The sequence below is a fragment of the Nocardioides rubriscoriae genome, from assembly GCF_008087085.1.
Lineage (GTDB): Bacteria > Actinomycetota > Actinomycetes > Propionibacteriales > Nocardioidaceae > Nocardioides > Nocardioides rubriscoriae.
Genome location: NZ_VIYJ01000008.1, coordinates 1 through 113,538 on the forward strand (window position 1 = coordinate 1; position 113,538 = coordinate 113,538).

General features: G+C 72.8%; 112 protein-coding genes and 1 riboswitch (1 of these 113 only partly in view). Of the genes, 14 read left to right on the forward strand and 98 right to left on the reverse strand.

Features of this window, described 5'->3' with window-relative positions; genetic code table 11:
* Positions 1-331: 331 nt before the first annotated feature.
* The 11 genes from FZC61_RS14605 to argC all read right to left on the reverse strand — a co-directional run bounded on the left by FZC61_RS14605 (position 332) and on the right by argC (position 11,007).
* Positions 332-925 carry a DNA-3-methyladenine glycosylase gene (locus FZC61_RS14605; RefSeq protein WP_148614920.1) on the reverse strand — a complete coding sequence of 198 codons (594 nt, stop codon included), beginning with the start codon at positions 923-925 and terminating at the stop codon, positions 332-334.
* Complete coding sequence (gene argH / locus FZC61_RS14610) at positions 909-2,324, reverse strand: argininosuccinate lyase (protein WP_148614921.1); 1,416 nt, start codon at positions 2,322-2,324, stop codon at positions 909-911. The genes FZC61_RS14605 and argH overlap by 17 nt, the downstream gene beginning before the upstream one ends.
* Complete coding sequence (locus tag FZC61_RS14615; protein WP_148614922.1) at positions 2,321-3,241, reverse strand: NUDIX domain-containing protein; 921 nt, start codon at positions 3,239-3,241, stop codon at positions 2,321-2,323. The genes argH and FZC61_RS14615 overlap by 4 nt, the downstream gene beginning before the upstream one ends.
* Positions 3,241-4,683: an argininosuccinate synthase gene (argG, locus tag FZC61_RS14620; protein ID WP_148614923.1), complete on the reverse strand. Its 1,443-nt coding sequence runs from the start codon at positions 4,681-4,683 to the stop codon at positions 3,241-3,243. The genes FZC61_RS14615 and argG overlap by 1 nt, the downstream gene beginning before the upstream one ends.
* The gene (locus tag FZC61_RS14625) at positions 4,683-5,216 is read right to left on the reverse strand and encodes an arginine repressor (protein ID WP_246142732.1); all 534 of its coding nucleotides are present in this window, start codon (positions 5,214-5,216) and stop codon (positions 4,683-4,685) included. Before FZC61_RS14625 ends, argG begins: the two co-directional genes overlap by 1 nt.
* A 62-nt stretch (positions 5,217-5,278) precedes the next feature.
* Positions 5,279-6,208 (reverse strand): ornithine carbamoyltransferase, encoded by a 930-nt coding sequence (argF, locus tag FZC61_RS14630; protein ID WP_148614925.1) that lies wholly within the window; start codon positions 6,206-6,208, stop codon positions 5,279-5,281.
* Positions 6,205-7,383, reverse strand: a complete 1,179-nt coding sequence (locus FZC61_RS14635; RefSeq protein WP_148614926.1) for an acetylornithine transaminase — start codon at positions 7,381-7,383, stop codon at positions 6,205-6,207. The genes argF and FZC61_RS14635 overlap by 4 nt, the downstream gene beginning before the upstream one ends.
* Positions 7,376-8,308 (reverse strand): acetylglutamate kinase, encoded by a 933-nt coding sequence (gene argB, locus FZC61_RS14640; protein WP_148614927.1) that lies wholly within the window; start codon positions 8,306-8,308, stop codon positions 7,376-7,378. The genes FZC61_RS14635 and argB overlap by 8 nt, the downstream gene beginning before the upstream one ends.
* 49 nt (positions 8,309-8,357) lie before the next feature.
* Positions 8,358-9,509, reverse strand: a complete 1,152-nt coding sequence (gene argJ, locus FZC61_RS14645) for a bifunctional glutamate N-acetyltransferase/amino-acid acetyltransferase ArgJ (protein WP_148614928.1) — start codon at positions 9,507-9,509, stop codon at positions 8,358-8,360.
* 26 nt (positions 9,510-9,535) lie between these two features.
* Positions 9,536-9,925, reverse strand: a complete 390-nt coding sequence (locus FZC61_RS14650) for an ACT domain-containing protein (RefSeq protein WP_148614929.1) — start codon at positions 9,923-9,925, stop codon at positions 9,536-9,538.
* Complete coding sequence (gene argC, locus FZC61_RS14655; RefSeq protein ID WP_425465821.1) at positions 9,922-11,007, reverse strand: N-acetyl-gamma-glutamyl-phosphate reductase; 1,086 nt, start codon at positions 11,005-11,007, stop codon at positions 9,922-9,924. The genes FZC61_RS14650 and argC overlap by 4 nt, the downstream gene beginning before the upstream one ends.
* Before the next feature lie 95 nt (positions 11,008-11,102).
* Between argC and FZC61_RS14660 the strand changes: the two genes are divergently transcribed.
* Complete coding sequence (locus FZC61_RS14660) at positions 11,103-11,930, forward strand: maleylpyruvate isomerase family mycothiol-dependent enzyme (protein WP_148614931.1); 828 nt, start codon at positions 11,103-11,105, stop codon at positions 11,928-11,930.
* 23 nt (positions 11,931-11,953) lie between these two features.
* Here FZC61_RS14660 and pheT read toward each other — a convergent pair whose 3' ends face one another.
* The 3 genes from pheT to FZC61_RS14675 form a co-directional block, all read right to left on the reverse strand.
* A complete protein-coding gene (gene pheT / locus FZC61_RS14665; protein WP_148614932.1) occupies positions 11,954-14,443 on the reverse strand; it encodes a phenylalanine--tRNA ligase subunit beta in 2,490 nt (829 codons plus the stop codon).
* On the reverse strand, positions 14,443-15,549 hold the full coding sequence (gene pheS / locus FZC61_RS14670) for a phenylalanine--tRNA ligase subunit alpha (RefSeq protein WP_148614933.1): 1,107 nt from the start codon (positions 15,547-15,549) through the stop codon (positions 14,443-14,445). The genes pheT and pheS overlap by 1 nt, the downstream gene beginning before the upstream one ends.
* 66 nt (positions 15,550-15,615) lie before the next feature.
* On the reverse strand, positions 15,616-16,506 hold the full coding sequence (locus FZC61_RS14675; protein WP_148614934.1) for an alpha/beta hydrolase: 891 nt from the start codon (positions 16,504-16,506) through the stop codon (positions 15,616-15,618).
* An 85-nt stretch (positions 16,507-16,591) separates the two neighbouring features.
* On the opposite strand from FZC61_RS14675, the gene FZC61_RS14680 reads away from it, so the two are divergent.
* A complete protein-coding gene (locus FZC61_RS14680; protein WP_148614935.1) occupies positions 16,592-17,422 on the forward strand; it encodes a DUF817 domain-containing protein in 831 nt (276 codons plus the stop codon).
* A 12-nt stretch (positions 17,423-17,434) separates the two neighbouring features.
* Here FZC61_RS14680 and FZC61_RS14685 read toward each other — a convergent pair whose 3' ends face one another.
* From FZC61_RS14685 to FZC61_RS14710, 6 genes are all read right to left on the reverse strand, one after another.
* The gene (locus FZC61_RS14685; RefSeq protein ID WP_246142706.1) at positions 17,435-18,502 is read right to left on the reverse strand and encodes a sensor histidine kinase; all 1,068 of its coding nucleotides are present in this window, start codon (positions 18,500-18,502) and stop codon (positions 17,435-17,437) included.
* A gap of 9 nt (positions 18,503-18,511) precedes the next feature.
* Complete coding sequence (locus FZC61_RS14690; RefSeq protein WP_148614936.1) at positions 18,512-19,315, reverse strand: TrmH family RNA methyltransferase; 804 nt, start codon at positions 19,313-19,315, stop codon at positions 18,512-18,514.
* Positions 19,312-19,707: a 50S ribosomal protein L20 gene (gene rplT, locus FZC61_RS14695; protein ID WP_148614937.1), complete on the reverse strand. Its 396-nt coding sequence runs from the start codon at positions 19,705-19,707 to the stop codon at positions 19,312-19,314. Before rplT ends, FZC61_RS14690 begins: the two co-directional genes overlap by 4 nt.
* A gap of 43 nt (positions 19,708-19,750) precedes the next feature.
* On the reverse strand, positions 19,751-19,963 hold the full coding sequence (locus FZC61_RS14700) for a large ribosomal subunit protein bL35 (protein ID WP_148614938.1): 213 nt from the start codon (positions 19,961-19,963) through the stop codon (positions 19,751-19,753).
* A 90-nt stretch (positions 19,964-20,053) separates the two neighbouring features.
* The gene (gene infC / locus FZC61_RS14705) at positions 20,054-20,737 is read right to left on the reverse strand and encodes a translation initiation factor IF-3 (protein ID WP_148614939.1); all 684 of its coding nucleotides are present in this window, start codon (positions 20,735-20,737) and stop codon (positions 20,054-20,056) included.
* A gap of 356 nt (positions 20,738-21,093) precedes the next feature.
* A complete protein-coding gene (locus FZC61_RS14710) occupies positions 21,094-21,597 on the reverse strand; it encodes an SseB family protein (protein ID WP_148614940.1) in 504 nt (167 codons plus the stop codon).
* Between the two features lie 111 nt (positions 21,598-21,708).
* Between FZC61_RS14710 and FZC61_RS14715 the strand changes: the two genes are divergently transcribed.
* The 7 genes from FZC61_RS14715 to FZC61_RS14740 all read left to right on the forward strand — a co-directional run bounded on the left by FZC61_RS14715 (position 21,709) and on the right by FZC61_RS14740 (position 27,963).
* Positions 21,709-22,578, forward strand: coding sequence for an ABC transporter permease (locus FZC61_RS14715; RefSeq protein WP_148614941.1), 870 nt, complete (start codon positions 21,709-21,711; stop codon positions 22,576-22,578).
* Positions 22,566-23,420 carry an ABC transporter ATP-binding protein gene (locus FZC61_RS14720; RefSeq protein WP_148614942.1) on the forward strand — a complete coding sequence of 285 codons (855 nt, stop codon included), beginning with the start codon at positions 22,566-22,568 and terminating at the stop codon, positions 23,418-23,420. The genes FZC61_RS14715 and FZC61_RS14720 overlap by 13 nt, the downstream gene beginning before the upstream one ends.
* Positions 23,417-24,442, forward strand: coding sequence for an ABC transporter substrate-binding protein (locus tag FZC61_RS14725; protein ID WP_148614943.1), 1,026 nt, complete (start codon positions 23,417-23,419; stop codon positions 24,440-24,442). The genes FZC61_RS14720 and FZC61_RS14725 overlap by 4 nt, the downstream gene beginning before the upstream one ends.
* 6 nt (positions 24,443-24,448) lie before the next feature.
* On the forward strand, positions 24,449-25,609 hold the full coding sequence (locus tag FZC61_RS14730) for an LLM class flavin-dependent oxidoreductase (RefSeq protein WP_148614944.1): 1,161 nt from the start codon (positions 24,449-24,451) through the stop codon (positions 25,607-25,609).
* 355 nt (positions 25,610-25,964) lie between these two features.
* A complete protein-coding gene (locus FZC61_RS23720) occupies positions 25,965-26,420 on the forward strand; it encodes a hypothetical protein (RefSeq protein WP_246142708.1) in 456 nt (151 codons plus the stop codon).
* 11 nt (positions 26,421-26,431) lie between these two features.
* On the forward strand, positions 26,432-27,001 hold the full coding sequence (locus FZC61_RS23725; protein WP_246142709.1) for an AAA family ATPase: 570 nt from the start codon (positions 26,432-26,434) through the stop codon (positions 26,999-27,001).
* A gap of 29 nt (positions 27,002-27,030) precedes the next feature.
* Positions 27,031-27,963, forward strand: a complete 933-nt coding sequence (locus FZC61_RS14740) for an aldose 1-epimerase family protein (RefSeq protein WP_148614946.1) — start codon at positions 27,031-27,033, stop codon at positions 27,961-27,963.
* On the opposite strand, the gene FZC61_RS14745 is transcribed toward FZC61_RS14740, so the two are convergent.
* The 12 genes from FZC61_RS14745 to ligD form a co-directional block, all read right to left on the reverse strand.
* The gene (locus FZC61_RS14745; protein ID WP_148614947.1) at positions 27,922-28,410 is read right to left on the reverse strand and encodes a PH domain-containing protein; all 489 of its coding nucleotides are present in this window, start codon (positions 28,408-28,410) and stop codon (positions 27,922-27,924) included. The two genes, FZC61_RS14740 and FZC61_RS14745, sit on opposite strands and share 42 nt — an antisense overlap.
* Positions 28,394-29,245, reverse strand: coding sequence for an ATP phosphoribosyltransferase (gene hisG / locus FZC61_RS14750; protein ID WP_148614948.1), 852 nt, complete (start codon positions 29,243-29,245; stop codon positions 28,394-28,396). Before hisG ends, FZC61_RS14745 begins: the two co-directional genes overlap by 17 nt.
* A gap of 13 nt (positions 29,246-29,258) precedes the next feature.
* Positions 29,259-29,522, reverse strand: a complete 264-nt coding sequence (locus tag FZC61_RS14755; RefSeq protein ID WP_148614949.1) for a phosphoribosyl-ATP diphosphatase — start codon at positions 29,520-29,522, stop codon at positions 29,259-29,261.
* Between the two features lie 92 nt (positions 29,523-29,614).
* Positions 29,615-30,103, reverse strand: a complete 489-nt coding sequence (ribH, locus tag FZC61_RS14760; RefSeq protein WP_148614950.1) for a 6,7-dimethyl-8-ribityllumazine synthase — start codon at positions 30,101-30,103, stop codon at positions 29,615-29,617.
* Positions 30,103-31,386, reverse strand: a complete 1,284-nt coding sequence (locus tag FZC61_RS14765; RefSeq protein ID WP_148614951.1) for a bifunctional 3,4-dihydroxy-2-butanone-4-phosphate synthase/GTP cyclohydrolase II — start codon at positions 31,384-31,386, stop codon at positions 30,103-30,105. The genes ribH and FZC61_RS14765 overlap by 1 nt, the downstream gene beginning before the upstream one ends.
* Positions 31,383-32,039, reverse strand: a complete 657-nt coding sequence (locus tag FZC61_RS14770; protein WP_148614952.1) for a riboflavin synthase — start codon at positions 32,037-32,039, stop codon at positions 31,383-31,385. Before FZC61_RS14770 ends, FZC61_RS14765 begins: the two co-directional genes overlap by 4 nt.
* Positions 32,039-33,088 carry a bifunctional diaminohydroxyphosphoribosylaminopyrimidine deaminase/5-amino-6-(5-phosphoribosylamino)uracil reductase RibD gene (ribD, locus tag FZC61_RS14775; protein ID WP_246142710.1) on the reverse strand — a complete coding sequence of 350 codons (1,050 nt, stop codon included), beginning with the start codon at positions 33,086-33,088 and terminating at the stop codon, positions 32,039-32,041. The genes FZC61_RS14770 and ribD overlap by 1 nt, the downstream gene beginning before the upstream one ends.
* Before the next feature lie 108 nt (positions 33,089-33,196).
* A riboswitch (FMN riboswitch) is annotated at positions 33,197-33,326 on the reverse strand.
* A gap of 104 nt (positions 33,327-33,430) precedes the next feature.
* A complete protein-coding gene (locus tag FZC61_RS14780; protein ID WP_170286118.1) occupies positions 33,431-33,880 on the reverse strand; it encodes a maleylpyruvate isomerase N-terminal domain-containing protein in 450 nt (149 codons plus the stop codon).
* Positions 33,877-34,551: a ribulose-phosphate 3-epimerase gene (gene rpe / locus FZC61_RS14785; RefSeq protein ID WP_148614954.1), complete on the reverse strand. Its 675-nt coding sequence runs from the start codon at positions 34,549-34,551 to the stop codon at positions 33,877-33,879. The genes FZC61_RS14780 and rpe overlap by 4 nt, the downstream gene beginning before the upstream one ends.
* A gap of 43 nt (positions 34,552-34,594) precedes the next feature.
* Positions 34,595-35,593, reverse strand: coding sequence for a UPF0158 family protein (locus FZC61_RS14790; RefSeq protein ID WP_148614955.1), 999 nt, complete (start codon positions 35,591-35,593; stop codon positions 34,595-34,597).
* Complete coding sequence (locus FZC61_RS14795; protein WP_148614956.1) at positions 35,590-36,015, reverse strand: TY-Chap domain-containing protein; 426 nt, start codon at positions 36,013-36,015, stop codon at positions 35,590-35,592. Before FZC61_RS14795 ends, FZC61_RS14790 begins: the two co-directional genes overlap by 4 nt.
* Positions 36,012-36,989: a non-homologous end-joining DNA ligase gene (gene ligD / locus FZC61_RS14800; RefSeq protein WP_148614957.1), complete on the reverse strand. Its 978-nt coding sequence runs from the start codon at positions 36,987-36,989 to the stop codon at positions 36,012-36,014. Before ligD ends, FZC61_RS14795 begins: the two co-directional genes overlap by 4 nt.
* 24 nt (positions 36,990-37,013) lie before the next feature.
* On the opposite strand from ligD, the gene FZC61_RS14805 reads away from it, so the two are divergent.
* A complete protein-coding gene (locus tag FZC61_RS14805; protein ID WP_246142711.1) occupies positions 37,014-37,736 on the forward strand; it encodes an AAA family ATPase in 723 nt (240 codons plus the stop codon).
* 76 nt (positions 37,737-37,812) lie between these two features.
* On the opposite strand, the gene FZC61_RS14810 is transcribed toward FZC61_RS14805, so the two are convergent.
* Genes FZC61_RS14810 through def form a run of 3 tightly spaced genes read right to left on the reverse strand, consistent with a single transcriptional unit; the run spans position 37,813 to position 40,688 of the window.
* On the reverse strand, positions 37,813-39,195 hold the full coding sequence (locus FZC61_RS14810; RefSeq protein WP_148614958.1) for an RsmB/NOP family class I SAM-dependent RNA methyltransferase: 1,383 nt from the start codon (positions 39,193-39,195) through the stop codon (positions 37,813-37,815).
* On the reverse strand, positions 39,188-40,129 hold the full coding sequence (gene fmt, locus FZC61_RS14815) for a methionyl-tRNA formyltransferase (RefSeq protein WP_148614959.1): 942 nt from the start codon (positions 40,127-40,129) through the stop codon (positions 39,188-39,190). The genes FZC61_RS14810 and fmt overlap by 8 nt, the downstream gene beginning before the upstream one ends.
* 13 nt (positions 40,130-40,142) lie before the next feature.
* Positions 40,143-40,688 carry a peptide deformylase gene (gene def, locus FZC61_RS14820; protein ID WP_148614960.1) on the reverse strand — a complete coding sequence of 182 codons (546 nt, stop codon included), beginning with the start codon at positions 40,686-40,688 and terminating at the stop codon, positions 40,143-40,145.
* Positions 40,689-40,801: 113 nt separating this feature from the next.
* Here def and FZC61_RS14825 point away from each other — a divergent pair, with 113 nt between their 5' ends.
* Positions 40,802-42,382, forward strand: a complete 1,581-nt coding sequence (locus tag FZC61_RS14825) for a hypothetical protein (protein ID WP_148614961.1) — start codon at positions 40,802-40,804, stop codon at positions 42,380-42,382.
* Positions 42,383-42,409: 27 nt separating this feature from the next.
* Here FZC61_RS14825 and FZC61_RS14830 read toward each other — a convergent pair whose 3' ends face one another.
* From FZC61_RS14830 to pyrR, 17 genes are all read right to left on the reverse strand, one after another.
* Positions 42,410-44,449, reverse strand: a complete 2,040-nt coding sequence (locus FZC61_RS14830) for a primosomal protein N' (protein ID WP_148614962.1) — start codon at positions 44,447-44,449, stop codon at positions 42,410-42,412.
* A gap of 350 nt (positions 44,450-44,799) precedes the next feature.
* Positions 44,800-46,002 (reverse strand): methionine adenosyltransferase, encoded by a 1,203-nt coding sequence (metK, locus tag FZC61_RS14835; protein WP_148614963.1) that lies wholly within the window; start codon positions 46,000-46,002, stop codon positions 44,800-44,802.
* 75 nt (positions 46,003-46,077) lie between these two features.
* Positions 46,078-47,301, reverse strand: a complete 1,224-nt coding sequence (coaBC, locus tag FZC61_RS14840; protein WP_246142734.1) for a bifunctional phosphopantothenoylcysteine decarboxylase/phosphopantothenate--cysteine ligase CoaBC — start codon at positions 47,299-47,301, stop codon at positions 46,078-46,080.
* Positions 47,302-47,389: 88 nt separating this feature from the next.
* Positions 47,390-47,716 (reverse strand): DNA-directed RNA polymerase subunit omega, encoded by a 327-nt coding sequence (gene rpoZ / locus FZC61_RS14845; protein WP_148614965.1) that lies wholly within the window; start codon positions 47,714-47,716, stop codon positions 47,390-47,392.
* An 80-nt stretch (positions 47,717-47,796) separates the two neighbouring features.
* Positions 47,797-48,354, reverse strand: coding sequence for a guanylate kinase (gene gmk, locus FZC61_RS14850; protein ID WP_246142736.1), 558 nt, complete (start codon positions 48,352-48,354; stop codon positions 47,797-47,799).
* A gap of 104 nt (positions 48,355-48,458) precedes the next feature.
* The gene (gene mihF, locus FZC61_RS14855) at positions 48,459-48,782 is read right to left on the reverse strand and encodes an integration host factor, actinobacterial type (protein ID WP_148614967.1); all 324 of its coding nucleotides are present in this window, start codon (positions 48,780-48,782) and stop codon (positions 48,459-48,461) included.
* A 141-nt stretch (positions 48,783-48,923) separates the two neighbouring features.
* A complete protein-coding gene (locus tag FZC61_RS14860; RefSeq protein WP_148614968.1) occupies positions 48,924-49,379 on the reverse strand; it encodes a hypothetical protein in 456 nt (151 codons plus the stop codon).
* Positions 49,376-50,197: an orotidine-5'-phosphate decarboxylase gene (pyrF, locus tag FZC61_RS14865; RefSeq protein ID WP_148614969.1), complete on the reverse strand. Its 822-nt coding sequence runs from the start codon at positions 50,195-50,197 to the stop codon at positions 49,376-49,378. The genes FZC61_RS14860 and pyrF overlap by 4 nt, the downstream gene beginning before the upstream one ends.
* Positions 50,198-50,291: 94 nt before the next feature.
* Complete coding sequence (locus tag FZC61_RS14870; RefSeq protein ID WP_148614970.1) at positions 50,292-51,458, reverse strand: alpha-hydroxy-acid oxidizing protein; 1,167 nt, start codon at positions 51,456-51,458, stop codon at positions 50,292-50,294.
* A 42-nt stretch (positions 51,459-51,500) separates the two neighbouring features.
* Positions 51,501-52,541 (reverse strand): quinone-dependent dihydroorotate dehydrogenase, encoded by a 1,041-nt coding sequence (locus FZC61_RS14875; protein ID WP_148614971.1) that lies wholly within the window; start codon positions 52,539-52,541, stop codon positions 51,501-51,503.
* Positions 52,538-55,864 (reverse strand): carbamoyl-phosphate synthase large subunit, encoded by a 3,327-nt coding sequence (gene carB, locus FZC61_RS14880; RefSeq protein ID WP_148614972.1) that lies wholly within the window; start codon positions 55,862-55,864, stop codon positions 52,538-52,540. Before carB ends, FZC61_RS14875 begins: the two co-directional genes overlap by 4 nt.
* Before the next feature lies 1 nt (position 55,865).
* Positions 55,866-57,008 carry a glutamine-hydrolyzing carbamoyl-phosphate synthase small subunit gene (carA, locus tag FZC61_RS14885; RefSeq protein WP_211357270.1) on the reverse strand — a complete coding sequence of 381 codons (1,143 nt, stop codon included), beginning with the start codon at positions 57,006-57,008 and terminating at the stop codon, positions 55,866-55,868.
* Positions 57,009-57,132: 124 nt separating this feature from the next.
* Positions 57,133-58,053 carry a proline iminopeptidase-family hydrolase gene (locus FZC61_RS14890; protein ID WP_148614974.1) on the reverse strand — a complete coding sequence of 307 codons (921 nt, stop codon included), beginning with the start codon at positions 58,051-58,053 and terminating at the stop codon, positions 57,133-57,135.
* A gap of 13 nt (positions 58,054-58,066) precedes the next feature.
* Positions 58,067-60,568, reverse strand: a complete 2,502-nt coding sequence (hrpB, locus tag FZC61_RS14895; RefSeq protein WP_211357271.1) for an ATP-dependent helicase HrpB — start codon at positions 60,566-60,568, stop codon at positions 58,067-58,069.
* Between the two features lie 169 nt (positions 60,569-60,737).
* Positions 60,738-62,030 (reverse strand): dihydroorotase, encoded by a 1,293-nt coding sequence (locus FZC61_RS14900; protein WP_148614975.1) that lies wholly within the window; start codon positions 62,028-62,030, stop codon positions 60,738-60,740.
* A complete protein-coding gene (locus FZC61_RS14905; RefSeq protein ID WP_148614976.1) occupies positions 62,027-62,968 on the reverse strand; it encodes an aspartate carbamoyltransferase catalytic subunit in 942 nt (313 codons plus the stop codon). Before FZC61_RS14905 ends, FZC61_RS14900 begins: the two co-directional genes overlap by 4 nt.
* A complete protein-coding gene (gene pyrR / locus FZC61_RS14910; protein ID WP_425465822.1) occupies positions 62,965-63,552 on the reverse strand; it encodes a bifunctional pyr operon transcriptional regulator/uracil phosphoribosyltransferase PyrR in 588 nt (195 codons plus the stop codon). The genes FZC61_RS14905 and pyrR overlap by 4 nt, the downstream gene beginning before the upstream one ends.
* 72 nt (positions 63,553-63,624) lie before the next feature.
* Here pyrR and FZC61_RS14915 point away from each other — a divergent pair, with 72 nt between their 5' ends.
* Complete coding sequence (locus FZC61_RS14915; RefSeq protein ID WP_148614978.1) at positions 63,625-64,506, forward strand: phosphotransferase; 882 nt, start codon at positions 63,625-63,627, stop codon at positions 64,504-64,506.
* 9 nt (positions 64,507-64,515) lie between these two features.
* Positions 64,516-64,920 (forward strand): PPOX class F420-dependent oxidoreductase, encoded by a 405-nt coding sequence (locus FZC61_RS14920; protein WP_148614979.1) that lies wholly within the window; start codon positions 64,516-64,518, stop codon positions 64,918-64,920.
* Positions 64,921-64,939: 19 nt separating this feature from the next.
* Here the strand turns inward: FZC61_RS14920 and FZC61_RS14925 are convergent, their stop codons facing one another.
* From FZC61_RS14925 to FZC61_RS15065, 29 genes are all read right to left on the reverse strand, one after another.
* Complete coding sequence (locus FZC61_RS14925) at positions 64,940-65,950, reverse strand: NADPH:quinone reductase (protein WP_148614980.1); 1,011 nt, start codon at positions 65,948-65,950, stop codon at positions 64,940-64,942.
* Positions 65,951-66,078: 128 nt separating this feature from the next.
* Positions 66,079-66,657: a TetR/AcrR family transcriptional regulator gene (locus tag FZC61_RS14930; RefSeq protein ID WP_148614981.1), complete on the reverse strand. Its 579-nt coding sequence runs from the start codon at positions 66,655-66,657 to the stop codon at positions 66,079-66,081.
* Positions 66,658-66,662: 5 nt separating this feature from the next.
* Complete coding sequence (locus FZC61_RS14935) at positions 66,663-67,472, reverse strand: glucose 1-dehydrogenase (protein ID WP_148614982.1); 810 nt, start codon at positions 67,470-67,472, stop codon at positions 66,663-66,665.
* On the reverse strand, positions 67,469-68,560 hold the full coding sequence (locus FZC61_RS14940; RefSeq protein WP_148614983.1) for an NAD(P)H-dependent amine dehydrogenase family protein: 1,092 nt from the start codon (positions 68,558-68,560) through the stop codon (positions 67,469-67,471). Before FZC61_RS14940 ends, FZC61_RS14935 begins: the two co-directional genes overlap by 4 nt.
* A 178-nt stretch (positions 68,561-68,738) precedes the next feature.
* On the reverse strand, positions 68,739-70,139 hold the full coding sequence (locus FZC61_RS14945) for a MinD/ParA family ATP-binding protein (RefSeq protein ID WP_246142712.1): 1,401 nt from the start codon (positions 70,137-70,139) through the stop codon (positions 68,739-68,741).
* A gap of 105 nt (positions 70,140-70,244) precedes the next feature.
* Positions 70,245-71,057 (reverse strand): DUF1206 domain-containing protein, encoded by an 813-nt coding sequence (locus tag FZC61_RS14950; RefSeq protein WP_148614984.1) that lies wholly within the window; start codon positions 71,055-71,057, stop codon positions 70,245-70,247.
* Complete coding sequence (locus FZC61_RS14955) at positions 71,054-72,445, reverse strand: dihydrolipoyl dehydrogenase family protein (RefSeq protein ID WP_148614985.1); 1,392 nt, start codon at positions 72,443-72,445, stop codon at positions 71,054-71,056. The genes FZC61_RS14950 and FZC61_RS14955 overlap by 4 nt, the downstream gene beginning before the upstream one ends.
* Before the next feature lie 84 nt (positions 72,446-72,529).
* Entirely contained in the window at positions 72,530-72,937 is a 408-nt protein-coding gene (nusB, locus tag FZC61_RS14960) for a transcription antitermination factor NusB (RefSeq protein WP_148614986.1), read from the reverse strand.
* Positions 72,937-73,500 carry an elongation factor P gene (efp, locus tag FZC61_RS14965; protein ID WP_148614987.1) on the reverse strand — a complete coding sequence of 188 codons (564 nt, stop codon included), beginning with the start codon at positions 73,498-73,500 and terminating at the stop codon, positions 72,937-72,939. Before efp ends, nusB begins: the two co-directional genes overlap by 1 nt.
* Positions 73,501-73,789: 289 nt before the next feature.
* Entirely contained in the window at positions 73,790-74,239 is a 450-nt protein-coding gene (locus tag FZC61_RS14970) for a type II 3-dehydroquinate dehydratase (RefSeq protein WP_148614988.1), read from the reverse strand.
* On the reverse strand, positions 74,236-75,387 hold the full coding sequence (gene aroB / locus FZC61_RS14975) for a 3-dehydroquinate synthase (protein WP_148614989.1): 1,152 nt from the start codon (positions 75,385-75,387) through the stop codon (positions 74,236-74,238). Before aroB ends, FZC61_RS14970 begins: the two co-directional genes overlap by 4 nt.
* Entirely contained in the window at positions 75,384-75,896 is a 513-nt protein-coding gene (locus tag FZC61_RS14980) for a shikimate kinase (RefSeq protein ID WP_246142713.1), read from the reverse strand. The genes aroB and FZC61_RS14980 overlap by 4 nt, the downstream gene beginning before the upstream one ends.
* Complete coding sequence (gene aroC, locus FZC61_RS14985; protein WP_148614990.1) at positions 75,893-77,071, reverse strand: chorismate synthase; 1,179 nt, start codon at positions 77,069-77,071, stop codon at positions 75,893-75,895. The genes FZC61_RS14980 and aroC overlap by 4 nt, the downstream gene beginning before the upstream one ends.
* Positions 77,072-77,111: 40 nt before the next feature.
* Positions 77,112-77,861: a prepilin peptidase gene (locus tag FZC61_RS14990; protein ID WP_148614991.1), complete on the reverse strand. Its 750-nt coding sequence runs from the start codon at positions 77,859-77,861 to the stop codon at positions 77,112-77,114.
* On the reverse strand, positions 77,861-78,691 hold the full coding sequence (locus FZC61_RS14995) for a shikimate dehydrogenase (RefSeq protein ID WP_148614992.1): 831 nt from the start codon (positions 78,689-78,691) through the stop codon (positions 77,861-77,863). Before FZC61_RS14995 ends, FZC61_RS14990 begins: the two co-directional genes overlap by 1 nt.
* 11 nt (positions 78,692-78,702) lie before the next feature.
* On the reverse strand, positions 78,703-79,905 hold the full coding sequence (gene mltG, locus FZC61_RS15000) for an endolytic transglycosylase MltG (RefSeq protein WP_148614993.1): 1,203 nt from the start codon (positions 79,903-79,905) through the stop codon (positions 78,703-78,705).
* Positions 79,898-80,407: a Holliday junction resolvase RuvX gene (gene ruvX / locus FZC61_RS15005; RefSeq protein ID WP_148614994.1), complete on the reverse strand. Its 510-nt coding sequence runs from the start codon at positions 80,405-80,407 to the stop codon at positions 79,898-79,900. The genes mltG and ruvX overlap by 8 nt, the downstream gene beginning before the upstream one ends.
* Positions 80,404-83,079, reverse strand: coding sequence for an alanine--tRNA ligase (gene alaS / locus FZC61_RS15010; protein WP_148614995.1), 2,676 nt, complete (start codon positions 83,077-83,079; stop codon positions 80,404-80,406). Before alaS ends, ruvX begins: the two co-directional genes overlap by 4 nt.
* Positions 83,079-83,399, reverse strand: a complete 321-nt coding sequence (locus FZC61_RS23465) for a DUF6167 family protein (RefSeq protein WP_211357272.1) — start codon at positions 83,397-83,399, stop codon at positions 83,079-83,081. The genes alaS and FZC61_RS23465 overlap by 1 nt, the downstream gene beginning before the upstream one ends.
* On the reverse strand, positions 83,396-83,920 hold the full coding sequence (locus FZC61_RS15020) for a hypothetical protein (protein WP_148614996.1): 525 nt from the start codon (positions 83,918-83,920) through the stop codon (positions 83,396-83,398). The genes FZC61_RS23465 and FZC61_RS15020 overlap by 4 nt, the downstream gene beginning before the upstream one ends.
* A gap of 11 nt (positions 83,921-83,931) precedes the next feature.
* Entirely contained in the window at positions 83,932-85,191 is a 1,260-nt protein-coding gene (locus tag FZC61_RS15025; RefSeq protein WP_148614997.1) for a replication-associated recombination protein A, read from the reverse strand.
* Positions 85,192-85,288: 97 nt separating this feature from the next.
* Entirely contained in the window at positions 85,289-86,395 is a 1,107-nt protein-coding gene (locus FZC61_RS15030) for an ABC transporter ATP-binding protein (protein WP_148615203.1), read from the reverse strand.
* 176 nt (positions 86,396-86,571) lie between these two features.
* Positions 86,572-87,663 (reverse strand): ABC transporter ATP-binding protein, encoded by a 1,092-nt coding sequence (locus FZC61_RS15035; protein WP_148614998.1) that lies wholly within the window; start codon positions 87,661-87,663, stop codon positions 86,572-86,574.
* Positions 87,660-88,655, reverse strand: a complete 996-nt coding sequence (locus FZC61_RS15040) for an ABC transporter permease (protein ID WP_148614999.1) — start codon at positions 88,653-88,655, stop codon at positions 87,660-87,662. The genes FZC61_RS15035 and FZC61_RS15040 overlap by 4 nt, the downstream gene beginning before the upstream one ends.
* 188 nt (positions 88,656-88,843) lie before the next feature.
* Positions 88,844-90,625 (reverse strand): ABC transporter substrate-binding protein, encoded by a 1,782-nt coding sequence (locus FZC61_RS15045; RefSeq protein ID WP_148615000.1) that lies wholly within the window; start codon positions 90,623-90,625, stop codon positions 88,844-88,846.
* Positions 90,626-90,672: 47 nt separating this feature from the next.
* Complete coding sequence (locus FZC61_RS15050; RefSeq protein ID WP_148615001.1) at positions 90,673-91,701, reverse strand: ABC transporter permease; 1,029 nt, start codon at positions 91,699-91,701, stop codon at positions 90,673-90,675.
* 161 nt (positions 91,702-91,862) lie between these two features.
* Positions 91,863-93,635 (reverse strand): aspartate--tRNA ligase, encoded by a 1,773-nt coding sequence (gene aspS, locus FZC61_RS15055; RefSeq protein WP_148615002.1) that lies wholly within the window; start codon positions 93,633-93,635, stop codon positions 91,863-91,865.
* On the reverse strand, positions 93,632-94,981 hold the full coding sequence (gene hisS, locus FZC61_RS15060) for a histidine--tRNA ligase (protein ID WP_148615003.1): 1,350 nt from the start codon (positions 94,979-94,981) through the stop codon (positions 93,632-93,634). The genes aspS and hisS overlap by 4 nt, the downstream gene beginning before the upstream one ends.
* A gap of 5 nt (positions 94,982-94,986) precedes the next feature.
* Entirely contained in the window at positions 94,987-95,712 is a 726-nt protein-coding gene (locus FZC61_RS15065) for an MBL fold metallo-hydrolase (protein ID WP_148615004.1), read from the reverse strand.
* 196 nt (positions 95,713-95,908) lie between these two features.
* Between FZC61_RS15065 and FZC61_RS15070 the strand changes: the two genes are divergently transcribed.
* A complete protein-coding gene (locus FZC61_RS15070; protein WP_246142715.1) occupies positions 95,909-97,090 on the forward strand; it encodes a DUF349 domain-containing protein in 1,182 nt (393 codons plus the stop codon).
* 199 nt (positions 97,091-97,289) lie between these two features.
* On the opposite strand, the gene FZC61_RS15075 is transcribed toward FZC61_RS15070, so the two are convergent.
* The 17 genes from FZC61_RS15075 to pdxS form a co-directional block, all read right to left on the reverse strand.
* Positions 97,290-99,533: a RelA/SpoT family protein gene (locus FZC61_RS15075; RefSeq protein WP_148615204.1), complete on the reverse strand. Its 2,244-nt coding sequence runs from the start codon at positions 99,531-99,533 to the stop codon at positions 97,290-97,292.
* A gap of 162 nt (positions 99,534-99,695) precedes the next feature.
* A complete protein-coding gene (locus FZC61_RS15080) occupies positions 99,696-100,235 on the reverse strand; it encodes an adenine phosphoribosyltransferase (protein ID WP_148615006.1) in 540 nt (179 codons plus the stop codon).
* A gap of 5 nt (positions 100,236-100,240) precedes the next feature.
* Complete coding sequence (gene secF, locus FZC61_RS15085) at positions 100,241-101,488, reverse strand: protein translocase subunit SecF (RefSeq protein WP_148615007.1); 1,248 nt, start codon at positions 101,486-101,488, stop codon at positions 100,241-100,243.
* Complete coding sequence (gene secD / locus FZC61_RS15090) at positions 101,488-103,383, reverse strand: protein translocase subunit SecD (protein ID WP_148615008.1); 1,896 nt, start codon at positions 103,381-103,383, stop codon at positions 101,488-101,490. Before secD ends, secF begins: the two co-directional genes overlap by 1 nt.
* Positions 103,384-103,388: 5 nt before the next feature.
* The gene (gene yajC / locus FZC61_RS15095) at positions 103,389-103,724 is read right to left on the reverse strand and encodes a preprotein translocase subunit YajC (protein ID WP_148615009.1); all 336 of its coding nucleotides are present in this window, start codon (positions 103,722-103,724) and stop codon (positions 103,389-103,391) included.
* 115 nt (positions 103,725-103,839) lie between these two features.
* The gene (gene ruvB, locus FZC61_RS15100; RefSeq protein WP_148615010.1) at positions 103,840-104,916 is read right to left on the reverse strand and encodes a Holliday junction branch migration DNA helicase RuvB; all 1,077 of its coding nucleotides are present in this window, start codon (positions 104,914-104,916) and stop codon (positions 103,840-103,842) included.
* Positions 104,917-104,929: 13 nt separating this feature from the next.
* Positions 104,930-105,550: a Holliday junction branch migration protein RuvA gene (ruvA, locus tag FZC61_RS15105; RefSeq protein ID WP_148615011.1), complete on the reverse strand. Its 621-nt coding sequence runs from the start codon at positions 105,548-105,550 to the stop codon at positions 104,930-104,932.
* The gene (gene ruvC, locus FZC61_RS15110; RefSeq protein ID WP_211357283.1) at positions 105,547-106,065 is read right to left on the reverse strand and encodes a crossover junction endodeoxyribonuclease RuvC; all 519 of its coding nucleotides are present in this window, start codon (positions 106,063-106,065) and stop codon (positions 105,547-105,549) included. Before ruvC ends, ruvA begins: the two co-directional genes overlap by 4 nt.
* Positions 106,066-106,166: 101 nt before the next feature.
* The gene (locus FZC61_RS15115; protein ID WP_148615013.1) at positions 106,167-106,940 is read right to left on the reverse strand and encodes a YebC/PmpR family DNA-binding transcriptional regulator; all 774 of its coding nucleotides are present in this window, start codon (positions 106,938-106,940) and stop codon (positions 106,167-106,169) included.
* Positions 106,941-107,009: 69 nt separating this feature from the next.
* Positions 107,010-107,633, reverse strand: a complete 624-nt coding sequence (pdxT, locus tag FZC61_RS15120; RefSeq protein WP_148615014.1) for a pyridoxal 5'-phosphate synthase glutaminase subunit PdxT — start codon at positions 107,631-107,633, stop codon at positions 107,010-107,012.
* A gap of 55 nt (positions 107,634-107,688) precedes the next feature.
* Positions 107,689-109,071 (reverse strand): signal peptidase I, encoded by a 1,383-nt coding sequence (locus FZC61_RS23470; RefSeq protein ID WP_148615015.1) that lies wholly within the window; start codon positions 109,069-109,071, stop codon positions 107,689-107,691.
* Between the two features lie 4 nt (positions 109,072-109,075).
* On the reverse strand, positions 109,076-109,723 hold the full coding sequence (locus FZC61_RS15130) for a TasA family protein (RefSeq protein WP_148615016.1): 648 nt from the start codon (positions 109,721-109,723) through the stop codon (positions 109,076-109,078).
* Positions 109,724-109,825: 102 nt separating this feature from the next.
* On the reverse strand, positions 109,826-110,584 hold the full coding sequence (locus FZC61_RS15135) for a hypothetical protein (RefSeq protein ID WP_148615017.1): 759 nt from the start codon (positions 110,582-110,584) through the stop codon (positions 109,826-109,828).
* A complete protein-coding gene (locus FZC61_RS15140) occupies positions 110,584-111,168 on the reverse strand; it encodes a signal peptidase I (protein WP_148615018.1) in 585 nt (194 codons plus the stop codon). The genes FZC61_RS15135 and FZC61_RS15140 overlap by 1 nt, the downstream gene beginning before the upstream one ends.
* Positions 111,169-111,190: 22 nt before the next feature.
* Positions 111,191-111,769, reverse strand: coding sequence for an alternate-type signal peptide domain-containing protein (locus tag FZC61_RS15145; protein WP_148615019.1), 579 nt, complete (start codon positions 111,767-111,769; stop codon positions 111,191-111,193).
* Between the two features lie 245 nt (positions 111,770-112,014).
* On the reverse strand, positions 112,015-113,520 hold the full coding sequence (locus FZC61_RS15150; protein WP_148615020.1) for a carboxylesterase/lipase family protein: 1,506 nt from the start codon (positions 113,518-113,520) through the stop codon (positions 112,015-112,017).
* A 15-nt stretch (positions 113,521-113,535) separates the two neighbouring features.
* Positions 113,536-113,538, reverse strand: partial view of a pyridoxal 5'-phosphate synthase lyase subunit PdxS gene (pdxS, locus tag FZC61_RS15155; protein ID WP_148615021.1) — the end only. The gene runs 915 nt beyond the window's last position; 3 of the gene's 918 nt are visible here — the last part of the coding sequence; its start codon lies off the right edge, out of view; it ends in the stop codon at positions 113,536-113,538.

A 113,538-nucleotide genomic window follows, 5' to 3' on the forward strand; every position in this document is an offset into this window, starting at 1 on the left:
GACAAATACGATTACTAGCTATCGCCAGAATCATTGCCGAAAAAACTAAACCCATCCAACAAACAGACGAGCATCAAACTAATTCGTCGACTATGACACACTGTTGAGTTCTCAAACATCAGACGCATACGCCCTCAAGATCCTTGCGGACCCGATCTGGCGCAACCTCGTAAACATTACCGTTCCGTGTCATCCGCGTCAACTCGAGGAGCTGGGCGGCTGCTGGAGCCGGTGCCGGGCATGCGGACTCCGCTCGATCTTGGGCCTGCCTGGCCCCGAGTGGGAGTCGCTCACCGCGACGACCAGAACGTTAGAGCACGTGATCCGGCGTTCACAAATCGGGGTGGTGCGAGACCGCTCTGGGGTGTCTCCGGTACGCCGAGACCGTGGGGTCGCCGGCCAACCAGAACCGCCAGGGCCGGTCGGGGGCCAGGCGCAGACCGGTACGTGGGCCAGCCATGACGGGCCCCGACGCCTCGCCCTGCTCCAGCCGAACTACTCCCCCGGCGAGCCACGTCCCACCGTCCTCGAGCGTGACGTCGAGCGTGCGGCACAACAGCGCCGGGCCGCGGGCCAGCTGGCGGTCGAGCACCCCGGGGCGTCGCGACCGGGCGACGCCGAGACCGTCGACCACCTCCCCGGCTCGCAACAGCACGGCCGACGCCGTACCGGGCTCACCGACCACGACGTTGGCGCACACGTGCATGCCGTAGCTGAGGTAGCAGTAGAGCCGACCGGGCGGCCCGAACATGACGTCGGTACGGGGGGTGCGTCCCCGGTAGGCGTGGGAACCGGGGTCGTCCGCGCCGGCGTAGGCCTCGACCTCGGTGATGCGCACGGCGACGTCGCCCTTGCGCAGGACGTAGCCGAGGAGGCGCGGGGCGACCTCCTCGGCGGGGCCGACGAGGTCAGACCAGTCGGTCACGGAACTGCGCCACCGCGGCTCGCACCTCGGTGAGCTGCTCGTGCACCCTCGCCGGGGCGGTCCCCCCACGCCCGTCACGGGCAGCGACGGATCCCTCTACCGTGAGCACTGCTCGCACCTCCGGTCGCAGGTGCGGGGAGATCTCGGCGTACTGCTCGTCGGTCAGCTCGTCGAGCTCGACACCCAACTCCTCACACCGTTGCACGCACGCACCGGCGACCTCGTGGGCCACGCGGAACGGCACTCCCTCGCGCACCAGCCACTCGGCGACGTCGGTCGCGAGCGAGAAGCCCTGGGGTGCGAGCTCGGCCATCCGGTCGGTGTCGAAGGCCAGGGTCGCGACCATCCCGCTGAACGCCGGCAGCAGGACCTCGAGGGTGTCGACGGAGTCGAAGACCGGCTCCTTGTCCTCCTGGAGGTCGCGGTTGTAGGCCAGCGGCAGAGCCTTGAGCGTCGCCAGCAGGCCGGTCAGGTTGCCGACCAGGCGCCCTGCCTTGCCCCGCGCGAGCTCGGCGATGTCGGGGTTCTTCTTCTGCGGCATGATGCTCGACCCCGTCGACCACGAGTCGTGCAACCGGACGAAGCCGAACTCGCGCGTCGACCAGAGGATGACCTCCTCGGCCAGGCGGCTGACGTCGATCCCGACCTGGGCGCACACGAAGGCGAACTCGGCGACGAAGTCGCGCGCCGACGTGCCGTCGATGGAGTTGGCCGACGACCCGGTGAAGCCGAGCTCGGCGGCCACGAGCGTGGGGTCGAGACCCAGGGTCTGACCGGCCAGGGCACCGGCACCGTACGGCGAGTCGCCCGCGACCCGACGGTCCCAGTCGAGGAACCGGTCGACGTCGCGCAGCAACGGCTGCGCGTGGGCGAGCAGGTGGTGGGCGAGCAGGACGGGCTGCGCGTGCTGCAGGTGCGTACGACCGGGCATCACCGCGTCGCCGTGTGCCTCGGCCTGGGCGACGAGGGCGTCGACGAGGTCGAGCACGCCGCGGGCGACCGGGCGCACGTGGTCGCGCAGGTACATCCGGAACAGGGTGGCGATCTGGTCGTTGCGGCTGCGCCCGGCGCGGAGCCGGCCGCCGACGTCGGCACCGACCTCGTCGAGCAGCAGCCGCTCGAGCGCACCGTGCACGTCCTCGTCGGCCGGGCTGGGGACCAGCTCGCCCGAGCGGAACCGGTCGGCGAGGACGTCGAGCCCCCGGTGGATCTCGGCCTCGTCGCCGGGGGTGAGGTAGCCCGCCGCCCCGAGCGCCTTGGCGTGCGCGTGGGAGCCGGCGATGTCGTAGAGCGCCAACCGCCAGTCGAAGTGGGTGGAGCGCGACAGCGCCTCGAGCTCGGGCGACGGACCACCGGCGAAGCGGCCGCCCCACAGCTTGCCCTCGTTGGTCGTGCTCACTGGTCTCCTCCTGGGTGGGCCGCGGACACCGCGTCCCTCATGATCTCGGGCAGGCTCGAGGGCCGGAACGCCGGTTGGTCGCGCAGGGCGTCGGGGGTCCACCAGCCCCACCCGAGGACGTTGCCGACCTCCTCGGGCTCGAGGCGGTCGAAGCTCACCTCGACGTCACGGCCCAGGGGCAGCGCGTAGTAGGTCGAGTCGCCGACGTAGTGGACGCCGGCCCACGAGAACGGGTCGACCAGCCGGTGGACCGGGCCGACCAGCCGGTCGGGGGCGACCACGATCCCGGTCTCCTCGAGCAGCTCGCGGACCGCCGCGTGCGCCGGTGGCTCCCCCGGCTCGACAGCACCGCCGACGCTGCCCCAGTAGCGCTCCCCCGGTCGCGCCGGGTCCTGCTCCTCGAGAAGCAGCACGGCCCCGTCGGGACTCACCGGCAGCACCCGGGCGGTGACCCGGACGCGGGCGTCACGGACGGCTGCCACGGCGCGCGCGGCCAGGTGTGGCAGGTGGGGGGTGCGCATCCGTGGGTGGTCGACCAGGTCCGCCGGAGCGATCCACACGTGGCCGAGGATGAAGTCGAGCTCCTCGGGTGTGTGCCCTGCGAAGTCGACCACGGCCTCGTCGACCGCAGCGGCGAAGACCGTGGCGTGCATCGTGTGGGCGACCCCGTGGCGGTCGGTCCAGCTGATCGGTCCGTCGTGCAGCGGACCCCGCAGCTCGTCGGTCGTGATCTCGATGCCGGTCTCCTCGGCGAGCTCACGCACGGCTGCGTCCCTCACCTCCTCACCGGACTCGATCCGGCCGCCCGGGGTCAGCAGCCCGCGATGGCCGTCGGCGGCCCTGACCTCGAGCAGCAGCACCCGGTCGTCGCGGTCGACGACGAGCACCCGTGCGGAGGCACCTGCTGTCTGCGCCATCAGTCGGTGCCGAACTCCATCGCCGCCGCGTCGAGGGCCTCATCGCTGATGTCGCCCTCGGCGCCGGGGTTGCGCGAGATGCGCTCGGAGCCGCCCTGCTCGATCTCGCCGAAGAGCGTGCCGTTCTCGACGAGGACCTGACCCTGCTCGAGCGGCTGGTCGGCGTAGAGCTCGAGCTTGGCGCGGGAGTCGGCGATGTCGAGGTTGCGCATGGTGAGCTGGCCGATGCGGTCGAGGGGACCGAAGGCGGCGTTGTCGGTGCGCTCCATCGACAGCTTGTCGGGGTGGTAGGAGAACGCGGGACCGTCGGTGCGCAGGACGGTGTAGTCCTCGCCACGACGCAGCCGGAGCGTCACCTCGCCGGTGACCAGCGAAGCGATCCACCGCTGGATCGACTCCCGCAGCATCAGCGCCTGCGGGTCGAGCCACCGGCCCTCGTACAGCAGGCGCCCGAGGCGACGGCCGTCGGCGTGGTAGAGCGCGATGGTGTCCTCGTTGTGGATGGCGTTGAGCAGGCGCTCGTAGGCGATCCAGAGCAGGGCCATGCCGGGCGCCTCGTAGATGCCGCGGGACTTGGCCTCGATGATGCGGTTCTCGATCTGGTCGGACATGCCCAGCCCGTGGCGACCACCGATCGTGTTGGCCTGGTGGACCAGCTCGACGGCGCCCTCGGCGCCCTCGAAGACCTTGCCGTCGATGGCGACCGGCCGTCCGCGCTCGAAGCGGATCGTGACGTCCTCGGTGTCGATGGCCACCGACGGGTCCCAGAACTTCACGCCCATGATCGGCTCGACGGTCTCGAGGGAGACGTCGAGGTGCTCGAGGGTCTTGGCCTCGTGGGTGGCGCCCCAGATGTTGGCGTCGGTCGAGTAGGCCTTCTCCTGGCTGTCGCGGTAGGGCAGGCCGCGCTCGGTGAGCCACTGGCTCATCTCGGTGCGACCCCCGAGCTCGTGGACGAAGTCGGCGTCGAGCCAGGGCTTGTAGATGCGCAGCTCGGGGTTGGCGAGCAGGCCGTAGCGGTAGAACCGCTCGATGTCGTTGCCCTTGAAGGTCGAGCCGTCGCCCCAGATGTCGACGCCGTCCTCATGCATCGCGCGCACCAGCAGCGTGCCGGTGACCGCGCGGCCCAGGGGCGTGGTGTTGAAGTAGGTGCGGCCGCCGGAGCGGATGTGGAAGGCGCCGCACGCCATCGCGGCCAGCCCCTCCTCGACCAGCTGGGGCTTGATGTCGACGTGGCGGGCCAGCTCGGCGCCGTACTCGAGGGCGCGGTCGGGCACCGAGGCGATGTCGGGCTCGTCGTACTGGCCGATGTCGGCGGTGTAGGTGCACGGGACGGCGCCCTTGGCACGCATCCACGCGACGGCGACCGACGTGTCGAGGCCGCCGGAGAAGGCGATGCCGACGCGCTCGCCGACGGGGAGGGACGTGAGGACCTTGGACATCAGGCTTCCTTGCGTTCGGGGTGGGGTGGGAGGTGGGGATCGGGGTCGTGGACGGGGCCGGCGAGGCCCAGGAAGCGCCGGGCGAGGGCCTCTCCCCCGGCCGGGTCACGGCCGATGACCAGGACGGTGTCGTCGCCGGCGATGGTGCCCAGGATGTCGGGCAGCTCGGCCCTGTCGAAGGCCGAGGCGAGGTACTGGGCGCCGCCGGGAGGCGTGCGTAGGACGACGAGGTTGGCGCTGGCCTCGGCGCTGACGAGCAGCTCGCCGCACAGGCGGCTGAGGCGCTGGACGGCTGCGGCGGTCTCGCCCGACTGCAGGCGACGGTCACCGCCCTCGCCGGGGACGGCGTAGACGAGAGCACCGCTCGCGGAACGGACCTTGAGCGCGTCGAGCTCGACGAGGTCGCGCGACAGCGTGGCCTGGGTGACGCGCACGCCCTCACCGGCCAGCAGCTCGGCGAGCTGGGTCTGCGAGTGGACCGAGTGGTGCGTGACGAGCTCGATGATGCGCTGGTGGCGCGCGCTCTTGGTCACCGGGACGCGGGTCCCGTTGGTCGCGCCGGTCGCGCCGGTCGCGCCGGTCGCGTTGGCGCCGGTCACGCCGACTCCTCGAGGAGGAAGGCCAGGACCGCCTTCTGCGCGTGGCGGCGGTTCTCGGCCTCGTCCCACACGACGCTCTGCGGGCCGTCGAGGACCTCGGCGGCGATCTCCTTGCCGCGGTAGGCCGGCAGGCAGTGCAGGACGATCGCGTCGGGCGCGGCCAGCGCCAGCAGCCCCGGGGTCAGCGCGTAGGGGGCGAACACCTCGACCCGTGAGTCGACCTCGGCCTCCTTGCCCATCGAGATCCAGGTGTCGGTGACGACCACGTCGGCGCCGGCCACGGCTGCTTCCGCGTCGTCGTACGCCGTGGCGGAGCCACCGGTCGCCGCGGCGATCTCGTCGGCGCGGGCGAACGTCGCCTCCGACGGCAGGTAGCCCGCAGGGGCCGCCACCCGGACGTGCATGCCGGCCGTCGTACCGGCCAGGAGCCAGGAGTTGCCCATGTTGCAGGCCCCGTCGCCGACGAAGGCCACCGTCAGCCCGGGCAGCGTGCCCTTGTGCTCTCGGACCGTGAGCAGGTCGGCGACGAGCTGGCAGGGGTGGAAGTCGTCGCTCAGCGCGTTGACGACCGGGACCCCGGCGTGGGCGGCCATCGTGTCGAGGTCGGCCTGCGCGAAGGTGCGCCACACGACGACCGCGACCTGCCGGGCCAGCACCCGGGCGACGTCGGCGACCGACTCGCGCACGCCGATGCCGGCCAGGCGACCCTCGACGAGCATCGGGTTGCCGCCGAGCTCGGCGATGCCGGCGCCGAAGGAGACCTGGGTGCGCAGGGTGGGCTTGTCGAAGATCATCGCGACCGACTGCGGCCCTTCCAGCGGCCGCCGGGAGTACGGCGAGCCCTTGAGCTCGGCGGCAAGGTCGAGAAGCCGGGACTGCTCGGCGGGGGTGAGATCGTCGTCGCGCAGGAAGTGCCGGACGGTCACGGCTGCTCCCCCATCGCCTCGTCAAGGATCGCCGGCCAGGCCGCGAGGAAGGCGTCGACGTCGTCGGTCGTCAGCACCAGCGGGGGCGCGAGCCGGATGCGTGCGGGCGTGGGGTTGTTGACGATGAACCCGGCGCGCAGCGCGGCGGCGGCGACCTCGGCCGAGGCGTCGGTGGACAGGTCGAGCCCGACGAGCAGGCCCTCACCACGCACCTCGGTGACCCGCGGGTCGGCCAGCAGCCCGTCGCGCAGCTTGTGCCCCAGCACGGTCACGTGCTCGAGGAGGCCCTCGGCCTCGATCGTGTCGATCACCGCGAGCGCGGCCGCGCAGGCCACCGGGTTGCCGCCGAAGGTGGAGCCGTGGTTGCCGGGCTGGAGCAGCTCTCCGGCCGCGCCGAGCGCCAGGCACGCCCCGATCGGGAAGCCGCCGGCCAAGCCCTTGGCGACCGTGACGACGTCGGGGGTGACGCCGCTGCGGTGGTGCTCGAACCAACGACCCGTGCGGCCCATGCCCGACTGGATCTCGTCGAGCCACAGCAGCGCACCGTGCGCGGTGGTGATCTCCCGCGCCGCGGCGAGGTAGCCGTCGGGGGCGACGACGACGCCGGCCTCGCCCTGGATCGGCTCGAGGAGCACGGCGGCGGTCTCGTCGGACACGGCGGCGGCGAGCGCCGCGGTGTCGCCGTACGGGACGAACGTGACGTCACCGGGCAGCGGCTCGAAGGGCGCGCGGTAGGCCTCCTTGGAGGTCAGCGCGAGGGCGCCCATGGTGCGGCCGTGGAACCCACCCGCGGCCGCGACGACGTGGGTGCGACCGGTGCGTCGCGTCAGCTTGAACGCGGCCTCGACGGCCTCGGTGCCGGAGTTGGTGAAGAAGACCTTGCCGGCACCGTGGTCGAGCAGCGAGAGCAGCCGCTCGGCCAGGGCGATCTGCGGCTCGGAGGCGAAGAAGTTGGAGATGTGGCCGAGCGTCGAGAGCTGCTCGGTGACGGCCGCGACCAGCGCGGGGTGGGCGTGACCGAGCGCGTTGACCGCGATGCCGCCGAGCAGGTCGACGTACTCCTCGCCGTCGCTGTCCCAGACGTGCGCGCCCTGACCGCGGACCAGCGTCATCTTGGGGGGACCGAAGGTGTTCATCAACGAGGCGGCGTACCGCTCCTGGTAGGTGTCACTCACCGGCGTCCCTCGCCTTCCGGGTCTTGGTCTCCACGCCGGGCAGGACCTGGGTGCCGACGCCCTCCTTGGTGAAGAGCTCGAGCAGGACCGCGTGCGGCTCGCGGCCGTCGACGACGGTCGCGCGGGGCACGCCGCCCTGCACGGCCTGCAGGCAGGCCTTCATCTTGGGGACCATGCCACTGGCGAGGTCGGGGAGGATCTCCGCGAGCGACTCGGGGCTGATCTCGCCGATGACGTCCTCGGAGCTCGGCCAGTCGAGGAAGAGTCCTTCGACGTCGGTGAGCACCAGCAGCTTCTCGGCGCCGAGGGCGAGGGCCAGCGAGGCCGCCGCTGAGTCGGCGTTGACGTTGTGGACCAGGCCGTCTGCGTCGGGCGCGACGCTGGAGACCACCGGGATGCGGCCGGCCTCGATGATGTCGAGCACAGCCTCGGGACGCACGCTCGTGACCTCGCCGACCAGACCGAGGTCGACCTCCTCGCCGTCGACGACGGTGTTGGTCTGGGTCGCGGTGAAGAGCTGGGCGTCCTCGCCGGACAGGCCGACGGCCAGGGGGCCGTGCTCGTTGATCAGCCCCACGAGCTCGCGCTGGACCTTGCCGACGAGCACCATCCGGACGACGTCCATCGCCTCGGGCGTGGTCACGCGCAGGCCGCCGCGGAACTCGGACTCGATGCCGAGCTGGTCGAGCATCGCCGAGATCTGGGGTCCGCCCCCGTGGACGACGACCGGCTTGAAGCCGGCCAGGCGCAGGAACACGATGTCCTCGGCGAACGCGCGCTTGAGGACGTCGTCGGTCATGGCGTTGCCGCCGTACTTCACCACGACGATCTTGCCGTGGTACTGCTTCAGCCACGGCAGGGCGGCCGCGAGGGTGCGGGCCTTGGCCTGGTCGGGCTTGGCCTGGTCGGTGCTGTCCTGGCTCATGCGGTGTCTCCTCCGAGGGACGTGCTCACGAGGCTGCTCACGAGGCTGCTCACGAGGAGTACGCGCTGTTCTCGTGGACGTAGGCGTGGGTGAGGTCGTTGGTCCAGACCGTCGCACGGTCCGAGCCCGACTTGAGGTCGATGGTCACGGTGACCTCGCGGGGGCCCAGATCGACCAGCGCGGGGTCGGCGTCGGGCGTGGAGCGCCGACAGACCCAGACGCCGTTGATCGCGACGTCGAGGTCGGCGGGGTCGAAGGCGGCCGAGGTGGTGCCGATGGAGGCGAGCACGCGGCCCCAGTTGGGGTCCTTGCCGAAGACGGCGGCCTTGAAGAGGTTGCTGCGGGCCACCGAGCGCCCGACCTCGACGGCGTCGTCCTCGCTGGCGGCGTTGAGGGTCGTGATCGCGATGTCGTGGTCGGCACCCTCGGCGTCGCGCAGCAGCTGCATGGCCAGGTCGGTGCACAGCTGGGTCAGGGCGTCGGTGAAGTCGGGCAGCGACGGGGTGATGCCGCTGGCGCCACTGGCCATCACCGTGACGGTGTCGTTGGTCGACATGCAGCCGTCGGAGTCGAGCCGGTCGAAGCTGACCCGGGTGGCGGCGCGCAGGGCACGGTCGAGGTCGGCGGCCGGTACGACGGCGTCGGTGGTGATGACCACCAGCATGGTCGCGAGCGCCGGTGCCAGCATCCCGGCGCCCTTGGCCATGCCACCGATGGTCCAGCCGGCGCCCTCGACGACGGCCTGCTTGCTCACCGAGTCGGTGGTCATGATCGCGTGGGCGGCGGCGTCACCACCGTCGGGTGACAGGGCCGCGTGGGCGGCGTCGACCCCGGCCAGCACCTTCTCGCGGGGGTTGGCCAGCCCGATCAGGCCGGTCGAGCAGACCACGACGTCGATCGCGCCGATGCCGAGGTGGTCGGCCACGCGCTCGGCGACGGCGTGGGTGGTCTGGAAGCCCTCCGGCCCGGTGTAGCAGTTGGCGCCGCCGGAGTTGAGGACGATGGCCCGCACGACGCCGTCCTTGACGGCCTCCTTGCTCCACAGCACCGGGTTGGCCTGGCAGCGGTTGGCGGTGAAGACCGAGGCGGAGTCGTAGGTCGGGCCCTGGTTGACCACCAGGGCGAGGTCGGCGGCGCCGGTGGACTTCAGCCCGGCGGCGACGCCGGCGGCAACGAAGCCGGCGGGGGTGGTGATGCTCATGGTGGTGGTGCTCCTGGGTGGGTGGGTCAGGCGACGGGGGCGGGCTCGACGGCGTGGCCGCGTCGTCGCCAGGCCTCGGTCGCGCGCTCGACCTCGGTGGCCGGCACGAGCACCCAGACGTTGGTGAAGGTGGTGAGCACGTGGATGGACACGCCGTCCTCGGCGAGCGGGGTGAGCAGGTCGACCAGGACGCCTGCCGTGCCCGAGGTGGCCGGGTCGGCGAGCGTGAAGCCGGTGAGCCCGCGGTCGCCGGGCACCTTGGTCGGCACGGACCGGCCGGCGCAGACCAGCGAGGTCTCGGTCGACGAGGCCGTGATGGAGAACAGCGACGACGACTCGGCCCACTCGGGCACGTCGGCGCCGGCGGCGAGCTTGAGCACGGCGAGCTTCTCGGGGAACTGGTGGATGGTGCTCATGGGGCGAGTCCTACCGTCGAGAGGCCCAGGGACTCGTCGAGACCCAGGGCGAGGTTGAGGCACTGCACGGCGGCGCCGGCGGTGCCCTTGGCGAGGTTGTCGACGGCGCCGACGGCGACGAGCCGCCGTGCGACGGGGTCGACGGTGACCTGCACGTGCACGGCGTTGGAGCCGAGGACGGACTGGGTCTGGGGCCACTGCCCGGGGGGCAGGACGTGGATGAAGGGCTCGTCGGCGTAGGCCTTGGTGTAGGCCGCGTAGGCGTCCTCGGCGCTGACGCCGTCGCGCACCGGTGCGCTGCAGGTCGCGAGGATGCCGCGCGCCATCGGGACGAGCAGCGGCGTGAAGCTGACCGACAGCGCGCCGGCGTCGGCGGCCAGCGGGCCGAGGTTCTGGGTGATCTCGGGCGTGTGCCGGTGGACGCCGCCGACCCCGTAGGCACTTGCGTTGCCCATCGTCTCGCTGCCGAGCAGGTGCGGCTTGGCCGCCTTGCCGGCGCCGCTGGTGCCGGAGGCGGCGACGACGACGACGTCGGGCTCGACGAGCCCGGCGGCCAGGGCCGGGGCCAGGGTCAGGGTGCTGACCGTCGGGTAGCAGCCGGGGACAGCGACCCGCCGCGCGCCGCGCAGCAGGTCGCGCTGGCGGGAGCCGTCGGGGTGGATCAGCTCGGGGAGGCCGTAGGGCCACGTACCGGCGTGCTCGCCGCCGTAGAAGCCCTCCCACGCGGTCGGGTCGGCCAGCCGGAAGTCGGCGCCGCAGTCGATGACCACCACGTCGTCGCCCAGCTCGCGGGCCAGCGCACCGGACTGCCCGTGGGGCAGGGCCAGGATGACGACGTCGTGCCCGCTCAGCGTGGCGACGTCGGTCGGCTCGAGCACGCGGTCGGCCAGCGGGACCAGGTGGGGCTGCAGGGAGCCGAGGGTCTCGCCCGCGTTGGAGCCCGCGGTCAGCGCCCCGATCTCGACCCCGGGGTGGCCGAGCAGCAGGCGCAGGGCCTCACCGCCGGCGTACCCGCTGGCGCCGGCGACGGCGACCCGTGGTCGGGGGTGGGCACGGGGCGGTGACGTCGTCGTCATGTGCATGACCATACAGAAGACAGCATGGTCATGCACAACCGGGTCGGGCCGCGTCCTTATCCGGACGACGACTGTCCGGGTCAGGCCCTAGCGTGCCGAGCATGCTCCTCGACACCCGGCTGCCTGCGCAGGCCTACCTCGACCACATCCGTCGCGAGTCCGCCCGGTTCGGTGCCGTGCTCGCCGCCTGCGATCCCGCGGCCCGCGTGCCGGCCTGCCCCGACTGGGACGCCGCCGACCTGCTGTGGCACCTGGCGGGGGTGCAGTGGTTCTGGAGCCGGACGATGGCGCAGCGACCCGACGGTCCACCCGACGAGGCCGCACGACCTCCGCGCGCCGACTCCTACGCCGGGCTGCTCGACCAGTACGCCGAGCTGTCGGCCGGCCTCGTCGACGTGCTGACCGGCCTCGACCCGGCCGAGCCCGCCTGGTCGTGGGCCGACCACGTGCCGGGCGGGCAGACCGTCGGGTTCACCCTGCGACGCCAGGCCCACGAGGCGCTGATCCACCGCCTCGACGCCGAGCAGACCGCCGGTCCCGACCTGGTGACCCCGCTCGACCCGGCCCTGGCCGCCGACGGCGTCGCCGAGCTCCTCGAGGTGATGTACGGCGGGCAGGCACCCGTGTGGGGCCGCATCGAGCCGGGGCCGCACCGCGTGCGGATCGACCTGACCGACGTCGGCGGCTCGATCTGGGTGCGGCCCAGCACCTTCTTCGGCACCCATCCCGGGTCTGGCAAGAACTACGACGGCCCGCACGTGGTGGTCGTCGACGACCCCGGCACCGAGCCCGCGGCCGCGGTCGCCGGCGCGGCCGCCGACCTCGACGCCACCTGGTGGAAGCGACGCGGCGCCGACGGCATCGAGGTCACCGGCGACCCGGCGGCGTACGACGCGCTGCTGGCCGCGCTCAGCCCGCCGCTGGACTGAGCGCACGAGTGGCAGACCGCCGGTCAGCGTTGGACGGCGCCGCACCGCTCCCGTGCGGCGGCGACGGCCGCGTCCCGGGCGGCTGAGGTGTCCTCCTCGGTGAGGGTGCGGTCGGAGGCGCGAAAACGCAGCGCGAAGGCCAGCGACTTGCGGCCCTCGCCGACCTGCTCGCCGGTGTAGACGTCGAAGAGCCGGATCGACTCGAGCAGGTCACCGGCGCCGGCGCGCAGGGCGGTCTCGACCTCGGCGACGCTCACCGAGGTGTCGACGAGCAGGGCGACGTCCTCCTTGGCCAGCGGGTACGACGAGAAGTCGGGGCCGGCGACGGCGTCGGGCACCGCAGCCAGCAGGGCGTCGAGGTCGAGCTCGAGCGCGGCGCTGCGCGGCGGCAGGCCGGTGGCCCGGCAGGCGTTGGGGTGGAGCTCACCGGCGTGGCCGAGGGACGACCCACCGACCAGCAGCTCGGCGCAACGACCGGGGTGCCAGGGGGCGAGCGCCGCCGCCCGGACCTCGAGGTCGACACCGAGCTCGGTGGCCAGGCGACGGGCCACGCCGACGGCGTCGGACCACGCGGTGTCACGACCGGCGCCCCACCACCCGGCCCGCTCGCGCTCGCCGGCGAGGACGACGGCGAGGTGGAGCGGCTGGCGCGGGAGGGTGTCGAGGAGCGCGGCGAGGTCGTCGGCCGACGGTCGCGTCTCGACGCCGAAGATCGGCGCCGGTCCCCGGTCGACCGGGAACGCGACGGTGCCGGTCTCGAACAGCGCCACCCCGGGCGCACCGCGGCCGAGGTTGCGGCTCGCCGCCTTGACCAGGCCGGGGAGCAGGGTGGTGGTGTAGCCGGGCTCCTCGGACGAGAGCGGGTTGGCCAGCCGCACGGTGTGGCGGCGGGGGTCGTCGGCGGGCACCCCGAGCTGGTCGAGCGCGGCCTCGCCGACGAACGGGAAGCTGATCACCTCGACGCACCCGGCGCCGGCGAGCGTGCGGCCGACGCGGCGGCGCAGCTGCTGGCTGCGGGTGAGCCCGCGCCCGGCACCGGGGGTGGGCAGCACCGACGGCACCTGGTCGTAGCCGACGATGCGCGCGACCTCCTCGACCAGGTCGTAGGGGTCGTTGAGGTCGGGGCGCCACGGCGGCGGCGTCGCGGCGAGCGTGTCGCCGGCGGTGCTGACGGCGCAGCCGACGGCCTCGAGGTGGGCCACCGTGGTCTCGTCGGGCACGGGCATCCCGCTGATGCGCGCGGGCAGGTCGACGGCCATCTCGATCGGGCGCGGCTGCGGCGCCGAGCCCGCGACGGTGACACCCGGGACGGCGACCCCGCCGCCGTGGGTGACGAGCAGCTCGACGACCCGGTCGGCCGCGGCCTCGCAGACGGTCGGGTCGACGCCGCGCTCGTTGCGCTTGCCGGCCTCGGAGCCGATCTTGTGGCGCTTGCCGGTGCGGAACATCGACGTGGCGTCCCAGTGGGCCGACTCGACGAGCACCCGGGTGGTGGTGCCGGAGATCTCGGTCGGCTCACCGCCCATGACGCCGCCGAGGCCGATGATGCCGGAGTCATCGGTGACGACGAGGTCCTCCGGCGACAGCGCCCGGTCGGTGCCGTCGAGGGTGGTCAGCCGCTCGCCCGCACGTGCCCGGCGTACGCCGATCGGGCCGGTGAGCTTGTCGGCGTCGTAGGCGTGGATCGGGCGACCGATCTCGAGCATCACGTAGTTGGTGACGTCGACGGCCAGCGAGATGGGGCGCATCCCGGCCTGCACGAGGCGGCGCGCCATCCAGTCGGGCGTGGGGGCCGACGGGTCGAAGCCCTCGACGAGCCGGGCGACGAACAGCGGGCAGCCCTCGGGGTCGTCGATCACCACCGGGTAGCCATCAGCGTCGGCGGGCGGGGTCGCGCGGGCGGCCGGGTCGGTGAAGGTGGCCCCCTCCTCGCGGTAGGCGAGTGCCGCCTCACGGGCGACCCCACGCAGGCTGAGGGCGTAGGCGCGGTCGGGGTTGATCTCGAACTCGATGACGTCGTCGTGGAGGCCGAGGACCTCGAAGGCGTCGTCGCCGGGCCGGCCGGCGTCGGGCGGCAGCACGATGATGCCCTCGCCGTCGGCGGACAGGCCGAGCTCGGCGGCCGAGCAGATCATCCCGGCCGAGACGTGGCCGTAGGTCTTGCGGGCGCTGATCGCGAACCCACCGGGCAGCACGGCGCCCGGGAGCACCACCACGACCAGGTCGCCGGCGTCGAAGTTGTGGGCGCCGCAGACGATGCCCTGGGGCTCACCGGTGCCGTTGGCGTCACCGACGTCGACGGTGCACCAGTTGATGGTCTTGCCGTTCTTCTGCGGCTCGGGCTCGCGGGTCAGCACGCGGCCGACGACGAGCGGGCCGGTGATCTGGTCGCCGGGGCTCTCGATCGCCTCGAGCTTGAGGCCCAGGGCGGTGAGCCGGGCCGCGAGCTGCTCGGTGGTGACGTCGCCGGGCAGGGCGACGTAGTCCTTGATCCAGGAGACGGGGGCCTTCATCAGAGATCCGATCCGAAAGCGGTGGTGAAGCGGACGTCGCCCTCGAAGAGGTCGCGCAGGTCGGCGATCGAGTGGCGGAACATCAGGGTGCGGTCGATGCCCATGCCGAAGGCGAACCCGCTGTAGCGGTCGCTGTCGACCCCGCAGGCGCGCAGCACCCTGGGGTTGACGACGCCGCAGCCGCCCCACTCGATCCAGCCCTCGCCGCGGCAGGTGCGGCAGGTGACGCCGTCGATCTCCTGCGCCCCGCGGCACACGAAGCAGACGAGGTCGACCTCGGCCGACGGCTCGGTGAAGGGGAAGTAGGACGGCCGGAAGCGTGTGGTGATGCCCTCGCCGAACATCGCGGTCGCGAAGTGGTCGAGGGTGCCCTTGAGGTGGGCCATCGAGATGCCCTCGTCGATCGCCAGGCCCTCGACCTGGTGGAAGACCGGGCTGTGGGTGGCGTCGTACTCGTCGGTGCGGAAGACGCGACCGGGGCACACGACGTAGATCGGGGGCGTGCGGGTCAGCATGGTGCGGGCCTGGACCGGCGAGGTGTGGGTGCGCAGCACCATCGCGTCGTCGGCGGGGTCGGTCCAGAAGGTGTCCTGCATCGTGCGGGCCGGGTGGTCGGGCCCCAGGTTGAGCGCGTCGAAGTTGAGCCACTCGGCCTCGATGACCGGGCCCTCGGCGACCTCCCAGCCCATGGCGACGAAGATGTCGGCGATCAGCTCGGAGCCGGTGGTCAGCGGGTGACGGGCGCCGGCCGGCACCCGGTCGGTGGGCAGGGTGACGTCGACGGTCTCCTCGACGAGCATCCGCTCCTCGTGCTCGGCCTCGAGCACGGCCTGCCGCTCCGCCAGCGCCTTCGACACCGCTCCCCTGGCCTGGCCGACGCGCTGGCCGGCCTCCTTGCGGGCCTGCGGCGGCAGCGCGCCGATCTCGCGGTTGGCCAGCGCCAGCGGCGACCGGTCACCGGTGTGGTCGATGCGCACCTGCTTGAGCGCCTCGAGGTCGGCTGCGTCGGCGATGGCGGCGAGCGCGGCATCGCGGGCGGCGTCGACCTCGTCGGGCTTCAAGGTGGAGACCTCCACAGGGTCGTAGTCGGTGTTGGGGCCGGACATGGTGGTGAGTCTAGGAACGCGCGTCGGTGCGCTGCGACCCGGTTGCCCCCGACGCACGGCGGCCGGTCAGGCCAACGCGTCGTACCAGCCCCGCAGCAAGGCCGTGTAGTCGCTGCTCGGCGCGCCGGCGACGCCGGGACGGGCACCGCTACCCACGCTCGGGTAGTGACCGCAACCGGGCAGCAGGTGCGCGCTGACGTCCGCGGGGGCGACCTCCCAGATGGCGACGCTGGGGGCGACCGGCACGCACTCCTCGTCCTCGCCGTGGAGCAGCAGGGTGGGGCACCGCACCTCGGCCACGGCGGCACGCGGATCGTGGTCGAGGTCGTCCCACCGCAGGTCGGCCGGCGGCAGCTCGGTCGGCAGGTAGGCGTGCTCGAACCACGGTTGCCCGACCGCGTGAGCCAGGAGCGCGGCGGCACGGTCGCGGTCGCCGCGACCGCGCAGCACGTCCTCCATCGCCAGGCGCAGCTCGCGGAGCAGTCCGCGGGCCACCTCGTCGTAGCCCGCGCGACGCAGCAGCTCGTCGGTGAAGTAGCGCATCTGCTCGGCCGGGCTCACCCCCGAGCAACCGACGAGAGCCAGGTGAGCCACGTCCGGTCGATCCGGCGCCGCAGCCGCGAGGCATGCCGCCCAGGCGCCCTGGCTGAATGCGAACAGCCCGACGGGCGCGCCGACCAGCTTCTCGAGCACCGTGAGCGCGACCCGCGCGTCGGTCGCCTGCACGTCGAGAGGCACGTCGCCGCCGTCGGGCCCCGGATCACGCCGGTCGAAGGTCAGCACCGCGTAGCCGACCTGGGTGAGCGTCGCGGCGAGGTGGTCGAACAGCGGCTGTCGCCGCGACGGGTCCGCGGCGCCGTGCAGCGCCACCACCCCGCCGCGCACGCTCCCGCTGTCCGGCTCGCGCAGCAGCCCGTCGCCGGAGAGCCCGGGCAGGGCGACCTCGCGTTCCCGCATCGACGAGTCCTACCACGGTCTCGCGGCTCGGTCGGGACGAGCGCGGCGGGCACCTGGCCGACTTACGGCGACGTACGGTGAGCCGATGCGCCTCCCGACCCAGCTGCTGCGCTTCGCCTGGCTCGAGGCGCAGTCGTGCGCCTTCGCGGTCGCCTTGTTCGTCGGGCTGCTGGTCGCCTACGTCGTCCCGCTGCCGCTGGCCCGCTACGACGCGCTGCTGGTGTGGTGCGTCGTCGTGACGGTGGCGTTCTGGGCGCTCGGGCTGGAGACCTGGCGGGAGGTGCTGGTCGTCGTGGCCTTCCACCTGCTCGGGCTGGGGCTCGAGGTCTTCAAGGTGCACGTGGGCTCGTGGTCCTACCCCGAGGACGCCGCGACCAAGGTGTGGGGCGTCCCGCTCTTCTCGGGTTTCATGTACGCCGCGGTGGGCTCCTACGTCTGCCAGGCGTGGCGTCGCCTGTCGTTGCGGGTGAGCGGGTTCGACGCCGCGCCGATGACGGTGGTGGCGGTCCTGGTCTACGCCAACTTCTTCACCCACCACTGGGTGCTCGACCTGCGCGTGCCGCTCGCGGCGGTCGGGCTGGTCGTGCTGCGGCGCACGTGGGTGCACTTCACCGTGGGTGACGCCCGTTACCGGATGCCCCTCGCACTTGCGTTCGCGCTGATCGGGCTCCACCTGTGGGTCGCGGAGAACGCCGCGACGTACCTCGGGGCGTGGAAGTACCCCGGTCAGCTTGAGGTGTGGGAGGCCGTGCACACGTCGAAGATCGGGTCGTGGGCGCTGCTGGTCACGATGAGCTTCGTGCTCGTCGCCGCCGTCAAGCGCTGGGAGGGCGTGCTGTACGCCGTGCCCTCCGCCGCCGTGGCGGACGAGGTATGGCCGGACCCGCCGCCGGCCCGCCCGCGTCGTCACGCGTAGCCGGGCCGGTCGTCACCCGCGCTCGCCGAACAGGTCGTCGGGCACGCCCGGCCAGGTGCACGACAGCACCGCTCCCCCGTCGGGACCGTTGTCGACCGAGACCGTCCCGCCGTGGGCCCGGACCAGCCCGTTGACGATGTAGAGCCCCAACCCGGAACCCCCGGTCGTGCCGCCGGTCCAGAACTTGGTGAAGACCCGGCGGCGCAGCTCGGGCGGGATGCCGGCGCCCTCGTCGCTCACCGTGAGACGGACGCCGTCGGGAGCGTCGACGTGGGGCTCGCGCTCGACCCGCACGTCGACCAGGCCGTCGCCGTGGCGCACGGCGTTCTCGACCAGGTTGGTCGCGACCTGGGTGAACTTGTCGGGGTCGGCGTGCACCTGCGGGAGGTCGTCGTCGACGCGGAGCGCGATCTCGCGGTGGGTGCCGGCCCCGACCGACGCCACGATCCGCCCGACCAGCACGCCGGCGTCGCTGGGTCGTGGGTAGAGCTGCAGCCGGCCGGTGTCGATGCGCGCCACGTCGAGCAGCTCGGCGATGAGCCGGCTGAGCCGGTCGGAGTCGGCCGCGACGGTGGTGAGCATCAGCTTCTTCTGCTCGTCGTTGAGCTTGTCCCAGCGGTTGAGCAGCGCCTGGACGAAGCCCTTGACCCCCGTCAGCGGCGAGCGCAGCTCGTGGGCGACCGTGGCGACCAGGTCGGAGCGCTCGCGGTCGAGCCGCGCCCGGCCACGACCCGAGCGGATGGTGATCGCGACCCGGGTGACCGGCCCGAGGCGCTGCGCGCGGTGGAGCCGGGCGGTGACGAGCACCTCGGTCCCGTCGGGCAGCAGCCACGACTGCTCGGGCACCGCCGTACGGGTGCGCAGGCCGTCGTACGGCGTGTTGGCGGTGGTCCAGGCCTGGGCGTCCTGGTCCTGCAGCCGCAGCACCTCGGCCAGCGGGCGGCCGACGTCGTCGTGGCCCTCGCGACCCAGCATCCGCGCGGCCAGCGCCGAGACGAGGGTCACCCGGCCGTCGGCACCGGCGACCACGACGCCGTCGGGCAGCGCGTCGGCGAGGTCCTGCGCGGTCGGGTCGGGCACCGGCTCAGACTAGGGCCGCGGGCCCGTCGACCGACTCGACGCGCGGGCCGACTCGTAGAGGCACAGGGCGGCGGCGGTGGCGAGGTTGAGGCTCTCGGCGCGGCCGTGGATCGGGATGCGGACCCGGTGGTCGGCCAGGGCGGCGAGGTCGTCGGGCAGCCCGTGGGCCTCGTTGCCGAACAGCCAGGCGGTCGGCCCGGCCAGCAGGTCGCCGGCGTCGTGGAGCGACACCTCGCCGTCGGCGGCGGTGGCCAGCACGGTGAGGCCGGCGGCCTGCAGGGCGCGGACGACGTGGGCCGGGTCGGGCTCGACGGCGACGGGCAGGTGGAACGCGCTCCCGACGGCGGCGCGCAGCGTCTTGGGGTTGTAGAGGTCGACCGACTGGCCCGCGAGCACGACGGCGTCGGCTCCGGCGGCGTCGGCGGTGCGGACGACGGTGCCAGCGTTGCCGGGGTCACGGACGTCGGCGCAGACCGCGACCAGACGCGGCCGGTCGGCGGGCACCTCGAGCAGGTGGGCCAGCGGCCGGTCGACGAAGCGGCACAGCGCGACGACGCCGGCGGGCGTCACCGAGTCGCTCAGCGAGGCCAGGGCCCGGTCGTCGACCAGGGTGACGGCGACGCCGGCGGGGACCAGCGCCGTACCCGCCGCCGAGGCGAAGACCTCGACGACGCAGCCGGGGACGCCGAGCGCCCCCGCGACGGCCTTGGGGCCGTCGGCAAGGAACAGCCGCCGCTCGGATCGCTCCGAGCGGCGGCTCAACTTGCGGATGTCCTTCAGCCGGGCGTTGCCGGCCGAGAGTGGGACGTTCAGGCCGAGACCTCGGCCTCGCGGGGCGCGTTGACGTCGGTGGGCAGCGCGGCCTTCGCGGTCTCGACGAGGGCGTTGAACGCAGCGACGTCGTTGACGGCGAGCTCGGCGAGGATCTTGCGGTCGACCTCGACACCGGCCAGGTTGAGGCCCTGGATGAAGCGGTTGTAGGTCATGCCCTGCGCACGCGCGGCGGCGTTGATGCGCTGGATCCAGAGGCGACGGAAGTTGCCCTTGTTCTTCTTGCGGTCGTTGTAGCTGTAGACCAGGGAGTGGGTGACCTGCTCCTTGGCCTTGCGGTACAGGCGCGAGCGCTGGCCGCGGTAGCCGGCGGCGCGCTCGAGGGTGACCTTGCGCTTCTTGTGGGCGTTTACTGCGCGCTTCACGCGTGCCATGGGGTGCTCCTAAACGATCTGTGAGGCTGGGAAGGGGGGAGGATCAGATGCCAAGCATCTTCTTGGCACGCTTGACGTCGGCCTTCTCGAGCTCGACCATCCCGGCGTTGCGGCGCTGCTTCTTGCGGCTGCCCGTGGTCGGCTGCGACGCGAACGCAGCACCCGACTTGCGGCCGGCCTGCAGGCGCAGGATCTTGCCGGAGCCGGTCACCTTGAACCGCTTCTTGGCGCCGGAGTGCGACTTGTTCTTGGGCATCGTGTTCTTCTCCTCGGGGTGGTACGACGTGCGGCCCGGTCGGGGCCGCAGCGTGGTCGGGGTCGACCTCGGGTCGGGGTGACCGGTCGGTCAGGCCTCGATCTCGGGATCGAGGTTCTCGGAGCGTCCGCGCTCCTTCTTCTTGGCCACCGGGCCGGCGGCGTGCGCGGCGTCGCGCTCGGCCTGCTCCTCGGCCACGACGGCGGCGCGCTCGGCCTCCTTCTCGGCCTTCTGCACGAGGTGGTCGGCCTTGGCCTCGGCCTTCTTCTTGTGCGGGCCGAGCACCATGATCATGTTGCGGCCGTCCTGCTTGGGCGACGACTCGACGAAGCCCAGCTCGGTGACGTCCTCGGCGAGCTTCTGCAGCAGCCGGAAGCCCAGCTCGGGTCGGTGCTGCTCACGACCACGGAACATGATCGTGATCTTGACCTTGTCGCCGGCCTTGAGGAACCGGACCACGTGACCCTTCTTGGTCTCGTAGTCGTGCGCGTCGATCTTGGGACGAAGCTTCATCTCCTTGATGATCACGTTCGTCTGGTTGCGGCGGGCCTCACGGGCCTTCTGCGCGTTCTCGTACTTGAACTTCCCGTAGTCCATGAGCTTGCACACGGGCGGACGGGCCATCGGAGCGATCTCGACGAGGTCGAGGTCGGCTTCCTGGGCAAGGCGCAGCGCGTCGGCCGTAGGCACGATGCCGACTGTCTCGCCGCTGGGGCCAACGAGCCGGACTTCCGATACGCGGATCCGGTCGTTGATGCGGTACTCGGTGCTGATGTGTCCTCCAGGGGGTCAGACGCTAGGTCGGTCACCCGCGGGAGCGGAGAAAAGCACGAACGGCTCCCGCGTGGTGTGCAAGCGGAAGCCAGTCAGGACCACCTCGCCCTGCGTCGCGTGCACGGGGTGCACGAGATGCGAGGCCGGAGCCTTGGAACCGGACCCGACGACCTGGGGGTGGAGCTGGGTGGAGACGTGGTGCTGGCGGTCGATGCGGGTGGGAGACGATGAAGCCTGGTCTCCGCTTGTAGATCGATGCTCGCACTGGTGTGCTCGCACAGATCGGTCAACGCTGGACTGTAGGCCACGATTCCCCGTCGGGGCCAATCCTGGCCGCGAGCGGGTCCGGCAGCGCGTCAGAGCGAGGCGGGGTCGACCCAGCCGAGGTCGTCGCCGACCCGGACGAGCCGCCACCCCGAGGCCAGGGCGCGCAGGTGGTCGCCCTCGACGACGAGGGACGCCGGCCCGGCCAGGTCGACCAGCAGCGCGTCCGCGCCGTCCTGGACCGCCGCCAGCGCGGCCTGGCGCGCCGGCACCGGGACCGGGCGGGCCTGCGGGTCCCAGGCGCCGAGCGTCTCGATGCCGGTGAAGGCCAGCAGCCCGCGGCGCCCGTCGGGGCCCTGCACGAGCACGGCGGCCATGTCGCTGGTCTTGTCGTGCGCCAGCCCCTGCGCGTCGACCTCGACCTCGCCGGCCACGGCGACGACGGGGACCAGCAACCGAGCGGTCTGCAGCAGCGCGAGCGCGGTCGCGAGCTGCGCCGGGTCGGCGGCGTACGCCGTCAGCGCGGCGGTCAGGGCGGGGTCGGCTGCGCCGTCGTCGTCGGGGAAGGCCGGCGCGAGGAGCTCTCGGTCTGGCACGCGGCCATCGTCGCACCCGCAGCCTCTGCCGCCACGTCCGACCGTCTCGTGTGCCGCATAGTCGTGTGTTTGAGTTGACTTACATGCTTTACCCCCGTAGACATGCTCCCCATGACCACGACCTTCTCGGGATCGTCGGGCCCCGTCGTCGCCGGAGCGCCGCCGGGGGCCTCGCTGCCCGCCAAGCGCCGCGACCCCCGCGACCCCCGCGGCTCACGACGTCCTGCCCGCCGCCACCCCGCCCACCTCCTGCGCCGCTGGGTCTCCCCCATCGCCCTCGTCGGCCTGTGGGAGCTCGCCAGCCGCACGGGGGTGCTCGAGCAGAAGACCCTCGCCGCCCCGTCGACGGTCTTCGCCAAGGCCGTCGACCTGGCCCGGGACGGCACCCTCGGCTCGGCCACGCTGGTCTCGGTGGAGCGGGTCGCACTGGGCTTCGTCATCGGCGCCTCGATCGGGCTCGCGCTCGCGGTCGTCGCCGGCCTGAGCCGTGCGGGCGAGGACGCCATCGACCCGCCCATGCAGATGCTGCGCACGCTGCCGCACTTCGGGCTGATCCCGCTGTTCATCATCTGGATGGGCATCGGCGAGGCACCCAAGCTCGCGCTGATCGCCATGGGCGTGGCGTTCCCGCTCTACCTCAACACGCTGGCCGGCATCCGCGGGGTCGACCGCAAGGCCGTCGAGGCCGCCCGGTCGATGAACCTGACGTGGCCGCAGCGCCTGCGTCACGTGATCCTGCCCGGCGCGCTCCCCCAGACCCTGGTGGGCCTGCGCCAGAGCCTCGGCATCGCCTGGCTCTCGCTGATCGTCGCCGAGACCGTCGGCGCCGACGACGGGCTCGGCTACATGATCAACATCGCTCGCGAGTTCCTGCAGACCGACACGATCGTCGTCGGCCTGGCCGTCTACAGCCTGCTCGGCCTCGCGACCGATGCCGTCGTCCGCTACCTGGAGAAGAGGGCACTCGCATGGCGCGTCTGACCGACCCCACCCCCGACCGCACCCCCGACCGCACCCCCGACCGCACCCCCGACCGCACCCCCGGCCCCCGCACCGCCGACCTGCCGGTGGCCAGCGTCCGCGCCCACAGCCGGGCCTTCGGCCGTCACCAGGTGCTGCGCTCGATCGACCTCGACATCGCCCCGGGCGAGTTCGTGGCGCTGCTGGGCCGCAGCGGCTGCGGCAAGTCGACGCTGCTGCGCAGCCTGGCGCGGCTCGACAAGGTCCCGGCCGGCGAGGTCGAGATCCGCGGCCGCTCGGCCGTCGCCTTCCAGGAGCCGCGGCTGCTGCCGTGGCGCCGGGTCCGCGACAACGTCGCGCTCGCGCTGCTCAACACCTCCGAGCGTGGCGACCGCCTCGCCCGGGCCGAGGCCACGCTGCACGAGGTCGGCCTCGACGACAAGCTCGACGCGTGGCCGCTGGAGCTGTCCGGCGGCCAGGCCCAGCGGGTCTCGCTGGCCCGGGCCCTGGTGAGCAACCCGTCGCTGCTGCTGCTCGACGAGCCGTTCAGCGCCCTCGACGCCCTGACCCGCATCGAGATGCACCAGCTGGTCATCGAGCTCTGGCGACGCCACTCGATGGCGGTGCTGATCGTCACCCACGACGTCGACGAGGCCCTCGCGCTCGCCGACCGGGTCGCCGTGCTCGACCACGGCCGGCTGGCCCACACCTGGACCGTCGGCCCGCGCCGTGACGACCGGGCGCCGTCCAACCCCGAGATCGCGCGCATCCGCACCGAGATCCTCGGCGCGCTCGGTGTCCGACCGACCCCGCCGCGCGCCCAGCACGACACCCAGACCCACACCGACCAAGGAGCAGCATGAGCACCCGCACCCTCCCCCGCCGCCTGGCCCTCGCCGCGGCCACCCTCGTCCTCGGCGCCACCACCCTCACCGGCTGCGGCGGCGGCGACAGCACCGGCAACGAGGACGCCGTCCGCGACGACGGCTCGGTCGACCTGTCGAAGGTCACCCTGGTCGTGGGTGACCAGAAGGGCGGCTCCAAGGCGCTGCTGCAGGCCGCCGGCCAGCTCGACGGCATCGACTACGACATCGAGTGGAAGGAGTTCACCTCCGGCCCGCCCCTGCTCGAGGCCATGAGCGCCGGCTCGATCCACGTCGGCGGGGTCGGCAACACGCCGCCGCTCTTCGCCGCTGCCGGCGGCAAGGAGTTCGAGGTCGTGCAGGCGGCGACGTACGGCGGCCTCGGCGACGCCATCGTCGTGGGGCCCGAGAGCACCGTCACCGACGTCGCCGACCTCAAGGGCAAGACCATCGCGGTCGCCCAGGGCAGCTCGGCCAACTACAACCTGCTCGCGCAGCTCGAGACCGCCGGGATCTCCTACGACGACGTCACCGTCAAGAACCTGCAGCCCGCCGACGCGCTCGCCGCCTTCACCGCCGGCCACGTCGACGCCTGGGCCATCTGGGAGCCCTTCACCTCGCAGGCCGAGCAGGACGCCGGCGCGCGGGTGATCGCCGACGGCACCACCCTGATGAACGGCTACACCTTCCAGGTCGCCTCGCGGGCCGCGCTCGACGACCCCGCCACCACCGCGGCCCTCACCGACTACCTCGGCCGGATCGCCCAGGCCCAGGTCTGGTCGTCGACCCACAAGGAGGAGTGGTCGAAGGCGTGGGCCGAGGAGACCGGGCTGTCCCCCGAGGTCACGCTGGCCGCGGTCAAGAAGCGCGAGATCACCACGGTCCCCGTCGACGACACGCTCATCGCCTCCGAGCAGGAGATGGCCGACGCGTTCTCCGCCGCCGGGCTGATCCCCGGCGACCTCGACGTGACGCCCTACTTCTCCGGCGACTTCAACGACGTCGTCGCCGCGAAGGGCTGAGGGCCGATGACGACGACCCCGTCACCGACCCGGCCACCGCTCGACCTGCACTGGTTCCTGCCGACGTCCGGAGACAGCCGGTCGCTGGTCGGCGCCGGGCAGGGCGTGCCCCGCGAGTGGCAGGGCGGGCTCGGCGACTCGGTCGCCGACGGCTTCCGCGCCCCCACCATCGACTACCTCGCCCACGTGGCCCGCACGGCCGAGCAGCTCGGCTTCACCGGCGTGCTGACCCCCACCGGCACCTGGTGCGAGGACGCCTGGCTGGTGACCGCGGCCCTGCTGCGCGAGACCAGCCGGCTGAAGTACCTGGTCGCCTTCCGACCCGGGGTGATCAACCCCGTGCTCGCGGCGCAGATGGCGGCGGCGTACCAGCGGATCTCCGGCGGCCGGCTGATGCTCAACGTCGTCACCGGCGGCGAGCCCACCGAGCAGGCGCGCTTCGGCGACACCGACCTCAAGGACGTGCGCTACGCCCGCACCGGGGAGTTCCTCGACGTCGTGCGCGGCACCTGGACGCAGGCGCCCTTCGACTACAGCGGGGAGTTCTTCCAGGCCACCGGCGCGATCGTCAGCGGCGGGATCGACCCGGTGCCCGACATCTACTTCGGCGGGTCCTCGGCCCCGGCCGGACGGGTCGCGGCGCGCGGGGCCGACGTCTACCTGACGTGGGGCGAGCCCCCGGCGCAGGTCGCCGAGAAGATCGCCTGGATGCGCGGCCTGGCCGCCGAGCAGGGACGCACCCTGCGCTTCGGGATGCGGGTGCACACGCTGTCGCGCGACACCCACGAGGAGGCCTGGAAGCACGCCCAGTGGCTGCTCGACGGCCTCGACCCCCGCGTGGTCGCCGCGGCGCAGGAGGCCCTGCGTCACAGCGAGTCGACGGGTCAGCAGCGAATGCTCGCCCTGCGCGAGCGGGCCGACGTGTCGACGTACACCGACGCGCGCCAGCTCGAGGTCCACCCCGGGCTGTGGTCGGGGATCGGGTTGGTGCGCGGCGGCGCCGGCACCTCGCTGGTCGGCAGCCACGAGGAGGTCGCCTCGGTCATCGAGGAGTACCACGCGCTCGGCATCGACGAGCTGATCCTGTCGGGCTACCCGCACGTCGAGGAGGCCTACTGGTTCGCCGAGGGCGTCGTGCCCGTGCTGCGGCGCCGCGGGCTGCTCTGAGGGCTCGTGCTCGGAGCAGCTGCGGGCGGTGAGTGGGCCACCGTCTCCCCGCGGAGTCTGGTGCGGAAGGTGGCTCACGCACCGCTGCCGCCCACGGCGGTTGAGGTGCGAGGCCGCCCGCGGCCGAGCCTCGAAACCACCTCAGCCGAGGCAGCCAGGGCGGGCACGGGTTGGCAGCGTCGCCCACCGGTCTCGAGGCTCCTCGCTAGCGCTCGTCGCACCTCGACCAGCGTCGTGGGGAGGCATCGCCCGACGCTCGGCATGTGCGGCGGTTCGGACGGGTCGGGACACGCCCGGGCGGAAGGCGCACCCGCGTCCACCGCCCACGTCTGCGGGTGCGTGGCAGGCTGGTGGCATGGACGACGTGAGCTATGGCGCCCTGGCGCTCGCCCTCAGCCTGGTCGCCGGGACGTGGACCTGGTTCGCCTACCGCAGGCGTGGGCTCGGGGCCGGCCTGATGGGTGCGGGCCTCACGCTGCTGCCGATCGCTGCCTACCTCACAAGGACGCTGCGCCTGGTCGGCGAGGTCGGCAGCGCGATCGGTCGTTGGGCGACCAGCCTGGTCCTCAGCCCGGTCGTCTGGGCCGGCATCGTGCTGGCCGGGATCGCGGTGGTGCTGTTCGGCGCGGGACGGGCGGTCGAGGCCCGCGGGGGCGGCAAGCCCCGCCGGCCCGCGAAGGTGCGGGGCGACGAACGGCTCGAGCTGCCGGGCACCACGCCCGCGTCGGGGACGACGGCGCGTCGTACGCCCACGGTCGACGACGACCTGGCCGACATCGAGGCCCTGCTCAAGAACCGGGGCATCACCTGAGCCTCGCGCAGGTGCTCGCGCTGCTGTCCGACCGCGAGCCCACGCTGGGCGGGGCCCGGCTGCTGTGCGTCGACGGCCCCGCGGGGTCGGGCAAGACGACGCTCGCGCGGGCGGTCGCCGCGCGGACCGGCGCCCCCGTGGTCCACATGGACGACCTGTACGACGGGTGGACCGGTCTGGCGACGGTCACCGACCAGCTCGGCACCCTGCTGGGCCCGCTCGCCGTGGGCCGGCCTGGCCACTACCGACGCTACGACTGGCACGTGGGCGCGTTCGCCGAGACCGTGGAGGTCGCCCCACCCGGCCCCGGTGGGCTGCTCGTCGTCGAGGGCGTCGGGTCCGGCCTGGCGGCGTACGCGGCGCTGCAGACGGTGCTGGCCTGGGTCGAGGTGCCACGCGACCTGCGGTTGCGCCGCGGCCTCGAGCGCGACGGTGAGGGCGTGCGCGCCGAGTGGCTGGCCTGGCAGGCCGCCGAGGACGACCACTTCAACCGCGACCGCACCCGGCAGCGGGCCGACCTGGTGGTCGACGGGCGGGCCGACGACGGGGCCGGCGACCAGGGGGTGACCGAGCCGTCGTGAGGTCGCGCCCGCAGTGAGAGCCTGTGGGCATGCTGCCTCCCAGTGGTGACCAGTTCCGCATCTCCGCCGGCGGCTACGAGGCCGTCATCACCGAGAGCGGGGGCGCGCTGCGCACCCTGCACCACGCCGGCCGGGCGCTGCTCGACGGCTTCGGCGAGGACGAGATGTCCCCCGGCGGGCGCGGGCAGCTGCTCATGCCGTGGCCCAACCGGATCCGCGACGGCCGCTACACCTTCGACGGGCGCGAGCTGCAGCTGCCGCTGACCGAGCCGAAGCGGCACCACGCCTCCCACGGCCTCGCCCGCTGGGTCGCCTGGACACCCGAGGAGCACACCGAGGCCTCGGTCTCGCTGCAGTACCGGTTGATGGCGCAGACCGGCTATCCCTGGGCCGTCGACCTGCACGTGCTCTACGACCTGTCGGCCGACGGGCTCACGGTCACCCAGACCGCGACCAACCTGTCGCCTGCGCCGGCGCCGTACGCGAGCGGGGCGCACCCCTACCTGTCGGTCGGCACCGGGCCGGTCGACGCGTGGGAGCTGACGTTGCCCGCGGCGACGCGCTCGGTCAGCGACGACACGCTCATCCCCGTGGGACGCGAGGCGGTCGAGGGGACGCCGTACGACTTCAGGGTCGCGCGGCCGTTGCGCGACACCGTGCTCAACACCGGCTTCACCGACCTCGAGCGCGACGAGCGCGGGGTCGCGACGGTGACGCTGCGCGACCCGGCGTCGGGGCGCGCGCTGTCGCTGTGGGTCGACGAGCACCATCGCTGGCTGCAGGTCTACACCGCCGATGACGTGCCGGCCACGGCGCGGCGCTCGATCGCGATCGAGCCGATGACCGCCGACGCCAACGCGTTCGTCAGCGGCGAGGACCTGCTCACCCTGGCCCCTGCGGGGCACCCGGGCGACGAGGTGTCAGTCTCGTGGGGCGTGCGCGCGGTCGATGAAGGCGCGTAGCTCGCGCAGGGCCGTGCGGGCCCGGGCACCGTCGGAGCCCTGGATCGCCAGCACCGAGGCGGTCGTGCCGTCGGAGAGGTCGAGGGTCACCCAGGGCGCACCCGGGTTGAGCCGGGCGGCCACGATCTCGGCCCAGGCGTAGTCACGGCGGCGGTAGCCGTTGACGACGTGGAGACCCTCGGGTCGTGCCACCGCCCGGGACCGGGCCAGGGCGTAGAGGCACGCGAAACCGAGCAGGAACATCGCCACGACGGTGCCCCGCTGGAACGGGGTGACCGAGTCGCGCACGTCCTGCTCGAGACCGACCCACAGCAGGGCGGTCACCACGAGGAGCGCACCGCCGGCGACCCCGCCGGCGATCCGGGGGCCCAGAGGGCGCCAGGTACGGGGCATCGCGGGGAGCGCGTCGGCGCGGCCCGGCCCGGCGGCGTCAGAGTCGGCAGGCATGGATGTCGGTCAGCAGGATGCCGCGGGCCCCGAGGTCCCAGAGCTCGTCCATCAGTCGTTGCCCACCGGCGCGAGGCACCATCGCGCGCACCGCGACCCAGCCCTCGCGCGACAGTGGGGCGATCGTCGGGCTCTCGATGCCGGGAGTCAGCTCGACCGCGCGGTCGAGGTCGGCCTCGGCGATGTCGTAGTCCATCATCACGTAGCCGCGGGCGACCAGCACGCCCTCGATCCGGCGCCGGAAGACCTCGAACCCGGCCGGGTGGTCGGCACCGGCGCGGGTGATGAGCACCGCCTCGGACTGCAGCAGCGGCTCGCCGAAGGTCTCGAGCCCGGCGGCGCGCAGGGTCGCACCGGTCTCGACGACGTCGGCGATCACGTCGGCGACGCCGAGCTGGATGCTCGTCTCGACCGCGCCGTCGAGGCGGGTGACCCCGCCGGCCTCGATGCCGCGCTCCTCGAGGAACGCCTGCACGATCCCGACGTACGACGTGGCGATGCGCTTGCCGGCCACGTCGGCGGCGTCGGTGTAGCGACCGGCCGGCCCGGCGAAGCGGAACGTGCTGCGCCCGAAGCCGAGGGTCAGGGCCTCGTCGGCCTTGGCGCCGGAGTCACGCAGCAGGTCGCGCCCGGTGATGCCGACGTCGAGGGTGCCCTCGCCGACGTAGAGGGCGATGTCGCGCGGGCGCAGGTAGAAGAACTCGACGTCGTTGTCGGTGTCGATGAGCGTCAACTGCTTGGAGTCGTCGCGCTGGCGGTAGCCCGACTCGCGCAGGATCTCGCTGGCCGACTGGGCCAGCGAGCCCTTGTTGGGGATGGCGATCTTGAGGGTCATGGCTGTCTTCCGGTCACAGGTGCGCGTAGACGTCGGCGGGCTCGAGGTCGAGGGCGAGCATCATCACCTGCAGGTGGTAGAGCAGCTGGCTGATCTCCTCGGCCGCGCGCTCCTTGCCCTCGTGCTCGGCCGCCATCCACGACTCGGCGGCCTCCTCGACCAGCTTCTTGCCGATGGCATGGACGCCGGCGTCGAGCTCTGCGACGGTGCCCGAGCCCTCGGGCCGGGTGCGTGCCTTCTCGGACAGCTCGGCCCACAGACCGTCGAACGTCTTCACGGTGCCCAGCCTAGGGCGCGGCCACGATGCGGCCACACCCGCGGGAGGGCCCTGAGACCGGTCGTCCGGAGCCGAGCCCCTCAGCCTCGCGGTCAGGCGTCGTAGCCGCGCTTGATCCGCTTGATCGTCTGGGCGGTGACCAGGGCCGCCGAGGTGGCCTCGTAGCCCTTGTCCTCGCTGGAGCCCTCGAGGCCGGCCCGGTCGAGGGCCTGCTGCTCGGTGTCACAGGTCAGGACGCCGAACCCGACGGCGGTCTGGTGGTCGAGGGCGACGCGGCCCAGGCCGTCGGTGGCGGCGTTGCAGACGTAGTCGAAGTGGGGCGTGCCGCCGCGGATGACGACGCCGAGCGCGACGACGGCGTCGTAGCCCTGGGCGGCGAGGGCGGCCGCGACGACGGGCAGCTCGAAGGTGCCGGGCACGCGGACCACGACCGGGGCCTCGACCCGGTAGGCCTCGAGGGCCTTGTGGGCGCCGGCCAGCAGGCCGTCCATGACGACGGTGTGCCAGCTCGCGGCGACGACCGCGACGCGCAGGTCGTGGCAGTCGATCGGGGCTTCGGCGGGGGCTCCGTGGCCGGCCATCAGACGGTCTCCTCGGTGGTCTCGACCGGCTGCGGCGCGACCTGCAGGTCGGGCAGGTCGTGGCCCATCCGGTCGCGCTTGGTCAGCAGGTAGGCGATGTTGTGGTCGTTGGGGTGCGGCGTCAGCGCCACCCGCTCGGCCACCGGGACGCCGTACATCTCGAGGTTGGCGACCTTGTCGGGGTTGTTGGTGAGCAGGCGGACGCTCTCGACCTTGAGGTCCTTGAGCACCTGGGTGGCGGTGCCGTAGTGGCGCGCGTCGGCGGGCAGGCCGAGGTCGAGGTTGGCGTCGACGGTGTCGCGGCCGCCGTCCTGCAGCTGGTAGGCCTGCAGCTTGGCGACCAGGCCGATGCCGCGGCCCTCGTGGCCGCGCAGGTAGACCACGACCCCGCGACCCTCGGCCACGATCCGCTCGAGGGCCTCGTCGAGCTGGGGGCCGCAGTCGCAGCGGGCGCTGCCGAAGACGTCGCCGGTCAGGCACTCGGAGTGGACGCGGGTGAGCACGGGCTCGGGGCCGGAGATGTCGCCGTGGACCAGCGCGATGTGTTCGGACCCGTCGATGGTGATCTTGTAGCCGTAGGCGGTGAAGTCGCCGTGGCGCGTGGGCAGGCGGGTCTCGGCGACGCGCTCGACGTGGTTCTCGTGACGGCGGCGGTAGCGGACGAGGTCCTCGATGGAGATCATCGCCAGGTCGTGCTCGTCGGCGAACGCGCGCAGCTCGGGCGCACGCTTCATGGTGCCGTCGTCGTTGACGACCTCGACCAGGACGCCGGCCGGGGTCAGCCCGGCGAGGGTGGCCAGGTCGACGGCGGCCTCGGTGTGACCGCGTCGGGCCAGCACTCCCCCGTCGCGGTAGCGCAGCGGGAAGACGTGGCCGGGCCGGGTGAGCTCCCACGGCTCGGTGGCGCTGTCGGCCAGGACCCGCGCGGTGTGCGCGCGGTCGGCGGCGCTGATGCCGGTGGAGACACCGTCGCGGGCGTCGACCGAGATCGTGTACGCCGTGCGCAGCTTGTCCTTGTTGTGCGGCGTCATCAGCGGGATCTCGAGCCGGTCGAGCATGTAGCCCGGCATCGGCACGCAGATCACGCCGCTGGAGTGGCGGATCGTGAACGCCATCAGGTCGGGCGTCGCCTTGCTGGCGGCGAAGATGATGTCGCCCTCGTTCTCGCGGCCCTCGTCGTCGACGACGACGACCGCCTTGCCGGCCGCGATGTCGGCGATGGCGCGCTCGACGCTGTCGAGGCGCACGCCCCCGTGCTGCTCCTCGATCGTGGGGTAGGTCATCGGGTGGATCCTTCCGTGACGTGCGAGGTGGCGTGTGAGGTGGCGTGTGAGGTGGCGGCGTCGAGACGCGCGGCCAGGAGCTTCTCGACGTGCTTGGCGAGCACGTCGACCTCGAGGTTGACCCGGTCGCCGGGCTGGCGCAGACCGAGGGTGGTGCGGGCGAGGGTCTCGGGGATGAGGCTCACGGTGAAGGAGTCAGGACCGGCCTCGACGACCGTCAGGCTCACGCCGTCGACGGTGATGGAGCCCTTGTCGACGAGGTACTTGCCGAGCTCGGGCGGCATCGAGACCTCGACGACCTCCCAGTGCTCGCTCGGCTGGCGTCGTACGACGTGGCCGACGGCGTCGACGTGGCCCTGCACGATGTGTCCGCCCAGCCGCTTGTCGGCGGTCACCGCCCGCTCGAGGTTGACCCGATCACCGGTCTGGACCTTGTCCATCGACGTCTTGTCGAGGGACTCCTTCATGACGTCGGCGGTCCAGGTGCCGCCGTCGATCGAGACCACGGTGAGGCAGCACCCGTTGACGGAGATCGAGTCGCCGAGCCCGGTGCCGTCGAGGACCGTGGTGGCCCTGATGGACAGGCGGATGGCGTCGGTGAGGTCCTCGATTGCCGCTACGGTGCCGAGCTCCTCGACGATTCCGGTGAACATCACATCTCCTTGGTGTCGTGCGGGGTGAGGGTGAGGCGGACGTTGGGCTCCTCGCCGTCGACGCCGTCGAGCACGGTCACGTCGGTGACCGTGGGACGCAACGCGTCGGCGATGGTGGTGATTCCGAGGTCGGCGACGGCCGGGCGCCCGGCGCCGAGCAGCACCGGCGCGACGTAGACGACGATCTCGTCGACCAGCCCGGCGGCGAGGAACGCCGCGGCCAGGGTCGGCCCGCCCTCGAGGAAGACGTGCTGACGGTCGCGGGCGAAGAGCGCGGCCAGGGCCGTGCGGGGGTCGCGGGTGCGCAGGTGGACCGTCTCGGCGGCGGCGTCGAGCACGCGGCGGTCGGCCGGCAGGTCGCGCTCCCCCATGACCGCGCGCAGCGGCTGGACGGGCAGCGGCCGGTCGTCGGTGTCGCGGACGGTGAGCTGCGGGTCGTCGACCAGGACGGTGCCGGTGCCGACGAGCATCACGTCGCACCGCCCGCGCAGGCGGTGGGTGTCGCGGCGCGCCGCGGTCGAGGAGACCCAGCGGGAGGTACCGTCAGCGGCGGCGCTGCGCCCGTCGAGGGTCGTGGCGTACTTCCAGGTCACGAACGGCCGCTGCTCGCGCTGCGCGACGCGGTAGACGTGGGCCAGGGCGGCGGCCTCGTCGGCCAGGACGCCGGCCTCGACCTCGATGCCGGCCGCCTCGAGGACCGCGCGCCCACCGGACGCGACCGGGTTGGCGTCGGCCTCCGCGAAGACGACGCGGCGCACGCCGGCCGCGACGAGGGCCTGCGTGCACGGGCCGGTGCGGCCCGTGTGGTTGCACGGCTCGAGGGTGACCACGGCGGTGGCGCCGCGGGCGGCCTCACCGGCCCGGGCGAGCGCGTCGGCCTCGGCGTGGGTGGTGCCCGGACCCCGGTGGTGGCCCTCGGCGATCGTCGTACCGTCGTCGGCGAGCAGCACGCAGCCCACCCGGCGGGTGTCGTGGACCATCGCGACGCCGGGGGTGGCGGCCAGGGTCAGCGCACGACGCATCGCGTCACGCTCGGCGGCGCTGGCCATCTGTCCCCCTCACTCCCACCGGTCCGGTCGTGCTCACGGACTCCGGGGACGACGGGGGTCTCGGCAGGCCCGACCGGCGAGGGTCGCGGCACTGACGTCGACCACCACCTGCGTGCGCTTACCATCCGGACTTTCACCGTCGGTCCAGGATTTCCACCTGGTCAACCGCTCACTGGCTGTGAGCGGGTCGCGGACTGTCACCGCCGGCTCGGAATTGCACCGACCCCAGAGCACGCGAGAGCAATGTTCACTCGTCGGGTCGAGTTTGCCACACGTCTCTCACGGCCCGGGTGTCAGACGTGTCACGTGTCGAGACGACCGGCGGGGGACGTCGAGACCTCGTCAGCGGGCGTCGCGGCCGTAGAGCGCCAGGACGCTGGCCTGGCGGCCGACGTCGGTCGAGACCAGCATCAGCTCGAACTCCCCGTCGACGTAGAGCTGCTCGCCGGCGTCGACGGCGAAGGCCAGCAGGAAGTCGAGCGTGACGTCGTCGAGCTCGGCCTGCATGCCGCGGGCGCGCGCGACGTCCCACGCGTGCACGGTGAGCTCGACGGCCTCGAGGATCGCGCGCGGCTGCCGGGTGAGGTGCTCGTCGTAGACCGCCAGCAGGTCGGCGCTCTCGACCTCGACCCCGTGGGCCGACAGCACGGCGTCGTGGTTGTCGGCGACGTGGGTGAGCACGTCGGAGACCGTCCAGCCCGGGCAGGACGGCACCGGCAGGTCGAGCTCGGCCGGCCCCAGCTCCGCCGTCGCCGCGCGGAACAGCTCGACGCCGCGGGAGTACGCCGTCACCGCACGCCGTCCTGGGCCGCCTGCGCGGCGGCGCGCAGCTCGGCGACCATCCGGTCGGGGTCCTCGGCGGAGTAGACCGCGCTGCCCGCGACGAACACGTCGGCGCCGGCCTCGGCGCACCGGCCGATCGTCTCGAGGGAGACGCCGCCGTCGACCTGGATCCACGTCTCGACGCCGTGCTTGGCGACCAGCTCGCGGGCCCGGCGGATCTTGGGCAGCACGAGGTCGAGGAACTTCTGCCCACCGAAGCCGGGCTCGACGGTCATCAGCAGCAGCATGTCGAGCTCGGGCAGCAGCGCCTCGTAGGGCTCGACCGGGGTCGCCGGCCGCAGGGCCATGCTCGCGCGCGCCCCCGCCGCCCGGATCTCGCGGGCCAGGCGCACCGGCGCGGCGGCCGCCTCGACGTGGAAGGTCACCGAGGAGCAGCCGGCCTCGACGTACGCCGGGGCGTGCCGGTCGGCGTCGGCGATCATCAGGTGGGCGTCGAGCGGGATGCTCGTGCTGCGCGCGAGGGCCTCGACCATCGTCGGGCCGAAGGTCAGGTTGGGCACGAAGTGGTTGTCCATCACGTCGACGTGCACCCAGTCGGCGCTGCCGATGCGGGCGACCTCGGCGCCAAGGGCTGCGAAGTCGGCGTTGAGGATGCTCGGGGTGATCTGGACGTGTCCCACGGGCCCCGAGCCTAGTGACCCCGCGCGGCGCACGGGGTGCGGGTCAGGCGGGCACGTCGGGGTCGAGCAGGTCGACCAGGTCGCGGTAGGCACTGTCGTGGTCGCCGTGGCGGGTCACGATGCGGTGGGTCTCGGGGCGGTGCTCGAGCACGTCGGCGAGCCCGTGGGCGTAGTCGACCAGGTGCTCCAGGGCCTCGTCGGGCACCCGGGCCTCGACCACGCCGCCGTGCAGGACGACCTCGACCACCTCGGCGCCCACCTCGGTGGCGACCTGCTCGAAGCGCTCGAGCTGGTCGAGCCGCGCGACGAGCTGGGGCACGACGACGTCGTACCCGGCCTCGAGATGGGCGCGGGCCAGGGCCAGCGACAGGTGCCGGGAGGCCTCGGCGTGGTCGGCGGGGTCGCCGCCGATCCAGCGGCGGATCTCGTCGGCCTCGATCACCAGCACCCCGGTGTGCTCGGACCGGTAGCGCTCGGCGAGGGTCGACTTGCCCGAGCCGGGCATCCCGTTGAGCAGGACCAACCGGGCGCCGTGGGCGGCCACGCCGACCTGGTGCAGCGCCCGGGCGGCGGCCTCCTCGCGGACGACGCGGGCAGCGGCCAGCTCGCCCGCGTCGACGACCTCCTCGACCTCGAGCCAGTCGAGGGCGCGGGCCTCGGAGCGCGCGGTCTCGTAGGTGCGCCAGGCCCCGAGCACCGTCTCGTCGGCCTCGTGGTGCAGCACGTCGCGGAAGCGGCGGAACGCGCCCTTGCCCTCGATGGCCCGCTCGAGGCGGTCGCCCAGCCGACGGTCGGCGACCGCGGCGGCGAAGTCCTCCATCACGCGGTACGCCGCCCGCGACCCGACGCCCTCGACGGGCAGCCAGCCCTGCTCCTCGGGGTCGGCGACCTCACCGTCGGCGTCGAGCACCTCGCCCATGCCGCCGACGTACTGCTGGCCGGTCGCGGGGTCGAGGTAGTACTCGTGCTCCCACTGGGTGTCGTCGAGTGCCTCGGCCAGCAGGCCGAGGTCGATCCTGGCCAGGGGCACCTTGTCGCTCATGAGGGTTCCTCGTGCACCAGCTCGACCTCCAGGTCCTCCATCTCGCACCCCAACGTCTGCAGCGCCCGCACGGTCGCGAGCGCGATCCGGTTGGCCGAGGTCAGCGGGGCCTCGCGGGAGAAGGTGCGGAAGTCGGGCGACCACGGCTTCTCCCAGCCCATCGTGAGGAGCGCCGCCTCGGTCTCGGGCGTCATCTCCCACTCGCCGCCGAACGACGTCGACCCGACGCACTCGGCGATCAGCACCCGAGGCGCCGCGGTCACCTGCACGTAGCGCCGGGGCGCCGAGGCCGCCTTGCGGGAGCCGAACCGTGCCTTGCGGCCGGGCGTCGCCCGCTCGCGGATCACCAGGCCGTCGTTGAGGTCGAGCGCCAGGATCGCACCGGTCAGGCGGCGGTTGAGGTCGTCCCAGGTGCCCCTCATCCTGCGTCCCCCTCCGGCTCCGGTGGTACGTCGGCCCCGGAGGCCTCGTCGCGGTCGGCCCACTCGAGCAGCGGCGCCAGGTCGAACGTCGTCGCCGGGTCGTCGATGCCGGCATGCAGGTCGCCGAGCTCGGCGAAGCGCTGCGGCATCGTGAAGATCGTGAAGTCGTGGGGGTCGGCGTCGTCGACCTCGTCCCACCGCACCGGCGCCGAGACCCGGGCGTCGGGGAGGCCGCGCACGGAGTACGCCGCGGCGATGGTGTGGTCGCGGGCGTTCTGGTTGTAGTCGACGAAGAGCTGGTGCGGGTCGCGGTCCCTGCGCCACCAGGTCGTCGTCACGTCGTCGGGTGCGCGGCGCTCGACCTCGCGGGCGAAGGCCAGCGCCGCCCGGCGCACGACCGGGTGGCCGTGGTCGGGGTGGATGCGCACGTAGACGTGGAGCCCGGAGCCGCCGCTGGTCTTGGGGAACCCGACGGCACCCAGCTCGTCGAGCACCTCGTGCACGACCGCGGCCACCCGGCGTACCTGGGCGTAGTCCGACAGCGGGCCGGGATCGAGGTCGATGCGCCACTCGTCGGGCTTCTCGGGGTCGGCGCGCCGGCTGTTCCACGGGTGGAACTCGACGGTCGACATCTGCACCGCCCAGATCACGCTGCCCAGCTCGGTCACGCAGAGCTCGTCGGCGGTGCGGTCCCAGCGGGGGAAGTGCAGCCGCACCGTCTCGACCCAGGGCGGGGCACCGGCCGGGATCCGCTTCTGGTGCACCTTGTCGCCGCTCAGCCCCTTCGGGAAGCGGTGCAGCATGGTGGGCCGCTCGAACAGCGCGTTGACGATGCCCGGCCCGACGGCGAGGTAGTAGTCGACCAGGTCGTGCTTGGTCGCACCGGACTCGGGGAAGTAGACGCGGTCGGGGTTGCTGACCCGGATCACGCGGTCGTCGACCTCGATCTCGACCGACGGGGACTTCGACGCCACGGGGATCAACCTAGTCTGACCTGCGTGGACTTCGACCAGCCTCCGGTGGTGCGCGTCGAGGTCGGTTCGTCGCCGGACCTCGACCCGCACGCCTGGCCGATGACCCTGCCCGCGGTCGCCCAGCTCGCGCGCGAGGGGCTGGACCTGCCCCGGGGCGTGACCTTCCTGGTCGGCGAGAACGGCTCGGGCAAGTCGACGCTGGTCGAGGCCGTGGCCATCGCCTACGGGCTGTCACCCGAGGGCGGGTCGACGCACAGCGACCACAGCACCCGCCCCACGGAGTCGGCGCTGTCCGGCGCGCTGCGGCTGCGCCGCGGGATTGGCGCGTCGCGCTGGGGGTTCTTCCTGCGAGCCGAGACCATGCACGGCTGGTACACGTACCTGGACGCGCACGCCGGGCGCAACGACCCGGACTACCACGCGATGAGCCACGGCGAGTCGTTCCTCGCGGTGCTCGAGGCCACGTTCGACGGGCCGGCGTCCTACTGCCTCGACGAGCCCGAGGCGGCACTGTCGTTCTCCTCGACGCTCGCGCTGCTGGGACGCCTGCACGACCTGGCCCGGGACGGCGCCCAGGTGCTCTGCGCCACCCACTTCCCCGTTCTCGCGTCGTTGCCGGGCGCGACCGTCCTCGAGGTCGGCGACTGGGGCTACCGGCCCGCGACCTGGGAGGAGCTCGAGCTGGTCACGCACTGGACGGCCTATCTCGCCGACCCCGGCCGCTACCTGCGCCACGTCCTCGACTGACCTCCACCTCCGATAGTCGTGGACGTTGTGCACCGCACCCACCCGCGTGCAGAAGGTCCACGACTATCGGGGTCGGTCAGGAGGTACGGCGCAGCAGCGCGAGGAACATCGCGTCGGTGCCGTGGCGGTGCGGCCACAGCTGGACGGTGCCGGGCAGGGGGCCCGCGCAGTCGGGCACCTCGGGCACCACGCTCGCGACGTCCTCGACGACCACGTCGCGGCGCGCGTCGAGCACGCTGGTGACCACGCCGGAGGTCTCCGCCAGCACCGGCGAGCAGGTGGCGTAGAGCACGACGCCGCCGGGACGCACCAGGTCGAGGGCGCTCCCGAGCAGCGCGCGCTGCAGCAGCACGAGCTCGAGCAGGTCGTCCTGACGACGACGCCAGCGCGCCTCGGGCCGGCGGCGCAGGGCACCCAGGCCGGTGCAGGGGGCGTCGACGAGGACCCGGTCGACCGAACCGGGCCGCAGCGGCGGACGGCGACCGTCGGCGACCAGGACGCCGGCCACGCCGTCGGCACCCCGCAACCCCTTGGCGACCAGCCCGGCGCGGTGCGGCGCCCGCTCGGTGGCCAGCAGGCGGGCGCCCCGCTCGGCGGCCAGCGCCGCCAGCAGGGCGGACTTGCCGCCCGGCCCGGCGCAGAGGTCGAGCCACAGACGGTCGGCGTCGGGCTCGGGGCCGACATCGGCCCGGGCCAGCGCGATCGCGACGAGCTGGGATCCCTCGTCCTGCACCCCGGCGCGACCCTCGGCGACCGCGGGGACGGCGTGGGGGCGGCCGCCGTCGAGGGTGACGCCGTAGGGCGAGTAGGGCGTCGGGTCACCCGGCAGCTCCGCGACCGTGGCGCGTCCCGGACGCGCCACGAGGGTGACCTTGGGCGGTTCGTTGTCGGCGCGCAGCAGCGCGCCCAGCTCGGTGGTGGTGTCGGCGCCGAGCACCGGCCCGAGCGCACGACGCAGCTCGTCGACGATCCAGGCGGGGTGGCTGAAGGCCACCTCGGCGTCGCGCGGCGACGTGCCGGGCGCGACCTGCGCCACCCAGGCGTCGTGGTCGTGCGCCGACACCTTGCGCAGCACCGCGTTGGCGAACCCGGCCGCGCCCTCGTTGCCGACCGCGCGGACCAGGTCGACGGTGGTGCTGATCGCGGCGTGCGTCGGCACCCGCATGCCGAGCAGCTGGTGGGTCCCCAGGCGCAGCGCGTCGAGGACCTTGGCGTCGATGCGGGCCAGCGACCGGTCGCTGCAGGCGGCCAGCACGGCGTCGTACAGGCCCCGCCAGCGCAGCGTGCCGGAGGCGAGCTCGGTGGTGAAGGCGGCGTCGCGCGCCTCGAGGTCGAAGTGGGCGACGACGGCGGGCAGCACGAGGTTGGCGTAGGCGTCGTCGACGCGGACGGCCTTGAGGACCTCCCAGGCCGCGCGGCGCGGCGCGTCGACGGGCGCGCCGCGGCGGCGCTCAGCCACTGCCGGTCCCGCCGTCCCCGAGGCGGGTCCCGGACGCCAGGCGCGTGCCGCGGGCCCAGTCGGCGGCGGGCATCTGCTTCTTGCCGAACGGCTTGACGTCGCCGAGGCGTACGGCGGTGGTCGAGGTGCCGACGAGGACCTCCTGCTTGCGGACCTCGACGGTGCCGGCGGGGACGGTCTCGTCGGTGAGGGTCACCGGGCCGAGCTTGAGCCGCTCGCCCTCGTGGCGGGTCCAGGCACCGGGCGCCGGGGTGCAGGCCCGGATGCGGCGGTCGACGGCGACGGCCGGCTCGCCCCAGACGACCTCGGCGTCCTCCACGGTGATCTTGGGGGCGAGGCTGACGCCGTCGTCGGGCTGCTCGCGGGCCTCGATGGTGCCGTCCTCGAGGTGGTCGAGCGTGGTGACCAGCAGGCCCGCCCCGTGCTCGGCCAGGCGGCCGAGCAGGTCGCCTGCGGTGTCGGTCGGACGGATCCGCTCGGTCATCACCCCGAACGTCGGGCCGGCGTCCATCGCCTTGACGATGCGGAACGTCGTGGCGCCGGTGACCTCGTCGCCGGCCCACACGGCGTGCTGCACCGGTGCGGCGCCACGCCATGCGGGCAGGCAGGAGAAGTGCAGATTGACCCAGCCGTGGGGCGGGATGTCGAGCGCCGACTGCGGCAGCAGGGCGCCGTAGGCCACGACCGGGCAGCAGTCGGGGCGCAGGGAGCGCAGCGAGGCCTGGAAGTCGGGGTCGCGAGGGTGGTCGGGCTTGAGGACGGGGACGCCGAGCTCCTCGGCGCGCAGCGCGACCGGGCTCGCGACCAGCTTGCGCCCGCGCCCCGACGGCGCGTCGGGCCGGGTGACGACCCCGACGAGCTCGTGGCGGGAGGCGGCGATCGCGTCGAGCGAGGGCACGGCGACCTCGGGGGTACCGGCGAAGACCAGGCGCATCAGCGTGACCCGCTCACAGTCCGAGGCCCCGGGTGGCGTGGGGGCTGACCTTGACCAGGGGCCGCTCGAGGCCGAACCACTCGGACTCGCGGATCTCCTTCATCGCGGCCTTGCGGGCGGCGGTGTCGAGCCGGTCGAGGAAGAGCACGCCGTCGAGGTGGTCGGTCTCGTGCTGGATCGCGCGGGCCAGCAGCGCGGAGCCCTCGATGACGACCGGCTCGCCGTGCATGTCCCACCCGCGGGCGACCACGGACTGGGCGCGCCGGCAGTCGTAGGTCAGCCCCGGGATCGACAGGCAGCCCTCCGGGCCGTCCTGGACCTCCTCGGACAGCGACAGGTCGGGGTTGACGAGGTGGCCGACCTCCCCGTCGACGTACCAGGTGAAGACGCGCAGGCCGACGCCGATCTGGGGCGCGGCCAGGCCCGCCCCCGGCGCCTGGAGCATCGTGTCGGTGAGGTCGGCGACCAGGGTGCGCAGCTCCTTGTCGAAGTCGACCACCTCGAGCGCGGGCTTGCGGAGCACCGGGTCGCCGAAGAGCCGGATCGGTTGGACTGCCACGGGGGCCAGTCTAGGGACGGGCTCCTGACACCCGTCAGGGGTGGCGGACCTTCCCGTGGCAATAGCCCGGTTGGTACCTGTTGGGAGCAGCAGCCCGTCCCTACCGTGGCCCGATGCGACCTCCCTTCCTCCCGTCGACCCGCACGGTGGCGCTCAGCGCGGCCTCGGTACTCGTCACGACGCTCGTCGCGGTGACACCTGCCGCGTGGGCGGCGGCGCCCGCCAACGACGACTTCGCCGGTGCCATCGTCCTCACCTCGGGTTCCGACACCGCCATCGACCTGACCCAGGCGACCCAGGAGGCGGGCGAGGTCGACGGGGGCTGCGCGTTGCTCGACCCGAGCGGAGGCACGACCTGGTACAAGTTCACCGCCCCGGCCGACACCGTGCTGGACGCCTACGACACCGCCGCGACCGCCACCAGCGGGGTCTCCGTCGACTTCGTCGACGGGACCTCCGCCAGCGCGTTCAACACGCTCACGTGCGCCTACAGACCGCTGCCGTCCTCGGACGACGTCCACGGCTACGGCGCGCGCTACGTGACACAGGCAGCACAGACCGTCTACCTGCGGGTCTCGGGCTACGGGTCCACCACGGGCACCGTGCACTTCGAGGCGTACGACGTCTCGGCCCTGCGGCCCACCAACGACGACGTCGCCGACGCCGCGGCGCTGCCCCTCGGCAGCTCCTTCCGGGTCGACACGCAGTTCGCCACGAGCCAGACCCTCGTCGACGGACCCTCGAGCGACTGTCCGGCCGCCAGGACGACCTGGTACACCTACCGCGCGACGGCGAGTGGCGTCCTCAGCGTGGGCGACCAGCAACCCTTCAGCGGGGACAGCCTGCCGGTGGCCGCCTTCCGCGCACCTGGGGGGACGGACCCCCTGGTCTGCGGGCCGAGGAACGGCAGCATCAGCCCGGCGCTGGGCGCCGGCCTCAGGCTGCGCGTCACGGCGGGGTCGGACTACTTGATCCGGTTCGGGTCCGACGGCACCGGCACGGCGCAGTTCAAGGCGGTGTTCGCGGCGACGAGCGCCCTCCCGGGCGACACCGTGCCGTCGCGCATCCCCGCGACCGGGAGGAAGACCGTCGCGCTGCAGCTGGCCACCTCCGACCTGCACTCGTCGGGCTTCGCCTACACCGCCTACTACGCGTGGAGGGCGCCTGCGTCGGGACAGTTCCGGTTCTCGACGCGCAACAGCACCCCCGGCCGCGACACCGTCCTCCTCCTGCTCGACACCAGCTGGAACGAGCTGGCCGTCGCCGACGACGAGGGTCCGCCGGAGGAGCCGGGTGACCTCCGCGCGGTGCTGGACTTCGCAGCACAGGCCGGCAAGACCTACTACGTCGCGCTCGCGGAGTACGGCATCGCCCCTGGCAACGTCGGCCCGGTGCTGCTCGGGTGGGGTCCGAAGCCCACGGGGATCGCCCCCACCGTCAAGCCGAAGGTCACCGGCAAGGTCAAGGTCGGCAGGACGCTGACCGCCACCACCGGGACGTGGAACCCACCCGACGTCACCCTCACGACCGCCTGGCTCGCCGACGGCAAGGTCATCAAGGGCGCGACGGGCACGAGGCTGACGCTCAAGCGCGCCTTGAAGGGCAAGCGGATCACCTGGCGCGTGAAAGCGTCCTACGCCAGCGTCGGGCTCAGGCCGAGGACCGTCACGGTCAAGGTCGGCAGGGTCCTCTGAGATCTCGAGGCCGCCGGCGACCCGCAGTCACAGGGTGGTCGGGTCGACCTGGACCCTGACGGCGTCGAGCTTGCGGCTGGACCGGATGCGCTGCAGCTCGCCCAGCGCGTGGGAGAGGTCGGCACCCCGGGCGCGCGGGGTGCGCAGGACCAGGCGCTCCTCGTCGGGGCCGGCGGGCACCGGCCCCAGCACCTCGACGTGCGGTGGCGGGGCCAGCAGGGTGAGCGCGTCGTCGACGGCCCCGGGCTCGCCCGTCACGGTGGCCAGCCGGGTCGTGGGCGGGAGCCGGGCCTCGCGGCGTTCGTCGGCCTCGCGCAGGGCGAAGCCCGGCTGGTCCCAGCGCACGAGGGCCTGGACCGCCGGGTGGGTGGGGTCGCCCACGACGATGGCCCGGCCGCCCGGACGCACGAGCCCGACGGCGTTGCTCCAGCGCCGCAGGGCCTCCTCGTCGGCGCGCAGGTCGTCGCGACCCAGCAGCAGCCAGGGGTCGAGCAGCACGACCGCGGTGTAGCCACCCGCCGCGACCGGCTCGGCGCCCGGGGTGGCCACGACGATCGCGGGGACGTCGGGGACGTCGGTGAGCACGTGCTCGCCCGCCGACTGCCGCACGCGGGTACGGGGGAAGGAGCGCCCGAGCTCCTCGGCGGTGCGCGCCTCGCCGATCACCGGCGCCCGCAGGCCGGCCGCCCCGCACTCGCGGCAGGCCCAGCCGACCGCCGCGGTCGCGCACCACCGGCAGGCCGGCGGCGTGGTCGGCGAGGTGAGGGCGAGCGGTCCGGCGCACGTGGCGCAGCGGGCGGGGGTGCGGCAGCGCTCGCAGGCCAGGGCCAGGGCGTAACCGGCGCGCGGGGTCTGCACCAGCACGGGCCCGTCGACCAACCCGCGCTTGAGGACGTCGTGGACCTGGGTGGGCATCCGGGCGCCGATGCCCGCGGGGTCGCGCAGGCGGTCGTGGTCGCTGGCCCCGGCGACCACGACCGTCACGGCCGCACGCACCCGCTGCCGGGGAGCGGACAGGTCGTGGGCCCAGCCGCTGCGCACGAGGTGGGCGGCCTCGACGCTGCGCGAGAAGGCCCCGACCAGGGCGGCCGTGCCCTCGCGCTCGCACCGCAGCAGCAGCACCTCGCGGGTGTGGGGGTAGGGCGCGCGGGGCTCGGCGTGCAGGTCGTCGCCGTCGTCCCAGACGACGACGAGCCCGAGGTCGCGCACGGGCGCGAAGGCCGCCGCGCGCGTGCCGACCACGATGCGGCGCGTGCCGCGCAGCACCGCCAGGAAGTCGCGGTAGCGCGCCGCGGGCCCCGAGTCGGCCGTGAGGGTGACGTGGTGGCCGGCCCCGATCGCCGCGGTGAGGGCGGCGTCGACCCGGGCGACGTCCTTGCGGTCCGGGACGCACACGAGCGCACCGCGGCCACTGCGCAGCGTGGTGACCGCGGCCTCGGCGACCAGCGCGGCCCAGTCGTCGCCGGGCGTCACAGACCACACCGCGCGGGGGTTGCCGCCGTCGGCGAGGTGGCTGAGGAACGCCTCGCCCACGCCGTAGCCGGACCACCCGGCCGGCGGGGGGATCGGCAGCACGTCGGGCGCCGGCGGCGAGGGCTGCTTCTCGGTCGTCGCGTGACGAGGGGGGACCGCCAGGCGCAGCACGTCGGAGCGCACGCCGGCGTAGCGCTCGGCGAGGTCGCGGGCCAGCCCGGCGACGGCGGGGGTCAGCACCGGCTCGGGGCTCACGACCCGCCGCAACGGCGCCAACCTGCCGGTGTGGTCGGTCGCGGAGACACGCTCGAGCAGGTAGCCGTCGACGTCCTGACCGGCGAAGCGCACCTTGACCCGCGCCCCCGGCACCGCGTCGTCGGCCATCGAGGCCGGCACGGCGTAGTCGAAGGGACGGTCGAGGTGGGCCAGCGCGACGTCGACCAGGACGCGCGCCACCGGGTCGACCTCGCTCACCGCCGCCTCGGCGGCCTTGCGCGCCCGGGTCTCGCGCGCCTTGGCCTGCGACTGCTTGAGCGTGGCGCGCACCAGCCCGGGCAGCAGCTCGGGCTGCTCGTCGGGCGGGCGTGGGCTCATGGTGCGTTGTCTACCAGCGGGCACCGACGGTGCGGGTGGGGGTCTCGGGTCCCCTCGGGTCACGAGCCGCCGGAGGTCTCAGGCCGGTCGGGTCGTCCGCGCGACCAGCCTCCTCTGCGGCGACCGGCGAGGATCTCCCCCGTCCCTGGTGCGGACGATCCTCGCCGGTCGACGGTCGCCGACCCGGACCGCGTGGAGGTGGGGAGCGGGTTGGGCGCATCGGTGCGGGCTGGTGTGGCTCGTGACGGTCGCGGGCGACCTCCTCGACCACCGTGGGGTGACGAAAGCACGGACCGGGCCGGTGCCCGAGGGGCACCGACCCGGTCCGGGACGTCGTACGGCGGGGGCGGTCAGACGCCGGCGGCGGCCTTGAGGGCGTCGGCGCGGTCGGTCGTCTCCCACGTGAACTCGGGCAGCTCGCGGCCGAAGTGGCCGTAGGCCGAGGTCTTGGCGTAGATCGGGCGGAGCAGGTCGAGGTCGCGCAGGATCGCGGCGGGGCGCAGGTCGAAGACCGAGAGCACCGCCTCCTGGATCTTCTCGTCGCTGACGACGCCGGTGCCGAAGGTCTGCACGAAGACGCCGACGGGCTGGGCCTTGCCGATGGCGTAGGCGACCTGGACCTCGCAGCGACGGGCCAGGCCGGCGGCCACGACGTTCTTGGCGACCCAGCGCATGGCATAGGCGGCCGAGCGGTCGACCTTCGACGGGTCCTTGCCGGAGAAGGCACCACCGCCGTGACGGGCCATGCCGCCGTAGGTGTCGACGATGATCTTGCGGCCGGTGAGGCCGGCGTCGCCCATGGGGCCACCGGTCACGAAGCGACCGGTGGGGTTGACCAGCAGGCGGTAGCCCTCGGAGGGCAGCGAGAACGTCGCGAGCACGGGGTCGATGACGTTCTGCTGGATCTCGGCCTCGAGTTTGGTGAGGTCGGTGTCCTCGGAGTGCTGGGTCGAGAGCACCACGGTGTCGATGCGGACCGGACGGTCGTCCTCGTCGTACTCGATGGTGACCTGGGTCTTGCCGTCGGGGCGCAGGTTGGGCATGGCGCCGTTCTTGCGGACCTCGGTGAGCTTCTCGGCCAGGCGCTGGGCGATCACGATCGGCAGCGGCATCAGCACGTCGGTGTCGTCGCAGGCGTAGCCGAACATCAGGCCCTGGTCGCCGGCACCGCGCGCGTCGAGCTCGTCCTCGGAGGAGCCGACGCGCTGCTCGATGCCGGAGTCGACGCCCTGGGCGATGTCCTCGGACTGACCGCCGATGGCGACCTGGACGCCGCAGGTCAGGCCGTCGAAGCCCTTCTCGGAGGAGTCGTAGCCGATGTCGAGGATGGCCTTGCGGACCAGGTCGGCGACGGGGGCGTAGACGTTGGTGCGCACCTCGCCGGCCACGACGACCAGGCCGGTGGTCAGCAGGGTCTCGACCGCGACGCGCAGGTTGGTCGTGTCGGGGTCGTTGGCCATGAGGTAGTCGAGGACCGTGTCGCTGATCCGGTCGGCGATCTTGTCGGGGTGACCCTCGGTCACGGACTCGGAGGTGAACAGGCGTCCAGCCACGGTGGTACTCACTCTCGTTCGAGAAAGAAGGTGCGGGAAAACTCTAGATGCATACCAGCATGCAAGACGTCCGTCTCACGGTGCGAATCCTGGGCCGGAGCCCGGGACGAGCCGGTGCACGACCTCGTCCCAGATGACGTGGGCCAGGGCGGTCTTGGTGCTGCGCGGGACCTCCCGGACGGCGCCGTCGGCGCCCAGGATCACCGCCTCGTTGTCGGGGCTGCCGAAGACGGCTCCCCCGCTGACGTCGTTGACGACGAGCAGGTCGCAGCCCTTGCGGGCGAGCTTGGCGCGCGCCAGGTCGAGCACGCTGCCGGTGTCGTCGCCGGTCTCGGCCGCGAACCCGACCACCACCGAGCCCGGGCGGGCCCGGCGGGTGGAGAGCTCGTGCAGGATGTCGGCGTTCTGGACCAGGGTGATGGTCGGGGCCGAGCCGTCGCCGGCCTTCTTGATCTTGGCCCCGCTGACCCCGGTCGGGCGGAAGTCGGCCGGTGCTGCTGCCATCACGACGGCGTCGGCCGACACGGCGGCACCGACCACGGCGTCGTGGAGCTGGGCCGTGGTCTCGACGCGCACGACCTTGACCCCGGCGGGGTCGGGCAGCTCGACGTTGGCCGCGACCAGGGTGACGTCGGCGCCCCGGGCCGCGGCGGCGCGGGCCAGGGCGTAGCCCTGGCGGCCCGAGGAGCGGTTGCCGAGGAAACGAACCGGGTCGAGCGGCTCGCGGGTGCCGCCGGCGGACACGACGACGTGGCGCCCGGCCAGGTCGAGCGACGCGGTGGCGCCGCGGGCCAGGACGTCGGTGCAGACCTCGAAGATCTCCGACGGGTCGGGCAACCGGCCCTTGCCGGTGTCGGCGCCGGTGAGCCGGCCCTCGGCCGGCTCGACGACCAGGACGCCGCGCGAGCGCAGCGTGGCGACGTTGGCGCGGGTGGAGGCGTGCTCCCACATCTCGGTGTGCATCGCCGGGGCGAGCACGACCGGGCACCGCGCGGTGAGCAGCGTGGTGGTGAGCAGGTCGTCGGCCAGGCCGTGGGCGGCCTTGGCCATCAGGTCGGCGGTGGCCGGGGCGACCACCACGAGGTCGGCGGTCTGCCCGATGCGCACGTGGGGCACCTGGTGGACGTCGCTCCAGACGTCGGTGTGGACCGGCTTGCCCGACAGGGCCGCCCAGGTCGGGGCACCGACGAACTCCAGGGCCGCGGCCGTGGGGACCACGGTGACGTCGTGGCCGGACTCGGTCAGTCGGCGCAGCAGCTCGCAGGCCTTGTAGGCCGCGATCCCGCCGGACACCCCCAGGACGACCCTCGGAACAGAACGGGGCCGCGACCCCGTCGGGGTCGCGGCCTCGGTCTCGTGGCTGGTGGTCAGCTCGTCGCTCGCAGCGTCACTCGGAGTAGCCGGCGTCGGCGGCGGCGGCCTTGGCCGCGGCCTCCTCGGCGGCGAGCTCGGCCGGGTCGACGTCCTCGCAGGTGAGCTTGTCCTGGGAGATCTCGCGCAGCGCGATCGACAGGGGCTTCTCCTGCACGTGGGTGTCGACCAGCGGGCCGACGTACTCGAGCAGGCCCTCGCCGAGCTGGGAGTAGTAGGCGTTGATCTGGCGGGCGCGCTTGGCGCTGTAGAGGACCAGCTTGTACTTGCTGTCGGTCTTGGTCAGCAGGTCGTCGATCGACGGGTTGGTGACGCCGACGGCTTCGATGTTGGGCGCAGACACGCGTGAGCCTCACTCAAGGTGGTGGGTGTGCTCGGAACGGATGGAACGGCGCGGCGGGCGGCGACCCGAAGGAGATCGGGTCAGACGTCGTGGCGCTCGGGACCGAGCATCATCAAGGCTACCAACTCGTCGGCCGCAGCGTGAACTTCGTGGTTGACGACGGTCACGTCGAACTCCGGCTCGGCGGCCAGCTCGTCGCGTGCGGTCGCCAGGCGCCGGGCGCGTTCCTCCTCGTCCTCGGTGCCGCGGCCGACCAGCCGGCGCACCAGCTCGTCCCACGACGGGGGCTTGAGGAAGACGAAGACGGCCTCGGGCATCGTCGTGCGCACCTGTCGTGCGCCCTGCAGGTCGATCTCGAGCATCGAGGGACGGCCCGCCGCCAGCGACGTCTCGACCGGGCCGCGCGGGGTGCCGTAGCGGGCGCGCTGGTGGACCACCGCCCACTCGAGCAGCTCGCCCTCGGCCACCAGCCGGTCGAACTCGGCGTCGTCGACGAAGTGGTAGTGGACGCCGTCGACCTCGCCGGGGCGCGGAGCGCGGGTCGTCACCGACACCGAGATCCACACCTCCGGGTGCCGTTCGCGTACGGCGGCCGCGACCGTGCCCTTGCCGACTGCGGTCGGACCGGCGAGGACCACGAGCCGCGTCGGCCCGGGTGACCCGGTCGGCCCGGTCGGCCCGGTCGGCCCGGTCGGCGTGGTGGGGTCGGTCGGGGGCGTGGAGCCCTGCGGCGCGCTGTCGGTCACTGCGGGTCGGGCGCGAACTCGCGCTCGAGCGCGGCGATCTGCTTGGTGCCCAGACCGCGCACACGGCGCGACTCGGCGATGCCGAGCCGCTCCATGACCTGACGGGCGCGCACCTTGCCCAGGCCGGGCATCGACTGCAGCAGGTCGACGACCCGCATCTTGCCGATGACCTCGTTGTGCTGGCCCTCGTTGACGACGTCGATGATGGAAGCACCCGAGTTCTTGAGCCGGTTCTTGACCTCGGCCCTCTCGCGTCGCGAGGCGGCGGCCTTGTCGAGCGCCGCCTGGCGCTGTTCGGGTGTCAACGGGGGCAAGGCCACGTGCGAAGGTCCTTTGGGTCCGGTCAGACGGCTGGAGGGAGGCCGCTAGCGGGCCACAGTAGCCATGTCCCTCGGCGCGCGGCAATGCGGCCGGGGGTCGGGTGGCACATGGGGTACGTCACCCCCGGCGTCGCTCCCAGGTCACAGGGCGAGCTCGGTCTTGCAGACGTCGCGCGACTGCTGCTGGACGTTCTCGAGGGCCTCGCGCACGGCCTCGGTGGCGACGCTGCCGGCGGCCAGCGAGATGGCCTCCTTCTCGTCGGCGGTCACGCCGTCGGGCGGGTCGACCGGGTCGTAGGTCGCGGGGTCGACCCCGGCGGCCGCCAGGGCGTCGGAGAGGCTGGAGAGCCGTTGGACGATGACCGACCAGTCGTCGGCGATGTCGTCGGGCGCCGCCTGCTCGAGGCGCTCGAACGCCGGCAGGGCGGGCAGCAGCCCCGAGGACCCGCCGCTCTCGTCCAGGACCCGGCTGAGGCCCGGCTTCTCCTTCTCGACCGTGGCGCAGTAGGACTCGAAGCGGTCGGGCTCCTCACCGCACCCGGCGGTCGCCAGCGGGAGCAGCAGGGCCGCCGCCACCAGCAGCGCGCGCACCGTCACGACAGGCCACGCAGCTCGTCGTTGGCCCGTCGTACGGCGTCGCGCATGGCCTCGGGGCCGGGACCGGCCCGCAGCACCTCGCGCGAGGAGCTGGCGGCCACCTGGCCCGCCGAAGCACCGAAGATCCGGCGGATGTCGTCGACGGTGCCGCCCTGGGCTCCGAACCCGGGCGCGAGGATCGGCCCGTTGAAGGCCAGGTCGGCGTGGGTCTCGCCGATGGTCGCCCCGACGACGGCGCCGAAGGAGCCCAGCGGCTCGGCGCCGGCGTTGAGCGCGCGCAGGTGGTCGAGCATCCGCTCGGCGACGGTCTCGCCGGTGTCGGTGCGGGCGTGCTGGACCTCGGGCCCCTCCTTGTTGGAGGTCAGCGCCAGCACGAAGAGCCCGGCGTCGTGTCGCCGGGCGGTGTCGACGAACGGGTCGAGCGACCCGAAGCCCAGGTAGGGGCTGACGGTGACGGCGTCGGAGGCCAGCGGGCTGGCCGGGTCGAGGTAGGCGTCGGCGTAGGCCTGGGAGGTCGAGCCGATGTCGCCGCGCTTGACGTCCATGAGCACCAGGGCCCCCGCGGCACGCGACTCAGCGACGACGCGCTCGAGGACGGCGACGCCGCGCGAGCCGAAGCGCTCGTAGAACGCCGACTGGGGCTTGACCACCGAGCAGAGCGGGGCGACCGCCTCGACCACGGTGAGCGCGAAGGTCTCGAGCCCGGCGACGTCGTCGTCGAGCCCCCACTCGTGCAGCAGGGCCGCGTGCGGGTCGATCCCGACGCAGAAGGGGCCGCGCTCGGCGAGGGCGGCGTGGAAACGACTGCCGAAGGTCACCGCGCCACCTCCGAGCTTGCGAGGGGGTGGATCACGCGGGGAGGTTGAGGAGTCGTGCGAGCGACGAAGGAGCTCGCAACCGGCGTCTCGAAACTCACGGGGTCCTCACCAGCGCCTCGCGGGTCAGGTCGGCCAGGGTCGGGTAGCCGTCGATGCCCATGATCAGGTCGGCCTCGGCCTGCAGCGAGCGGACGACGTGGACGCCTCCGGGCACGCCGCCCAGGGCCAGGCCGTAGACGTAGGGCCGCCCGACCGCGACGGCGGTGGCGCCCAGGGCGACAGCCTTGACGACGTCGGCGCCCGAGCGCACACCGGAGTCGAAGACGACCGGGGCCCGGCTGCCCATCGAGGCGACGGCGTCGACGACGGCGGGCAGCCAGTCGAGCGCCGCTCCCCCGCCGTTGGCCTGCCGCCCGCCGTGGTTGGAGACGTAGATGCCGTCGGCGCCCTCGTCGAGCGCCCGGCGCGCGTCGTCGGGGTGGCAGATGCCCTTGAGCACGATCGGCAGGGTGGTGAGCGACCGGAGCCAGGGCAGGTCGGCCCAGGTGAGCGGGTTGCCGAAGGTGCCGACCCAGGTGAAGACGGTCGTGGCGACGTCGGGGTCGGGCCCGGTCATCTCCGCGAAGACCGGGTCGGAGGTGTAGTTGGCCAGGGCCTTGCCGCGCAGCTGCGGGAAGTTGCCGCTCGCGAGGTCTCGTGGCCGCCAGCCGGGCACCCAGGTGTCGAGGGTGATCACGATGGCGTCGTAGCCGGCGGCCTCCGCGCGCGAGACGAGGCTGGCGGCGAGCTCGCGGCTCTTGGGCGTGTAGAGCTGGAACCACTTCGGGCCCTCGCCGCAGGCCACGGCGACGTCCTCGAGGGGGTCGCTCATCAGCGTCGAGCCGATCAGGGGTACGCCGGTCGCGGCGGAGACCTCGGCGGCGTGCAGGTCGCCGTGCTGGTCGGGGGTGCAGAGCCCGACGACGCCGACCGGCGCGAGCATCAGCGGGCTCTCCAGGCGGGTGCCGAAGAGCTCGACCGACAGGTCGCGCTCGGCGTGGGCGTTGAGCATCCGCGGGACCAGGGCCCAGCGTGCGAAGGCCTCGGCGTTGGCCCGCTGGGTCGCCTCGTCGCCGGCACCGCCGGCGACGTAGGTGCGGAGCTCGGGGGGCAGGGCGGCCAGGGCGTCGGCCTCGAGCTCGGCGTAGGAGAACGGGTGCGCGGGCAGGGTGCCGCCGAGGGCGCCGAGGTAGAGCTCGAGCTGGTAGTCACCGAAGCTCACGGCGCCACCCCCGAGCCGGCGAGGAGGGGTGTGGGAGACCCATCAGACCAGTCCTTTCGCGATGCGTCGCGGCCACAGCGGCCCCTCGTAGATGAACGCCGTGTAGGCCTGCAGGAGGTCGGCGCCTGCCGACAGCCTCTCGCGCGCGTCCTCGACCGTCGAGATCCCGCCGACGCCGACGAGGGTGAGGTCGGGGCCGACGCGGCCGCGCAGCAGCCGCAGCACCTCGAGGGAGCGGGCGGCCAGGGGGCGTCCGGACAGGCCGCCGGCACCGACCTCGGCGATCTCGCCGGGGTGGCTGCGCAGGCCGTCGCGGCTGATCGTGGTGTTGGTGGCGACGATGCCGTCGAGCCCGAGCTCGGTGGCCAGGTCGGCGACGGCGAGCACGTCGTCGTCGGCGAGGTCGGGGGCGATCTTGACCAGCAGCGGCACCCGCGTGGTGCTGACGCCGTCGGCGACGCGGCGCACGTGGCTGAGCAGCGGGCCGAGCCGGTCGACGGCCTGCAGGCTGCGCAGCCCGGGGGTGTTGGGGCTGCTGACGTTGACCACGAGGTAGTCGGCGTGGGGGGCGAGCAACCGGGTGCTCAGCCCGTAGTCGGCGAGCACGGCCGCCTCGTCGTCCTCGGGCACGACCTTGGTCTTGCCGATGTTGACGCCCAGCACGGGGCCGGTGTCGCCGCCGGTCACCCGGGTCGCGGCCCGCGCGGCCAGGCGCGCGGCGACCGCCTCGGCCCCGTCGTTGTTGAAGCCCATCCGGTTGACCACGGCCCGGTCGGCCACGAGCCGGAACAGGCGGGGCCGGGGGTTGCCGGGTTGGGCCTGCCCGGTGACCGTGCCGATCTCGACGTGGCCGAAGCCGAGGGCACCGAGCGCGTCGATGCCGACGGCGTTCTTGTCGAAGCCGGCCGCCAGGCCCAGGGGGTGCGGGAAGGTCAGCCCCATCGCCACCACGGGGGTGCCGACGCGCGGCAGCCGGGCCAGGGCCGGCCCCCCGGCGCGCAGGGCCCGGAAGCCGATCTCGTGGGCCCGCTCGGCGTCGAGGCGGCGGAAGCCGTGCTCGAAGAGGCGGTCGTAGAGGGTCATGAGCCCTGACGCAGACGGGCCCAGTCCTGCAGGGAGCGGACGCCGATGTCGCCGCGGCGCATGGCCTCGATGCCCTGCACGGCCGCGCCCAGGCCCTGGACGGTCGTGATGCAGGGGACGTTGGCCATGACCGCGGCGGTGCGGATCTCGTAGCCGTCGAGGCGCACGTTGCCGCCGGTGCCGGCGCCGTACGGCGTGTTGACGATCAGGTCGATCTCGCCGTCGTGGATGAGCTGGACCGTCGTCTTCTCGCCGTGGGGCCCCGGGCCCTCGTGCTGCTTGCGCACGACGGTGCAGGCCACGCCGTTGCGGCGCAGCACCTCGGCGGTGCCCTGGGTCGCGAGGATCTCGAAGCCCATGTCGGCGAGCACCTTGACCGGAAAGATCATCGAGCGCTTGTCGCGGTTGGCCATCGAGACGAACACCCGCCCGGTCGTCGGCAGCGGGCCGAAGGCCGCGGCCTGCGACTTGCTGAAGGCGGTGCCGAAGTCGCGGTCGAGGCCCATCACCTCGCCGGTCGACTTCATCTCGGGCCCGAGCACGGTGTCGACCTGCTGGCCGTCGGGGGTGCGGAACCGGTTGAACGGCATCACCGCCTCCTTGACCGCGATCGGCTGGTCGGGCGGCAGCGCTCCCCCGTCGCCGGTGGCCGGCAGCAGGCCCGCCGTGCGCAGGTCGGCGATCGACTCGCCGAGCATGACCCGGGCCGCGGCCTTGGCCAGCGGCGTCGCGGTCGCCTTGGAGACGAACGGCACCGTGCGCGAGGCGCGCGGGTTGGCCTCCAGCACGTAGAGGATGTCGGAGCCCAGGGCGTACTGGATGTTGAGCAGGCCACGGACGCCGACCCCGCGCGCGATCGCCTCGGTGGCCTCGCGGATCCGGCCGACCTCGCGGGCGCCGAGGGTGATCGGGGGCAGGGCGCACGAGGAGTCGCCGGAGTGGATGCCGGCCTCCTCGATGTGCTCCATCACGCCGCCGAGGAAGAGCTCCTCGCCGTCGAAGATCGCGTCGACGTCGACCTCGACGGCGTCGTCGACGAACCGGTCGACGAGCACGGGGGCGTCGCGGCTGATCAGCCCGGCGGCGACGTACTTGTCGAGGTAGGTGCGCAGGGTGTCGTCGCCGTAGACGATCACCATGCCGCGCCCGCCCAGGACGTAGGAGGGGCGCACGAGCACCGGGTAGCCGATCTCGGAGGCGATCTTCTGCGCCTCCTCGAACGACGTGGCGGTGCCGTGCGCGGGGGCCGCGAGCCCGGCCTCGGCCAGGACCCGGCCGAACGCGCCACGGTCCTCGGCCAGGTCGATCGCGTCGGGCGAGGTGCCGACGATCGTGACGCCGTTGGCCGCCAGGCCCTGGGCCAGGCCCAGCGGGGTCTGACCGCCGAGCTGGCAGATGACGCCCGCGATCGGCCCGGCCAGCGTCTCGGCGTGGACGATCTCGAGGACGTCCTCGAGGGTGAGCGGCTCGAAGTAGAGCCGGTCGGAGGTGTCGTAGTCGGTGGAGACGGTCTCGGGGTTGCAGTTGACCATGATGGTCTCGTAGCCGGCCTCGCTCAGCGCCAGCGACGCGTGCACGCAGGAGTAGTCGAACTCGATGCCCTGCCCGATCCGGTTGGGGCCGGACCCCAGGATGATCACCGCCGGCCGCTCGCGCGGCTCGACCTCGCTCTCCTCGTCGTAGGAGGAGTAGTGGTAGGGCGTCGCGGCGGCGAACTCGGCCGCGCAGGTGTCGACGGTCTTGTAGACCGGGCGGATGCCGAGGGCGTGGCGGACGCCGCGCACGACGTCGGGGGTCATCCCGCGGATCTTGCCGATCTGGGCGTCGGAGAAGCCGTGGCGCTTGGCCAGGCGCAGCAGCTCGGGGGTCAGCTCGGGCGCGGCGGTGATCTCGACGGCGACCTCGTTGATCAGCAGCAGCTGGTCGACGAACCACGGGTCGATGCGCGTCGACTCGAAGACCTCCTGCGGGGTCGCGCCGGCACGCAGCGCGTCCATGACCTTCTTGAGGCGGCCGTCGTGCGGCACGGCGATGTCGGCGAGGATCGCGTCCTTGTCGAGGTCGACCCACTCCTGGGTCCAGTCGAACACCGCGTCGGGGGACTCCAGGCTGCGCAGGGCCTTCTGCAGGGCCTCGGTGAAGTTGCGCCCGATCGCCATCGCCTCGCCCACGGACTTCATGTGGGTGGTGAGCACCGGGTCGGCGCCCGGGAACTTCTCGAAGGCGAACCGCGGGACCTTGACCACGACGTAGTCGAGCGTCGGCTCGAACGCGGCCGGCGTGCTCTGCCCGTCGGGGCGCGCGGTGATGTCGTTGGCGATCTCGTCGAGTGTGTAGCCGATCGCGACCTTGGCCGCGATCTTGGCGATCGGGAAGCCGGTGGCCTTCGACGCCAGCGCGCTCGACCGGCTCACGCGGGGGTTCATCTCGATGACGATGACCCGACCGTCGGCCGGGTTGACGGCGTACTGGATGTTGCAGCCGCCGGTGTCGACGCCGACCTCGCGGATGATGCCGATGGCCAGGTCGCGCAGGTGCTGGTACTCCCGGTCGGTGAGCGTCATCGCCGGGGCGACGGTGATGGAGTCGCCGGTGTGGACGCCCATCGGGTCGACGTTCTCGATCGAGCAGACGATGACGACGTTGTCGGCCTTGTCGCGCATCACCTCCAGCTCGTACTCCTTCCACCCGATGATCGACTCCTCGATCAGCACCTCGGTGGTGGGGCTGGCGGCCAGGCCGGCGCCGGCGATGCGGGCCAGGTCGTCCTTGCTGTAGGCGATGCCCGAGCCGGTGCCGCCCATGGTGAACGACGGGCGCACGACGGCGGGGTAGCCGAGCTCGGCGACCGCGGCCTCGCAGTCGGCGAGGGTGTGGCACACGCGGCTGCGCGCCACCTCGCCGCCGACCTTCTCGACGATGGCGTTGAACAGCTCGCGGTTCTCGCCGCGGTGGATCGCCTCGAAGCTCGCGCCGATCATCTCGACGTCGTACTTCTCCAGGACCCCGTTGGTGTGCAGCGCGATCGCCGCGTTGAGCGCGGTCTGGCCGCCCAGGGTCGGCAGCAGCGCGTCGGGTCGCTCCTTGGCGATGATCTTCTCGACGTACTCCGGGGTGATCGGCTCGACGTAGGTCGCGTCGGCGAACTCGGGGTCGGTCATGATCGTGGCCGGGTTGGAGTTGACCAGGATGACCCGGATGCCCTCCTCCTGCAGCACCCGGCAGGCCTGGGTGCCGGAGTAGTCGAACTCGCAGGCCTGGCCGATGACGATCGGGCCGGAGCCGATGACCATCACGGACCTGAGGTCGGTGCGCTTGGGCACGTCAGGCCCCCTTCGTGTCGGTGATGAGCTCGACGAACCGGTCGAACAGGTAGGCCGCGTCGTGGGGGCCGGCCGCGGCCTCGGGGTGGTACTGGACCGAGAAGCCCTTGAGGGCACCGCCCTGCGACTCGGGGGCGCGCAGCTCGAGACCCTCGACGACGTCGTCGTTGAGGCAGACGTGGCTGACGGTCGCGACGCCGTACGGCGTGGTGGTGGGCCCGTCGAGGGGCGCGTCGACCGCGAACCCGTGGTTGTGCGCGGTCACCTCGACCTTGCCGGTGGTGCGGTCCATCACCGGCTGGTTGATGCCGCGGTGGCCGTACTTGAGCTTGTAAGTGCTGAAGCCGAGCGCGCGACCGAAGAGCTGGTTGCCGAAGCAGATGCCGAAGTAGGGCAGCCCCTGGGCCAGTGCCCCCTGGAGCACCTCGACCTGGTGGGTCGTGGCCGCCGGGTCACCGGGGCCGTTGGAGTAGAAGAGCCCGTCGGGCTGGAGAGCGGTGATCTCGTCGAGCGTCGCGGTGGCCGGCACGACGTGGACCTCGATGCCACGCTCGGCCATCCGGTGCGGGGTCATGGTCTTGATGCCGAGGTCGAGGGCGACGACGGTGAACCGCTTCTCGCCGATCGCGGGGACGACGTAGGTCTCGCCGGTGGAGACCTCGCTGGCCAGCTCGGCGCCGGCCATCTCTCCCGAGGCCCGCACCCGCGCGAGCAGGGCGGCCGCGTCGGTCTCGGTCGAGGAGATGCCGACCCGCATCGCACCGCGCTCGCGCAGGTGGCGGGTGAGCGCCCGGGTGTCGATGCCGGAGATGCCGACGACGCCCTGGCGGCGCAGGTCGTCGTCGAGGGTGCGGACCGAGCGCCAGCTCGACGGCACCCGGGCGGGGTCGCGCACGACGTAGCCCGCGACCCAGATGCGGGAGGACTCGGGGTCCTCGTCGTTGACGCCGGTGTTGCCGACGTGGGGAGCCGTCATCACCACCACCTGACGGTGGTAGGACGGGTCGGTCAGCGTCTCCTGGTAACCGGTCATGCCGGTGTTGAACACCGCTTCGCCGAACGTCTCCCCCTCGGCGCCGTAGCTGTCGCCGTGGAAGGTGCGACCGTCCTCGAGGACCAGGATCGCGGGGGCATGCAGGGGCACGCCGTACCTCCTTCTCCGCCTCACAGGACGGATCGTTAAAGGATGTCGAGCGCCGCCGAGACTACCAGCGCCGCGCGTCGCCGCACGCCGCCGTCCCGAGGTGTGACGCGCGGGTCACGCGAGGTCACGCCAGGTCACGCAGCCAGGCGAGGAGCCCGGCGAAGTAGGTCTCCTCGTCGTCGACCAGCGCGAGGTGGCTGCCCTCGGGGCAGTGGTGGTAGGTGCCGTGGGGCAGCTGCCCGGCCATCCACTCCAGGTGGGCGGGGTCCATGGTGTCGTGGGCGGCGCCCATCACCAACGTGGGCACGGTGACGCGCGGCAGGTCGCCGCTGCGGTCCCAGGTCTCGAGCTTGCCGACGCTGCCGAGCTCGCTGGGGCCCTGGAGCGGGACGTAGATGTCGCGGTTGATGGCCGCCAGGCCGGTGAGCACGTGCTCGGGCCACTGCTCGACGGGGCGGCGCAGCAGGTGGAACACGTTGTGGTGCTCCATGAGGAGGGCCTCGTACTCCTCGGTCTCGGTCTCGCCCTCGGCCTCCATCCGCTGGATCTCGCGCAGCGCGTCCTGGTCCATCGCGGGCATCAGGACGTCGCGGGCGTAGGCGTTGTAGGAGGGGATGCTCGAGACCATGTTGCTGATGACCAGCCCCCGGAGGTGCTCCTGGTGGGCCAGGGCGTACTCGAGGCCGAGCACCCCGCCCCAGGACTGCCCGTACAGGACGAGCCCGGCCTCGCCGACCGCACCCGCGGCGACCAGGCCCTGGCGCACCTGCTCGACCTCGTCGACGAACCGGTCGACCTCCCACAGCGTCGGGTCGGTCGGCACGTCGGAGCGGCCCGAGCCGAGCTGGTCGTAGTAGACGAACGGGACGCCGGCGGCGGGCAGGTGGTCGGAGAAGGTGCGCAGGTAGTCGTGGGTCGCACCGGGTCCGCCGTGCAGGATCAGCACCGTCGGCGCGGTGTCGGAGGTCTCGCAGACCTGCTCGGTCCAGACCCGGAAGTCGCCGGCGTGGGTGTGGACGGGCAGCATGCGCTCGACGGTCGTCATGCGCGCGACGCTATCAGCGGGGACGGCGGGCGGGGCCCTTCGACGGGGGTGCCGTGAGGGGGTCCTCGGGCCAGGCGTGCTTGGGGTAGCGACCTCGCAGGTCGGCGCGTACCGCGGCGTACCCGGTGGCCCAGAAGGAGGCCAGGTCGGCGGTCACGGCGGCGGGCCGTCGGGCCGGCGAGAGCAGGTGGAGCAGCAGCGGCACCCGACCGTCGGCCAGGCGCGGGGTGGTCGCCCAGCCGAACACCTCCTGCAGGCGTACGGCGAGCACGGGCTGGTCACCCTCGTAGTCGACGCGCACCGCGGACCCGCTGGGGACGGTCACGCGCTCGGGTGCGAGCTCGTCGAGGCGGGCGGCCTGCGGCCACGGCAGCAGGCGGCGCAGGGCCTGGGTCAGGTCGAGGCGGCGGGGGTCCTGGCCGCCGGCGGCGTCGAGCCAGTCGGCGACCCGGTCGAGCAGGGCGTCGTCGGACACGTCGGGCCACGGGTCGCCCAGGGTGCGGTGCAGGAAGTCCAGCCGGTGCCGCAGGGCCGTGGCCGCCTCGGTCCACCGCAGCACGCCGAGGCCGTCGCGGCGCAACGCGTCGGCGACGGCGGCCGCCACCGCCCGCGGGTCGGGGTCGCGCACCGGTGTCGAGGTCAGCTCGATCGCGCCGAGCCGGGTGACGCGGCGGGCGGTGACCCGGCCGTCGCGCCAGGTGACGACGTCGGCCTCGTGCCACAGCGCCGAGGCGGCCTCGAGCGCCGTGGCCTCGTCGACCGGGGCGGCGGCGCGGATGGTGGCGTCGCGCTGGCCGGGGCGGCGGTCGGCGTCGGCGACCGCGAGCCACGGCGTACCGAGCAGCGGGGAGCCGGCCGGGAGGACGGCCCCCGTGCCGCCGACGGTGGCGTACGACGTGCCGCCCGGTCGCAGCATGGCGAGCCGGGTCGGGTGGGCCAGCGCGACCACGAGGCCGACGGCCTGGTCGTCGGTGACGCCGGGCTCGCCGTCGGTGGTGGCGACCTGCGCCTCGAGGCGACGCGCGGCCGCGCGCCAGGCACGGTCGCCGCGGCGCGCCCGGCGCAGCGCGGCGGCGAGGTCGGCGCCCGCGGCACGGACCTCCTCGCTCATCAGGGCGACGACCTCGGCGGCCCGGCGGCTGCCGACGGCCTCGGCGCCGTCCAGGAGCGCCCGCGCCAGCCGTGGGTCGGCGGGCACCCGGGCGACGGCCCGGCCGCGCTCGGTGATCGCGCCGCCGTCGTCGACGGCACCGATCGCGCGCAGGGTCGCGCGGGCGGCCTCCATCGCGGCGGTCGGCGGCGGGTCGAGCAGGGCCAGGCCCGCGCCGTCGGGACTCCCCCACACCGCGAGCTCGAGCGCGAAGGAGGCCAGGTCTGCGGTGAGGACCTCGGGCTCAGGGTGGTCGGCGAGGTGGGCGTGGTCGCTCTCGGACCAGCAGCGGTAGACCGCGCCGGGCGCCTCGCGACCCGCGCGCCCGGCGCGCTGGTCGGCCCCGGCCTTGCTGACCCGCACAGTGACCAGGCCGGCCAGGCCGCGGCGGTGGTCGGTCTGGGGGCGCCGGGCCAGGCCCGCGTCGACGACCGTGCGGACCCCGGGCACGGTCAGCGACGACTCCGCGACCGCGGTCGCGACCACGACCCTGCGTCGGTCGCCCGGGGTCAGGGCGCGGTCCTGGTCGCGGGCGTCGAGACGACCGTGCAGCTCGAGGAGGTCGACGCCCGCGCCGGCCAGGCGGCGCACGACGCCGCCCACCTCACCCACGCCGGGCAGGAAGACCAGCACGTCGCCCGACTCCTCGGCCAGGGCCTGCCGGGTGGTGGCCGCGACGTGGTCGAGGAACGCCGGGGTGACGCCGCGCTCGTCGCGCTGGAGCACCCCGGGCGGCGGCGGGCTCCAGTGGCGGCGTACGGGGTGGAGGGCGCCGGGCACGTCGACGACCGGGGCGGGTCGGTCGGGCCGGTCGGGCTCGAGCACGGCGGCGGTGCGCCCGGCCTCGACCGTGGCCGACATCGCGACCACGACGAGGTCGTCGCGCAGGTGGCGGCGCACGTCGACGAGCAGCGCGAGCGCGAGGTCGGCGTCGACCTGCCGCTCGTGCACCTCGTCGAGCACCACGGCCGCGACGCCGGGCAGCTCGGGGTCGCGCTGCAGGCGGCGCAGCAGGACGCCCGTGGTCACCATCTCGACGCGGGTCGCGTCGCTGGTGCGGCGCTCCCCGCGCACGCTGAAGCCGACCGTCTGCCCGACCGGCTCGCCGAGCAGCGAGGCCAACCGGTACGCCGCCGCACGGGCCGCGATCCGGCGCGGCTGGGTGACGACGACGCGCCCGCCAGTCGCCACGGCCACCGCGGGCGGGACCAGCGTGGTCTTGCCCGACCCCGGCGGCGCCTGGACCACGGCCACGCCGCGTTCGCGGACGGCGTCACCGATCTCGCCCAACCCGGCCGCCACCGGGAGGTCGGGCGGGTCGGCCAGCAGCGCCCGGAGGGCGTCAGGCCCAGCTGCGGTCACCACGCCGCCACCGTAGTGACCACCGGGTCGTCCGCTCGAGGGTGAGCCAGGACTCCCGCTGGGGCGGACGACTGCGTCGGCTTGACGACCTCGACCCTGGAGCCTGGCACCTGTTGAGGTCGTCCGCCCGAATGAGAGCCAGGGCTCTCGCTGGGGCGGACGACCCGGTCGCTCAGACGAGCGCGCCGTCGAGCACGGTCGGCACCCCGCGCAGGAACGTCGCGACGACCGAGGCCCCGAGGGTGCGGCCGTGCCAGGGGTTGTTGCGCGACAGCGACACCGAGGCGTCGCGGTCGACGGTGAGGGGGGCGGCCGGGTCGACGAGCACGAAGTTGGCCGGCTGGCCAACCTCGAGCGGGCGGCCCTGGCCCTCGAGCCCGGCGATCGCCGCGGGGGTCGACGACATCACGCGCGCGACGTCGGTCCAGGTCATCAGCCCGGAGTCGACCATCACCGAGGCGACCACGGGCAGCGCGGTCTCGAGGCCGAGCATGCCGAAGGCCGCGTCGACGAAGGCGTGCTCCTTGTCGTGGCGGGCGTGGGGGGCGTGGTCGGTGGCCACCGCGTCGATGGTGCCGTCGGCGAGGGCTGCGCGCAGGGCGTCGACGTCCTCCTGGGGGCGCAGCGGCGGGTTGACCTTGAAGGTCGGGTCGTAGCCGGCCAGCAGGTCGGTCGTCAGCAGCAGGTGGTGGGGCGTGACCTCGGCGGTGACGTCGATGCCCTGCGCCTTGGCCCAGCGCAGCACCTCGACCGTGCCGGCGGTCGAGGCGTGGGCGACGTGGACCCGCGAGCCGGTGTGGCGCGCGAGCATGACGTCGCGCGCGACGATGACCTCCTCGGCGACGCCGGGCCAGCCGGGCAGGCCGAGCCGGCCCGACAGCTCGCCCTCGTGGCAGCACGAGGTCGGCCCGGCCAGCGACGGGTCCTGGGAGTGCTGGCTGACCACTCCCCCGAACGCCTTGACGTACTCCAGCGCGCGGCGCATGACGCGGGGGTCGGCCACGCACCGGCCGTCGTCGGAGAACACCGTGACCCGGGCCCGCGAGCGGTGCATCAGCCCGAGCTCGGCGAGCTCCTCGCCGCCCAGGCCGCGGGTGACCGCCCCGACGGGGTGCACGTCGACCAGGCCCGCGGCGCGGCCGAGGTCCAGGACGCGTTCGGCGGCCTCGGCGGTGTCGGTGACCGGGCTGGTGTTGGCCATCGCGAGGACAGCGGTGAAGCCGCCGACGGCCGCGGCCTGCGACCCCGTGAGGATCGTCTCGGCGTCCTCGCGGCCCGGCTCGCGCAGGTGGGTGTGGAGGTCGACGAGACCGGGCAGCGCGACCAGCCCGTCGGCGTCGACGACGCGGGCGCCGGCGTCGGAGAGGCCCGGGCCGACCTCGGCGAGGACGCCGTCGCGCAGCAGCAGGTCGGCCGTCGTGGCGCCGTACAGGCTCGCGCCCTTGACCAGGATCGTGTCGCTCATGGGGTCTCCTCGCCGGCGAGCAGGTGGTAGAGGATCGCCATCCGGATCGCGACGCCGGCCGAGACCTGCTCGAGCACCGCCGACTGGGCGGCGTCGGCGGCGTCGGCGGCGATCTCGAGGCCGCGGTTCATGGGTCCGGGGTGGCAGATCGGGACGTCGGGGCCGAGCACCCGCAGCCGGTCGCGGGTCAGGCCGTAGCCGACGGTGTACTCCCGCGCGCTCGGGAAGTAGCCGCCGCTCATCCGCTCGCGCTGCACCCGCAGCATCATCACGGCGTCGGCCTTCGGCAGCACCTCGTCGAGGTCGTACGACGTCGCGAACCCGACCTCGCGCGACCACGACCCGACCCCGCTCGGCATCAGCGTGGGTGGGGCGACCACGGTCACCTCGGCGCCCAGCATGGTCAGCAGCAGCACGTTGCTGCGGAAGACCCTGCTGTGGGTCAGGTCGCCGACGATTGCGACGTGGCGACCCGCGAGGCTCCCGGGACCGCCGAACCGGCGCTGCAGCGTGTAGGCGTCGAGCAGCGCCTGCGAGGGGTGCTCGTGGGTGCCGTCGCCGGCGTTGACGACGCTCGCGTCGACCCACTGGCTGACCTGGAGCGCGGCGCCGCTGGCGGGGTGGCGCACGACGAGGGCGTCGACGCCCATCGCGGCGATGGTGAGCACGGTGTCGCGCAGGCTCTCGCCCTTGCTGGCCGAGCTGCCCTTGGCCGCGATGTTGATGGTGTCGGCCGACAGCCACTTGCCGGCGATCTCGAAGCTCGACCGGGTGCGCGTGGAGTCCTCGAAGAACAGGTTGATGATCGTGCGGCCGCGCAGCGCCGGCAGCTTCTTGACCTGGCGGTGCTGCACGTCGTGCATCTCGGCGGCCGTGGTGAACAAGGTGGTGACGTCGTCGACCGAGAGGTCGTCGATGGACAGCAGGTGCTTCCTCATCGAATCCAGACCCCCTCGATGCCGTCGAGCTCCTCGAGGCGCACCATGACCCGCTCGGTGCGGGCGCTGGGGAGGTTCTTGCCGACGTGGTCGGCGCGGATCGGCAGCTCGCGGTGGCCGCGGTCGACCAGCACCGCGAGGCGGACGACGTCGGGGCGGCCGAGGTCGTTCATCGCATCGAGCGCGGAGCGCACGGTGCGCCCGGAGTACAGGACGTCGTCGACCAGGACGACGGTGCGGCCGTCGACGCCGCCGGGAGGTACGGCGGTGGGGTGCGGGCTGCGGGCGGGGTGGCGGCGCAGGTCGTCGCGGTACATCGTGACGTCGAGCGCGCCGACCGGCACCTCGACCCCCTCGACCTCCTTGATGCGCGCGGCGATGCGGTGGGCGAGCGGGACGCCACGGCTCGGGATGCCGAGCAGCACCAGGTCGCCGGCGCCCTTGTTGCGCTCGAGGAGCTCGTGGGCGATGCGGGTCAGGGCCCGGGCGATGTCACGGGCGTCGAGGACGACGCGGCCCTCGGGGGCGTCGGCTGCGGCCGACGTTGCCGGGGGTTCTTGGGGTGGCGCGGACACGGGGTCCAGGACCTCCTTCTCCGCCTCACGGGACGGCTCGTTAAAGGATGTCGATCGAGGGCGAGCCTATACCGTCGCGCCGTGGACCTGCCCGGCATCCTGCGCGACCGCTACGGCATCACCCACGCCGACGTCGAGCCGCACGACGCCGGCATGAGTTCGCGCACCTGGTGGGTCTCCGTCGACGACGCGCGCTGCTACGTCGCGACGTGGGTCGCCGACGGCGCCGTCGGCTCGTTGGCCGCCGGCGTGCAGGCCGCGGCGATCGCCGAGCACAGCGGCGTCGCGACCGGGGCCGCGGTCCAGGCGCTCGGCGGCGACCGGGTCCTGCTCGTCGAGGGCGGCTCGCTCGTGCTCGTGCACCACCTCGACGGGCTGCCGATGGGCGACCACGACAGCGCCCTCGTCGGCCGGACCCTGGCGCGGGTGCACCACGCGACCGTCGGGCACGAGCTCGCCCTGGGGTTGCGCTGGCCGTCGGTCGAGCCGGACGGTCCCCACCTGGCGTCGTACCCCGACCTGCGCGGTGCGGTCGTCGAGGCCGTCGACGCCGTGAGGTCCCTGCCGCGCCTGGTCCACGGCATCGCCCACGGCGACCCGGCCCCCGAGGCGTTCCTGCGCCTGCCGGGACACGAGGTCGCGCTCGTCGACTGGACGGGTGCGCTGGTCGCGCCGCTCCTGTACGACGTCGCGTCGGCCGCGATGTACCTCGGGGGCCTCGACGCGGCGGAGCCGATGCTCACGGCGTACGCCGCCGGCGAGGGCCCCGCCACGCCCGACCTGCCTCACGCGGCGACGATGCTGAGGCTGCGCTGGGCGGTGCAGGCCGACTGCGTCGCGCGACGTCTCGCGACCCGCGACCTGACCGGCACCGACGACACCGGCGACACCGACGACGCCGACGACGCCCGGGGCCTCGACGACGCGCGGCGCCACCTGCTCGGGGTGCGCGACGGCGCGTAGGTTCGCCCCATGCCCACACTGCCCTTCCCCGACGACGTCCGCGCGCTGCTCCGCAAGCCCAACCCGGCGGTCGTGGCCACGCTGCGCTCCGACGGCGCGCCGGTGACGGTCGCGACCTGGTACCTCCTGGAGGACGACGACCGCGTCCTGGTCAACATGGACGACACCCGCGTGCGCCTGCAGCACCTGCGGCGCGACCCCCGCGTCTCGCTGACGGTCACCGACGCCGACGACTGGTACACCCACGTCTCGATCGTGGGACGCATCGACGGGCTGACCCCCGACGAGGGCCTGGTCGACATCGACCGGCTCAGCACCCACTACGCCGGGCGCCCCTACCCCGACCGCGAGAGCCCCCGCACCAGCGCCCGGATCGTCGTCGAACGCTGGCACGGCTGGGGCGCGCACCGCTGACCGCCGGCGGCCGCACGGGTCAGGCCAGGTCGATCAGCACCTTGCCGACCGCGCCGGCCTCGACGGCGTCGTGCGCGGCAGCGGTGTCCTCGAGCGGGAAGTGGTGCAGCGGCACCCCGGCCTCGTCACCGACGCGCAGGGCCCCGGCGGCCACGGCGGCGGTGACGTCCTCGGCGCCGGCGCGCATCGCGTCCGGTGGGACCGTGTAGAGCAGGATCCCCTGGATCCGAACGTTCTTGGAGAAGCTGGGCCGCAGCGCGATCGTGGCCTCGTTGCCGCCGTTGTTGGCGTAGAACGCGATCGTGCCGAGGTTGGCGACCACGTCGAGGTCGAGGTCGAGGTTCTGTGCCGGCGCGACCTCGACGACCAGGTCGACACCGTCGGGAGCGACCTCGCGCACCCGGGCGGCGACGTCGTCGGTGGTGTAGTCGAGCACGTGGTGGGCCCCGGCCGCGCGGGCCAACGCCGCCTTCGCGTCGCTGCTCACGGTCGTGACGACGGTGGCGCCGGCCCACACCGCGAGCTGGATCGCGGCGTTGCCGACGGCCCCCGCCCCGCCGGCGACCAGCACCGTGCGTGACCCGAGCGAGCCGGGCCTGACGCGACCGTCGGCCGTGGCGAACGACAGGGCCCGGTGCGCCGTGAGCGCCGGGACGCCCAGGCTTGCGCCGAGGTCGTACGACGCCCCGTCGGGCAGCGGTGCGACGTGGTCGGCCGGCTGCACGGTGAGCTCGGCGGCGGTGCCGATCGGGCGGCCGTGCTGGGCCATCCGCAGCCACACCCGGTCGCCGACCGCGACGTCGGTGACACCCTCGCCGACGGCCTCGACGGTGCCGGCGCCGTCCTGGCCGGGCGAGACCCGGTCGTGGGCCTTGGGCATCATGCCGGCCCGGAACTTCCAGTCGGTCGGGTTGACGCCCGCCCGGACCAGGCGCACCACCACCTCGCCGGGCCCCGGGGTGGGGTCGGGGAGGTCCTCGAGGTGCAGGACGGAGGACGGACCGTTGTCGGTGTAGACCACTGCGCGCATGACTCCGTCTTACACCCCGGGCCGGGACCCGGGCAGCGCCCGGGTCGCCAGTCGGGTCGTCAGCCGGGTCGCCAGCCCACCGGGCGCCGCGCTCCGGCCGGGTCGTCCGCCCCAGCGGGAGCCAGGACTCACCCTGGGCCGGACGACCCGGTGGCGGCGAGGGCCTCGCGGGTCAGCTCGTGCAGGCTCCGGGCCGGAGGCCGGGTGAGCCAGTGGTCGTAGGCGTGCTCGGCGGCGGCGAGCCGGGCCGCGACGATCGCCCCGGGGCGCACGTCGTCGCGCGGGTCCACGCCGAGGCGCTCGCCCACCAAAGCGACGAGCTCGGCCCGCTCGGCGTCGTCGAGCAGCGACGCGCGCCGTACGCGCGGCGGCGCCGAGGCCATCGCCCGGCGCCACAGGTCGATCACGTCGGTCTCGTCGGCGAACTGCTCGGTGCGCTGCAGGATCGCCGCCGCGAGGGCGTCGGCGACCGGCTCGTCGGCCGGGCGGGCGGCCACGTTGCCCACGATCGCGGCCCGTCCGGTGCGGACGACCCCGACGAGCAGGTCCTCCTTGCTCGCGACGTGGCGGAACAGCGTGCTGAGCGAGACGCCGACCTCGGCGGCGATCGCCTCGACGGTGACCGCGTCGTAGCCGTCGCGGGCGAAGAGCTCGAGCGCGACCCGGTCGATGCGGGCGCGCAGCTCGAGACGGCGGCGCTCGCGCAACCCGGTCACGGTGCCGGTGCGGGTTCGAGCGGCGGCACGGGCACGTCGATCGCGGGGCGCTCGCAGCCGCCGTCGACGTGCAACAGGGTGCCGGTCACCCACGCCGAGGCGGGCGAGGCGAGGTAGAGCGCCGCGCAGGCGATGTCGTCCGGGTGGCCCGGTCGTCCCATCGGGGTGTTGGCCTCGAACTGGGCGCGCAGGGCGTCGTCGGTGAGCACCACCTCGAGGCCGGCGGTGGCCACTCCCCCGACCCCGATGGCGTTGACGCGCACCCGCGGCGCGAGCTCGGCGGCGAGGTTGCGGGTCATCTGGTTGAGCGCGGCCTTGCCGGCGCCGTACGCGACGAAGGAGCTCATCACCATGTCGGAGGACCGCGAGGAGATGTTGACGATCGAGCCGCTGCCGGCGGTGTCGACCATGGCGCGGGCGGCGAGCTGGCTCATCAGGAACGGCTGGGTGACGTTGAAGCGCAGCGCCATCTCGAAGAACCGCTCCGAGGTGGCCATCGCGGGCCGCGGGCCGGATCCGCCGGCGTTGTTGACCAGCACGTCGAGGCGCCCGTACGACGTGACCGCGGCGTCGACCAGGCGCCGGCGGTCGTCGTCGACCAGCACGTCGCTCACCACGGCGAGCCCACGGCGTCCGGTCTCCTCGATGCGGGCCACGACCTCGTGGAGGTCACCCGGGGTGCGGGCCCCGACGACGACGTCGGCCCCGGCCTGCGCGAGCCCGATCGCGATGCCGCGCCCGATGCCCTGCCCGGCGCCGGTGACGACGGCGACCCGGCCGTCGAGGCGGAAGCGGTCGAGGATCACCGCTGCGTCCCGGTCCGGTGGGTCCCCAGGTGGGGTGCGGCCCGGCCGGCGACCAGCGGCAGGTCGAGATAGGTGCGGATGCCGGGCTGGGCGGCGACGACGTAGGGGATCGCGTTGACGCAGTGGTGGGCCGTCACGACCACACCGGGGTTGCGGACCAGGCCCTCCTCGATCGAGTCGGGCTGCAGGCCCTTGAAGGTGACCTTGACGTCGGGGTCGCCGGTGACCTCGACCTCGAACCGCTCGCCCTCGGGCCCGAACTCCCACGGCGGGTCGAGGTGCTCCTCGCCCATGAGCCAGTTGACGGTGGCGGTCACGACCGGGAGGCCGTCGACCAGGGCGCGCCAGTGGAAGCGGCGCGCGGCCACGAGACCGGGCTCGATCACCCCGATCGGCGAGTCGATGGGCTGCGTCGCGACCGCGACCTCCTGCAGCGACTCGATGCGCGGGTCGGCGTCGAAGCCCATCTCGGCCACCACCATCCGCACCGACGCCTTGAACCCCGAGCCGAGCAGCCCGACCATCGGGCTCGCGAGCGCCTCGTCGGGGGTCCCACCGAAGGCCATCACGTGGCGCACCACGTCGGGGGCGCCGTAGGTGCGGATGTCGCTGAACTCCTCGGCCCGCACGTGCGTGACCTGCCCGCTGATGGCGCTGATCATCAGCGGGAAGCGCTCGGTGATGCCGCCGGGGTGGATGCCCGTCCCGTGCAGGCTGACCCCGCCGGCCAGGCAGGCCTGCGCGACGGCCTGGCTGCTGGCCGGGTTGGGGTAGACCCAGCCGACCGGCGTCACGACGTTCTTGCCGCTGCGCAGCAGGGCCACGACCTGGGCCTCGTCGGCGACCAGCGGGCTGTAGACGACGCAGTCGGCGTCGGTGGCGAGGACCTCCTCGATGCTGGTGGTCGCCGCGACCCCGACCGGGTCGAGGCCCGCGAGCTCGCCGGCGTCGCGGCCGTGCTTGTCGGCGCTGTGCACCCACGCCCCGACCAGCTCGAGGTCGGGGTGCGCCACGACCGCTTCGATCGCGGCCCGACCCACCCCGCCGGTCGCCCACTGGATGACCCGCAGGGGTCGTCTCGTCGTCATGCCCCGCGATTCAGCCAGTCGTGACAGTCACTGTCAAGATCGAAGTCACTTTCAGTTCGTCGGCGAGGGGTGCAGGTTTCACCGGCCGGCCGGTGAAACCCTGACCGGGCCGATAAGATTTCAGCGTCCCGGTCAGGTATTCACCGGCCGGCCGGTGAATCAAGTGACGGGTGGGACGTCAGAGCGCGTCGGCCATCCCCGCGCAGGCCCGGAGCCACGACATCCGGGTGGCCTCGGAGAGCCGGGCGTAGGGCACGACCCCGCCCGCGACGAGCACCGGGTCGTAGGGCACCCGGTAGACCGCGCGGGTGCGCTGCTCGTAGACCTGCACCAGGTCGGCGGCGAGCTTGGCGTCGACCGACGGCGACGGGTCGGACAGCACGGTGAGGCACTTGTGCTTGAGGTCGGTCAGGCCGGCGTCCTGCAGCGCGTCGAGCATCCACAGCCCGCTGTAGCCGGTGTCCTCGCGCACCGTGCTGGTGACCACGAGCAGGTCGGCCGACTCGACGGCGGCCAGCCAGTTCTCGGCCCTCATGTTGTTGCCCGAGTCGATGAGCAGCACGCGGTAGAAGCGCTCGAGGAGGGCGTGGACCTCGCGGAAGTCCTCGGCGCGGATGGTGCCGGTGACGTCGGGACGCTCGTCGGAGGCCAGCACGTCGAAGTGGGCGTCGCCCTGCGAGCGCACGAACGCCCCGAGGTCACCGATGCGCGACTGGTAGACGTCCTTGAACCGGCCGAGGTCCTCGAGCAGCTCGCGGGTGGTGTTGCGGTGCGAGCTGCGGGTGCCCCGGATGCCGAGGGTGCCGCGGGTCTCGTTGTTGTCCCAGGCGACGACCCCGCCGCCGCGGACGGTGCCGAAGGTGTAGCCGGCCGCCAGGACGCCGGTCGTCTTGGCGGCACCGCCCTTGGGGTTGATGAACGCGATCGTGCGCGGGCCGTCGAAGTCGCGCTGGATGGTCGACCGGTCGCGCTCGTAGGCCTCCTCCTTGGCGCCCATGGCGGGCCTGATGACGCCCCCGGACCAGCGGCGTACGCGCCCGCGCCAGCCCCAGGTCGCCGGGCCGAGCTGCTGGTCGCTGTCGCGGCGGTCGAGGAAGTCGGCGGCCGTCATGAACCGGCGCGGCTCCGTGACCGGCACCTCGGTGGGCACCTCCGGCGCCGGCGGTACGACGGGGGGTGCCGCGGGCGGCGGACTCCACGACGACGGCGGTGCCGAGGGCGGTGCCGAGGGCGGCGGCGCCGACGGTGGCGGACCGACCGGCGCGACCGGCGCGACGGGCGGGGTGGCCGCCGGCGGGGCCGCGGCCGCCGGGGCCGGGGCGAGCGCCTGGGTGGGCCACGGGTCGCCGAGCGGGTCGCCGAGCTCGCGGGCCACGGCGTCGGAGCGGTGGTCGGTCGCCACGTCGGCGCGGTGGCCCCCCGACTCGGGCGCGACCACGGCCTGCGCACGCGCGTAGGCCTCGAGCTCCGCCGGCGTGTAGAGCCGGTCGCTCGTCGCCGTGACCAGCCCGTCGTCGGGGGTCTCGTCCGGGGTCTCGTCCGGCGTGGGGGCAGGTGGGTAGGGCGGGTGCTGCGTCATGAGGGCTCCTCCGAGAACGGTGCCACGACCCCTCGAGCCTAGGCCGTCGGTGTCGTGACCGACCGCCTGCCCGCGCTGGGCGACCGGAAACGTCCCGCGGGGGGGTCAGCGGTCCAGGTAGCGCGCCCAGGCGAAGCAGTACAGGCCGTAGGCCGCGAACCCCAGGCCCATCGCCGTGAGCAGGACCGGGCCGAACGGCTGGTCGAGGACCTTGACCAGCGCCTGGTCCAGGCCGCCGGACTTCTTGGCCTCGTGGGTGACGGCGGCGTAGACGAACAGGCCACCCACGATGCCCAGGGCGATGCCCTTGGCGACGTGCCCGACACGACCCAGCCAGCGGTACGCCGTACCGGTGTCGCCGCTGCGGCCCTCGCCGTCGAGGTGCTTGAGGTAGGACTCCTTCCACGCCATGACGAGCAGCGCGACCCCGACCGCCACGATGCCGAGCCCGACCGCCCCCACGAGCACCTGGCCCGCGGGCAGGTCCATCAGCTTGGCGGTGGTGGAGTCGGTGCCACCCTTGGAGCCGGAGCCGACCGCCACCTTGATGGCACTGATCGCGATGGTGGCGTAGACGACGGCCTTGCCGGCCGCGATCACCCGCTTGCGCAGCCGCTTGGTGTCGTCGGTCTGCTCGCGGTAGCCGACAGCCGCGTCGAGGCCTCGCCAGACGACCATCAGCAGCATGCCGACCGCGACCAACCAGACCAGGACCGTGCCGAGCGGCTGGTCGGCGAGCTGGTGCAGCGCACCGTTGCTGTCGGCGCTGCCCTCGCGGTTGCCGAAGGCCAGCTGGATCGCCAGCCAGCCGATGAGCAGGTGCACGACCCCGAACGCGACCAGCCCGGCGGAGGCGGCCCGGTCGAGCCACTCGCTGCGGTGGGCCTCGCCGGCGGCCTGCTGCGCACTGTTGGTCATGACAGGTCCCCGATCGCGGACTCGATCGCGCGGTGGAAGGTCGGGTAGGCGTAGATCATCGTGCGCAACGTCGCGACCGGCACCGCGGCGTGCACCGCGAGGGCGAGCAGGCCGAGGATCTCGCCGCCCGCCGGACCGACGGCGGTGGCGCCGACCAGGACCCCGCGGTCGGCGTCCTCGACGACCTTGACCAGGCCGCGCGCCCCGGGGCCGTGGGTGAACCCGCGCGAGGACTGCTCGAGCGGGGTGCTGCCGACCCGCACGGTGAGCCCGGCGTCACGCGCCTGCTGCTCGGTCAGCCCGACGCCGCCGACCTCGGGGTCGGTGAAGGTGACGTGGGGCAGCGCGTGGTACGCCGCCGCGGGGCCGTCCTCGCCGAGCAGGTCGCGCTGGGCGATGGCCGACTGGTACATCGAGACGTGGGTGAACGCTCCCTTGCCGGTGACGTCGCCGATCGCCCACAGACCCTCGACCCCCTGCACCCGGAGCCGGTCGTCGACGTCGAGGGTCCGCGCGGTCGGGTCGAGACCGACGGTCTCGAGGCCGAGGTCGTCGAGGTTGGGGGTGCGCCCGGCGGCCACGAGCAGCTTGTCCGCGACGAGCTCCTCCCCGCCCACGGTCACCGTGAACGCACCGTCGGCGTAGGCGACCCGGGAGGTCTGCGCGGAGGTCATCACCCGGATGCCCTCACCGACGAGCACGTCCTGCAGGATCGCGGCGGCCTCGGGCTCGTTGGTGGGGACCAGCCGGTCGCCGTGCTGCACGATCGTCACCCGCACCCCGAACCGCGCGAACACCTGCGCCAGCTCGCAGCCGATCGGCCCGCCGCCGATGACGACCAGCGATCCCGGCAGCGCGTCGGCACGCAGCGCGTCGCGGTTGGTCCAGTACGGCGTCCCCGCGAGCCCGTCGATCGGCGGTGCGGCCGGGCGGGTGCCGGGGTTGAGCACGACGCCGCGCGTCACGCCCACCGAGCGGGTCGACCCGTCGGGCAGCTCGACGTCGACACGGCCGGGCCCGGCCAGCCGACCGGTGCCGTGCACGACCTCGGCGCCAGCGCCCTCGAGGCGGCGTACGGCGACGGTGTCGTCCCAGCCGTCGGTGGCCTGCTCGCTGACCCGCTGCGCGACCGGCGCCCAGCTGGCGGTGACGCTGACGTCGCCCGCGAGCGTCGCGGCGCGACCGGCCTCGGCCAGGGCGTCGGCCGCGCGCACCATCATCTTCGACGGGATGCACCCGTAGTAGGGGCACTCGCCGCCGACCAGGTGCTTGTCGAGGGCGAGCACCCGCAGGCCGGCCTTCGCGGCCCCGGTCGCGAGGGCCTCGCCACCGGGCCCGAGGCCGATCACGACCAGATCGACGGTGTCGGTGTCGGTGTCAGTGCTCATCGCGCTCATCGGCACAGCATGGCGCAGCCGGGGCCCGTCGTACTCCCCGGTGGGGGTGACCAAGCGGTGACGGCGGGAGTGCGGTCAGCCGACGGCGGGGCGCGCGCGCTGGATCGCGCCCAGCACGCCGTTGACGAACTGCGGCGACTCGTCGGTCGAGAGGTCCTGGACCAGCGCCATCGCCTCGGTGACGGCGACGTGGTCGGGCACGTCGTCGGCCCACAGCAGCTCCCAGACGCCGAGCCGCAGCACGTTGCGGTCGACGGCGGGCATCCGGTCGAGGCTCCAGGCTGCGGAGAACTCCCCCAGCAGCTGGTCGATGCGCTCCACGTGCGCGGCCACGCCACGCACGAGCGTCAGGGTGTAGTCGTTGGGCGGGCCGTCGCCGGCCGCGATGACGCGGTCGAGGGCCTCGGTCGGCGTCTCGCCGCGCAGGTCAGCGGCGTACAGCACGTCGAGGGCGCGCTTGCGGGCCTTGGAACGGGCCCCCATCAGGACTTGACGCGACCCATGTAGGACGAGTCGCGGGTGTCGACCTTGACCTTCTCGCCCTGGTTGATGAACAGCGGCACCTGGATCTCGTGGCCGGTCTCGAGCGTGGCGGGCTTGGTGCGCCCGGTGGCACTGTCGCCGGCCAGGCCGGGCTCGGTGAAGGTGACCAGGAGCTCGACCGAGGCCGGGAGCTCGATGAACAGCACGCGACCGTCGTTGGTGGCGACCACGGCCTCCTGGTTCTCGAGCAGGAAGTTGGCGTTGCCGCCGACGATCTCGGGGGCGATCTCGAGCTGCTCGTAGTTGGAGGTGTCCATGAAGACGAACGACGAGCCGTCGTTGTAGAGGTACTGCATGGTGCGACGGTCGACGGTCGCGGTCTCGACCTTGGTGCCGGCGTTGAACGTCTTGTCGACGGTCTTGTTGGACTCGACGTTCTTGAGCTTGGTGCGCACGAACGCGGGGCCCTTGCCCGGCTTGACGTGCTGGAACTCGATGACGGCCCAGAGCTGGCCCTCGAGGTTGAGCACCATGCCGTTCTTCAGGTCGTTGGTGGTAGCCATGCGCGCAGGTCAGCCTTCGTCGTCGGAGATCGGGTAACGTCACCGGCGCCGGTCCCTCAGGCGCCCGGGCAACAGCGCACGAGTCTATCGGGCCGGACCACCCCTCCGCGAAAGCGAGGCGACTCGCCACCGACCAGAACCGCGACCGACCCAGGCCGCGTCGACTTCACGACCCCACCCGAACCGACACTGACCCGGGGTGCGCCAGCCTCCCGGGGACGCGGCGAAAGTCGACGCGGGGTGAGTCGCTCCCGCGCTGCGACACCCCGCGAAGTCGACGCAGAGCGGGTCAGCCCTGCGTCGGGTCCTGCCGGAGGCGCGCCACCGACTCGAGCGCGAGCCGGTAGCCGTCGATGCCGTGCCCGGCGATCACCTCGGCCGCGTGGGGGGTGACCACGGAGGTGTGGCGGAAGACCTCGGGTCGCTGGGTGGGGTCGCTGATGTGGACCTCGACCAGCGGGGCCGTCAGCTGGGCGCAGGCGTCGAAGACGGCGTAGGAGTAGTGGGTCCAGGCGGCGGCGTTGAGGACCACGGGGGTCGCCTGGTCTGCGGCGTCGTTGAGCCAGTCCAGCAGCACGCCCTCGTGGTTGGTCTGGCGTAGGTCGACCTCGAGCCCCAGCGCCGCACCCCACCCCACGCACAGCGACGCCAGCTCGGCGTGGGTGGTCGAGCCGTAGATCTCGGGCTGGCGGCGCCCCAGCCGTCCGAGGTTGGGTCCGTTGAGGACCAGGACCCTCACGCGCCCGGCCCTGCGGTCGGTCCTGCGATGGCGGCGTAGGCCTCGCGCAGGTGCTCCTCCGACGGCCCGGCGAGCACGGTGGGCCGTCCGACGTCGTCGAGGACGACGAAGCGCAGCTGGGCGCCGCGCGACTTCTTGTCCAGGCGCATGGTCGCGAGCAGGTGGTCGAAGGGCTCGGCGTCATAGGTCGTCGGCAGACCCACCCGGCCGAACGCGGCGCGGTGGCGCTCGACGACCTCGGCCGGGAGCCCGGCCGCACGGTGGGCGAGCTCGGCGACGAAGACGCACCCGATGGCGACGGCCTCGCCGTGGCGGATGCCGTAGGCCTCGGCGCGCTCGATGGCGTGGGCCAGGGTGTGGCCGTAGTTGAGGGCCTCGCGGCCGGGGTGCCCGCCGGTGCCGCCCTGCTCCTTGAGGTCGGCGACGACGACGTCGATCTTGACCTGGATCGCCCGCTCGACAAGCTCGCGCAGGACCGGCGACGGCGCGACGAGCTCGTCCGGCGGCGTCGACTCGACCAGCCGCAGGATCTCGGGGTCGGCGATGAACCCGCACTTGATGACCTCACCCAGGCCCGCGACCAGCTCGTCGCGCGGCAGGGTCTCGAGCAGCGACAGGTCGCAGATGACGCCGGCCGGCTCGTGGAAGGCGCCGACGAGATTCTTGCCGGCCTCGGTGTTGATGCCGGTCTTGCCGCCGACCGCGGCGTCGACCATCGCCAGCAGGGTCGTCGGCACGTGCACGACGCGCACCCCGCGCAGCCACGAGGCGGCGACGAACCCGCCGAGGTCGGTGGTGGCTCCCCCGCCCAGCGTGACGATCACGTCGGAGCGCGTGAAGCCCTCCTCTCCGAGCGCCTCCCAGCACGCGTTGGCGACCTCCGCGGTCTTGGCGTCCTCGCCGTCGGGCACCGCCAGCACGGTCACGTCACGGTCGGGCATGGTGTCGACCAGGGGGGCCACGACGTCCTCGACGAGCTCCTCGAGCGCGTCGGGACAGATGAGGGCGACGCGCAGCGCGTCACCGACCATCTCGGGCAGCCGGTCGGCCAGGTGGTGGCCGACCACGACGTCGTACGGCGAGGCACCGCCGACGTGCAGGACGGTCTCGACCTCGTGGTGGTGCTGGTCGGGGTCGGGCTCGCTCATGACAGGGCCTCCTGGATCCGGGCCGCGACGTCCTCGGGCGCGGTCTCGTCGGTGTCGACGACGATCGTGGCGACCGACTCGTAGACGGGGGCGCGCTCCTCGAGGGTCGCCTTGATCTGGGCCCGCACGTTGCCGAAGAGCAGCGGGCGGCCGGCCCCGAGACCGACGCGCTTGACCGCCTCGGCCAGGCCCACGCGCAGGAAGACCACCCGGTGCCCGGCCAGCAGTGCGCGGGTCGAGGCGTCGAGGACGGCGCCGCCGCCCAGCGACAGCACGCCGTCGTGCGAGGCCAGGGCGGCGGCGACCGCGTCGCGCTCCAGCGCCCGGAAGTGCGCCTCGCCGGACTCGACGAAGATGTCGGAGATCGAGCGGCCCTCGGCCGCCTCGACGTCGGTGTCGGTGTCGCGGGCAGCCACCCCGAGCCGCTCGGCCAGCAGGCCCGCGACCGTCGACTTGCCGGCGCCCATCGGCCCGACGAGGACGACGACCGGACGGGTCGTACCGATCACCGGTACCTCAGCGCCGCGAGGTACGACGCGCAGTTGCGCCGGGTCTCCCCCAGCGAGTCGCCGCCGAACTTCTCGATCACCGCGTCGGCCAGCACGAGGGCGACCATGGCCTCCGCGACGATGCCGGCCGCGGGAACCGCGCACACGTCGGAGCGCTGGTGGTGGGCGACGGTGGCCTCACCCGTCGCGACGTCGACGGTGCGCAGAGCCCGCGGCACCGTGGCGATCGGCTTCATCGCCGCCCGGACCCGCAGCACCTCGCCGGTGGTCATGCCGCCCTCGGTGCCGCCGGAGCGGCCCGAGGCCCGGCGGATGCCGTCGTCGGTCGCGAGGATCTCGTCGTGGGCCAGGGAGCCGGGGGTCGCGGCGAGCTCGAAGCCGTCACCGACCTCGACGCCCTTGATCGCCTGGATGCCCATGAGGGCACCGGCGAGGCGGGAGTCGAGGCGACGGTCCCAGTGCACGTGGGAGCCCAGGCCCGGCGGGAGGCCGTGGACGACGACCTCGACGACGCCGCCGAGCGTGTCACCGTCCTTGTGGGCCTGGTCGACGCGCGCGACCATCGCCGCGGCGGCCTCGGGGTCCAGGCAGCGGACCGGGTCGTCGTCGAGACGAGCGACGTCGTCGGGCTCGGGCCAGACCCCCGCAGGGGCCCGCACCCCGCCGAGCTCGATGACGTGGGACACGATGCGGGCGCCGACGGCCTGCTCGAGGAAGTTGGAGGCGACCCGGCCCAGCGCCACGCGCGCCGCGGTCTCGCGGGCCGAGGCGCGCTCGAGGATGGGCCGCGCCTCCTCGAAGTCGTACTTCTGCATCCCCGCGAGGTCGGCGTGGCCCGGGCGGGGCCGGGTGAGGGGCGCGTTGCGGCCGGTGTCCTTGAGCAGCGTCGGGTCGACCGGGTCGGCCGCCATCACGGTCTCCCACTTGGGCCACTCGGTGTTGCCGACGGTGATCGCGACCGGACCGCCCTGCGTCAGGCCGTGGCGGACGCCGCCGGTGAGCGTGACCTCGTCCTGCTCGAACTTCATCCGGGCGCCGCGCCCGTAGCCCAGCCGCCGACGCGCCAACGAGTCGGCGATGTCGGACGTCGTGACCTCGACGTGGGCGGGAAGGCCCTCGAGGATGGCGGTCAGGGAAGGTCCGTGGGACTCACCCGCGGTCAACCAGCGCAGCATGGCGTCAGTCTCGCACCCGCCCTCTCACCCCTCCGACCGGTCACCCACCGGCGAGATGACCGAGCACGGCCGGACCCACCAGCAGCCCCACCAGCGCGCCGACGCACATGAAGGGACCGAACGGGAACTGCGTCTTGAGGTAGGAGGCCCGTCGCTTGACCACGGCCAGCACGAGGCCGGGCACGCCGAGCAGCAGGAACCCGGAGTACATCCCGACCAGGAACTCCGGCCACCCCAGGTAGCCGAGGGCCAGCGAGAGCAGCGCCGCGAGCCGCACGTCGCCGTAACCCAGGCCGACCGGGTAGATGAACCACAGCACCCAGTAGAAGACGTAGCCGACGACCATCGCGACCAGCCCGCGGCGCAGGTCGTCCCACGTCGCGACCAGCCCGGCGTGCGCGACCACGAGCACGATCGCCGTCCAGAGCGCCGGCAGCACCACGACCGCCGGGAGCAACCGGGTCCGCAGGTCGACGATGCTCAGCGCGACCACCACGGGGACGAGCAGCACGTAGCCCACCAGGAGCCACGACCAGCCGAGCCTGGCGCCGACCAGTCCCCCCGCCACCCCGCAGACCACCAGGGCCACCGGTGCGAACCAGGCCAGGTCGGCCACGACCGCGTACGGCTCCTTGGGGCCCTCCAGCAGCTCGCGGGCGCGCTCGCGATCGGTCTTGTCCTCGTCGGGCGTCTCGGGTGGCTCGGGCAGGCGTCGCACCACCAGGGGTGACAGGTAGCCGAGTACCGCCGCGACCACGGCCGCCACGATCGCGGCCCGGACCTCGTCCATCACCCGTCGCTCGGACCGGCCGCGCGGGCCCGCAGCGCCGCCTGCCCGGCCGCGCGCATCGCGTCGAGCGGACCGGGGTGACCGGTGAAGAGCCCGACCTGCAGCACCGCCTGGTGCACGAGCAGGTCCAGCCCGGTGACGAGCACCCGGCCGTCGTGGGACGCCGCCGCCGCGAGCGGCGTGGGCCAGGGGTCGTAGAGCACCTCGAAGACCACCGGCACGGCCTCGCAGCGCCGCACCAGGCCCTCGGTCTGGACCGCGGCCGGCACGGTCGACACGACGACCTCGCCGCGCACCGACGCGTCGTCGATCGCCCCGACCGTCACCGTCGGTGCCGACGCGTGCGCCGCGATCGCCGCGACGGTCTCGGCGGCCCGCTGCGGCGAGCGCGCCAGCAGCCTCACCTCGCGTGCGCCCAGCTCGCACAGCGCGAGCCCGGTCGAAGCGGCGGTCGCACCGGCCCCCAGGACCGTCACGACCGAGACCTCGCCGTCCCAGCGCTCACGGACGGCCGCCACGGCTCCCGGCAGGTCGGTGTTGTCGAGCCGGGTGCGGTCGCCGTCGAGCACCACCGTGTTGGCCGCGCCGGTCAGCGCCACCGCGGCCGTGCGTTCCTCGACCAGCCCCAGCACCTCGCGCTTGAGCGGCATCGTCAGCGACAGCCCGCGCCAGGTGTCACGGTCCAGACCGCCCAGGAGGTCGGCGAGCCCGCCCGACGGCACCCGCACCGCGTCGTAGGTCCAGTCCAGCCCGAGCACGTCGTACGCCGCCCGGTGCAGCACCGGGGACAGCGAGTGGGCGATCGGGTCGCCCAGCACGGCACAGCGCATCGGTCGGCCGCTCAGCAGCGGTCGGACTTCGTCGCGCAGTAGTCGCGCAGCTCGGCCTTGAGGGCCAGGAAGTCGTCGTAGGTGGTGGCGAACTTGGTCTTGCCCGAGTCGAGGTCGACCGTGACGTAGTAGAACCACGGACCCTTGACCGGCTTGATCGCCGCCTGGATCGCGTCGCGGCTCGGCGTCGCGATCGGGCCGGGCGGCAGGCCCGCCATCGTGTAGGTGTTGTAGGGGCTGGTCGCGACCTCGTCGATCTGGGCCTGCGACGGCACCGCGACCTTCTCGCCGCGCGCGTAGTTGATCGTCGCGTCCATCTGCAGCCGCCCGATGGTCTCGGCGGTGGGGTCGGCGAGCCGGTTGTAGACGACCCGGGCGATCTTGGCCTTCCCGGTCTCGTCGAGCAGGCTGCCCTCGGCCTCGACCAGGCTGGCGATCGTCATCAGGTCGTGCTCGCTGTAGCCGAGCCGGTCGGCCGCCCCGGCGAGGTCGACCTCGTCGAGCGTCTCGACGGTCCGCGCGACCATCGTCGACAAGATGGTGGCCGCGTCGTCGTCGGGGAAGAACACGAAGCTGCCCGGTGACAGGTAGCCCTCGGCGCTGCCGTCGGCCTCGGGGGGCAGGCCCAGCTCCTGGGGGTCGGCCAGCACGGCGTCGTACTGCTTGCGGGTGATGCCGGTGTCCTTGACCAGCAGGGCCAGCACCTCCTCGACGGTCTTGCCGGGGGTGAAGGTGAACGACGTGCCACGGGTCCTACCGCCGACCAGCACGTCGACCACCTGGGCGGCCTTCATCTTCTTCTTCAGCCGGTAGACCCCCTCGCGGATCCCTCGCGAGGCGTCGTCGGCGTCCGCGGCCTCGACGTAGGCCTCGGCCGAGGCCACGACGCCCAGGGCCTCGAGGTTGCGTGCCATCACTGAGATCGAGTCGCCGCCGGCGACCGTGAACACCACCGACCCCGAGCCCGGTCCGGCGAAGTCGGCGGCGTCGGAGGCGAAGGGGTTGCTCACGTCGACGGTGCGCACGGCCAGGACGGCACCGACCACCAGCACCGCCAGGACGACCAGGACGGGCAGGCACCCGGAGCGGCGCCGACCCCGCCGAGACCCTCCTCGGCGCGTATGGCTGTGGGCGTCGGCCGGGCCGTGGCCCGGCACGATCGAGGCGTCGTCGTGGATCCCGTGGTCGACGCCGTAGGGCTCGTGGTCAGACATCCGTCTCCTCGGGCTGGGCGTCGGGTTGGGCGTCAGGGGGCGAGGTCACGAGCTCCCCGGGGGGCAGTCCGGTGGCGCGCTCGCTGTCCAGGGCGTGCTGCAGGATGAGCACCGCCGCGGCCTGGTCGACGACCGCGCGGCGCTGCGCACCCTTGGTGCCACGGTCGCGCAGCATAGCCTCCGCCGACACGGTGGTCAGGCGTTCGTCGACCAGCCGCACGGGCAGCGGCGACACCGACGCCGCGAGCGTCGCCGCCCACTCCCGGGTCTTGGCCGCGGCCGGACCCTCGCGCCCCGACAGCGACCGCGGCAGCCCGACCACGACCTCCAGGACGGTCGACTCCGCAGCGATGGCGCGCAGCAGCTGTCGGATCCGCTTGAGGTCGCCGGAGCCGCGGCGCACGGTCTCGACGGGGCTCGCGAGGAAGCCCGACGGATCGCTGCGCGCCACGCCGATCCGCGCGTCGCCGGGGTCGATGCCGAGTCGGACGCCCGGCCTCACGCGCCCTGCACGCTCGCCAGGACGGCCGCGAGGGCCTCGTCGATGCGCGAGGTGTCGGTGCCGCCGCCCTGCGCGACGTCGGCCTTGCCACCGCCCTTGCCGCCGACGAACGGTCCGACCGTCCGGACCAGGTCGTTGGCGCTGAGACCGCGAGACTGCGCGGCGTCGTTGAGCGCGGCCACCACCGAGACCTTGCCGTCGGCGGCGCCGATCACCACGACCGCCGCGGGCTGGTCGCCGGGGAGCCGGCCCCGGACGTCGAGCGCCAGCGTGCGTACGTCGCCCCCGCCGGCCCCGTCGACCCGGTGCGCCACGACCCGGACGCCGCCGACGTCGACCGCCGAGGCGGCGAGCTCGGCGCCCCCGGACAGCAGCTGCTGCAGCCGGATCCTCTCGATCTCCTTCTCGGCCGCGCGCAGCCGGTCGACGAGGTCGCCGACCCGGGGCACGAGGTCCTGCGGCTGGATCTTGAGCAGGCTGGTGAGCTGGCCGACCACGTCGCGCTCCCGCGCGAGGTAGGCGAAGCCCTCGACACCGGTGAAGGCCTCGATGCGGCGGTTGCCGGAGCCGACCGACGCCTCGCCGGTGACCACGACGGTGCCGATCTGGGAGGAGTGGTCGACGTGGGTGCCGCCGCAGAGCTCGCGCGACCAGGGCCCGCCGATCTCGACGACGCGCACCTTGGTGTTGTCGTAGGTCTCGCCGAACAGCGCGACCGCGCCCCACTCCTTGGCCTGCTCGAGCGTCATGTACTGCCAGCCGACCGGCAGGTCGGCGCGCAGGGCCTCGTTGGAGACCCGCTCGATGTCGCGGACCTGCTCGGGAGTCAGCCCGGTGGTCCAGCCGAAGTCGAGGCGCAGGTAGCCGGGACGGTTGTAGGACCCGGACTGCAGCGCCGTGGGGCCGAGCACCTGGCGCAGCGCGGCGTGGACCACGTGGGTGCCGGAGTGGGCCTGGCGCGCGCCGGTGCGCCACTCGGGGTCGACCTGCGCGTGCAGCAGCGAGGACGACGCCGACGACGTCGCCAGCTCGCCGTCGACGACACGCACCTGGTGCACGACCAGGCCCTTGATGGGCCGCTGGACGTCGACGACCTCGAGCCGCCCGCCGTCGAACTCGATGATGCCGGCGTCGGCGGCCTGGCCGCCGGACTCGGCGTAGAACGGGGTGCGGTCCAAGATGATCTCGCCGACCTCGCCGGGGCCGAGCACCGTCACGGGCACGCCCTCGCGCAGCAGCGCGAGGGGGCGCGACTCGGTCTCGAGGGTCTCGTAGGCGAGCCACTCGGTGGGGCCGTGCTCGTCGAGGACGGTCCGGTAGGCGCCGGTGTCGGCGTGCTGGCCGCGCTTGCTGCGCGCGTCGGCCTTGGCGCGCTCGCGCTGCTCGGCCATCAGGCCACGGAAGCCGTCCTCGTCGACGCTGAGCCCGGCCTCGGCGGCCATCTCGAGGGTCAGGTCGATCGGGAACCCGAAGGTGTCGTGCAGCTGGAAGGCCTCGGCGCCGGCGATCGACGCACCGCCCGACTGCTTCACCTTCGACGCCGCGAGGTCGAACATCGTCGTGCCCGCCTGCAGCGTCTTGCGGAACGTCTCCTCCTCGGCGTAGGCCACGCGCGAGATGCGGTCCCAGTCGGTGTGGAGGTCGGCGTAGGTCTCGCCCATCTTGTCGCGGCTGATGGGCATCAGCTCGGGCAGCGCGGGGTCCTCGTAGCCCAGCAGCCGCATGGAGCGGACCGCGCGACGCAGCAGCCGGCGCAGCACGTAGCCGCGCGCCTCGTTGCCCGGGGTGACCCCGTCGCCGATCAGCATCATCGAGCTGCGGACGTGGTCGGCGACCACCCGGAACCGGACGTCGTCGACGTGGTCGGCGCCGTACGTGCGGCCGGTGAGCTCCATGGCCCGCTCGATGACGGGGAACATCACGTCGATCTCGTACATGTTCTCGACGCCCTGCGTCATGAACGCGACCCGCTCCAGGCCCATGCCGGTGTCGATGTTCTTGCGCGGCAGCGATCCCGAGATGTCGAAGTCCTCCTTGCTGCGCACCGCGCTCAGCTCGTCCTGCATGAAGACCAGGTTCCAGAACTCCAGGTAGCGGTCCTCGGCGGAGAAGTCGCCGTCGGGCCCGTAGGCCGGCCCGCGGTCGATGAGGATCTCCGAGCAGGGGCCCCCGGGTCCCGGGACGCCCATCGACCAGTAGTTCTCCTTGGGCCCCAGGCGGATGATGCGCTCGTCGGGCAGGCCCGTGACCTTGCGCCACAGACCGACGGCCTCGTCGTCGCCGTCGAGCACCGACGGGTAGAGCACCGACTCGGCGAACCCGAAGCCGCCGTCGGACTGCGCCTTGGTGATCAGCTCCCAGGCCAGCTCGATGGCCTGCTCCTTGAAGTAGTCACCGAACGAGAAGTTGCCGCACATCTCGAAGAACGTGCCGTGGCGCGTGGTCTTGCCGACGTCCTCGATGTCGGGGGTGCGCGCGCACTTCTGGATGCTCACCGCCCGGTCGTAGGGCGGGGTCTCCTGGCCCAGGAAGTAGGGCTTGAACGGCACCATGCCCGCGTTGACGAACAGCAGGTTGGGGTCGTCGAGCAGCAACGAGGCCGAGGGGACGGGGGTGTGTCCGGCGCTCTCGAAGTGCGCCACGAACCTCCGTCGGATCTCCGCGGTGTCCATCAGCTGGTGCCTGCTTCCTGGGGTGAGTCGGTGGGTGGGTCGGTGAGCTCGTCGGTGGGTGGGTCGGTGCCGGGAGGGGCCGAGAGCTCCTGGTGCCGTGCGCGTTCATCGAGCGCCAGGCCGAGGCGTTCGCGCAAGCCGGTTTCGGCGTCGGCCCTGCCCTGGGCGACCTCGTCGCGGAACATCCGCAGGCCCACGACGGCGGCGCCGACGCGGTCCTGGAGACCGTCGACGGTGAGCACCTCGGCGGCGCGGCGGGCCCGGACGGCGACGTAGAGCCCCGCTCCGGTCCCCGCGGCGAACCACAGGGCTCTGCTCATGCCGCGGCCCCGGCGTCGCCGCGCTGACGGGCCTCGAGCTCGCGCTTGGCGCGGCGCAGGTCGTCGCGACGCTGCTTGCGGGCGCGCTTGACCTCGCGCTTCATCTCCCAGCGGATGCGGTGACGCATCTCAGGGGCCAGCGCGCGGCGCAGACCAGCGGCCCAGGAGGCCGCCTGCACGACGCCCTCGCGCACCACCAGGTCGACGAACAGCGACGCCGGTACGACGGGCGCCGCCTCGCGCTCGTCGTGCTCGTCGGCCCCGTCGACCTGCCCCAGCGTGGTGACGACGTACTCGGTGTCGTCGGCGCGGCGCCGCGGCTCGGCGAGCGCGCGCTCGATCCGCTCGATCCGCTCGGCCTGCGCCTTCAGGACCGCGACCTGCACCTGGGCCGTCTCGAGCGCAGCGGTGGCGCGGGCGCGCAGGCGCAGCACCGCGACCACCAGACCGGTGACCAGGACGGCCGACACGGCCAGGGTCGCGAGCACCGCCCAGCCGGGCACGCTCCACTCCTGGTCCATGGGCCAAGACCTTATCGTCCGCGGATCAGGCGCCGGACCCGCTCCCAGCGCTCCTTGATCGCCGCCTCGGCGCCGATCTCCGTGGGCCGGTAGTACTCGGCGTCGGCGACCACGTCCGGGGCGTACTGCTGCTCGGCGATGCCGTAGGGCTCGTCGTGGCTGTAGGTGTAGGAGGTCCCGTGCCCGAGCGTCCTCGACCCCGCGTAGTGGGCGTCGCGCAGGTGCGCCGGCACCGGTCCGACCTTGCCGGCGCGGACGTCGGCCGTCGACGCCGCCAGGGCCAGCGTCACCGCGTTGGACTTGGGCGCGACCGACAGCGCGATCACGGCGTGGGCGAGGTTGAACGACGCCTCGGGCATCCCGATCAGCTGCACGGCCTGGGCAGCGGCCACCGCGGTCTGCAGCGCGGTCGGGTCGGCCAGGCCGATGTCCTCCGACGCCAGGATCACCAGCCGGCGAGCGATGAAGCGCGGGTCCTCACCCGCCTCCATCATCCGGGCCAGGTAGTGCATCGCCGCGTCGGCGTCGGAGCCGCGGATGGACTTGATGAAGGCACTGGTGATGTCGTAGTGCTGGTCGCCCTGGCGGTCGTAGCGCACGGCGGCGCGGTCCACAGCGGTCTCGGCCGTCTCGAGGTCGACGGTGGTCGACTCGCGGGCCGAGGCCGCCCCGACCGCGGCCTCGAGGTAGGTCAGCGACCGACGGGCGTCACCGCCGGCGAGGCGTACGAGGTGGTCGAGCGCGTCGTCGTCGACCGTGAACGCTCCGGCGAGCCCGCGCTCCTCGTCGGCCAGGGCCGCGAGCATCACGCCACGGACGTCGTCGTCGGACAACGACTCCAGGCGCAGCAGCAGGCTGCGCGACAGCAGGGGCGAGATCACCGAGAAGAAGGGGTTCTCGGTGGTCGCGGCCACCAGGGTCACCCACCGGTTCTCGACCCCCGGCAGCAGGGCGTCCTGCTGGGCCTTGCTGAAGCGGTGCACCTCGTCGACGAACAGCACCGTCTCGTCGCCGGTGCGCACCAGCGTGTTGCGCGCGGTGTCGATCGCGGCGCGCACGTCCTTGACTCCGGCCGACACCGCCGAGACCTCCACGAAGCGGCGGCCGGTCTGGCGGCTCAGGATCGAGGCGATCGTGGTCTTGCCCGTGCCCGGGGGGCCCCACAGCAACAGCGACATCGACTGGTCGCCCTCGATGAGCTGACGCAACGGGGAGCCGGGCGCGCGCAGCTGGGACTGGCCGGCGAGCTCGTCGAGGGTGCGCGGCCGCATCCGCACCGCCAGCGGGGCCGACGAGTGGACGTTCGCGGACAGCGACCCGCCTCCCCCCACCGCAGCGGGGACAGGCGGGCCGGCCGCGAAGAGAGCGTCAGGCTCGTCCAAACGTCTTCGTGTCCAGGTCGAACCAGGTGTCGTCGTAGCCGGGCTTGGTGACCAGGCTGGCGTCGGGCGAGCCACCGGGGTCGGGGTTGCCGTCGTCGTCGACCCCGAGCAGCCGCGAGGTCAGGGGCTCGACCGGGTGCTTGCCGAGCTCGCCGGGGAAGTGGCAGGCGACCTTGTGGCGCTTGCCGACCTGCAGCAGCGGCGGCTCGTGCTTGGCGCAGATCTCACGCGCGATCGGGCAGCGGGTGCGGAAGTGGCACCCCGACGGCGGGTTGATCGGGCTGGGCACGTCGCCCTCGAGCATGATGCGCTCGCGCCGACCACCGATGGCGGCTTGCTTGACGTCGGGGACCGCCGACAACAGGGCCTGCGTGTAGGGGTGGTAGGAGTGCCCGTAGATGCTGTCGCGGTCGCCGATCTCGACGATCTTGCCGAGGTACATCACCGCGACCTCGGGGCAGAAGTGGCGCACGATCGACAGGTCGTGGGCGATGAACAGGAACGCGATGCCGAACTCGCGCTGCAGGTCCTGCAGCAGGTTGACGACCTGCGCCTGGATCGAGACGTCGAGCGCCGACACCGGCTCGTCGGCCACCATCAGCTTGGGCTGCAGCGCCAGGGCACGCGCGATGCCGATGCGCTGGCGCTGACCGCCGGAGAACTCGTTGGGGTAGCGGTTGTAGTGCTCGGGGTTGAGACCGACGACCTCGAGCAGCTCCTGGACGCGCGTCAGCACCTGCTTCTTGGGCACCACGTCGTGGATCACCAGCGGCGCACCGACGATCGTGCCGACGGTGTGGCGCGGGTTGAGCGAGCTGTAGGGGTCCTGGAAGATCATCTGGACGTCGCTGCGGTAGGGCTTGAGCTCGCGCGTCGACAGGGGTGCCAGGTCGGTGCCGTCGAACTCGATGCGGCCCGAGGTGGGCTTGTAGAGGCGGGTGATGAGACGACCCATCGTCGACTTGCCACAGCCCGACTCGCCCACCAGGCCGAGGGACCCCCCGGTGGGCACCTCGAACGAGACGCCGTCGACGGCCTGGACCTGGCCGATGGTGCGCCGGATCAAGCCGGAGGACTTGACCGGGAAGTACATCTTGAGGTTCTCGACGGTGAGGATCGGCTTGACCGTGGGGTCGAGCTCCGGGGCCTTGTGCGGCTGGAACTCGGGGCGGGCGGCCAGCGCGGCCTCGAGGTCGAGCAGCTCGGCCTGCGACGGGGAGCCGCTGACCTCCTCGGGCTGGTCGGCGGGCAGGCCAGGGGCGGCAGTGTTCACGCCGGGGACTCCGTCCGGTCAGGGGCGACGATCGGGGCGATCTCGGTCTCGTAGATGGCAGCCGGGTCACGCAGGTGACAGCGGCTCAGGTGCTCCGAGGAGCCGGTGGAGGAGCGCTCCAGGACGGGCAGGGTCGTCACGCACAGGTTGTCGGGGACCTGGGAGACGAAGGTGCACCGGGGGTGGAACGAGCACCCGGTCGGCGGGTTGAGCAGGCTGGGCGGGGTTCCCGGGATCGGGACGAGCACGTCGGAGATGCCGGCGACGTCGGGGACCGACGAGAGCAGTCCCCAGGTGTAGGGCATCTCCGGTCGGGTCAGGACCTCGCGCGTCACGCCGTACTCGACGGCGCGGCCGCCGTACATGACGAGCACCTCGTCGGCGATCTCGGCGATGACCCCGAGGTCGTGGGTGATCATGATGATCGCGGAGTTGAACTCGCGCTGCAGCTTCTGCAGCAGGTCGAGGATCTGGGCCTGCACCGTCACGTCGAGCGCCGTGGTGGGCTCGTCGCAGATGATCAGGTCGGGGTTGTTGACCAGCGACATGGCGATCATCGCGCGCTGGCGCATGCCGCCGGAGAACTGGTGCGGGAAGTCGTCGACCCGGGTCTGCGGCTGGGGGATGCCGACGAGGCCCAGCATCTCGATCGCGCGGGCCCGCGCCTGCTTCTTGGAGACGTTGTTGTGGATCCGGTAGCCCTCGATGATCTGCTTGCCGATCGAGTAGAACGGGTGCAGCGCGGTCAGCGGGTCCTGGAAGACCATCGCGACCTCGTTGCCGCGCAGCTTGCGCATGTCGTTCTCCGACATCCCGATGATCTCTTGGCCGTTGAACTTGATCGAGCCGGAGATCTGGGCGGAGCGCGTGTCGTGCAGGCCGAGCACGGCCATCGACGAGACCGACTTGCCCGACCCGGACTCGCCCACGATGCCGAGCGTCGTGCCGGCCTCGACGGTGTAACTCAGGTCGGACACGGCCTGCACGAGGCCGTCGTAGGTCGGGAAGCGCACGGTGAGGTCCTTGACCTCCAGCAGCGGCGTTCCGGAGGCCTTGCGCGCCTCGGGCGTGGTGTCGGTGGCGGTCACGTGAGCCTCACCCGGGGGTCGAGAACGGCGTAGAGCAGGTCAACCACGAGATTTCCTAGAATGACGAAGACCGCGAAGATCAAGATGGTGGCGGTCAGGATGGGGAAGTCGGTCGGGGCCCGGAGCGACGTCAGCGTCCACTGCCCGATGCCGTTGATGCCGAAGATGCTCTCGGTGAAGATCGTGCCCGACAGCAGGGCGGCGAAGTCGAGGCCGAAGATGGTCACGATCGGGACGATGGCGACGCGCAGCGAGTGCTTGAAGAGCAACTTGCGCTGCGTGAGCCCCTTGGCCTTGCCGCTGCGGATGTAGTCCTCGCCCATCGCCTCCAGCATCTGGCCTCGTGCGTACCGGGCGTAGGTCGGCGCTCCGGTGATGCCCAGGATGAGCCACGGGAGCAGCAGCCCGAGGAACCACTGCGTCGGGTCCTCGGTGATCGGGACATACTGGGTCGTCGGGAAGATGCTGGTCTGCAGCGTCAGGAAGATCCACGCCGTGAGGGCGAAGACGTAGTAGGGGATGGAGCCGATGACCAGCGCCCCTCCGACCAGGACCTTGTCGAAGACGGTGCCTCTGAACCGTGCCGCTAGGACCCCGAGTGGGACCCCGATCAGCAGGTAGAGCAGCCCGCCGCCGATCGCCAGCGACAGTGTCGCCGGGTAGTAGGTCAACAGGTCCTTTGACACCTCGGTCTTGGTCCGGAACGAGATCCCGAGGCACGGGGCGTCGCACGTGTAGGTCGCGCCCTGCGAGATCGTGCGGTCCTTGAACAGGCCGCCGACGAACCGGCCGTAGTTGGTCATGAGCCCGTCGTTGAACCCCATGCTCGTCTCGAGGGCCTCCTGCTTCTCGGCCGTGCACCGCCCGCGCTCCTGGCACAGGGCCGCCGCGGGGTTGGTCGGGCCCTTGTAGAAGAGCGTGAAGGTCAAGAAGGAGGTCAGGATCAGGACGACCACGGCGGCGATGAGTCGCCGCAGGATGAAACCGAACATGGCAGGGCCTTCGGGGTGTGAGCGATGGGACCGGTGATCGCGCGGGCGCCGCGGTGGCGGCGGTGCGCGACGTGGTGGTGCCGGTGCTGCGGTGGTCAGGCGTCCACGGGTGCTGGACACCTGGAAGGGCGGGTCCGGACTGATCCGGACCCGCCCCCTGTCAGGTGGAGAGGGTCAGCTCTCCGGTGCTACTGGTTGACCCAGATGGTCTTGAACGTCGGCAGGCCACCGGTGATGTCGATGTTGACACCCTCGAGCGCCGTGCCGTGACCCTGGATCGTGCCACCGTTGGAGGTGGGGATGATCGGGTAGTACTTCTCCTGGATCATCTTCTCCAGCGCGGTCCAAGCAGCAGGCTGCTCGTCGATCGGCAGGCCCTTGACCCGGTCGATCTCCGCGTTGACGTCGTCCTCGCAGAAGTGAGCGAAGTTGACGACACCGAAGGTCTCCCACTTCTGCTCGGCGCAGGGCTTGCCCGCCTCCGGCGGAGCGAACACCGGCGGGATCCACGAGTAGCCCGAGGGCCAGTCGGAGAACCAACCGCCGACGCGGATGTTGATCGGCGTGTCGACGCTGGCGCGCTTCTCGGCGGCGTCGGTCGTGGTGGTCGCGAACGGCTTGGCCGTGAAGCCGGCCTTCTCGTAGGCGGCCTTGACGACCTCCATGGTCTTGACCGACAGCGGGTCGTCGGTCGAGTAGAGCCAGCTCACCTCGAAGCCGAGCTTGCCGGCGTCCTCGAGGATCTGCTTGGCCTTGGCCGGGTCGGTCTGCGCGGCCGAGTGGTCGGGCAGGCCGTTGACGACCTCGCGGCCGGGGACACCCGGAGCCATGAGGGTCGTGGTCGGGATGTAGTTGATGTCCTTGATCAGACCAGCGGTCTTGGCCGCCGCGTCGTAGGGGTAGGCGTAGGTCAGGGCCTGACGCACCTCGAGCGGGACCTTGGTGTTGTCGGGCGCCAGCCACCGCGTCAGCGGGGTGGAGCCGGTGGCGATCCGGTCGCCGGCCTGGCTGCGGAAGGTGGGGATGTCGGAGCTGTCGATGTCGTCGTAGGACATCGTCGTGGCGCCCTCACCCTTGCTGGCCAGGACGATCGCGTCGACCTTCTTGGGGTCGCTGTAGCTGGTGTCGAAGTCCCACTCGTCCGGCAGGGCCGCACGGGCCGGGTCGGTGGCCGGGTCCCACTGGTCGTTGCGGACCAGCTTGAGGCTCTTGGCCGGCGTGAACTCCGCGATCTTGTAGGGACCGGTGGAGACGAGCTTGCTCGGGTAGTTGGCGATGTCCTTGCCGACCGCGGGCGGGATCGGGCTGAACAGCGGGAAGAACGAGTAGTACGACATGTCCGGGAACGGCTTGTCGAACTTGAAGATGATGGTCTCGTCGTCGGGGGTCTCGATGCCCGAGGCGATGTCACCGTCCTTCTTGACGTCGCCCGAGCCGGTCAGGGTGCCCAGCAGGTAGTTCGACGGGCAGTCGGTGAAGGTGTTGCAGTCCAGCGAGGACGAGACCGAGTAGGCGATGTCCTTGGAGGAGATCGTCTTGCCGTCCTCGTACTTGATGCCCGGCTTGAGCTTGAACGTCCACTCGGTGAAGTCGTCGTTGGACGTACCGAGGTCGGTGGCCAGGTCGGGGACGAGGACCATGTTCTTGGTCTTCTCGTCGTACTTCCACTGCGTCAGCGAGCGGACCAGGAAGGACCCCGCGATCGAGATCATGTCGGAGTAGTAGATGCCACGGGGGTCGAGCGTCGTGGTCATGTCGGCGGAGGTGCCGATGACGTGGACGGTGCCGCCCTTCTTGGCCCCGTCGATGGTGAGCGGCCCGGTTGCGGTCGCGTCCTGTCCCCCACCGGCCAGTTCGCTGACGTTGACCGTCGGCTCGTCCGATGAGTTGCTGTCGCTCGAGCCGCCACAGGCAGCCAGAGCAAGGAGACTGGCGACCGTGAGGCCGACCAGCGGTTTGTTCAACCGCATCCCTGTTCCACCTTTCGTAAGGATGTTGCTTCTCTTCCGGTGGTGAGTCACCGGCGAGTCTTGGGGTCGAAGGCGTCTCGGATCGAGTCGCCCAGGAGGTTGAGGGCCAGCACCAGGATCACGAGGACGGCGACGGGCACCCAGAGGTAGATCGGGTAGCTGTCGTAGTACTGCGTGGCCGACTGGATCAGCTGGCCCATCGAGTTGTTGAGGCCCAGGCCGAGGTAGGACAGGCCGACCTCGGCGGCGATGAAGAGCGGGATGGACATCGACAGCACCACGACCAGGGTGGCGACCAGGTTGGGCAGCAGCTCCTTGAACAGGATGCGCCGGGTGGAGGCACCCAGGACCTGGGCCGCCAGCACGAACTCGCGCTCGCGCAGCTGGAGCACCTGTCCGCGCACCAGACGGGCCAGGCCCATCCAGCTCAGGGTGCTGAGGACCACGACGAGGGCGATCACCTGCGCCTGCTGGAGCTTGGCGGAGTCGGTCGCGAACCGCTGCGTGATGATCGGGGCCACCGCGAGGGCGAAGAGGATGAACGGGAACGACAGGAACAGGTCGATGATGAAGGACAGCGCACGGTCGACCGGACCGCGCGAGAACCCCGACACCAGGCCCACGGTGAGACCGATCAGGGTCGTGGCGACCGTCGCGATGCTCGCGACCAGCAGCGAGTTGCGCAGGCCCACGAGCATCGTGGCCAGGTTGTCGGTGGCGTTGCGGGGGGCGATGCCGAGCGGGTGCGCGAACGTGAAGGAGCCGTTGGGCGGTCCGTACTCGGGCAGCGGGAAGCTGTAGAAGTCGGTCGCGGTGTTGGGGTCGAGGGCGTAGGGCCCGCTGACCTTGTTGGTGATGTGCAGCGCGTTGTTGATGAAGCCCGCGAAGATGGCGGCCACGACGATGATCAGCACGATCACCGCGCAGGTGACGGCGACCTTGTCCTTGCGCAGGCGCGACATCGCGATCTGCGTCGGCGACCGACCGGCGATCTTCTTGGCGGCCGGAGCGTCCTGCTCCAGGACCGCGTCGGGCTCGCGGTCCCCCACCAACACCTCGGGAGCGGCCTGTGTCATCTCCACCTCATCTGAGCTCAGCTGAGCAACGTCGTGTGCGGGAAGCGCAGCGCGGCGCGCCCCGGATCGGTTGGAACCCTAACCGACTCGATCCCGCCCACGAGTCACTTGGAAGTAACGGTTAGGTACCAACCACTTCGGGTGAAGCGGGGTCCGCCGGGTCAGGCCTGCGGCGGGACGATCTCCGGGGGACGCGCGTCCACACCGGCTTCCTTGCGCTGCTGGGCCGTGATCGGCGCAGGAGCAGCGGTCAGGGGGTCGAAGCCCCCACCGGACTTGGGGAAGGCGATGACGTCGCGGATCGAGTCGGTGCGGGCCAACAGCGACACGATGCGGTCCCACCCGAAGGCGATGCCGCCGTGCGGCGGCGCGCCGAACGCGAAGGCGTCGAGGAGGAAGCCGAACTTCTCCTGCGCCTCGGCCTCGTCGATCCCCATGACGGCGAAGACCCGGCGCTGCACGTCGTCGCGGTGGATACGGATCGAGCCCCCGCCGATCTCGTTGCCGTTGCAGACAATGTCGTAGGCCCAGGCCGGGGCGTTGCCCGGGTCGGCGTCGAACGTCTCGAGGTCCTGCGGCGAGGTGAAGGCGTGGTGCACGGCCGTCCACGCGCCGCTGCCCACGGCGACGTCGCCGGCGGCGGTCGCGTCGTCGGCCGGCTCGAAGAGCGGGGCGTCGACGACCCACAGGAAGCTCCAGGCGTCCTCGTCGATGAGGTCGCAGCGGCGGCCGATCTCGAGCCTCGCCGCACCCAGGAGCGCGCGGCTGGGCTTGGGCAGGCCCGCGCCGAAGAAGATGCAGTCGCCGGGAGCCGCGCCCACGTGAGCCGCGATGCCCGCGGTCTCGGCCTCGGTGAGGTTCTTGGCGACGGGGCCGGTCAGGGTGCCGTCGTCCTGCACGAGCACGTAGGCCAGGCCCTTCGCGCCGCGCTGCTTGGCCCACTCCTGCCAGGCGTCGAGCTTCTTGCGCGGCTGACTGGCCCCCCCGGGCATGACCACCGCACCGACGTACGGCGCCTGGAACACCCGGAACTGCGTGTCGGCGAAGAACTCGGTGCAGTCGACGAGCTCGAGGTCGAGGCGCAGGTCGGGCTTGTCGGACCCGTAGCGCGCCATGGCCTCGGCGTAGGTCATCCGCGGCAGCGGGGTCGCGACCTCGTGGCCGATCAGGGCCCACAGGGCCACCACGACCTCCTCGGCCACGGCGATGACGTCGTCCTGGTCGACGAAGCTCATCTCGATGTCGAGCTGGGTGAACTCCGGCTGGCGGTCGGCGCGGAAGTCCTCGTCGCGGTAGCAGCGCGCGATCTGGTAGTAGCGCTCCATGCCGGCGACCATCAGCAGCTGCTTGAACAGCTGCGGGCTCTGGGGCAGGGCGTACCAGCTGCCGGGCTGCAGCCGCGCGGGGACCAGGAAGTCGCGCGCACCCTCGGGGGTGCTGCGGGTCAGCGTCGGCGTCTCGATCTCGACGAAGTCGTGACGGTCCAGGACGTCGCGGGCGGCCTTGTTGGCCTTGCTGCGCAGCCGGATCGCCTCGTGGGGGCCGCTGCGACGAAGGTCGAGGTAGCGGTGCTTGAGCCGCGCCTCCTCCCCCACCTCGACGCGGTCGCTGATCGGGAACGGCAGGGGGGCCGAGGCGCTGAGCACCTCGACGTCGGTGGCGACGACCTCGACGGCCCCGGTGGCGAGCGCGGGGTTCTCGTTGCCCTCCTTGCGTGCGGTGACCTCACCGACGACCTTGAGGCAGTACTCGGCGCGCAGCTGGTGGGCGACGGCCTCGTCGCGGATGACGACCTGGACGACGCCGCTGGCCTCGCGCAGGTCGATGAAGGCGACACCGCCGTGGTCGCGGCGGTTGGCCACCCAGCCGGCGAGGGTGACGGTCTGGCCGACGTGCTCGGCGCGCAGGGCGCCGGCGTCGTGGGTGCGGATCACTGTGGTTGCTCCTTGATGACGACCTGCGCTCGCAGGTCCTTGATAGCCGGTGGGGTCCAGGTGGCCGGGTCTGCGGCCACCTGCTCCCCCGAACGGATGTCCTTGACCTGGTGGGTCCCGTCGTCCTGGACGAACCAGACGTACGGGATGCCGCGCCGCTCGGCGTACCTGATCTGCTTGCCGAACTTGGCGGCGGAGGCGGCCACCTCGCACGGCACGCCGCGGGCGCGCAGCGAGGCGGCCACGAGATCGCTCCGGGCCCGCGTGTCCTCGGTCGTCACGGCGACGAGCACGGCGCTGGGCACCGGACGGCTGCCGGCGAGCACGCCGTCGGCGAGCAGCGGGATCAGCGAGCGGGAGACGCCGAACGAGACGCCGACCCCGGGGTAGGTCGTCCTGCCGTCGCTGGCGAGGGCGTCGTAGCGACCACCGCCACCGACCGATTTGAGGCGCTCGTAGCCGGCCATGAAGATCTCGACGACGGTGCCGGTGTAGTAGTCGAGGCCGCGGGCGATGCGCAGGTTGGCCTCGACGGTGACGGTGGACGGCGCCCCTGCGGCACAGCCCTCCACGACGGCCGCCAGCTCGGCCAGGCCCTCGTCGAGCAGCTCGTCCTCGACGCCGAGCGCCCGGACCCGTTGGACGAAGGAGGTGTCGGCGGTGCGGATCGTGGCGAGGTCGACGCACCGCTGCGCCTGCTCCGGCGTGGTCCCGGCGTCGGACACCAGCAGCTCGACGACCTTGTCGACGGGCAGCTTGTCGAGCTTGTCGATGACGCGGATCGCGGTCTCGATGTCGGGCAGGCCCAGGCCGCGGTAGAAGCCCTGGATGAGCTTGCGGTTGTTGAACTGGAAGCTGACCGGCGGGATGGGCAGCGCGTCAAGCGCCTCGACCATCACCCGCATCACCTCGACGTCGTGGTGGAAGGCCAGCTCGTCGCGGCCGACCACGTCGACGTCGGCCTGGGTGAACTGGCGGTAGCGCCCCTCCTGCGGTCGCTCGCCGCGCCACGCGGGCTGGATCTGGAAGCGACGGAACGGGAACTCGAGGTGCCCGGCGTGCTCCAGCACGTAGCGCGCGAAGGGCACGGTCAGGTCGAAGTGGAGGCCGATGCCGGCGTCACTGCCTGCCTGCTCCTTCTGCAGCCGCTCGAGCAGGTAGACCTCCTTGGAGGTCTCGCCCTTGCCGAGCAGGACGTCGACCGGCTCGACCGCGCGGGTCTCGATGTTGGCGAAGCCGTGCAGCTCGAAGGTGCGGGACAAGGAGGCGATGACCTCGCGCTCGACCACGCGGGCGGCGGGCAGCAGCTCGGGGAACCCGCTGAGCGGGGACGTCTTGGTAGCCATGGTGCTCAGAGACCTCGGGTGACGGGGGCCGGTCCCTCGTCGGTGTCCACGAGGTCCAGCAGGTAGGGGTTGGTCGCGCGTTCGCGGCCGATGGACGTCTGCTCGCCGTGGCCGGGCAGCACGACGACGTCGTCGGCCAGCGGCAGCACCTTGTCGCGCAGGCTGCGCAGCATCGTCGGATGGTCGCCGCCGGGCAGGTCGGTGCGCCCGATCGAGCCGGCGAAGAGCAGGTCGCCGGAGAACAGCACCTCGGACACGTCCACGGAGCCCTCGTCGGCGGCGTACGGCGTGCGGAAGGTGACCGACCCCGCGGTGTGGCCGGGGGTGTGGTCGACGACGAAGGTCAGGCCCGCCAGCTCGAGCTCCTGCAGGTCGGCGAGCTCGCGCACGTTGTCGGGCTCGGCGAACTCGTGCTTGCCGCCGAGCAGCATCGCGGTCGTCTCGCGCGACATGCCCTGCATCGGGTCGGCGAGCAGGTGGCGGTCACGCGGGTGGATCCAGGCCGTGGCGTCGTAGGTGCCGGCGACGGGCGCCACGCACCACATGTGGTCGACGTGCCCGTGGGTGACCAGGACCGCGACCGGCTTGAGGCGGTGCTCGCGCACGACCTGCTCGACCCCGGCCGTGGCGTCCTTGCCGGGGTCGATGATCACGCACTCGGTGCCGGGACCGGTCGCCGCGACGTAGCAGTTGGTGCCCCAGGGTCCGGCGGGGAAGGCGGCGATCAGCACCGCCTCAGGGTAGCGAGGTCGGCTGGGCCGGGTCGCGCCGGTATTGGCCGCGCGGGCCCGTGCCGGCCCGCGACCCGGAGCGGCGCAGACCGCGACAGCGTCTTCCCTTAGGGTGGGGCAGCGCCACGACCGACGAAGAGGGAACGCAGTGACGAGCAGCGAATGGGGTCGCGTCGATGACGACGGCACCGTGTACGTGAGGACCACCGACGGCGAGCGTGCGGTGGGGTCCTACCCTGCCGGGACGCCCGAGGAGGCCCTGGCCTTCTTCACCGAACGCTTCGAGGCGCTCTCCTTCGAGGTGCAGCTGCTCGAGCAGCGGGTCAACTCGGGCAAGCTCACGCCGGAGGAGGCCGCGGAGTCGATCAAGACGGTGCGCGCCCAGGTCACCGACGCCAACGCGGTCGGCGACCTCGCGTCCCTGGTGGGTCGCCTCGACGCCCTCGCCCCGGTGCTCGCGGTGCTGCGTGAGGCACGACGCGCCGAGAAGGCCGAGAAGGCTGCCGAGTCGAAGGCGGCCAAGGAGGCCATCGTCGAGGAGGCCGAGAAGATCGGTGCGGGCAGTGACTGGCGCAACGGCGCCAACCGGCTGCGCGACCTGCTCGACCAGTGGAAGGTGCTCCCCCGCATCGACCGGGCCTCCGACGACGCGCTGTGGAAGCGCTTCTCGAGTGCCCGCACGGCCTACACCAAGGCCCGCAAGGCCCACTTCGCCGAGCAGGACGAGAAGCGCGAGGGCGCCCGCATCGTCAAGGAGCGGCTCTGCAAGGAGGCCGAGGCCCTCGCGACCTCGACCGACTGGGGCCCGACGGCCGGCAAGTACCGCGACCTGATGCGCGACTGGAAGGCCGCGGGCCCTGCCCCCAAGGACGTCGACGACGCGCTGTGGAAGCGGTTCCGCGGCGCCCAGGACGCGTTCTTCGGCGCCCGTGACGCCGAGAACGCCGCCCTCGACGCCGAGTTCGCCAAGAACGCCGAGGTCAAGGACGCCCTCATCGTCGAGATCGAGGCGCTGCTGCCGGTCAAGGACCTGGAGGCCACCAAGAAGGCCTTCCGCGACCTGGCCGACAAGTGGGAGGCCGCCGGCAAGGTCCCGCGCGACCGGATCAAGGACCTCGAGGGCCGCATGCGCACCGTCGAGACCGCTCTGCGCAACGCCGAGGACGAGCAGTGGAAGCGCTCGGACCCCGAGAAGTCGGCCCGCGCCAACGACCTGGTCACCAAGCTCGAGGACGCGATCGCCAAGGTCGAGGCCGACCTCGACAAGGCACGCGCTGCGGGCAACGACAAGAAGGTGCGCGAGCTGGAGGAGAACCTCGAGTCGCGGCGGTCCTTCCTGGAGATGGCGCGGCGAGCGTCCGAGGACTTCTCGGGCTGAGGTCCCCTGGCTGGCTCCGGGTCGTTCGGTGCTCGGGTCGTTCGGTGCTCGGGTCGGCCGCGCGCCTCGGACCTCCCGGCGCCCGGAGTGGGCTGCGAGCCGACGTACGGCCTGGTGTGGTCTCGAAACGGTCGCGGGCGACCTCCTCGACCACCGTGGAGTGCGGTCTCCTCGACCACCGTGGGGTCGGCGTGGCGACTCAGGACGTGACGCGGTAGGCGTCGAAGACGCCCGGGACGCTGCGCACCGCCTTGAGCACGGTGTCGAGGTGCTTGGCCTCGGCCATCTCGAAGGTGAAGCGGGACTTGGCCACGCGGTCGCGCGACGTCGACAGGTTGGCCGACAGGATGTTCACGTGGGCGTCGGACAGCACCATGGTGATGTCGGACAGCAACCGGGCCCGGTCAAGCGCCTCGACCTGGATGTTGACCAGGAACGTCGACTGCGCGGTCGGGGCCCACTCGACGGCCAGGACCTTCTCGGGCTGGTTCTGCAGGTCGGCTGCGTTGGTGCAGTCGAGCCGGTGCACCGAGACTCCCCCGCCCTTGGTGACGAAGCCGAGGATCTCGTCGGGTGGCACCGGGGTGCAGCACTTGGCGAGCTTGACCCACACGTCGGGCGAGCCCTTGACGATCACGCCCGAGTCGCTGCCGCCGCCGGCGCGCGAGCGGCCGCGACGCCCGGTGATGGTGACGGCCTCGGCGAGGTCCTCCTGGACCCCCTCGTCGCCGCCGTTCATCTCGATCACCCGGCGTACGACGGCCTGGGCGGAGAGGTTGTTCTCGCCGACCGTGGCGTAGAGGGCGGTCACGTCGGCGAGCTTGAAGTGGTCGGCGACCTGGGTCAGCGACTCGTGGGTGAGCAGCCGCTTGATCGGCAGCCCCTCCTTGCGCATCAGCTTGGCGATCTGGTCCTTGCCGCGCTCGACGGCCTCCTCGCGCCGCTCCTTGGTGAACCACTGCCGGATCTTGGAGCGGGCGCGCGGGGACTTCACGAAGGTGAGCCAGTCGCGCGACGGGCCGGCGGTCACCGACTTGGATGTGAAGACCTCGATCACGTCGCCGTTGTCGAGCTGGGACTCCAGCGGCACCAGGCGACCGTTGACCCGGGCGCCGATCGTGTGGTGACCGACCTCGGTGTGCACGGCGTAGGCGAAGTCGACCGGGGTCGAGCCCGACGGCAGGGCGATGACGTCGCCCCGGGGCGTGAACACGTAGGTCTCGGCGCGGTTGATCTCGAAGCGCAGCGACTCGAGGAACTCGCCCGGGTCCTCGACCTCGGACTGCCAGTCGAGGAGCTGGCGGACCCACGTCATGTCGCCGTCCGACAGGTGAGCGTCGCCGGCCTTCTCGGTGTCGCGGCCGGCGCGGAAGTCCTCCTTGTACTTCCAGTGCGCCGCGACGCCGTACTCGGCGCGGCGGTGCATCGCGAAGGTTCGGATCTGCATCTCCACGGGCTTGCCCTGCGGGCCGATGACCGTCGTGTGCAACGACTGGTACATGTTGAACTTGGGCATCGCGACGTAGTCCTTGAACCGCCCGAGCACGGGGTTCCAGCGCGAGTGGAGCACCCCGAGGACGGAGTAGCAGTCGCGGTCCTCGTCGACGAGGATCCGGATGCCGACCAGGTCGTAGATGTCGGAGAACTCGCGACCCCCGACGATCATCTTCTGGTAGATCGAGTAGTAGTGCTTGGGCCGACCGGTCACGGTGGCCTTGACCTTGGCCTCGCGCAGGTCCTTCTCGACCTGGGTGATGACCTCGGCCAGGAAGCTGTCGCGCGAGGGGGCCCGCTCGGCGACCATCCGCACGATCTCGTCGTAGATCTTGGGGTGCAGGGTCGCGAACGCGAGGTCCTCGAGCTCCCACTTGATGGTGTTCATGCCGAGCCGGTGGGCCAGCGGCGCGTAGATGTCGAGCGTCTCGCGGGCGGTGCGCTCCTGGCTCTTGAGCGGCACGTAGCGCAGGGTGCGCATGTTGTGGAGCCGGTCGGCGAGCTTGATGACCAGGACCCGGATGTCGCGCGACATCGCGACGATCATCTTGCGGATGGTCTCGGCCTGCGCCGAGTCGCCGTAGACGACCTTGTCGAGCTTGGTCACCCCGTCGACCATCCGGGCGACCTCGTCGCCGAAGTCGGCGCGGCACTGGTCGAGCGTGTAGGGGGTGTCCTCCACCGTGTCGTGCAGCAGCGCCGCCACGAGCGTCGGCTCGGTCATGCCGATGCCGGCGAGGATGGTCGTGACCGCGAGCGGGTGGGTGATGTAGGGGTCACCGCTCTTGCGCATCTGCGTGCCGTGCATCTTCTCGGCCGTCAGGTAGGCACGCTCGAGCAGCGCCAGGTCGGCCTTGGGGTGGTTGGCGCGCACGGCACGGAACAGCGGCTCGAGCACGGGGTTGACCCCGGGTGCGCGGGTGCCGATGCGGGCCAGCTTGGCGCGCATCCCCCGCCCGGGGCCCGACGGGCCCGACGGGGTCTCCACCGGCGCGCCCGCGGCCGGTACGTCGTGGCGCGGTGGCGACTGACGCGGCGGATCCGCGAGGCGACCGGTGCTCGGGGCCGTGCGCTCCTCCGTCATTGGACCAGTGTAGGCAGGCGGGCCGGCTCAGATCCCGAGGAGGGCGGTGACCGGGACGTCCCCGGCCGTCTGCCTGCCCGGCAGGAACAACAGCTCCATCAAGACCGCGACCCCGACGGTCTCTCCCCCGCAGGCAGCGACCAGGTCACGGGTCGCCGCGACGGTGCCGCCGGTGGCCAGGACGTCGTCGACGAGCAGCACCCGGTCGCCGGCGGCGATGCCGTCGCGGTGGACCTCGAGGGTCGCCTCGCCGTACTCGAGCGCGTAGGAGACCGCGTGGGTCTCGCGGGGCAGCTTGCCCGCCTTGCGGACCGGGACGAACCCGACACCGAGCGCCATCGCCACGGGGGCGGCGAAGATGAAGCCGCGCGCCTCCATGCCCACGACCTTGTCGACGACGACCTGTCCGTCGGGGTCGCGTCCGGCCGCGGCGAGCTCGGCCACGACCGCGGCGAACCCGTCCGGGTCGGCGAGCAGCGGGGTGATGTCCTTGAAGACGATGCCCGGCTCCGGGAAGTCGGGCACGTCACGCACCAGACGCCCCAGGGCGTCGGCGGCGGTCCGCACGCGGGCTACTTCCCGCGCTTGGACTTGGGCTGGCGTGACGGCTGGACCCGACCCGAGCTGCCGCTGGGGCCCATCGGGCCGCGGGCCGGCGGCGCGGTGCGTCCGCGGCCCGCCTCGCCGGTGATCGGGGGCCGCGATTTGGTGAGCGTCGGCGTCGAGGGCTCGAGCTCGTCGTGCAGGTCGTCGTCGAGCTCGTCGTCGAGGCCGTCGGGGGCGTCGGCCACGGGCAGGTCGTCGGTGAAGGCCGGCACCGCCGCGTAGCGGTCGGCCTGGGCGCGGGCCCGGGCCTTGGCGCGCTTCTCGGCGAGCTTGACCTCGTTCTCGTTGGACTTCAGGTGCACCAGCACGCGGGGCGCCAGGATGACCGAGGAGTAGACGCCCACCGCCATGCCGACGAACTGGGCCAGGGCGAGGTCCTGCAGCGAGCTGGCCCCGAGCTGGGACGCGCTGACCCACAAGATCGCGCCGATCGGGATCAGCGCCACGATGCCGGTGTTGACCGAGCGGACCAGGGTCTGGTTGACCGCGAGGTTGGCGGCCTCGGCGTAGGTCTGGCGCGTGCGCCGCATGTCGCGCGTGTTCTCCTTGATCTTGTCGAAGACCACGACGGTGTCGTAGAGCGAGAAGCCGAGGATCGCGAGCAGCCCCGTGACGGCGGCGGGGGTGACCTGGAAGCCGGAGAGGGCGTAGACGCCCATGGTGATCGTGACGTCGTGGACCAGGGCGACGAAGGCGGCTAGCGACATCTTCCACTCGCGGAAGTAGAAGCCGATGAAGAGCAGCACCAGCACCAGGAACACGATCACGCCGAGGATGGCCCGGTTGGCGACCTCCTTGCCCCAGCTGGCGCCGAGCTCGGACCGGTTGACCTGGTTGTCGGGCACGTCGATGACGGTCTGGATCGAGGCGAGCACCTCGTCGCTCTGGGCGGGGGTGAGCTCCTCGACCTGGACCAGGATCGCGTCGCCCGCGGTGGTCACGACCGCGCCCTCGGTGCCGGGGACCTCGGTGTCGACGACGACCTTGCGGACGTCCTCGGCCAGGGCCTGCGAGTTGCCGTCGGTCGTGGGGACCCGGAACTCGGTGCCACCGGTGAACTCGATGCCGAAGTTGAGGCCCTTGACGACCAGGGCGGCGAAGGCGAGCAGCACGATGCCGCCGGTGATGGAGTACCAGAGGGCACGTCGGCCGACGAAGTCGTAGGACTTGTGCCCGTTGTAGAGGTCGTTGCCGAGCCTTGAGAACTTGCCCATCAGACCGTTCCTCCCACGCGTACGGCGGACTTCTTGGGGGTGCTGGGGGTGGTGGGCCCGTCGAGGCCCAGCGTGCCGGCACTCAGGCCGGAGAACCGGTGGCCGGAGTTGAAGAAGGTGAAGCGCGCCAGCCACGACACCATCGGCTTGGTGAACCAGAACAGGATCGCGAGGTCGACGATGGTGGTCAGGCCGAGCGCGAAGCCGAAGCCCTTCACCGCCCCGGTGGCGAAGATGTAGAGGACCGCCGCCGACAGCAGCGACACGACCTGGGCGGCGAGCCGGGTGACCTTGGCGCGCTTCCAGCCGGTCTCGACCGCCACCCGCATCGACTTGCCCTCGCGCATCTCGTCCCGGATGCGTTCGAAGAAGATGATGAAGGAGTCGGCGGTGACACCGACGGCGATGATCAGGCCCGCGATGCCGGGCAGGGTGAGCACGAACCCGGCTGTCTCGCTGAGCAGCAGCACCAGCGCGTAGGTCACCGCAGCCGCGGCGAGCAGCGACGCGACCACGACGGTGCCGAGGCCGCGGTAGTAGATGAGGCAGTAGATGAGCACCAGGCCCAGCCCGAAGGCGCCCGCGGTGAGACCGGCCGAGAGCTGGTCACCGGCCAGGGAGGGCCCGATGGTCTCGGTGTTGGCCTTGAACTGGATCGGCAGCGAGCCGTACTTGAGGCTGGTCGAGAGGCTCTCGGCCTCGCTCTCGGTGAAGTTGCCGTTGATCTCGGCGTTGCCGTCGGTGATGACCGAGCTGAAGTAGGGGGCCGACAGCACCACGCCGTCGAGCACCATCGCGAAGTTCTCGGCACCCTGGCCGTCGGCGCTGCGCTGCAGCTCCTGCGAGGCCGCGGCGAAGACGTCCTTGCCCTTGCCCTCGAACGACAGCGTGACCGAGTAGTTGAGCTGTCCCTGGGGGATGCCGTAGCCGGCGTCCTTGAGCTCGGTGCCCTGGATGACCGCGGGCGACAGGAGGTACTTGGAGGCCGGCGAGTCGGGCACGTCGGGGTTGCTGGACTTCTGCGCGGCCGTGCAGGCGACCAGCGGCTTCGTGGGGTCGTCGACGGGTGCGGCCGGCACGTCGGCCGGCGCGTCGGGGTTCTTGGTGAGCGTGCCGTCGGGGTTGCACGTGTAGGCGTCGAACAGGTCGACGTCGGCCTGGGTGTAGCCACCGCGCATGAAGGCAACGGCGTCGGACAGCGGGACGACGGCGTTGGAGTCGAACGCCGAAGTGTCGGCCGTGTCGGCCGACTCGCTGGGCGTCGCGCTGGGGGTCGCGCTGGGGGTGGCCGGGTCGGTCGACGCCGCGGTCGGCTCGCTCGACGGGGCGGGGCTCGGGGTGGTGGTGGCGGCGAACCCGGGGGCCACCCGGTTGGCGGCGCTCGGCGACGCCGACGGCGAGGCGGGCGCCGGGGCGCTGGCGCTCGGGGCCGTGGAGGCTGGCGCGGTCGCGCCGGGAACCGCGTTGGGGTCGGTCAGCGGCGGCACGCCCGTCGACGCACCGGTGGGCGGCACGCACTGGTCCTGGCAGGCGACCAGGCGGAAGCGGAGCTGGGCGGTGCGCTGGACGGTGTCGACGAGGTCGCGACGGGGGTCGCCGGGGATCTCGACCACGATGTTGTTGTCGGTGGTCGCGACCTCGGCCTCGGAGATGCCCGAGCCGTTGACGCGGTTGTCGATGATCTTGCGCGCCTCCTCGAGGTTGTCCTTGGTCGGGTTGCCCTTGGACTCGAGGGTGATCCGGGTGCCGCCCTGCAGGTCGAGACCGAGGTCGGGCTGCCAGGCGCTCTTGCCGTCGTTGCCGGCACCGGCCAGGGCCACGAGGCCGTAGAGGATGACTATGCCCAGCAGGAACGCCACCAAGGTGCGTCCCGGTCGGGCCTGCTTCTTCGCCACGTGTGTCAGCTCTCCTCGGACTCGGGCGTCGTCGTCGACGCCTCGGGGTCGTTCGTCTTGTGCAGGTCAGGAACGCTCTCCGCGGCCGGCTGCGGGCCGGCCACGGCGCCGAGCGCGACGGTCACGGTCGTGCCGGGGGCCAGCTCGATGTCGGCACGGTCGTCGTGGATCGATGCGATGGTCCCGTAGAAGCCGGAGGTCAGGATGACCCGGTCGCCGACGGCCAGCGCCGACTGCATCGCGCGTCGCTCGCGTTCCCGGCGTACGCCCGGTCGGACGACCAGGAGCCAGAAGACGAGAAAGACGCCCAGTATGGGCAACAGCGGGACGAGCCCTTCCACGAACGAGACCTCTCAGAGCGGGGAGCACGGCAGCTGGGGAAGCGCGCCGGCCGACAGGCAAGTGTAGCCGTGGGGGTACGCCCCCGGACCAATTGCCACCAGGGTGCTCAACGCGTCAGGGGTCGAAGAGAGTTCCCGTGTCGGAGGGTCGGGGTGCGGTCAGTCCGAGGTGCTCCCAGGCGGCGGGGGTGGCGATCCGGCCCCGCGGGGTCCGGGCCAGGAAGCCCAGGCGCACCAGGAAGGGCTCGGCGACCTCCTCGACGGTCTCGCGCTCCTCACCGACCGCGACCGCGAGCGTCGAGACCCCGACGGGCCCGCCGCCGAAGCGGCGGCACAGCACGTCGATGACGGCCCGGTCGAGCCGGTCGAGGCCCAGCCGGTCGACCTCGTAGAGGTCGAGGGTGGCGTGGGCGACGTCGAGGGTCACCAGGCCGTCGGCGCGGACCTGGGCGTAGTCGCGGACCCGGCGCAGCAGCCGGTTGGCGATGCGGGGCGTGCCGCGCGACCGGGAGGCGATCTCGGCGGCCCCCTCGTCGGTCAGCCGTACGCCGAGCAGGTCGGCCGAGCGGTGCACGATGAGGTCGAGCTCGGACGGGTCGTAGAACTCCAGGTGGCCGGTGAACCCGAACCGGTCACGTAGGGGGCCGGGCAGCAGGCCGGCGCGGGTGGTCGCACCCACCAGCGTGAAGGGCGGGATCTCCAGCGGGATCGCGGTCGCGCCGGGACCCTTGCCGATGACCACGTCGACGCGGAAGTCCTCCATGGCGAGGTAGAGCATCTCCTCGGCCGGGCGCGACATCCGGTGAATCTCGTCGATGAACAGCACGTCGTCCTCGTTGAGGCCCGACAGGATCGCGGCGAGGTCGCCGGCGTGGGTGATGGCCGGGCCGCTGGTCAGGCGCAGCGGCGAGGTCATCTCGGCGGCGATGATCATGGCCAGCGTCGTCTTGCCGAGGCCGGGCGGACCCGACAGCAGGACGTGGTCGGGGGCCCGCGAGCGGCCCTTGGCGGCGTCGAGCAGCAGGGCGAGCTGCTCGCGCACGCGCACCTGACCGACCACCTCCGACAGCGTCTTGGGACGCAGCGCGGCCTCGATGACCCGCTCGTCGCCCTCGGCCTCGGCCGCGGTCAGGGCGCCGGAGAGCGAGCGCAGGTGTTGCTCCTCCGCGGTCTCCAGCTCGTCCTCGTGCATGGGCAGGACCCTGTCAGGCCTTGCTCAGGGCACGCAGCGCGGCCCGGAGCAGGGCGCCGACGTCGGGACCGCCGGGGGTCTGCAGGGTGGCGGCCTGGTCGGCGACCGCCTCGATGGCCCTCTCGGCGTCCTTGGGGGTCCACCCGAGCCCGACGAGGCCCTGGTGGACCTGCTCGCGCCAGGCGTCGGCGGCCGGCGGGGCCCCGACGGGGGCGCCGGGACGAGCGCCGGTCGGGGCGCCGATGCGGTCCTTGAGCTCGAGGATGATCCGCTGGGCGCCCTTCTGGCCGATGCCCGGCACGCGGGTCAGCGTCTTGACGTCGTCGGCGGCGATCGCCCGGCGCAGGTCGTCGGGCGCGAGCACCGCGGTGATCGCCTGGGCGACCTTCGGCCCGACGCCGGAGGCTGTCTGGACGAGCTCGAACATCGACTTCTCGTCGTCGTCGACGAAGCCGAACAGGGTCAGGGAGTCCTCGCGCACCACCATGCTGGTCGGCAGCGTGGCCGGCTGGCCGGCCCGCAGCGTGGCGAGGGTGCCGGGGGTGCACATGAGCTCGAGGCCCACTCCCCCGACGTCGACGACGGCGCTGTGGAGGGTGACTGAGGCGACCTGGCCACGGACGTAGGCGATCATCTCGTTCCTCTCGTCGCCGCCGCGGCGAGCGCGGCGTCGATACGGGCCTGGGCGCCTCCGCGCCAGATGTGGGTGATGGCCAGGGCGAGCGCGTCGGCGGCGTCGGCGGGCTTCGGCATCGCGTCGAGCCGCAGGATCCGGGTCACCATCGCCCCCACCTGCGCCTTGTCGGCCCGCCCGTTGCCGGACACGGCCGCCTTGACCTCGCTCGGGGTGTGCATGGCCACGGGGATGCCGAGTCGCGCGGCGCAGACCATGGCGATGCCGCTGGCCTGGGCGGTGCCCATGACGGTGCTGACGTCGGAGCGGGCGAAGACCCGCTCGATGGCCACCGCGTCGGGGCGATGCTCCTCGATCCAGGCCTCGACGCCCTTCTCGATGGTGACCAGGCGCTCGGGCACGGCCAGCGTCGAGGACGTGCGCAGCACGTTGACGTCGACCAGCCGCAGCGGTCGGCCCACGTCGCCGTCGACGACGCCCATGCCCATCCGGGTCAGACCGGGGTCGATGCCCAGCACCCGCACCTGCTCACCTCTCCTGTCGTACGTCGAACGTGTGTTCGGGAGGCCACGTTAGGCGGTGGGGCACCGTGTCGTGGGCGCGACACGCGGACGGGTCAGGCGTCAGCACCCTCGAGCTCGGCCATGACCTCGTCGGAGACCTCGTAGTTGGCGTAGATGGTCTGGACGTCGTCGAGGTCCTCGAGCACGTCGAAGAGCTGGAAGAACTTGCCGGCGCCGTCGGCGTCGAGCGCGATCTTGTTGTCGGGGACGAAGGCGGCGTCGGCGGCGTCGTAGTCGATGCCGGCGGCCTGCAGCGCGGTGCGGACCGCGACCAGGTCGGTGGCCTCGCTGATGACCTCGAGGTTGTCGCCCAGGTCGTTGACCTCGTCGGCGCCCGCCTCGAGGGTCGCCTCGAGGACGTCGTCCTCGCTGATCCGCTTGCCGTCCTGCTCGACCGGCACCAGCACGACGCCCTTGCGGTTGAACAGGAACGACACCGAACCGGGGTCGGCCAGCGAGCCGCCGTTGCGCGACATGGCGGTGCGGACCTCCATCGCGGCGCGGTTCTTGTTGTCGGTCAGGCACTCGATGAGCATCGCGACGCCCGAGGGGCCGTAGCCCTCGTACATGATCGTCTGGTAGTCGGCGCCGCCGGTCTCGGCGCCGGACCCGCGCTTGACCGCGCGGTCGATGTTGTCCTTGGTGACCGACGACTTCTTGGCCTTCTGGATGGCGTCGAAGAGCGTCGGGTTGCCCGCCGGGTCACCGCCGCCCAGGCGCGCGGCGACCTCGATGTTCTTGATGAGCTTGGCGGTCATCTTGCTGCGCTTGGAGTCGAGCGCGGCCTTCTTGTGCTTGGTGGTGGCCCACTTGGAGTGCCCGGACATGCGTTCCCTCTTCTGCGGTCTGTGCGGGGGTTCGGTGCGTCTACGTGTGTCTCTACGTCTGCGTCTGCGTCACGAGGCGGTGACGAGGTCCACGAACAGTCCGTGGACCCGGGGGTCGTCGGCGACCTCGGGGTGGAAGGACGTCGCCATCAGCGGGCCCTGCCTCACCATGACGATCCTATCGAGCGGCTCGCCGGCCCCGGGCAGGGTGACCTCGACCCGGGCCAGTACCTCCACCGCGGGGCCGGTCGCCTCGACCCACGGGGCGCGGATGAAGACGCCGTGCACCGGGGTGTCGAGCCCGTCGACCTGCACCGGCCCCTCGAACGAGTCGACCTGGCGGCCGAAGGCGTTGCGCCGCACGGTCACGTCGAGGCCGCCGATGGTCTCCTGGCCGGGTGCGCCGTCGAGGATCCGGTCGGCCAGCAGGATCATGCCGGCGCACGTGCCCAGCACCGGCAGCCCGTCCTTGACCCGGTGGCGCAACGGGTCGAGCAGGTCGAAGGTCCGCGCGAGCTTGGCGATGGTCGTCGACTCCCCGCCGGGCAGCACCAGGGCGTCGACCGCGTCGAGCTCGGCCGGGCGGCGTACGGCGGTCGCGCGGACGCCCAGCGAGGTCAGCGCGGCGAGGTGCTCGCGCACGTCGCCCTGCAGGGCCAGGACGCCGATCAGCGGCCGGTCGGGGGTGCTCACCCCCCGATCGTAGGGAGCCCGGTGGGGTGCCGAGGGGGTGGGGAGCGCCCCGCCGTCAAAGGATCGTGACGGTGATGGTCTGCGAGGAGCTGCCGAAGGTGTTGGTGGCGGTGACCTTGAGCGTGTAGGTGCCGCGGTCGTTGTCCCCGCTGGGCCAGGCGTTGTCCTCGATCCCGGGCAGGGACCAGGTGGTGCCGGTGACCGTCGCGTTGGTCGAGACGGGACCGGTGCAGACGGTGGCCCACAGCGCACCTGTCCAGCACTCGGCGCCACGCTTGGCCACCCGGGTGAAGGAGTAGGTGACCGTGGCGCCGATCGGGCTGACCGTGCCGCAGGCCGGCGCGCTGCCGGTGCAGTTGAGGGCGGCCCTCAGGTCGTTGGCGACGACCGTCCCGCTGCTCGGCTGGTTGTTGCTGAAGACGGGGGCGACCAGGCTCGGCTGGTAGGACTGCCGGGCACCCTCGGCGACCCACGACGTGCCGTAACGGGCCCGCACGGCGTAGTAGTAGGTCTCGAGCAGTCCCGGGGACGCGGAGTCGACGCACGTCCGCGAGGTGTTCCCCGCACAGAGCACGGCCGCCGTGCCACCGGTGGCAGCCGTGTAGCGCAGGACGTCGTAGGACGAGGCGGTGAGTCCGTTGGGCCCGACCGGCGTGGCGGACCACGTCACCGTGGCGGCCTGGTTGAGCGCGCTGGTCTGGGCGACCGACGGCGCAGCCGGGGTCGCGATGCTGGTGGCCTGGAAGGTGCTGGTGGCCGCGGTGCCGGCGTCGGTGAAGCTGGCGAGGGTGGCGCTGGTGCTGCCCAGCAGGGTCGCGGCGACCAGCGCCACGACACTGGCCCGGCGGGCGCCGCGGTGGCGCCCGCCGGGCTCGTGCGGCGCGGCGAGGTCGTCCCCACGGCCTCGCGCGCCGGCCCCCTCGCCGGTGTGGTCATGGTGGTGGTGCCGGTCGTCGTCGCGCTCGTCGTCGTCCTCGTCGCGGGCGGGTCCGGACAGGTAGAGGACCAGGCTCAGGCACACCAGGGCGACGAGCCCGGGAGGGGTGAGCAGGTGGGCGACCACGTAGCCGCCGAAGGGCGCGGAGGCGACGACCCGCTCGACCGAGCGGACGACGTAGACCTCGGCGTCGGGGGTGGTGTTGGCGTCGCCCTGGAGGACCAGGCTGGCCTCGTCGCCGCGCAGCGTGGTGCTCACGACGCGGTGGGTGACGCGCTCGCCGTTGGCGGCGGTCACGCTCACGACGTCGCCGGGCTCGATGTCGGCGGCGTCGACGCTGCGGGACAGGGCGATGCCGCCGGTGGGGATCTCGGGCGACATGGAGCCCGAACGGAAGATCAGGAAGCCGAAGCCGAGGAAGGTGACCGCCAGGCCGGCAGCGATCGCGAGCAGCCCCAGGGCCGCGCCGGCCCACAGGAGGAGCTCGCGGAGGCGACGCATGGCGTCAGGCACCGACCTGCTTGGAGTCGAACACGAGGCTCGCGGTGCCGCTGAGGCCCTGCAGGGCGTTGGGGGCCTGGCTGCTGAGCCGGGCCACCACGCACACCGTGTCGCTCGCACCGGCGGCGAGGGCGCGGGCGGTGGCGAAGGTGGACGCCGTCGAGGTGAGCAGGGTGGTGTTGGTGTCGGTGGCGACCGCGCCGCAGCTGCCGGCCCGGTTGCCGGTCGCGGCCGACCCGGTGTTGGTGGCGGTGCCGCCGAAGGTCACGGAGTACTGCATGCCGTTGGTGACGGCGAGCCCGCCGCTGCCGGTGCCGGTGAGGTTGTAGGTCAGCGGGACGCTGCCGTTGTTGGCCACGGGGAACGTCGCCGCGATGCTCTCGCCGGGGACCATGGAGCCGAGCGTAAGGGACGCGACCGTCGTGCTGCCGCCGTTGTTGGCCTGGCCGGCGAGCTGGCCGTTGACGGTGATGTCGAGCGTGCCGGCCGAGAAGGACCCGGTGGCCGCGGTGGCCGAGTCGGTCCAGAAGGCGAAGGTGCCCTTGACGCTCATCCCGGTCGCCAGGACGCCGACCGCGGCGAGCGACAGCAGGGCGCGGGTGCGACCGGAGCGGCGCTTGCTCGGGCCGGCCGGGCGTCGGTGCTGGGTCATCGGGGTTCTCCTGGGAGCGGGGGCCGTGGGGGGCCAGGGGTGCAGTGGAGGTGCAGCGGGTGCCACAGGTGCAGCGTCGAGGACGACGTTAGGGACGGCGCCTCAAGCCGGCAGGTGCTGATCCGCAAGATCCGCGCAAGGGACCTCGGGTTCGTCGTCGTGACGCCGGGAGCGGACCACGAGGTAGCTCCCGCTCCCGAGGAGCAGCAGCGCGAGCGGGGGCAACCACAGCGGCACCTCCGACCCGGTGCCGGGCAGGAACCCGGCCGCGCTCTGGGGGTCGTCCGGGGTGCCGGTGCCCCCGGCTCCTCCCCCGGCGGACCCGCCGGTCCCACCGCCGGCGCCGCCGCCGATCGATCCCGAGTCGTCGAGGACCGCGGTGGCGTCGGTGAGGCGGACCGAGAAGTCGAGGTCGGTCCCCAGCACCATGGTGTCGTTGGGCGCGTCGGTGCTCATCGCGACGCGGACCTGGACCGTGACCGGTTCGTCGGAGGCGACGTCGTCCTGGTCGACCAGCTCGTGCGAGCCGCCGTCGGTGATGGAGACCCAGGGCTGGTCGCCGGCGCGCGCCGAGACCGCCAGCCAGCCCGTGGCCCGCAGGGTGTCGGAGACGACGCGGTCGACCGAGACGCTCAGGTCACCGAGGTCGGGCCGCTCGTTGCGCACGTAGAACGTCGCCGTCCGCTCGTCACCGGGGACCCAGCGCAGGTCCGCGTCGAACAGCGGGTCGACCAGGTCGGGGGCCCAGTGGACCCCGTCGGTGCTCAGGCCGATCGCGTCGTCGCGGTCGGCGTGAGCCGGTGCGCTGACCGCGCCCAGGAGCACGGCGGCTCCGGCCGCGGCGAAGGCCGCGCGACGCATCAGGCGCTCCGGCCGCGCAGGCGCTGACGTCCGGCGCCGGCGAACATGGCGCCGGCGTAGACGACCAGGGCACCCGCGGCACCGTAGACGAGCAGCTGGCGCGAGTGGCCGGACAGCACGGTGTTGAGCCGGCCGAGCCCGCGCACGGAGTACCAGCGCTGACCGCGGATCTGCTCGGGCCGCACCCACTTCTCGTCGGCGACGTCGTTGGCGTCGCCCTGCGTCTGGTACTCCCGCTCCCCCAGCACGGTGGTGCGGGTGGCGACGACCCGGTGGGTGACGACGGTGGGCTTGCCCGACTCGAGCTGGTAGGTGACGACCGCGCCGACGGGGATCGTGGTGGTGTCGACCGGCTTGACCACGACCAGGGTGCCGGGCGGCATCCCGGGCGCCATCGAACCGGTGAGGATCGTGTACGGCGTGGCGCCGGCGAGCCTCGGGACCAGCACCGCAGCCGCGAGCACCGCGGTGCACGCCAGGATCAGCATCCAGGCCAGGACCCGCAGCAGCCACCTGACCGGGCCGTCACCGGCGGGGACGTGAACCTTGGCCCGGTGGCGGCTCGGGGCCTCGATGGTCGTCATGGCGCGGGACTCCGGTGGCAGGTCAGGCGTTCGGGTTCAGCTGGGTCAGCGACACGGTGAGGCGGTTGAGCGTCGCGGTGATCGCCTGGGTGTCGTTGGCGTTGACCTTGGTGCCGGCGGTCTCGTCGGTGCCGAAGGGGATGGTGGCGACGAAGGTCGCGGTCAGGGTGCTGGCGTCGTCGGCCGACGTGATGGTGCCGCCGTTGGCGATCGTCTTGGAGGCGGTGCCCTTGGTGAGGGTGTAGCTCGCGGCGGTGGAGATGGAGAGCGAGCTGCCGGTCTTGCTGCCCGTGACGTCGAGCGACGAAGGAGCCGCGACGCTGGCCTTGAGGTTGTCGCCGGTGGCCGCGATCGTGAAGGTGCACTTCTTGGTGACCACGTCGCCGGGGACGAAGAGCGTGACCTTGCCGGTGCCGACCTTCGAGCCGGCGTAGGTCCAGTCGGTGTCGCAGGTGCCGGCGGCGATGTCGAGCGTGCCGGCCGTGATCGAGCCGCCGTCGACGAAGGCGTTGTCGGTCCAGTACGCGAGCGAGCCGGCGCCACCGAGCAGGAGGACAGCGGCGGCGGAGGCGGCGAAAGCACCCTTGGTGGTCTTGTTCATGTCGGTTCCTTCTCAAGGTGACGAGACCGGTACGTCGAGGACGGCGGACGTCGTCGGCGACCCGGACACTCGGTGGGGAGATCGCGGTGACGGGCGTCGTCCGCGGACCGGGCCGGAGGCCCTGGTGTCTGGCTTGCTGGGAGTACTACATCGCGCGGAGTTGAAGGCCCCTGCAACGCAAGGTGCCGCTCAACCTCAAGAAGGTCGCAAGTTCCCTGGGGTTTGGGCGCGGTGGGGTCGCAGGCTCACGACAACGCGCCGCGCAGGGCGCCCAGGCGGGCCAGGTGCGGGTCCTGCCGGTAGGGCCGAGGACCGCGCGGCGCGAGGGAGAGGTACGCCGAGCCACCGTCGCTGTCGGCCTCGGGCCACCTGGGCAGGCCGGGCACCTCGGGACGGCCGGTGCGCGCGAAGGCGACCCAGTAGTCCGCGACGGCGTCGGAGAGCGCCCGGTCGGGGCCGTCGTCGACGGTGTCGAAGACGTAGCCACCCTCGGCCCCGTGCCCGGAGTAGCCGGTGGCCCGGAACACGTAGCGGAAGGTGGGCGCCCGGCGTCCGTGGCTGGCCGCACGCACGATGCCGGGCAGGTCGAAGACGAGGTCGTCGAGCACCTCGGCGTCGTAGGTCCCACGGTCGCCGTACGCCGCGACGAGGGTGTCGTGGCGCGGTCCGCCGAGGGTGGCGCGCAGGGCCTGCGGGTCGACGCCGAAGGAGCGGTAGTCGTCGTCGGAGAACTCGTCGGCGGTCGTGCCGAGCAAGTAGGGCACGGCGGCCTCGCGCCCGGCGGCGAACGCGGCCGCCGACGGCTCGGGGAGCACGTCGTCGACGATCGGCGCGTCGCCGGAGAGCGTGTTGAAGGTCGAGGAGAGCAGGTCACGCGCCGGGAGCGCCCGCAGCTGCGCGGGGCTCATCCCCGGGAAGGTCTCGGCGCCGCGCTCGCGCGCGGAGCCCAGGCTCAGCGCGCGGGAGTCGCTCGGGGCGGACTGGCTGATCGCGCGCTCGAAGAGCCCGCGGGCCAGCGGCATCGACATCAGCGCGTTGACCGACATCGCCCCGGCCGACCCCCCGGCGACGGTGACGTTGCCGGCGTCGCCGCCGAAGGCCGCGATGTTGGCGCGCACCCAGCGCAGCGCAGCGACCTGGTCGAGGAGCCCGAAGTTGGCGACGTCCTCGCGCAGCGAGGGATGGGCGAAGAAGCCGAGGCGCCCGAGGCGGTAGTTGACGCTGACCAGCACGATCCCCCGCTCGACCAGGGCGTCGGCCTCGGTCGCGGCGGTGCCGCCGTTGCCGGCGAAGAACCCGCCGCCGTGCAGCCACACCACGACCGGCAGGTCGCGGTCGTCGTCGTCGGGTCGCACGACGTTGAGGTAGAGGCAGTCCTCCGACGAGCCCGGGCGCTGGACCAGGTCCTTGGCCCCGAAGGTGTACTGCTCGGGCTGCAGGCAGGGGCTGCCCAGCGCCGAGGCGTCGCGCACGCCGTCCCACGGGGCCGCGGGGCGGGGCGCCCGCCAGCGCAGCGGACCCGTCGGCGGGGCGGCGTACGGCAGGCCGAGCCAGGAGCGGACCGTGCCGTCGGAGATGCCGCGGACCGGGCCCGAGGCCGTCTCGACGAGCTCGCCCAACGCCGTCGGGGCGTCGCGGCGCTGCGAGGTGGCGGAGTCGTCGTCGGCGCCAGGACCGACGACGAGCAGGACGACGCCCGCCGCGGCCGTGAGCACGACCGCGGCGAGGGCCGCGATCGCGGGACGCTGCACGAGGGAGGCGGGGCCTTA

Bases quoted from the DNA above. Each gene is read 5' to 3' on its own strand.
- FZC61_RS15140 (WP_148615018.1), bottom strand. From the start codon at position 111,168: ATGACGACCATCGAGGCCCCGAGCCGCCACCGGGCCAAGGTTCACGTC.
- aroC (WP_148614990.1), bottom strand. From the start codon at position 77,071: ATGCTGCGCTGGTTGACCGCGGGTGAGTCCCACGGACCTTCCCTGACC.
- ribH (WP_148614950.1), bottom strand. From the start codon at position 30,103: ATGGCCGGCCACGGAGCCCCCGCCGAAGCCCCGATCGACTGCCACGAC.
- FZC61_RS23720 (WP_246142708.1), top strand. From the start codon at position 25,965: ATGGACGACGTGAGCTATGGCGCCCTGGCGCTCGCCCTCAGCCTGGTC.
- argG (WP_148614923.1), bottom strand. From the start codon at position 4,683: ATGTCCAAGGTCCTCACGTCCCTCCCCGTCGGCGAGCGCGTCGGCATC.
- FZC61_RS14955 (WP_148614985.1), bottom strand. From the start codon at position 72,445: ATGAGCACTGACACCGACACCGACACCGTCGATCTGGTCGTGATCGGC.
- FZC61_RS14950 (WP_148614984.1), bottom strand. From the start codon at position 71,057: ATGACCAACAGTGCGCAGCAGGCCGCCGGCGAGGCCCACCGCAGCGAG.
- alaS (WP_148614995.1), bottom strand. From the start codon at position 83,079: ATGGACACCGCGGAGATCCGACGGAGGTTCGTGGCGCACTTCGAGAGC.
- FZC61_RS14790 (WP_148614955.1), bottom strand. From the start codon at position 35,593: ATGAGCGACAAGGTGCCCCTGGCCAGGATCGACCTCGGCCTGCTGGCC.
- FZC61_RS15025 (WP_148614997.1), bottom strand. From the start codon at position 85,191: ATGCGGCCGCGCACCCTCGACGAGCTCGCCGGCCAGTCCCAGCTGCGC.
- FZC61_RS14680 (WP_148614935.1), top strand. From the start codon at position 16,592: ATGCGCCTCCCGACCCAGCTGCTGCGCTTCGCCTGGCTCGAGGCGCAG.
- FZC61_RS15135 (WP_148615017.1), bottom strand. From the start codon at position 110,584: ATGCGTCGCGCGGCCTTCGCCGCGGCCGGAGCCGCCGTGCTCCTGGGC.
- FZC61_RS15040 (WP_148614999.1), bottom strand. From the start codon at position 88,655: ATGTTCGGTTTCATCCTGCGGCGACTCATCGCCGCCGTGGTCGTCCTG.
- FZC61_RS14660 (WP_148614931.1), top strand. From the start codon at position 11,103: ATGCTCCTCGACACCCGGCTGCCTGCGCAGGCCTACCTCGACCACATC.
- hisS (WP_148615003.1), bottom strand. From the start codon at position 94,981: ATGGCTACCAAGACGTCCCCGCTCAGCGGGTTCCCCGAGCTGCTGCCC.
- FZC61_RS14920 (WP_148614979.1), top strand. From the start codon at position 64,516: ATGCCCACACTGCCCTTCCCCGACGACGTCCGCGCGCTGCTCCGCAAG.
- FZC61_RS14730 (WP_148614944.1), top strand. From the start codon at position 24,449: ATGACGACGACCCCGTCACCGACCCGGCCACCGCTCGACCTGCACTGG.
- FZC61_RS14765 (WP_148614951.1), bottom strand. From the start codon at position 31,386: ATGACCTACCCCACGATCGAGGAGCAGCACGGGGGCGTGCGCCTCGAC.
- ruvA (WP_148615011.1), bottom strand. From the start codon at position 105,550: ATGATCGCCTACGTCCGTGGCCAGGTCGCCTCAGTCACCCTCCACAGC.
- argC (WP_425465821.1), bottom strand. From the start codon at position 11,007: ATGCACATGACGACGACGTCACCGCCCCGTGCCCACCCCCGACCACGG.
- FZC61_RS14795 (WP_148614956.1), bottom strand. From the start codon at position 36,015: ATGAGGGGCACCTGGGACGACCTCAACCGCCGCCTGACCGGTGCGATC.
- FZC61_RS14925 (WP_148614980.1), bottom strand. From the start codon at position 65,950: ATGCGCGCAGTGGTCTACACCGACAACGGTCCGTCCTCCGTCCTGCAC.
- FZC61_RS14890 (WP_148614974.1), bottom strand. From the start codon at position 58,053: ATGACGACCGTCGAGCGCATGCTGCCCGTCCACACCCACGCCGGCGAC.
- argB (WP_148614927.1), bottom strand. From the start codon at position 8,308: ATGAGCCAGGACAGCACCGACCAGGCCAAGCCCGACCAGGCCAAGGCC.
- FZC61_RS23465 (WP_211357272.1), bottom strand. From the start codon at position 83,399: ATGAGCAGAGCCCTGTGGTTCGCCGCGGGGACCGGAGCGGGGCTCTAC.
- aroB (WP_148614989.1), bottom strand. From the start codon at position 75,387: ATGAGCGAGCCCGACCCCGACCAGCACCACCACGAGGTCGAGACCGTC.
- FZC61_RS14720 (WP_148614942.1), top strand. From the start codon at position 22,566: ATGGCGCGTCTGACCGACCCCACCCCCGACCGCACCCCCGACCGCACC.
- rplT (WP_148614937.1), bottom strand. From the start codon at position 19,707: ATGGCACGCGTGAAGCGCGCAGTAAACGCCCACAAGAAGCGCAAGGTC.
- FZC61_RS15145 (WP_148615019.1), bottom strand. From the start codon at position 111,769: ATGAACAAGACCACCAAGGGTGCTTTCGCCGCCTCCGCCGCCGCTGTC.
- FZC61_RS14770 (WP_148614952.1), bottom strand. From the start codon at position 32,039: ATGTTCACCGGAATCGTCGAGGAGCTCGGCACCGTAGCGGCAATCGAG.
- FZC61_RS15030 (WP_148615203.1), bottom strand. From the start codon at position 86,395: ATGTACTTCCCGGTCAAGTCCTCCGGCTTGATCCGGCGCACCATCGGC.
- FZC61_RS23470 (WP_148615015.1), bottom strand. From the start codon at position 109,071: ATGCGTCGCCTCCGCGAGCTCCTCCTGTGGGCCGGCGCGGCCCTGGGG.
- FZC61_RS14940 (WP_148614983.1), bottom strand. From the start codon at position 68,560: ATGACGACGAGACGACCCCTGCGGGTCATCCAGTGGGCGACCGGCGGG.
- mltG (WP_148614993.1), bottom strand. From the start codon at position 79,905: ATGTCTGACCACGAGCCCTACGGCGTCGACCACGGGATCCACGACGAC.
- argJ (WP_148614928.1), bottom strand. From the start codon at position 9,509: ATGAGCATCACCACCCCCGCCGGCTTCGTTGCCGCCGGCGTCGCCGCC.
- FZC61_RS14700 (WP_148614938.1), bottom strand. From the start codon at position 19,963: ATGCCCAAGAACAAGTCGCACTCCGGCGCCAAGAAGCGGTTCAAGGTG.
- FZC61_RS14900 (WP_148614975.1), bottom strand. From the start codon at position 62,030: ATGAGCGACACGATCCTGGTCAAGGGCGCGAGCCTGTACGGCGCCACG.
- FZC61_RS14945 (WP_246142712.1), bottom strand. From the start codon at position 70,139: ATGACGCAGCACCCGCCCTACCCACCTGCCCCCACGCCGGACGAGACC.
- FZC61_RS14725 (WP_148614943.1), top strand. From the start codon at position 23,417: ATGAGCACCCGCACCCTCCCCCGCCGCCTGGCCCTCGCCGCGGCCACC.
- FZC61_RS14995 (WP_148614992.1), bottom strand. From the start codon at position 78,691: ATGCGCTGTGCCGTGCTGGGCGACCCGATCGCCCACTCGCTGTCCCCG.
- FZC61_RS15045 (WP_148615000.1), bottom strand. From the start codon at position 90,625: ATGCGGTTGAACAAACCGCTGGTCGGCCTCACGGTCGCCAGTCTCCTT.
- FZC61_RS15115 (WP_148615013.1), bottom strand. From the start codon at position 106,940: ATGTCCGGGCACTCCAAGTGGGCCACCACCAAGCACAAGAAGGCCGCG.
- FZC61_RS14825 (WP_148614961.1), top strand. From the start codon at position 40,802: ATGCGACCTCCCTTCCTCCCGTCGACCCGCACGGTGGCGCTCAGCGCG.
- FZC61_RS14875 (WP_148614971.1), bottom strand. From the start codon at position 52,541: ATGACCCTCTACGACCGCCTCTTCGAGCACGGCTTCCGCCGCCTCGAC.
- FZC61_RS14990 (WP_148614991.1), bottom strand. From the start codon at position 77,861: ATGGACGAGGTCCGGGCCGCGATCGTGGCGGCCGTGGTCGCGGCGGTA.
- efp (WP_148614987.1), bottom strand. From the start codon at position 73,500: ATGGCTACCACCAACGACCTGAAGAACGGCATGGTGCTCAACCTCGAG.
- FZC61_RS14740 (WP_148614946.1), top strand. From the start codon at position 27,031: ATGCTGCCTCCCAGTGGTGACCAGTTCCGCATCTCCGCCGGCGGCTAC.
- ribD (WP_246142710.1), bottom strand. From the start codon at position 33,088: ATGGCCAGCGCCGCCGAGCGTGACGCGATGCGTCGTGCGCTGACCCTG.
- FZC61_RS14905 (WP_148614976.1), bottom strand. From the start codon at position 62,968: ATGAGGAAGCACCTGCTGTCCATCGACGACCTCTCGGTCGACGACGTC.
- FZC61_RS14675 (WP_148614934.1), bottom strand. From the start codon at position 16,506: ATGCGGGAACGCGAGGTCGCCCTGCCCGGGCTCTCCGGCGACGGGCTG.
- FZC61_RS15130 (WP_148615016.1), bottom strand. From the start codon at position 109,723: ATGACCCAGCACCGACGCCCGGCCGGCCCGAGCAAGCGCCGCTCCGGT.
- nusB (WP_148614986.1), bottom strand. From the start codon at position 72,937: ATGGGGGCCCGTTCCAAGGCCCGCAAGCGCGCCCTCGACGTGCTGTAC.
- FZC61_RS14715 (WP_148614941.1), top strand. From the start codon at position 21,709: ATGACCACGACCTTCTCGGGATCGTCGGGCCCCGTCGTCGCCGGAGCG.
- hisG (WP_148614948.1), bottom strand. From the start codon at position 29,245: ATGACCCTCAAGATCGCCATCCCCAACAAGGGCTCGCTGGCCCAGTCG.
- FZC61_RS15020 (WP_148614996.1), bottom strand. From the start codon at position 83,920: ATGGACCAGGAGTGGAGCGTGCCCGGCTGGGCGGTGCTCGCGACCCTG.
- FZC61_RS14830 (WP_148614962.1), bottom strand. From the start codon at position 44,449: ATGAGCCCACGCCCGCCCGACGAGCAGCCCGAGCTGCTGCCCGGGCTG.
- FZC61_RS14615 (WP_148614922.1), bottom strand. From the start codon at position 3,241: ATGGCGCAGACAGCAGGTGCCTCCGCACGGGTGCTCGTCGTCGACCGC.
- ruvB (WP_148615010.1), bottom strand. From the start codon at position 104,916: ATGCACGAGGACGAGCTGGAGACCGCGGAGGAGCAACACCTGCGCTCG.
- FZC61_RS15050 (WP_148615001.1), bottom strand. From the start codon at position 91,701: ATGACACAGGCCGCTCCCGAGGTGTTGGTGGGGGACCGCGAGCCCGAC.
- FZC61_RS14745 (WP_148614947.1), bottom strand. From the start codon at position 28,410: ATGCCTGCCGACTCTGACGCCGCCGGGCCGGGCCGCGCCGACGCGCTC.
- pheS (WP_148614933.1), bottom strand. From the start codon at position 15,549: ATGTCCGGCCCCAACACCGACTACGACCCTGTGGAGGTCTCCACCTTG.
- FZC61_RS14650 (WP_148614929.1), bottom strand. From the start codon at position 9,925: ATGAGCACCATCCACCAGTTCCCCGAGAAGCTCGCCGTGCTCAAGCTC.
- fmt (WP_148614959.1), bottom strand. From the start codon at position 40,129: ATGCGCCTGGTCTTCGCCGGTACCCCCGAGGTCGCCGTGCCCTCGCTC.
- pheT (WP_148614932.1), bottom strand. From the start codon at position 14,443: ATGAAGGCCCCCGTCTCCTGGATCAAGGACTACGTCGCCCTGCCCGGC.
- FZC61_RS15075 (WP_148615204.1), bottom strand. From the start codon at position 99,533: ATGCGCGCCAAGCTGGCCCGCATCGGCACCCGCGCACCCGGGGTCAAC.
- secF (WP_148615007.1), bottom strand. From the start codon at position 101,488: ATGGGCAAGTTCTCAAGGCTCGGCAACGACCTCTACAACGGGCACAAG.